Source organism: Salipiger sp. PrR002 (assembly GCF_010500775.1).
In the GTDB taxonomy this organism is placed as follows: domain Bacteria; phylum Pseudomonadota; class Alphaproteobacteria; order Rhodobacterales; family Rhodobacteraceae; genus Salipiger.
On sequence record NZ_JAAGOU010000015.1, the window covers coordinates 1 to 109,251 of the forward strand.

The window sequence follows — 109,251 nt, forward strand, 5'->3', positions numbered from 1 at the left end:
GGCCGTCGCTCTAGCCGCCCTCGTCATCTACTGGTTATGAATCCTGACCCTAGGGGCTCAACCGAAATCGTTGAAAAACCTTGTGCCACAAACCTCTTATAAAATTTCCTTGAGATTTGTCACGTTTTGGCCACCCGATCAAAGCCGCCGTTCGTGCCTCGCGCAGCATCGGTTAGGTGGGGCTCGGAGGGGCCGATCGCTGCGCTCCGCCTGAACGGCAGCTTCCGAGAAACAAACTCAGCGGAGCGAGGTCCGCTACCTGCGCGTTACGGCCCTCCAGAGACTAAGGTGGGAATAACGGATGCTTGGCACGGGGACGCGGCGATCCTACCTGAAGCAAGTATGATCGTACGAAAAGGAAAGCACGATGCTGCAAGAGAAGCGCAAGGATCTGGACTCCGAGAAACGTAAGAAGCTGCTCGAGGGCCTCTTGCGGGATATGGCACGCGACAATCCCGACCTCTATTACCAGACAACCAGCGAAATTGCTCAGATATTGAAGGCACGCGTCGACCGCGGCACCGCGCTCCACCCCGAGCAGCGCGAACTGCTCTCCGGCCTTGGCCCGCATGACATCAAGCTGCTGCTCAGCCTTCACTGACGGTGCGCGCCGTCTGACTTGCTATGTGATCGGCACTTGGATGTGGGCCGAGCACGTCGCTCCGAATATCTCGGCACCATAATTTCGCAACCGTAGCTAACTGCGCTCAGGTTTCATGCTAGGGATAGTTCTCTAGTGTCGCACGAGGCAGTGCTCAGTGGGGTGTCGGCCTCGAGCAACTGGCAGTCATGAGCTCAGTCCCCTCATGCATCGTCGCGGCGATAGCGCTGGATGCCCGGCAATCCAGAAATCCGTGGACAGTCGATCCCAGTCAAAAGCGGCTCGAAATGGCGGTTCGAGGCGAAGCGCTTACGTACCTCGGCGCTCATCGTCTCCGGCCCCAGATCGGCGGAAAGCGCCATGCGCACCCGACGCTGGCGCGCTGCGTCGCCTTTCACTGCCTCGAGGAGCAGGTCGGCCAGAGTATCGGCATGCAGCTCAAGGAGGTTCTTCTTGTTCAGAGCATTGCCTGCCGTCGGGGTCCTCCTCGGGTGAAGCACCCTTGCGCCGGATCATGCGCTCAGCCGCGCGCTTTGCAAGCATGCGCTAGATATGGAAAGGGCGCCCAATGGGCGCCCTACATGTAGTTCCCAGGAAAAACTCAGCCTTCCGTGGGAAAAACTCAGGTGTCTCTTACAACGATCAGTGCGTCCAGACGGCGCGGCGGTCGACGGCGAAATTCTCGGCGTAGCCGCGGGCGCGGACGTTGGGCTTGCGCTTGTTGGGCTCGTTCACCTGCGCGTCGATGCCGTGCTCGGCGGCATAGGCGAGCGCGGCTTCCTTGCTGTCGAACTTCAGGCGCACTTGGCTTTGGGTGTCGGAAGAGGAGGTCCAGCCCATCAGCGGATCGACCTCGCGCGGCGAGGCGGGGAAGAACTCGAGATACCAGTCCTTGGTCTTTGCCTGGCCCGAAGACATGGCCGTCTTGGCCGGCTGGAAAATCCGTGCGCGCATGCGATCCCTCCTGACGATCTCTCGCGTTATCGGGAATTTGCCCGCGCAGAGCAAGAGATCGCTGCATCCAACTGCGGCAAATCTTTACGGATGCGCGGCAAAAGGCGCGTCGGCGCTGCGAAAGGCGCACGGCCAAGGCGCCATAGGGAGCGAGGGGACTGGCGGGCAGGCCGCGCGCCTTTCGCACCCAGAATCGTAGGCAGCCGTGGTTTCCGCGCAATGGGCGTTTTTGTGCAAACCTGCGGCAGGGGCAGGGGGCTTTGGGGCAGGGTGAGCATACCCGTGAAGCTTCGGCTGTGATCCCGGCGGCGGAGCGATTATAGACAGGTTGGGCGTGCGCCTGCGCGTGCCTGCTGAGAGATCGCTGCCAGTGCGCCTCGTCGAAACGGTGGTGCGGGCTGGCTCCCCCTTGAAAATGCCGCGCGGCGCGACACGTTTTGCGGGCGCCCGGAGGTCCGTTCATGCCCTATGCCCATTCCGACAAGTCAGATGCCCTGATGCATTCCCCCGCGCCGGACGTCCGGACGCGGGAAAAGCTCGAGGGTGGCATCCGCTTTCGCATGCAGACCGAGTTCGCTCCGGCGGGTGACCAGCCCACGGCGATCGCCGAACTGGCGCAGGGGGTGAACGACGGCGAGCGCAGTCAGGTGCTGCTGGGCGCCACGGGCACCGGCAAGACCTTTACCATGGCCAAAATCATCGAGGAGACGCAGCGCCCGGCGATCATCCTTGCGCCGAACAAGACGCTGGCGGCGCAGCTCTACGGCGAGTTCAAGGGCTTCTTCCCGGACAACGCGGTCGAGTACTTCGTCTCTTATTACGACTACTACCAGCCCGAGGCCTATGTGGCGCGGTCGGACACCTACATCGAGAAAGAAAGCCAGATTAACGAGCAGATCGACCGGATGCGCCACTCGGCCACCCGCGCTCTGCTCGAGCGTGATGACGTGATCATCGTGGCCTCGGTGTCCTGTATCTACGGTATCGGTTCGGTCGAAACCTACGGCGCGATGACGCAGGACCTGCACGCCGGGCAGGAGTATGACCAGCGCAAGATCATGGCCGACCTCGTGGCGCAGCAGTACAAGCGCAACGACGCGGGCTTCTCGCGTGGGGCCTTCCGTGTGCGCGGCGACAGCCTCGAGATCTGGCCCGCCCACCTTGAGGATCGGGCGTGGAAGCTGTCGTTCTTCGGCGAGGAGCTGGAGAGCATCACCGAGTTCGACCCGCTCACCGGCGAGAAAACCGGCAGCTTTGATCGTATCCGTGTCTATGCGAACTCGCACTATGTGACGCCGAAGCCGACGATGCAGCAGGCGGTCATCCATATCAAAAAAGAGCTGCGCCAGCGGCTCGACCAACTGGTGGCCGAGGGCAAGCTGCTGGAAGCGCAGCGGCTCGAGCAGCGGACCAATTTCGACATCGAGATGCTGGAGGCCACCGGGGTCTGCAACGGTATCGAGAACTACTCGCGCTATCTGACGGGGCGCGCGCCGGGCGAGCCGCCGCCCACGCTTTTCGAGTTCATCCCCGACCATGCCATCGTCTTCGCCGATGAAAGCCACGTCTCGGTGCCGCAGATCGGGGCCATGTATAAGGGCGACTACCGGCGCAAGTTCACGCTGGCCGAACATGGCTTCCGCCTGCCGTCCTGCATGGACAACCGTCCGCTCAAGTTCGAGGAATGGGACGCCATGCGCCCGCAGTCGGTCTTTGTTTCGGCGACCCCGGCGAACTGGGAGATGGAGCAGGCGGGCGGCGTCTTTGCCGAGCAGGTCATTCGCCCGACGGGTCTGCTGGATCCGCAGGTCGAGATCCGTCCGGTGAAGATGCAGGTGGACGACCTATTGGACGAGATCCGCAAGGTAACCGCAGACGGCTATCGCACGCTTTGCACCGTGCTCACCAAGCGCATGGCCGAGGATCTGACCGAGTATCTGCACGAGCAGGGCATCAAGGTGCGCTACATGCACTCCGATATCGACACGATCGAGCGGATCGAGATCCTGCGTGACCTGCGGCTCGGGGCTTTCGACGTGCTGATCGGCATCAACCTGCTGCGCGAGGGGCTCGACATCCCCGAGTGTGGGCTGGTGGCCATTCTCGACGCCGACAAAGAGGGCTTCCTGCGTTCCGAGACCTCGCTGATCCAGACCATCGGCCGGGCTGCGCGGAACGCCGAAGGCCGGGTCATCATGTATGCCGACCGGGTCACCGGCTCGATGGAGCGGGCGCTGGCCGAAACCGAGCGCCGCCGCGAGAAGCAGATGGCCTACAACGAAGAGCATGGCATCACCCCGGCGACGGTGAAGAAGAACGTCGATGACATTCTGGCCGGGCTCTATCAGGGCGACGTGGACATGAATCGCGTCACCGCGAAGATCGATCCAAAGCAGCAGGGCTCGAACCTCGAAGCGGTGCTGGAGGGGCTGCGTGCCGAAATGCGCAAGGCCGCCGAGAACCTCGAGTTCGAGGAAGCGGCGCGTCTGCGGGACGAGGTGAAGCGGCTGGAGGCGGTGGATCTGGCCATCCACGACGATCCTCTGGCGCGGCAGTCGGCGGTAGAGGCGGCGTCGGAAGCGGCGGTGAAATCCAAAGGCCGGTCGACCGCCGGACGTCCGGGGCAGCGCGGCGGCAACGTAAAGCGGCGCAAGAGGTAGCGCCTCGCCCATGCGTAGCAGCGCCGCATGAAAAAGCCCCTTCCGGCCGGTGCCGGAAGGGGCTTTCTTTTGGGGGCAGGGGGGTAAGCGCTCTGAGCTTAGCCCTTGTCGTCTTCGGGCGGGGTCACCTCGATGTCGGGCAGGGTCACCTCGGCTTCCTTGGTGTCCACCTCTACATCGACGTCCGGCACCTCGACGGTCTCTTCCTTGGTGCCAACGTCGATGCTGCCCACATCGGCCTCAACCTCGGGCATTTCACCGCCTTCGACAGCCACATCCACGTCGGGCAGGGCGCCTTCGTCGGTGACGTCAAAGTCGATCATATAGGCACCAAAGCCGACAACGATGGCGGCCACGGCGGCGGCGGCGATAACGGGTCCTTTACGCATAACTCTTCCCTTCCGTATGACTGTTTCACTTGCGGCCAGCGCCGCAGTCTTCGGTAAAGGAACTGTGAGATTGTCAGCTTGGTTCCGGAAATATTTCCCGGAACCAATGCGTTGTCAGCCGCGTTAGCTCGGGTTTGCGTGGCAGGCGCTCAGCCGCAGAACACCCGCATGATCTGGCCGGTGCTGTCGGTCTCGATGTTGAGTCGGTCGGGACGGAAATCCATCGTCATCGGCTGACCGGGGCCGAGGATGCGCAGCTTCTCACCGGCGGTGAGGCCAAGCTCTTCTACCGGCTGACCGATGCGGGTCTGATAGACCGCGGCGCCGCAGGTGTCGTCCTCAGCCTTGGTTTCGGCCTCGCTACATGCGGCCAGAGCGGCGCAAAGGCCGGCGATCAGGGCAACGGGTTTCATCATGTCTCTTCTCCTGCGCGATGCGATCCGCTCTTAGATAGGTCACGCGATGGTGTGGCTCAACTCTCCGTTGCGGCAAAGGTCGATCTCGACCGACGCAGGGAAGGGCGCTAGGCTGTTGTTATGCGTATGTGGTTTCTCATACCCCTTTTGGCCCTTGCGGCCTGCGGCACCCCTTACGAGCGGTGCAACCGCGATGCGGCGGAGCCCTATCGCGACGCCTTGGACGAGCGCGCGCGCATCGCCAAGGATCTGGCGCGCGGCTTCACCTATAGCACCGACTGGGAGACCCGCATGCGCTGGGACGTTTGCGGCAGCTATAACGGCAGGCTGCATTATTGCTGGCGACGCGACACAGAGCCGGTGACGCGCCGGGTGCCGATCAATGCCGAGGCGCTGCGCACCCGCGACGCCGAGATCGAGCAGCAGCTTCCGCAGTTGCGCCACGAGGCCGCGCAGGCACAGGCGATCTGTCGCCAGCGCTATCCTGTCGAGGTCGAGGCTGTGCCCAGCGAGGGGTAGCGGGCTCAGCGAGAGGTAAGGGGCCGCGCTGAGGGCGCCGCCCCTTATGGGCTCAGACGGGTTTCTTGCGCAGCTCGGGGTGTGCCTTAAGCACCAATCCGAAGATCACCAGCGCAACGCCGGTCGACAGCAGTTCAACCGACAGAAGCACGCCCAGCACCACCGCCGCCGAAGACGGGAAATTGGTGAAGATCATGATCGCGAGGATCACCGAGACCGCGCCGCTGATGATCATTGCCAGCTTGAACCGGCTGTCGGTCACCGAAAACGCGTAGATCACCTTGGTGATGCCGCTCACGAGGAACATGATCGCGGCCACCAGCGTCAGCGAGATCAGCCCTTCGAGCGGGTTCGCCAGAAAGCTGATGCCGAGCCAGAGGTAGATGATGGTCAGCAGGATGGCCACCAGCCGCTCGCGCATGCGGGTCACGCGGAAGATGCTGATCGCTTGGATCACGCCGAGGATGAGCAGGAACCAAGCCACCAAAGTCTGCGCCGTCACCGAGGCGGCGAAAGGGTTAAGAAGTGCGATGATCCCGCCGAGGATGCTCGCGATACCAATGACAATCCACCAGAGCCAATGAGACATTTTGCAAATCCTTGAGTGTCATCCGACATACGCTGCCGGTGATATGACGGTGCGCTGAGGCTCCGCCATCTGTCAACTCTCGGTTAACGCGACAAAGTTTCGCCAGCACTCGCCTGCCTGTGCCCTGCCTGCGGCCTGCCTTGTGACGGAAGGAGCGGCTCAGCTTTGGGACTGCGGTCCAGCCGGCCCCGGCATGTCGCTCGTGTCGACGCGCTCGGCCAGCAGCAGCGCCAGCCAGCGTGTTGCCTCGAAGCTCGACAGCACGATGGTGAGGATCGAGGTCAGCGGCACGGCAAGGATCGCGCCGGGGATCCCCCATAGCGTCGTCCAGAGCGCCAGTGCCAGCAGCACCACGAAAGGGCTCAGGTTGAGCTGTCGCCCGATCAGTCGCGGCTCGATGATATTGCCGAGCGTGACCTGTACCGCGGTCAGTGCGGCGCAGAGCGCAACCGTCGTCCCGATCGAGGCGAATTGCGCCAGCGACAGCGCCACGGGAAACAGCACCGCCAGCAGCGAGCCGACGTAGGGGATGTAGTTCAGCACCCCGATCACCACGGCCCAGAACAGCGCGAAATCCACGCCAAAGGCCCAGAGCACCCCATAAGAGATCGTGCCGAGCACCACGTTGATCAGCGTCTTATAGGCGAGGTAGCGGCTGATCTTCTCGTTGATCGCACCCAATACGTGCAGCACGTTCTCTGTCTGCTCGGGGCTCTTGAGCGCGGCTGCAAGGCGGCGCTGGAAAGAGCCGCGCTCGACGGTGATGAAGGCGGCATAGATGATCACCAGCAGCACCACCGAGCCGAGGTTGGTAAACCCGCCCAGCACCGCCAGCGACAGCGCGCGCAAGTTGATCTGCCCGAGCGTCTCGTCGCTGATCTTCTCCCACAGCGCGTCGCCTTCGAAATGGAATTGCACCGCAAGCCCTTCGACCATGCTGCGCAGGTTGTCTTCGTAGCTGGGGGCGACGGCGAGGATCTCGCGCACCGTGGCCGAGATCACGGCCGCCAGCACCAGCACCAGAGCGGCCACGGTGACCAGCAGCAGCAGGCGCAGCACGCGGTGCGGCAGCAGATGCAGCACCGGCACGCGGCGGATGCCCGCGGCAGCGGATTCCAGCAGATAGACGAGGATCGCCGCGGTGACGATGGGCAGCAACACCACGCGTCCCAGCACAAGGATCGCCCCCAGCGCCAGCACGAAGACGGTCGCCAGAACGAGCGTCTGGAAGGTGATGTCCTTCATCGGTGGCATAGAGGTCCTTGGCGGGTCATCCCCGCAGTGGGACCGATCCCGCAGGGCATGTCAACGCACGCGGGATCACAGTTGCCCGCCGATCGGCAGCACCGCCAGAATGGGCACGGTGAGGGCACGGGTGCGCGACAGCACCGGGGCACTGCGATAAAGCCGCCAGCGATTGCCCTCGTCATGCTCGAGCCAGTCGAGGCCCCCCGGTCATCGCGTCTCAGATGGAACGCCGTCTGGGGCAGCATGGCCTTGAAGTTGCGCGCCGCCTGCGTGGCAAGGCGCGGCGACTCGACCAGAATGCCCATCTCGGAGTTGATGCGCACCGATCGCGGGTCCCAGTTGAACGAGCCGATGAAAAGCTTCTGCTCATCCAGAACGAAGGCTTTGGCATGCAGCGCCGAGCGCGAAAGCCCGAGCCCCGAAAGCGTCCGGTCGGGGCGCTCCTTTTCGGCGCGCAATTCCCAAAGGTCGACCCCTGCGTCCAGCAAAGCGGGCCGCGAGCGGGTGTAATGCGCATAGACCGCAGGCACGTCGGTTGCGTCGAGCGAGTTGGTCAGCACCGTCACCTCGACGCCGCGCTCTTCCAGCCCGCGCAGCAGCGCCACGCCGCTGTCGCGGGGCACGAAATAGGCGGAAACCACGAGGAACTGATGCTCCAGCGCGGCGATATGCGGCAGCATGGCACCGCTGAGCGTGGCTTCACGGGGCAGGTCTCCGGCGGCTTTTTCGGGCGGATCGGCGATCAGCGTCGCGCGCGCGGGTTCGAGCGGTCTGGGCGCACGCTTGGTCTGCGCGATCCGCTCGGCAAGCGCTGCGCCATAGGGCGTGCCGAGGCTTTGCTGGCTGTGCTGCGCCAGACGGTCGCGGGTGGTGGCGAGATCGAGATCATCCTCATCGGGGGTGATCAGCGCCGAGGCCGGCACCGCGTAGGGGCTGTTCCAATAGCCGTCGAAACTCTTGCCGACCTCGCGGACGACCGGGCCTGCGGCGAGCAGGTCGAGGTCATCGTAGTTGGAATCCTCGCGCGCCGAGAAATACTCGTCGCCGATGTTGCGCCCGCCGACGATGGTGATCTGCCCGTCGAAACTCATCGACTTGTTGTGCATCCGCCGGTTGATGCGCCCGAACTCCAGCAGCGCCGACAGCGCCTTACTGCGCGAGCGCAGGAACGGGTTGTAAAGCCGGATCTCGATATTGGGATGGGTTTCCAGCGCGCGGGTCGCGGCGTCATAGCCGCGCGTGTCCATATCGTCGAGCAGCAGGCGCACGCGTACACCGCGGTCTGCGGCGCGCAGCAGCGCATCGGCAAAGAGGCCGCCCGAAACGTCGTTGTGGAGCAGGTAGTACTGCGCGTCGATGCTGGTCTGTGAGAGGTCCGAAAGGGCGATACGCAGCGCCAGTGCGTCGATGCCATCGCCGACGATCTGGACCCCCGACATGCCATCGGATCTGCCTTGCCAGCGCTGCGTCATCTGCGCCAGAGGCGCGGAGGCGGAACTGGTCTGCACCAGACTCATCTGTTTGGGAACCTGCGGCGGCGCGCTGGTGCAGGCCATAAGGCCAAGGCAAGTCACGAGCAGAACGGGCAGGAACCGGAACATTTGGGGCCTCGCGTCTGTGATGGTGCGATTGTGCAGGACAGGCTGGGCCAGAGGAGCAGTTGCGGCAAGTGCAAAGCTGGGACAGCGCCCGTTTGCACCTTTTGGCGCGGCATTCGCGCCGCAGCGGGAGTGGAGGCTCTTGCGCCGGTGCAACGTCAGCGCCGGGCCTTCCTCTCAAGCGTCGCTAAGCTCTGGGCAAGCCTGACGACTTGCGCTATCGCTGTCGCGCGCGGCCCCTTAGCTCAACTGGATAGAGCAGCTGACTTCTAATCAGCAGGTTGAGGGTTCGAGTCCTTCAGGGGTCGCCAGTCTCTTCCACGCTTGAATGGCCATATCATTGCGCGCCGCAGCGGGCAGGGGGTGCCTGTGCCTTTAGGTCAACTTTATGGCCCGCCGAGAAATCGACGCTTCAAACATGGCTCAGCCCTGCGAATGCCTAAGCAATCCCAGAGGGATGCAGACCGTCGGGACATGATACAATTCGTTAGATTTGGGCAAACATCACGAAAAGATTGACGCTCACCGTTGGCCCGTCCCTTAATGGGGCGGACTCGCGAAATGCGCGTCTCGGGCTGCGGAGGAGGTAGCTCGGGGCATCCGGAGAACCGGCGCGCATCGGGGGCCAAGGGAGGAGACAATTTGGCATATATGTCCGAGGGCGCAGAGGGTCTGCGCTCTGTTCCGGCCCTGTTGCAGCGCAATGCGCGGCAGCATGCGGCCCGTCCCGCCTATCGGGAAAAGGAATTCGGCATCTGGCAAAGCTGGAGCTGGGCGGAAACGCTGGAAGAGATCGAGGCGCTGGCTCTGGGGCTTCTGAACCTCGGCGTGGCACCGGGCGACCATGTGGCGGTGATCGGCCGCAACCGCCCGACGCTTTACTGGTCGATGGTGGCGGCGCAGATGGCGGGCGCGGTGCCGGTGCCGCTCTATCAGGACGCGGTGGCCGAAGAGATGGAATATGTGCTGCAGCATTGCGGCGCGCGTTTCGTCATCGCCGCAGATCAAGAGCAGGTCGACAAGGTCATCGAGATTCAGGACGACCTGCATCAGTTCGAGCATATGATCTACGTCGATCCGCGCGGCATGCGGAAATACGATCACCGTGCGCTACACGACTATGCCCATGTGCAGGCACAGGGCCGGGCCGCCCGCGACGAGCTGATCGGAGAGCTGGAGAAGCGCCGCTCGGGCCTCGGCTATGACGACACCTGCGTCATGCTCTACACCTCCGGCACCACCGGCAAGCCCAAGGGCGTGGTGCTGTCGAACCGCAATATCATCGAGACGGCCAAGGCTTCGTCCGAGTTCGATCATCTGACCCCCGGCGAGGAGGTGCTTGCCTATCTGCCCATGGCGTGGGTGGGGGATTTCATCTTCTCGATCGGTCAGGCCTATTGGAACGGGTTCTGCGTCAACTGCCCCGAGTCCGCCGAGACGATGATGACCGACCTGCGCGAGATCGCGCCCAGCTACTATTTCGCGCCCCCGCGGGTGTTCGAGACGCAGCTGACGCAGATCATGATCCGCATGGAGGACGCGGGCACCTTCAAGCGCAAGCTGTTCCACCATTTCCTGAACCACGCCAAGGTGGTGGGGCCGAAAATCCTTGACGGCAAACCGGTGGGAACGCTGGAGCGGATCAAATACGCGCTTGGCGAATTCATGGTCTACGGGCCGCTGAAGAACACGCTCGGGTTCTCCCGCGTGCGCGTCGGCTACACCGCAGGCGAGGCGATCGGGCCGGAGATCTTCGATTTCTACCGGGCGCTGGGGATCAACCTCAAACAGCTTTATGGGCAGACCGAGGCCTCGGTTTTCATTACCCAGCAGCCGGACAATGAGGTGCGGCCCGACACCGTGGGTGTGCCGTCGCCCGGCGTAGAGCTCCGCATCGCCGAGAGCGGCGAGGTCTTCTACCGCTCGCCCGGCGTCTTTGTGGAATACTACCAGAACCCCGACAGCACGGCGGGCACGAAGGACGCGGAGGGCTGGGTTGCCACCGGCGACGCGGGCTTCATCGAAGAGGCCACGGGGCATCTGCGGATCATCGACCGCGCCAAAGACGTGGGCAAGATGGCGGATGGTGCGCTCTTTGCGCCGAAATACGTGGAGAACAAACTCAAGTTCTATCCCAACATCCTTGAGGCCGTGGTCTTCGGCAATGGCCGCGACCGCTGTACCGCCTTCATCAACATCGACCTCACGGCGGTGGGCAACTGGGCCGAGCGCAACAACATCGCCTATGGCTCCTATCAGGAACTGGCGGGGCATCCGCGGGTGCTGGAGATGATCCAGAGCCATGTGGAAGAGGTGAATGCCAGTTTGGCCGGGGACGAGATGCTCTCGGGCTGCCAGATCCACCGCTTCCTCGTGCTGCACAAGGAACTGGATGCCGACGATGGCGAGCTGACCCGCACCCGCAAGGTGCGCCGCAACATCATCGCCGAGAAATTCGCGGACCTGCTGGGCGCGCTCTATGACGGGTCGGACAGCATCTACACCGAAACCGAGGTCACCTATGAGGACGGGCGCAAAGGCCGGATCAAGGCGACGCTGGCGATCCGCGATGCGCAGGTCGTGCCGGTGGTGCCCAAACCCATGGCGGCGGAATGATGGACGGGTCGGGTCTGAGTATTTCAGGGAAAGATGAAAGGCGGGATGCCGTGAAAGATGCCAGCAAAGAGGTGGGCTACGTCACCGAGGATGGGCGGCAGATCGGCGGAACGCTGATGGAGCTGCGCAATATTACCCTTAAGTTTGGTGGAGTTGTGGCGATCAAGGATATCTCTTTCGACATTCGCGAGGGAGAGATACGGGCGATCATCGGCCCCAATGGGGCGGGCAAATCCTCAATGCTCAACATCATCTCGGGCTTCTACACGCCCTCTGAGGGGGAGCTTTGGTACAAGGGCGCGAAACGCCCGCCGATGAAACCCTATGAGGTGGCGCGGCTTGGCGTGGCGCGGACCTTTCAGAACATCGCGCTGTTCGAGGGGATGACGGTGCTCGACAACGTCATGACCGGGCGGCTGACCAAGATGAAGGCGGGGATCGCCAGTCAGGCGATCTGGTGGGGCCGCGCCCGCGACGAAGAGATTGCCAACCGCGAGATCGTCGAGAAAGTCATTGATTTTCTTGAGATTCAGAGCATTCGCAAGACGCCGGTGGGGCGGCTGCCCTATGGCCTCAAGAAGCGCGTGGAACTGGCGCGGGCGCTGGCGGCGGAGCCCTCGCTCTTGCTGCTCGACGAGCCGATGGCGGGGATGAATGTCGAGGAAAAAGAGGACATGAGCCGCTTCATCCTCGATGTGAACGACGAGTTCGGCACCACCATCTGCCTCATCGAACACGACATGGGCGTGGTCATGGATCTGTCGGATCGGGTGGTCGTGATGGACTACGGCAAGAAGATCGGCGACGGCCCGCCCGAGGAGGTGCGCCAGAACCAGGACGTGATCGACGCCTATCTGGGTGTGGCCCATTGAGCGGCCGAGAGGAGGGGGCACACCCCATGCACAATCCATGCACACCCCATGCATATGAGCCGCGCATCCGGGCGGGAGGAACCACATGCTGAGCGACATCTTCATCAAGCCCTTCGCCGATATGATCGAGGCGCCGGACTTCCTGCTGCAGGTGCTTTGGGAGGGGCTGGTTTCGGGCATCCTTTACGCGCTGATCGCGCTTGGCTTCGTGCTGATCTTCCGCAGCTCGCGGATCTTCAACTTCGCGCAGGGCATCATGGTGGTCTTTGCCGCGCTGACCCTCGTCGGGTTGCACGCCATGGGCATCCCGGCGTGGATCAGTGTGGTGCTGACGCTGGGCGTGATGTTCGTGCTGGCGGTGAGCATCGAACGGGTGGTGCTGCGCCCGCTGGTGGGCCAGCCGGATATCATCCTCTTTATGGCCACCATCGGCATCACGCTGTTCCTGATCGGCCTCGGCGAGATCATCTTTGGCGGCGAGAACAAGGTGATGATCACCGAGGAACTGGGCATCCCCACGGACTCGGTGCTGCTGGAGCCTTGGGGCGGGCTGCTGATCCTCGAGCAGAAGGACATCACGGCGGTGATCGTCGCGGCGCTTCTGGTGGTTGGCCTGCTGCTGTTCCTCGGCAAGACCCGCATGGGCCGCGCCATTCGCGCGCTCGGCGATGACCATCAGGCGGCGCTGTCGGTGGGCATCTCGCTGCAGACGATCTGGGTGCTGGTCTGGTTCATCGCGGGCATCATCGCGCTGGTCACCGGCATCGCATGGGGCGCGCGCGCAGGCGTCAGCTTTGCGCTGGAGGTGATCGCCTACAAGGCGCTGCCGGTGCTGATGCTGGGCGGGCTGGAAAGCATCACCGGCGCGATCATCGGCGGGCTGATGATCGGCATGCTGGAGAAGCTGTTCGAGATTTACTGGGGCCAGCCGCTGATGGGCGGCAACACCGAGACATGGTTCGCCTTCGTGCTGGCGCTGATCGTGCTGCTGTTCCGCCCGCAGGGGCTGTTCGGGGAACGCATCATCGAAAGGGTCTAGGGCGGCTCCCGGCGGGGACTGCATCCGGCGGGAGTATTTTTGGAAAGATGAAAGCATCGCTGCGTTGGCCCGGCGGATCATGGGCGGCAAGCTGGGATGCGTATTTTTCGGAACAATGAAAGGGCAGGGGAGGACGAGATGGCGAAACTTGTGGCGATCCTGAATGTCGTGGCTTGGGCCGGTTTCTGGGCCTTCGGTTACCTCGCGCTGACCAGCGGCGAAGGCCGGGTGCTGCCAGCGCTGCTGCTGGCGGCGGTGGGCGGCGGTGCCGGGCTCTGGGCGTGGTTCTGGCTGGTGCGGCATACCGAGGCGACGGGCTATGCGCCCGCGCCGAAGCGGGCCTACCCGGAAGAGACGCAGGGGCCGGGCGTGACCGGCTGAGACGGTTAGGGCCGCGGCGGGGGAGGAGGAGCCTTCGCGTGGCCCGCGCCGGGAGGCGCAAAGAGGAAGTGCTGCCGAAAGGCGGAAAGAGGAAGTGCTGCCGAAAGGCGCAGGTGAGACAGGCGCGCGAGGCGCGTGAGGGAGCGGCGCCGCAGCGCGCCGGGAGAGGGAGAAACGGATGCTCTATCGCACGGCGGGGCAATTCAAGACGAGCTACAAGTCGGACATGGCGCTGTTCCCGGTCCGTCAGGACGCGGTGCTGCTGATGGTGATCCTCGGCTTTGCCTGGGTGGTCTTTCCGCTCACGGCCAGCGAGTTCGCCTTTCAGACGCTGCTGATCCCGATCCTGATCTACGCGCTGGCGGCGCAGGGACTGAACATCCTGACGGGCTATGCCGGGCAGCTGAGCCTTGGCACCGCGGCCTTCATGGGGGTGGGGGCTTATGCCTGCTACAAGCTGGTGACGCTGTTTCCGTGGATGAACCCGGTGATCGCGATCCTGCTGTCGGGCGTCTTCAGCGCCGGTGTCGGCGTGGCCTTCGGCATTCCGAGCTTGCGCATCAAGGGGTTCTACCTCGCCATTGCCACGCTCGCGGCGCAGTTCTTTCTGGTCTGGCTGTTCGAGAAATGGGGCTGGCTTTACAACTACAACGCCTCGGGCGCGATCCAGGTGCCGAACCTCGACATGTTCGGGCTTTACGTGGCGGGGCCGCAGGCAAGCTCGATCGTGCAGTATTACGTGGTGCTGGCGGTGGTCACGCTGATGACCGTGGTCTGCATCAACCTCACCCGCGGCAACCTTGGGCGCAGCTGGAAGGCGACGCGCGACATGGACATCGCCGCCGAGCTTATCGGCATCAATCTGATGCGCTCGAAGCTGACCGCCTTTGCCGTCTCGTCCTACGTGGTGGGCGTGGCGGGGGCGCTCTTCGTCTTTATGTGGCGCGGCGCGGCGGAGCCCAACCTTTTCGACATTCCGCTGAGCTTCCGCATCCTCTTCATCGCCATCATCGGCGGGCTGGGGTCGATCCTCGGCAATTATCTGGGCGCGATCCTCATCGTTGGCCTGCCGGTGGTGCTGGGCACGGTGCCCGAGGCGCTGGGGTTGCCGATCAGCTCGGCCACGGTCGAGCATCTGAACATCATGATCGTCGGCGCGCTTATCGTTTTCTTCCTGATCATCGAGCCGCATGGGCTGGCCCGTCTCTGGGCGCTGATCCGGGAGAAGCTGATCATCTGGCCCTTCCCGCATTGAGGAGGCGCGGGCCGGGCTTTTCATATCATCGAAGATCTTTGGGAGGAGACAGGATGAAGATGTTGACCAAACTTGCGGGGGCCGCGGCGCTGGGTGCGCTGATGGCCGGGTCCATGGCCGGGGCCGCGCTGGCCGAGGGGCTGTTCACGCCGAACCTCGCCTATCGCACCGGGCCGTTTGCCGCCACCGGCATCCCGCTGATGAACGGGCAGAAGGACTATATGGAGCTGATGAACGCCCGCGACGGCGGCATCGGCGGCATCGCCATCGATTTCGACGAATGCGAGACCGGCTATTCCACCGAGAAGGGCGTCGAGTGTTACGAGAAGACCAAGGGCAAGGCGATCGTGACCCAGCCTTGGTCCACCGGTATCACGCTGCAGGTTCTGCCGAAGACCAATGTCGATGAGATCCCGATTCTCGCGCCCGGCTATGGCTTCTCGCCGATGGCGGACGGCAAGGTGTTCCAATGGGCGTTCAACACGCCGCTGAGCTATTGGGACGGGGCGTCGATCCTCGTCAAATACCTTGGCGAGCAGGGCGATCTGAGCGGCAAGAAGATCGCCTTCCTGCATCTCGACCACCCGTTCGGCAAGGAGCCGCTGCCCTATCTCGAGGCGGCTGCCGAGGCGCAGGGCTTTGAGCTGGTGCCGATCCCGGTGGGTCTGAAGGAGATGCAGAACCAATCGGCGCAATGGCTGCAGATCCGCCGTGAGCGTCCCGACTATGTGATCATGTGGGGCTGGGGCGCGATGAACGCCGGGGCCATCACCGAGGCGGTGAAAACCAAATTCCCGATGGAGAACATGCTGGGGGTCTGGTGGGCCGGGCATGACGCCGATCTCAAGATCGTCGGCGAGGATGGCAAGGGCTATAAGTCGGTCAGCTGGTCCTTCCCGAACCCCGAGGCGCCGATCATGGCCGACCTGCAGAAATATGTGGTCGAGCCGGGCAAGACCCAGAGCAACCCCGAAGAAATGTCGGGCGTGTTCTACTCGCGCGGTCTGGTGATCTCGATGATCCTCGGCGAGGGCATCCGCGTGGCGCAGGAACATGCGGGCAAAGCCGATATCTCGCCCGCCGATCTGCGCTGGGGTCTGGAGAACCTCGACATCTCCGAGGCGCGGCTGGAAGAGCTGGGGATGACCGGCATGGTGCCGCCGTTCAGCACCTCGTGTGACAACCACACCGGCCACTCGGGCGGCTGGATCCTTGAATGGGACGGCGAGAAATTCGTCAAAGCCTCGGACCTCATCATGCCGGACGCCGACATGATCGCGCCGCTCGAGCAGAAGGCGGCGATGGATTACGCCGATGCCAACCAGCCGTGGCCGGTCAACGAGGAATGCGGCGGCTGAGCTGACCTTCCGGCGGCGGCGCTACTGTCGCCGCCGGACCCATGCGTATTTGGAAAGAGAAGAAGATGCTGGACGCTGTGCAGACAGGCGAGACCTCTTCCCCCGGCGGGGCGGCGCGCGAGGCGCTGCTGGAGGTCAACAATATCGAGGTGATCTACAACCACGTGATCCTCGTGCTGAAGGGCGTGTCGCTGAAGGTGCCGCAGGGCGGGATCACCGCGCTTCTGGGTGGCAATGGCGCGGGCAAGACCACCACGCTCAAGGCGATCTCGAACCTGCTGCACTCCGAGCGCGGCGAGGTGACCAAGGGCACGATCTCTTACCGCGGCGAGCGGGTGCAGGATCTGGACCCGGCGGCGCTGGTCAAGCGCGGGGTCATTCAGGTGATGGAGGGGCGGCATTGTTTCGAGCATCTGACCGTGGAAGAGAACCTGATGACCGGCGCCTTCACCCGCCGCGACGGCAAGGCGGCGGTGATGCAGGATCTGGAGATGGTCTATGAGTATTTCCCGCGCCTCAAGGAGCGCCGGAAAAGTCAGGCGGGCTATACCTCGGGCGGCGAGCAGCAGATGTGCGCCATCGGGCGGGCGCTGATGAGCCGACCGAAGATGATCTTGCTGGATGAGCCTTCGATGGGGCTGGCGCCGCAGCTGGTGGAGCAGATCTTTCAGATCGTGAAGGCGGTGAACGAGGGCGAGGGCGTGTCGTTCCTGCTGGCCGAGCAGAACACCAATGTGGCGCTGCGCTATGCCCATGACGGCTACATTCTGGAAAACGGCAGGGTGGTGATGGACGGGCCGGCGCAGGCGCTGCGCGAGAACCCGGACGTGAAGGAGTTCTATCTCGGCATGTCCGACGAGGGGCGCAAATCCTTCCGCGACGTGCGTTCCTATCGCCGCCGCAAGCGGTGGCTGGCGTGAATGCGCTGCTTCCTCGCGCTGCCGCTGCCGGAGGCGCTGATCGCGCCGCTCTTGGCGGTGCAGGGCGCGGTGCCGGTGGGGCGCGCTGTGCCCGAGGAGAACCTGCATGTGACGCTGGCCTTCCTTGGGGAGGTCGCGGAGGCGGATCTGCGGGAGCTGGATCTGGAGCTTGGCGGGGCCGCCTTGCCGGGCTGTTTCTTGCAGGTGGCGGGGTTGGAAAGCTTCGGTGGGCGGGCGCCCAAGCTGCTGGCGGCGGCGCTGCGGCCAGACCCGGGGCTGCTGGCACTGCATGGCCGCGTGGCCCGCGCCTGCCGGGCGGCGGGGATCGAACTGGAGCGGCGGCGGTTTCGCCCGCATGTGACCTTGCTGCGCTTCGGCGCGGGTCTGCGCGGCGATGGGATCGCGCGGCTTGAACGGGCGGTGGCCGGGCTTGCGGGGCTGACCACAGGTGCGGAGACCGGGACAGAGACCGGGGCGAAGACCGGGGCGGTGGCGGCAGAGGTGCTGCGGCTCGTCGCCTCGACGCTGACGCCCGAGGGGGCGCTTTACGAGACATTGGCGGCTTACCCGCTGCCACCGCCTTCCGGCGCCGCCGGGAGCGGGGAGGAGAGGTCTGGCCTGTGAGCTTTGGCCTGTGAGCTTTGGGCTTTGAGAAGGAGGCTCGGATGAGCAGTTATTACGACGATCTGGAGACCCGCAGCGCCGAGGCGCGCGCCGCCGCTCTGGGTGAGGCGCTGCCGGAGCAGATCGCCCGTGCGCAGGGGCTGCCGGGGTATGCCGAGCTTCTGGCTGGTGTCGATGCGGCAAGCATCACCAGCCGCGCGGCGCTGGCCCGGCTGCCGGTGCTGCGCAAGTCCGATCTGGGCAAGGCGCAGGCCGGGGCGGCCCCCTTCGGCGGCTTCACCACGCGGCCCGCCTCGGGGTTTGCGCATGTGTTCCAGTCGCCGGGGCCAATCTATGAGCCGGGCGGCGGCGGTCATGACTGGTGGCGGCTGGGGCGGTTCCTGCATGCCGCCGGGATCGGCAGCGGTGACATCGTGCAAAACTGTTTTGGCTATCACCTGACGCCCGCCGGGATGATCTTTGAAAGCGGTGCGCGGGCGGTGGGGGCGGCGGTGCTGCCCGCCGGGACCGGCCAGACAGAGTTGCAGGTGCGGGCGGCTGCCGATGTCGGCGTCACCGCCTATGCCGGCACGCCCGATTATCTCAAGGTGATCCTCGAGAAGGCCGATGCGCTGGGGGTGGATCTGGCGATCACCAAGGCGGCGGTCTCGGGCGGGGCGCTGTTCCCGTCGCTGCGGGCGTTCTACGCCGAGCGGGGCATTTCGTGCCTTCAGTGCTATGCCACCGCCGATCTGGGGATGATCGCCTATGAGAGCCCGAGCATGGAGGGCATGGTGGTGGACGAGCGGGTGATCGTCGAGATCGTCACGCCAGGCACTGGCGTTCCGGTGCCCGAGGGCGAGGTCGGTGAGGTGGTGGTGACCACGCTCAACCCCGATTACCCGCTGATCCGCTTCGCCACCGGCGATATGTCGGCGGTGCTGCCGGGGGTCAGCCCCTGCGGGCGCAGCAATATGCGCATCAAGGGCTGGATGGGCCGGGCCGATCAGACCACCAAGATCAAGGGCATGTTCGTGCGCCCCGAGCAGGTGGCGGCGTTGGTGGCGCGTCACGCCGAGATCGACCGCGCCCGCGTGGTGGCCAGTCGCGAGGGCGAGATGGACGTGATGACCGTGCGGATCGAGACCGCCTCGGGCGATGCCGGAGCCTTCGAGGGCAGCGTGGCCGAGGTGCTGAAGCTCAAGGGCAAGGTCGAGATCGTGGCGCCGGGGGCGCTGCCGCGCGACGGTGTGGTGATCGAGGACACCCGCAGCTACGAGTGAGCCTGTTTCAGCGCAGCAGCGCGGAGTAGAGCAGCAGCCCCCAAGGCTCGAGCGCTTTGTGCACCTGCGCCCAGGCGGTGCCGAAGGTGATCGGATCGAGCCGCGCCGCCTGCGCGATCTGCGCAAGGCTGCGTCGGCCGTCGATTGCCGCGAGGGCGGCGGCGGTGCCTTTGGGCAGGGTCAGCGTGGTCTCCACACCGCCCAGTTTCACCGGCAGGGGCCGGCCCTGCGCGACGGCCTTGGCCAGCGGCGCGCGCTGCACGCCGCGCAGATGCGGCACGAGGCTGCGGTTTGCGGGCGTCGCGCGGGTCTCTTCCGGGCTGTCGGGCACCGCATAGGCGGTGTGCATGCGGATCGTCCCGCGCAGCTTTTCCGCCAGCGCCATCTGTGTTTCCGCGGGCATACCCTCGGGCGCCTCGGTGATCTGCGCCAGATCGTAGAGCGCCGGTGTGGTGAAGCCTGCGAGGCGCCAGCCGGTGGCCCCAAGTGTCTCCAGAAGCTCGGGCACCGAATAGCTGCGGTCCTGCCCGTGCAGCAGAAGATCGTAAAACCCCGCGTCTGAGGCGTGGTGATCGCCAAGGTTGCGGTTGGCGGCGAAGGGATGGCCCTCGGGCAGTTCGGCGACGATGCGCTGCGCGCGGGCGAGGCGGTCCTGCGGGGGCAGGCCGTCAAAGAGCGCGCCAAAGGCCTCCTGCAGCGGGTAGACGCCGGAGCGCCCATAGGGCGCGTAGACCATGAAACCGAGGCCGCCGCCGGGGGCGAGCGCAGCGCGCAGCGCGGCAAAGCCAGCTTGGGGGTCGGGCAAATGGTGCAGCACACCGCAGCAGTCGATATAGTCGAACCGGCCATAGTCGGGGGCATCGAGCAGGCTGGCGGTGTGGAAGGTGATGCCCGTGAGACCGCGCCGCGCCGCGCGCGCCTCGGCGACGGCGCGCGAGGCGGTGGACAGATCGAGATAGGTGATCTCATAGGGCTTGCCGGCCTTGCTCAGCAGGGTGGCGAGCTGGATCAGCCCGTCGCCCGTGCCGCCGCCGGCGACCAGCACGCGCAGCGGCTGCGACCAGTCGCGGCAGCCGCGCCAGAGCCAGTGGTCCATCTCCAGCGGGTGCGAGGGCGAGCCGGTGATCAGCCGCTTGTCCTCATCGGCAGGATCACGTTCGGGGTAGGGGTAGCTTTCGTATTGCTCTTTGACCGTGACCATCCCTGCTCCCTTCCGGCGTTTCGGGGGAAGTTCTGGCATGCGGGCCGGGAAAGGCCAAGCCTCAGCGCGGCTTGCGGGCGATCTCGAATTTCGTTTCTAGCAGCGCCATCTCGCGGATCAGCCTGCGGCGTTCGTCGCGGTCGGCGGTCTCGCGCAGCTCGTCGCGCAGCGCCGCGATCTGGCGGCGGAGCGCCACCGCCTCGGGCACCGCGCCATTGTCCTTGAGAATGCGGGTCATCACCGCGTTCTCGGGATCGTCGCAGGCGGGCAGGGGCTTGCCGGCGCCCGGCAGATTGTCAAAGGCGCCCTCGGCGTCGGCCTTGGCGATGCGGGCGTTGATCAGGTCGATGAGCGGATGGTCCATGGCGCGGCCTGCTGTTGGCGAAGGCTTCAGTCTAGCCCGGCGCGGGCGGCTCGGGAAGAGGAGGGGGCGCTGCCCCCTCGCCGCTGCGCGGCTCACCCCCGGCGTATTTGGCAAGAGAAGAAGCGGGGTGTCTTCTTCTCTTTGAAAATACGCCCGGGGGGTACGGGGGGCTGGCCCCCCGTTTAGGCTCTGGTACGGGGGCGGCGCTCAGAGCACCTCGCCGAGCACTTTCTCGAGGCGCGCCACGGTGCCGTCCACGTCATTCAGCTTGTCGAGGCCGAAGAGGCCAAGTCGGAAGGTCGAGAAGCCCGAGGGCTCATCCACCTGCAGCGGCACGCCGGAGGCGATCTGCGTGCCCTTCTCGGCGAAGGCGCGGCCGCTCTTCACCTCGGGGTCGGTGGTGTAGCTGACCACCACGCCCGGCGCGCCATAGCCTTCGGCGGCGACCGAGGTCACGCCTTTCGAGGCCAGAAGCTCGCGCACCCGGCGGCCCAGTTCGAACTGCGCGGCTTTGGCTTCGGCAAAGCCGAACGCGCGGGTCTCGGCCATGGCGTCGCGGAACATGCGCAGCCCGTCGGTGGGCATGGTGGCGTGATAGGCATGGCCGCCCGCCTCAAAGGCGGCGGTGATGTCGCGCCATTTCTTCAGATCGAGCGCGAAGCTGTCGGAAGTGGTCTCGTCCAGCCGGTCGAGCGCGCGCTGCGACATCATCACGAGGCCCGCGCAGGGGGTGGAGCTCCAGCCCTTCTGCGGTGCCGAGAGCAGCACGTCGACGCCGGTCGCCTGCATATCGACCCAGGCGCAGCCCGAGGCGATGCAGTCCAGCACCATCAGCGCGCCGACCTCATGCGCCGCGCTTGCCAGCGCGGTGACATAATCGTCGGGCAGGATGATGCCCGCGGCGGTTTCCACATGCGGCGCGAAGACGATGTCCGGCTGCTCTTCGCGGATCTTCGCGGTGACCTCTTCGATCGGTGCGGGGGCGAAGGGCACCTCGAGGCCGTTGCCGGTGGGCCGGGCCTTCATCACGGTGACCTCGCCGCCGAAGCCGCCGGTCTCGAAAATCTGGCTCCAGCGGAAGGAGAACCAGCCGTTGCGCACCACCAGCGCCTTGGCGCCGCGGCCGAACTGGCGGGCCACCGCCTCCATGCCGTAGGTGCCGCCGCCGGGCACAATGGCGACGCCGCTCGCGCCATAGACCTCGCGCAGGCCCGCCGAGATATCGCGCATCACCTCCTGAAAGGCCGCGGACATGTGGTTGAGCGAGCGGTCCGTGAAGACCACCGAGAATTCATCGAGACCGCTTGGGTCCACATCCTTGCGCAGCGCCATTGGCATACTCCTTTGCTGTTGCAGAGGGGGTTAGCGCGTTGCGCCGGGATTGGCAAAACCTCCGATGGTCGCGATCACGCTATGGGGAGCACGTCAGAGCGGGCCGGAAAGCGGACCGGGCCGGCGCTCTTCGCTCAGCACGACGTTGGCTTCCACATGGCCGACGCCGGGCAGGGTCATGATGCGCCGCCGCAGCACCCGTTCGAAATCCGGCAGGTCGCGGGCGACCACGCGCAGCCGGTAGTCGAAAGCGCCGAGCACATGCTCGACGATCTGCACCTCGGGGATGGCGGACACGGCGCGCTCGAAATCCTCGAGGCTGACCCGCCCCTTGGTGGCGAGTTTCACACCCAGAAAGACGGTGACGCCGAACCCCAGCGCTTCGAGGTCGAGATCGAGCCGCGGCTTGCGGAACACGCCCGCGTCGCGCAGCCGCTGAATGCGGCGCCAGCAAGCGGGCTGCGAGAGGCCGAGCTTGCGGCCCAAAGCGCCGGCGCTGGCGCTGGCATCTTCGGCCAGCGCGCGCACGAGGGCGCGGTCGATGTCGTCGAGGTCCATCACGCGGTCTCCGGTCTCATAGCGGCACCGTCTCGTCCGAGCGCACCAGTGCCACATGCATCAGCGCCTCGATGTCGGAGATATGCGGCAGTGGCAGGATTTGCCCGCGGTAGAGCTGTTGGTAATGCGCAAGATCGCGGGCGATCACCGCGAGCCGCACGTCGATCGAGCCGAGGAAGGTCTGGATCTCGATCACCTCGGGCACCTTGCGGGCGGCGTCGATGAACTCGTCGAAGGCGCGGGGGGCGGTCTTGTCGAGGGTCACCCGCAGGGACACTTCCAACTCATAGCCAAGCGCGGGCCAGTGAATCACCCCGCGGGTGCCGCGCAGCACGCCCTTCTCGCGCATGGCGGCGAGTCGCCGCGCCAGCGTCGAGGCGGTGACGCCCGCGCGTTCGGCCAGTTCGCCGCCGGGCAGGTCCGGTGCGGCCTGAAACTGGCGCAGGATGCGCCTGTCGGTATCATCAAGCATGATTTCGCCGTTAATCGATCATTCCGAGAATGATCTTTCATCTTTCCGGCAAATACTCAAGAAAAACGCAACCCGTATCGGTTCGCGGTGCCTATGTTGTCCCTCACAACGAAGCGGCGATCAATCGCCCGCACACTAAGGAAGGAAAGACCCATGCGCGTCTATTATGATCGTGATTGCGACATCAACCTGATCAAGGACAAGAAAGTGGCGATCCTCGGCTACGGCAGCCAGGGTCACGCTCACGCGCTGAACCTGCGCGACAGCGGTGCCAAGAACCTCGTCGTCGCCCTGCGCGAAGGCTCGCCCTCGGCCAAGAAAGCCGAAGCGGAAGGCCTGCAGGTCATGGGCATCGCCGAAGCGGCGGCCTGGTGCGACCTGATCATGTTCACCATGCCCGATGAACTTCAGGCCGAGACCTACAAGAAATACGTGCATGACAACCTGAAGGAAGGCTCTGCCATCGCCTTCGCCCACGGCCTGAACGTGCACTTCGGCCTGATCGAGCCGAAAGCTGGCGTCGACGTCATCATGATGGCGCCGAAGGGTCCGGGCCACACCGTGCGCGGCGAATACACCAAAGGCGGCGGCGTGCCCTGCCTCGTGGCTGTGAACAACGACGCCTCGGGCAAAGCGCTTGAGATCGGCCTGTCGTATTGCTCGGCCATCGGTGGCGGCCGCTCGGGCATCATCGAGACCAACTTCCGCGAAGAGTGCGAAACCGACCTCTTCGGCGAGCAGGCGGTTCTCTGCGGTGGCCTCGTGGAACTGATCCGCTGCGGCTTCGAGACGCTGGTGGAAGCGGGCTACGCGCCCGAGATGGCCTACTTCGAGTGCCTGCACGAAGTGAAGCTGATCGTCGACCTGATCTATGAAGGCGGCATCGCCAACATGGATTACTCGATCTCCAACACCGCCGAGTACGGCCAGTATGTCACCGGCCCGCGCATCCTGCCCTACGAGCAGACCAAGAAGGCGATGAAGGACGTCCTCACCGACATCCAGCAGGGCAAGTTCGTCCGCGACTTCATGCTCGAAAACGCCGTGGGCCAGCCGACCATCAAAGCGTCGCGCCGTGCCAACGACGAGCACATGATCGAAGAGACCGGTGCCAAGCTGCGCGGCATGATGCCGTGGATCTCGGCTGGCAAGATGGTCGACAAAGCAAAGAACTGATCGGAGCTTTCCTCCGGACAGACGAAAGGCGCGGGACATCCCGCGCCTTTTTCATTTTGGCGAGTGCCGGACCGGCCTGCGCTCTGTGGCGGTCCGCCTGATCCCAAGCGGGCATGCGCCTCAGTCGGTTTTCTTCGACTCGTTCTGCGCTTTCATCCGCGCCAGAAGCTCTGCCTTGCTGGCCTTTCCGCCGGTGCCGGCCTTGCCTTCGCGCTTGAGGTCTTCGGCCTTGAATTTGGGCTTGTTCGACCCCGGGCGCGCGCCGCCCATCTTGCTGTAATCCATGACCCGATCCTTTCCGGCTGCCATGTCGATGCTGTGGATGGGGTCACATGCCTGAAAGCAGGCCTTACAGCAAGCGCCATGTTCGGCGTGGCTGCAGAGGGATATCGGCGGATATTGAATTGTCGGCAGAGAAAAAGGGGCGCAAGCGGGTGTGATCGAATTTCGGATCCGCCGTGCAGTGTTTAATTTGAGAAGCCGGGTTTGCTGATTTAAAGCTCAACTAATAGTAGATCAGCTCTTGGGGTTTTCTGGTATGAATATTCGGTCACGCGTATTGACCTTTTATTGGGGGAGTCCCCCTTTCAGGCGACATCTCTGGGTTGTTTTTGCGGTCGCAGCGTAATTTTATTCCTTTAGGTTGTGCCTAAAATTTCCAACATTACCTGTCTAAGTCTTTGATAAATATGTACATACCATCTCTTGACACAATTTGGTTTTGTTTCTACGCTTCCAATAAGTATTTTTTAATTTTCATTTTTCGCCTGGGAGAGAGTTTCTTTAAAATCTCTGTTCGGTTTCGCCTTTTCCGGATTTTCCCGGGGTTTGTTTTTTTAAGTTATAGATTCATAAGAAATTTCGCTCTCTGGCCGCCTTAGGTGCCGGAGCATTATCATGGTCGTCTCGAACAATTTCTCGTCCAGCTCGCTTGATCTGAATGGTCAGGTGTCCCTGTCGCAGCCTACCGCGCTGGTCTGGGGCCCGGATGGGCGGCTCTACGTGACTGAAAACGGCGGTACGGTGAATGTTCTCACCGTCAAGTTCGGCGACCCCGATCCCAGCGACAGCGACAACACCGTCTCGTTCTACGTCGAGTCCGCTGTGTCGATGCAGCTTGATATCCAGAACCACAATGACGACGGCAGCCTGAGCAGCAGCAGCAGCCGGCAGGTCACCGGGATCGACGTGACGCAGCAATACGATGCGGCTGGCAATGCGCTTTACGTGGATTCAAACGGCAATCTGACGACCGAGGCGGCGGGCAATGTCGCGGCCACGACGATCTATGTCACCTCCAGCGACATGCGCATCGGGGCAGGGGGATCTGGCAACGACGCCAATCTCGACACCAATTCCGGCGTCATCACCATGATGGAGCAGAACGGCAGCAATTCGTGGGATCAGGTGGACATCATCCGCGGCCTGCCGCGTTCGGAAGAGAACCATGCTACCAACGGTCTGGAGATGATCCAGGAGGTGGACGAGAACGGCATCCTGATCTCGGAACGGCTGATCGTGGCGCAGGGCGGCAATGCCAACACCGGCGCGCCGTCGAACAACTTTGCGGGCCAGCAGGAGCAGCCGCTTTCGGCGGCGATCCTCGAAGTCGATGTTTCGGGCCTGAAGGCCATGGGCGCGCAGACCGACGGCGACGGGCGGAGCTATATCTACGATCTGCCGACGCTCGACGATCCGACCCGCAGCGGCACAGAGGACACCAATGATCCCAACGGCGGCAACGACGGGCTGAACAGCGCCAAGCTCGCCTATGACGGGCTCGTGTCGATCTATTCGGCCGGCTACCGCAACGCCTATGACGTCGAGGTGACCGAGGACGGCCGCGTCTGGACCTATGACAACGGCGCGAACAACAGCTGGGGCGGACGCCCCATCGGCGAGGCGGGCGACAACGGCAGCACCACCGATTACGCGCAGGATCCCGACTACATCGCGACCAACCTCAACAATGGCGACGGCAACTCCAGCGACGACATCAACGAGCCAAGCGGCTGGAACCCCTCGAACAACGACAACTTCCACGAGGTGACCCGTTCCGACGATCTCGACGGGCGGAGCCTGTCGGTGGGCGGCAATGGTCCCGTCACCACCTACACCGGCCCGGATGGGCTGACCTATGTCTATGGCGGCCATCCCAACCCGACGCGCGCCGAGGGTGCCAAGGCGGGCCTGCTGTTCTCGCCGGGCGGCGGCACGGACAACGCCTATCTGCTGGTCTCGAACCTTTCGAGCTATGACGAGGGCACCGATGATTACACGCAGGTCGCGGCGTGGCTGGCAGAGGTCGAAGCGGGCAGCGGTGCGCTTGGCACCGGAGATCTGACCGACAAGGTCATCGCGGTGACCCCCGGCGTCGAATACGACATTTACGCCATGGCCGATGGCTCTGGCGTGGCGGTGGTGGCCGGAGGCACTGCGCCCGCGGGCGGCACGCTGCTCGGGCAGGCGGGTCTGCCCTCGGACATTGCCGAGATCGTGGATTGGGTGAACCCGGTCGAGGGCAACTACCTCGAGGCGGGCAAGACCGACGGGGCGCTCGACAGCGGCAAGGGCTCGATCAACGGGCTGGCGGAATACACCTCGACCATCATGGACGAGGGCAATGTGAAGATGTCCGGCGCGATCATCGCCAGCGTCTACAATGGCGGCGATCTGATCATCATGGGCCGCAATGAAGACGGCTCGATGTCCTCGACCGGCGGCACCAATGCGCAGGCCACCGACCGCGCGGTCTATCAGGGCTCTGGCGCGCCGCTTGGTCTGGCCACCATCGGTGACGATTTTGCCGAGCGCGGGCTGAGCCAGCCGTTCCAGGGCTCGATCTGGTCGGCGGTCTACGGTCAGAACAATCAGGGCGGCTTCACCGTCTACATCGAAGTGCTGCAGCCCAACAACGGCGCGGTGCCGCTGGCGGGGTCCGAGATCGTCGATCCGGACGATTGGGACCTTGATGGCGTCGACAAATACAACGACCCCTTCGAATTCAGCGCGAGCAACGGCTTTGATCTGTCGGCGGGGCAGAAGATCGTGCTCGACTTCAACCCGCAGTCGACCGATTTCAACGGCACGCTGGCGGGCAACACGGGTCTGCTGGGCGCGGCGCTGGACGGGCCGAACTCTCTGGCCGGGCCGCTGGCGGGCAGCACCGGCACCGACAATATCCAAGAGGCTGGCGCGACCGCCAACCAAGATGCGCGCACCGGCACCTATCTGCAGAACGCCGGGGATCTGCTGAACTCTTCGGAACAGGCTGATGGCCTTTTTGACATCGCGGGCAATATCATCCCCGGTGGCAACGCGCCGATCCTGCAGATCAAAGAGGTGGTGCCCGGCACGATGGTCGGTCAGGCCAACACCGCGCGCGATGCGCTGCAGACCGCCTTCATCCCCGACCCCGATGTTGGCCGCGTGGTGGCCACGGTGACCGCCAAGAACTGGGTTCTGGGCAGCAGCGTCGCCGCCGATCAGCTGGTGGGCATGGTCTATGGCGACGGCACGCAGTCGAACTTCCTGCGGCTGGTGTTCGGCGAGGTCGGCGGCGTGCCGGGGATCGAGGTCGGCTATGAGCTGGGCGATACCGGCTATGTTGCGCTGGCCGAAATCGCCGTGCCCGATCTGACGGCCAGCGGCAACGAGCTGATCGACCTGCGGCTTGAGATCGACATCGACGACGGCTTTGCGGTGCGCGCCTTCTACCGTCTCGGCGATGACGCCAGCCTGAGCGGCACTGCCTTCACCGAGATCGACCTTGGAAACTTCAGCCTGCCTGCGGGCGTGCTGCAGGATGTGCTGACCGGGGATCACACGATCAGCGACGGCGACACCACGCTCAGCTCGGGCGCCGCCATCGGCGTCGTGGCCGAGACCAGTGACGGCAACCCGCTGCAGGCGATCGACTTCCACAACATCGAGATCGAAGGCTTCGGCAATGAGATCGACGCCACGACCGCAGCGGAGGTCGGGCAGGCGGGCACCACGGGATATGACCGGGTGATCTACACCGGCAGCGAGACCAACCTTGCGCTGGCTTCCGATGTCGAGGAGTTCGATGGATCCGGCTCGGGTGCCGATTACGCAATCACCGCCAATGCGCTCGACAATAAGATTGTCGTGGGCAGCGGCGCCAATACCGTGACCTCGGGCGATGGCGACGACACGATTGTCGGCACGCTGGCCGATCTTGATGGCGATGAGATCACCGATTTTACGCCCGGCGATCAGCTGGTCATTTCGGGGGTCACCACCGACGGGCTGAATGTGAGCTATGACGCGGGATCGGCGCTGGTGACGATCAACGGCAGCCAGATCGCCTTTACCGGGCCGGATTTTGTCGACTTCAATCCGGCAGACGGAAACAGCATTTTCAACTTCACCGACAGCTCTGAAGGGCTGGTGGTCAGCACCGCGCCCGCGCTCAGCCCGGTGATCGCCATCAACGCCGGCGGCCCGGCCGTCACAGGCGTGACCGTGCGCGAGCAACTGGTCGACTTCGTCGCCAATACCGCCGGTGGCGCGGGGGATGGCTATACGTCTACCGGCGACTTCAAGAGCTATTCGAATGCCACGTCGCTGTCCTACGACTTCCCCGGGACCGAGCTGGATGCGGTGCATGCCTATGAACGGTCCTCGGCCTCGGTGGACAACTGGGGCTATGCCATCAACGTCGAGAACGGCGAGTATCTCGTCGATCTGATCTATGCGGAGATCTACCACGGTTTCGTCAACAGCTCTGATCCGGATGACCTTCGCCAGTTCGACGTGTTCCTTGAGGGCACGCAGGTCGAGGACAATTACGACATCATCGACGACGCTGGCGGGGCCGGGGTCGAGGTCATCAAGTCCTACGCGGTGACCGTCAATGACGGCGTCCTGAACATCGAGTTCAACAAGGAGGTCGACCAAGCGAAGCTCTCGGGTCTTGTGGTCTGGCAAGTGGGCGGCACCTATGAACCGCCCGCCGACACCACCAACCCCGAGATCGTCTCGATCGACGTGGACAACCCGCAGAGCGTGCAGGACGGCACCCGCACCGCCACCGTCGAGTTGCAGGACAACGCGGGCTTTGATGAAGCCGATTTTGCCGGTCTGGACGGCTCGGAACTGGTCTTCTCGGGGATCGTGCCCGAGACCGTCTCGGCGCCGCAGGTCACGCTCAGCAACGGCGGCACCACCGCGACGCTGCAATACACTCTGACCGCGACCGGCAACGCATGGCCGAACGGTGAGGGCGAGATCGCCATCGCCGCCGGTGCCTATCAGGATGCGGCGGGCAACAGCACAGCTGCGTCCAGCGGTGCCTTCATCCTCGAGCCGGGGCTCGACACGCTGGTCAAGGGCGCGCTGGCGCTGGCGATCAACGTCGGCCCGGTGAGCAATGGCACCGCTGCGCTGGATGGGGACAATGACACCACCTACGGCGGCGCGATCACCGGCGATACGATCCTCGGGATCGATCTGGAGGCGGACGATCCGGCGTACTACAGCCCGAACTCGAAGACTTCGAGCAACATCGACGGTCTGCTGGGTGCGACCGGATCGAACCTCGCGCTCGACGGCTCGGCGCTGCACACCTACCGCGACTCCGCCGCCGGGTCCTTTACCGCAAGCTATCCCATCGAAAACGGGGTCTATGTGGTCGAGCTGCACTTTGCCGAGCTTTATCACACCACGGGCGGCAACCGTCAGGGCGACTACACGATCAATGGCGAGCCGTGGGTGTCGGATTACGACGCCTTCACGGATGCGGGCGGGGCGGACACGCCGACCTTCATCACCAAGACCGTCACCGTCACCGACGGGCAGATCGTCATCGACGTGAATGCGGATGTGGGCGAGCCGGGCTGGAACGCCATCGTGGTCTATGACGCCATCGCCGCGAACACGCCCGCCACCGTCTCGGTCGCCGACGTCTCGGTGAACGAAGGCGAGGACGCGGTGCTGACCTTCACGCGCATCGGCGACAGCAGCGAGGATGTCACCATCGCCTTCACGGTGACGCCGGGCACTGCGACGAGCGACGATTATGGCCCGGCAAGCCCGGCCTCTCCGGTCGTCATTCCCGCAGGGCAGAACTTCCTGCAGGTGACCATTCCGACGATCAACGACAGCGACGAGGAGGGCGCCGAAAGCTTTGCGGTGACGATCACCTCGGCCACGATGATCTCGGGCGATGCGGTCATCGACGGCGGCACCGGCACGGTGACCATCGCTGCCAGCGACAGCAGCCTGCAGGTTCCTGCCGGGGGCAAGCTGCTCGATCTGGATTTCGAGACCGAAGGCGCGCCGCTGGTCGAAGGTGGCTTTGACGATGCGCTGGGCGGAAGTGGCGCGCTCGACGCGACGGTGAACGTCTCGGTGAGCGGCGGCAAGCTGGTGGTCAACACGTCGAACGGCGACCTTTCGGCGGTGGATTCCACCGCCTCGAAGAACGATTTCGTCAAGACGATGGACCTGTCGGACGCGGGGCTTGAGCAGATCTACATCACCACGCAATTCGACAACCCGTTCCCGCAGGCGCTGGCTGATCAGGGCATCACCACTGGCGTGATCCCCAACTACGCGCAGTTGGGCATCGTCATCGCCACGGCGGATGGGCTGGGGCAGGATGCGGGCAAGCATCTCAAGCTGATCTTCGGCGGCAATGGCGGCAACGCGGTGCAGATGTGGTCGCACAATGTGCTCGACCAAAAACCGCTGCTGACGGATATTTCCGCAGCCGCCGCTGTGCCCTTTGCGCTGGCCGATATCGCCAAGGTCGAACTGTCGCTCCGCATCGATACGCTCACCGACGAGGCGGCGCAGATCGTGACCTTCTACGATGCGGGCGGCGCGATCCTTGGCGGCGTGCGCCCCGAGGCGACCTCGGGCTTTCTGACCGCGGCACCGGTGGCGCTGCCGCCGGATGTGCTGGCGGCCATCGAGGCCGGCAGCGCGCAGGTCGGGGTGACCTCGACCGACTACAACGAAGGCTTTGCGAGCTTCGAGGCGAACTGGGACTTCCTTCAGGTGTCCTCGCCGCAATACACCGGCGATCCGGTGGGCGACACCACCGGGCCGAGCGCCTCTGTCACCGTGACCGCGCCAACCGCCGACACCGATCCGATGGTTGTCACGGTGGTCTATGCGGATGCCTCGGACATCGACCCGTCCAGCATCGGCGGCGAAGACATCTCGGTCAGCGGGCCGAGCGTGGCGGGCGCGATCAGCCTCAGCTCCTTCGATGAGGCCAGCAACACGGCGATCTACAGCGTCGCGGCGCCGACCGGTGGCTGGGCCGAGGGGGCCTATACCGCCAGCGTGGTGGCGGGCGAGATCGCCGATCTGGCGGCGACGCCCAACCTCAACGCGGGCGGCGAGAGCGACGGCGTGACGCTGACCTTCGCCTCGGCTCCGCAGCCGGGCGAGGTGCTGCTGGCGATCAACGCCGGGGGCGGCGCCGTGGACGGTGCGGCCTATGGGCTGGGCGACGTGGACTTTGTGGCTGATGACGCCGCCTTCTGGGACCTGTCCGGCGCAAGCGCCAGCGGGGCCAACAACAATGGCAGCGGCCAGACCTTTACCGGCGCGGCGCTGCCCGACGATGTGTTCACCTCGGAACGCTGGGCGAACAGCTTCTCGCTCGACGTGGACCTGCCCGACGGCACCTATGTGGTCGAGCTCTACCTCGCCGAAACCTTCCAAGGGGTGAACAACGGCAATGGTATCAACTCGCGCGTCTTCGACGTGGAGATCGAGGGCGACACGGTGCTCGACGATTATGACCTCTTCGACGATGGCGATGGGGTGCTCGGCAATGGCACCGGCGCGCCGCTGGTGAAGATCGTCAAAACCTTTGATGCCGTGGTGTCGGATGGGCAGCTCAACGTGGTCTTCGACGCGCTTGGGGCTGACGCGGAGGACAACGCCAAGATCAGCGCCATCGTGGTGCGCGCGGCGCCCAGCACGGGTGAGACGCTGGTCTCGATCGAAGGGCCGGGCGAGATTGCCGAGATCGGCGATGGCGTCGATCAGGATGTCACCTTCACGCTGAGCGTGCCGGATGCCGGGTTCACCGGCGATCTCGATGTCACGCTGTCGGTGGATGGTGCCTCGACGCCAGTCACGCTGAGCTTCGTCGATGGCGCGGCCAGCTATGTGGTGCCGGTGCCGACCGACACGCGCTGGAATGGCGCCGAGACGGTGACCGTTGCCCTGCTGTCGGTGGAGACCGCGGGCTATGCGGTGAATTCCGCCGCCGCCACGGGCACCGCCACGCTGACCGAGGACGATCCGGCGGACAGCCATGACCTCGACGGTGCGGGGGGGGCCGATCCGGTGGTCGTCGGCGATTTCTCGGACGACCGGCTTGCGCCGAGCGACATTGGCGCGATGCAGATCGGCGACAATATCCTTTATGCCAGCCAGCAGGGTGACGGGCAGCCGGGCGACCGCGACCGCGATTACATCACCTTCACCGTGCCCGAGGGCATGGTGCTGAGCGCGCTGGTGCTTGATGGCTACGTGTCGACCAGCACCGACAACGCGGGCTTTATGGGGCTGCAGGAGGGCAGCGCGGTTACCGTCGATCCGCTGACCGGTGCCCCCGACGGCAGCGAGGGGCTGCTGGCGGGCATGGTCTATGGCGACGGCAACCTCAACAACGACCTGCTGCCGATCCTTGCCGCTGGCGATCCCAATGATGCGCAGGGGGCCGATTTCCCCGGCTTCATCGCGCCGCTCGGGGCCGGGACCTATACGCTGTGGCTCAACCAAGGCGGCGCGCTGACCAGCGTCACGCTGCGCGCGGTGGTGGAGAGCGATGGCTCGGATCCCACCGATATCGACGGTGACGGCATTCTCAACACCGCCGATCCCTTCGCCTATGACGGCGAGAACGGCATGGGCAAGGTGTTGGCCGAGAACGTCAGCTTCCGTCAGGACTTCGACACTGACACGGCCGATCTCTTCAGCGCCGAAGCGGGCTTTTCGGGGATCCTCGTGAACCCGGCCTTCAGCCCGGCGGGCACCTCTGCCGAGGACCCCTATGGCGACCGCACGACCGAGGCGACGAGCTTCGTCGAAGGCGGCAAACTGAAGATCGAATCCAGCGAGACGGACATCTATTCCACCGGGACCGGCACCAACAACACGATCAAGGACAACTACCAGTCGGGCGCCGATGTCTCCGGGGTCGACAGCTTCTCGGTCGAGGGGCGGATCGAGGCCGGGTTCCTTGGCGCGATCCCGCTGCAATACGCCTCGTTCGGCATCACCCTCGGGGCAGGGGGCACCGATGATTACATCAAGTTCGTCCTCGGCGGCGCGGGCAATGATCCGCGCATCCAGCTGGCGCAGGAAAACAGCCTGACCGGCCTCAAGGAAGAGAACATCGTGCTCAGCGCGCAGTCGCCCACGATCGTCGAGGAGGACATCGCCGCAGTGGTGTTCCGACTCGACGTGGACAAGTCGGGTAGCGTGGCGACGCTGATCGGCACGGCGGTCCTGCTTGATGCCAGCGAGGCGGTGATCGCGACGATCACCACCGCGACCCGCGATATCACCGGCTCTCTGGCGGCGGCGCTGGCGGGGCAGAACACGCTCACCGGCGGCACGGGCGGCATCGCCTATGGTGTGGCGATCACCGACTGGAGCAATGGCGATACCAACCGCTTTACCGGCGAGTGGGACTATCTGGAGATCAGCGGCCCGGTGGCCAATGTCGCTCCGGGCGTCGCGCTGGCCAATGCACTCCCCTCAATCGACGAGAACGTCGACACCACCAGTTCGGTGAAGATCGCCGACATCGTGATCACCGACGATGGGCTGGGCAGCAACGCGCTGAGCCTGTCGGGGGCGGATGCGGCGCTCTTCGAGATCGTCGATCCGGGCACCGGGCCAGAGCTGCATCTGCAGGCTGGCGTGATGCTGGATTACGAGACGCTGGCGCAGCTTTCGGTCAGTGTGGATGTGGATGACGACACGGTCGGCGTCTCTCCCGATGCCAGCGCGGCGCTGCTTCTGGACGTGAACGACTCGACCGAGCGGCAGCAGCAGGTCGACGATCCGGGCAACCTGCCTGCGGATGACGCAGGCGGCACCGATGAGATCGACACCGTGGTCTATACCGGCAGCGGCGAGGTCGGAAGCTCCGGCACGCCCTACCAGATGCCCGGCACCGTCGAGAATTTCGACGCCACGGGCAGCGGCACGGTGCATGTCAAAGGCACCAGCGGTGACAATGTGATCGGCGTCGGTTCGGGCGTGGGTGACGAGGTCGACCTCACCGATGGCGGCAATGACACGGTCACCGGCACGGGAACGGAGCTGGATGGCACCACGGTCTCGGGCTTTACCGCTGGCGATCAGCTGGTGGTCGAAGGGGCGGGCAGCACCGCCTCGGTGATCGAGGTGACCAACGGCTCGACCATCCTCGGCATCGACAGCGATGGCGACGGCGCGGTCGATACCACGGTGACGCTGGCGGAAACCTATGGCCCCGGTGAGATCCAGAGCATCGTGCAGGACGGAAGCCTGATCATCACGGTCAACGGCGCGCCCAACACGCCGCCCACCGCCACGCCCGACGAAGCGCAGGTGGTGATCGACGGCACGCTGATCCTCACGCCTGCGGTTCTTATGGACAACGACAGCGATGCTGACGGTGATGCGCTGAGCTTTGCGGGCGTCGACAACCCGCAGAACGGCACGGTGCTGTTCGAAGACGGGCAGATCAGCTTTACCCCGACGCCGGGGTTCACCGGCACTGCCAGCTTCGACTACACGATCACCGATGCGTTCGGCGCACCGGCGACGACGACGGTCACCGTCGAAGTGCTGCCCGAAGCGCCGGACACCGGAATCACCGACATCGTGTTCGACGCGGGCGCGCTTAGCGCCTTCGACAATCAGGACCTGAACGGGGCCTATAGCATCGCAGATGCGGGCGCGACGCTGGCTCTGATCGGCAACACATGGAAGAAGCTGCTGCTGGCCGAGCCGCTGGAAGTGACCGCGGACATGGTGATGCGCTTCACCTTCTCGGCGGGCCAGACCGGCGAGATCATGGCCATCGGTCTCGGCAACGACAACAGCTTCCTCAGCAAGGGCGATCAGGTGCTCTTCCAGCTGGGCGGCTCGCAGGGCTGGAGCGCCTACGCCGAGCAGGGCTTCCGGACCTATCAGTCCGGCGACGGCGAGGTCAGTTTCGAGATCCCGCTTGGCGCATGGGCGGGCCAGAGCTTCCAGTATCTGCATTTCATCAACGACGATGACGGCGCGGATGCGGCCACCGGCACCTTTTCGAACCTGCAGTTCGTCCGCAGCACCGCGGCCAATCTCGACCCGATCGCGGTGGATGACCCGGATGTTGCCATCGCCAGCGGCGAGGCCGCGACAATCTTCCCCGCCGATCTGCTGGCCAATGACAGCGATCCCGATGGCGGTGCGCTGACGGTGACCGGGGTTTCGGCGGCGGTGAACGGCGAGGTGCTTTTCGAAGACGGGCTGATCTATTTCACCCCGACGCCGGGCTTTGCCGGAGTGGCGAGCTTTGTCTACACGATCACCGATCCCGATGGCGGCACGGATACCGCGACGGTGACACTCAACGTCAACAGCGCGCCGGTGGCGGTGCAGGACGATTTTGCTACTGACACGGATGTGGCGCTGCCGCTCTCTGCGGCCGACCTGACCGGCAATGACACCGATGCCGACGGCGATGAGATCACCCTGACCGGCGTGACCGCGCGCAGCGGTGGCACGGTGTCGCTGGAGGATGGGCAGGTGCTCTTCATCCCGGCGGCGGGCTTCGTCGGCACTGCGGTCTTCGACTATGAGATCACCGATGCGCGCGGCGGCACCGCCACGGGCACGGCGACGGTGGTGGTCGGCACGCCGGTCGATGACGGTATCCTCGACATCGACTTCAGCAGCTTCGAGATCACCTCTTACGCGGGCAACGATGAGACCCCCGAGGGCATCGCGGTGACGCCGACCTCGATCGAGTTGACCGGCAACACCTGGAAGAAGGTGGCGCTGCCCGGCGGCTTCACCATCGACGCCGAGACGGTGCTGCGCTTTGAGTTCAGCGCCAGCCAGATCGGCGAGATCATGGGCATCGGGCTCGAGACCAACAACAGCTTTGGCAACTCGCAGCAGATCCTCTTCCAGCTGGCGGGGCGGCAGGACTGGTCGAACTACGCGCGGCAGGAGTACGCGGGCTACAGCGCCGGTGACGGCACGGTCAGCTTTGCGATCCCGCTGGGCGAGTTCGCCGGGCAGAACTTCTCGCACATGGTGTTCATCAATGATGACGACCGCGACGCCATCGCCAATCTGACCTTCTCGAACGTGCAGCTGACCTCGGCTCTGGCGGATCTGCCGCCGGTCTTCACCGGGAATGCTGCGCTGGAGATCGCCGAGAACGAGAGCGATCTGGGCGTCATTCCGGCCACCGACCCCGAGGGAGGCGCGCTGACCTATGCAATCGGCGGCGGGGCCGATGCGGCGCTCTTCTCGATCGATCCGAGCAGCGGCGCTCTGGCGTTCAACACGGCGCCCGACTTCGAAAACCCGACCGACTTTGACGGCGACAACGTCTATGAGGTCACGGTCACCGCAAGCGACGGCTCTACCGTGACGCCTGCGGACCTTCTGGTCACTGTGACTGGCGTCAATGAGGCGCCGACGATCAGCGGCACCATCGCGCCCGCCGCGACAGAGGAGGGCACGCCGACAAGCGTTGATCTTTCGGCGCTGGTTTTGGCGGATGTGGACCTTGGCGATGTGCCGGTGCTGCGGGTGGAACTGGCAGGCGGCGCGCCGCTGCCGGCGGGCATCACGCTCGACGGCACCACACTGCAGGTGGCGGATACCACCGCGGCGGGCAGCTACGACATCACCGTCTATGCAAACGACGGGCTGCTCGACAGCGAGGTGCCGGTGAGCTTTGCGCTCGACGTGACGGGCGGAGAGACCGGCCCGAGCGTGCTGCTGCGGATCAACGCCTTTGGCCCCGAGGTTGCCGCGCTTGACGGTGGCCCGGTCTGGAGCGGCGATGGCAATGGTGCGCCCAACAGCCCCTATCTGACCACCAGCAACGACCGGGGCGACATCCAAGGCTACAGCGGCACGCTCGCCGCGATCCCCGAGGGTGTGCCCGAGACGGTGCTCGACACCGCGCGCTCGTCCGATGCGCCCTTCACCTACAGCGTTCCGGTGGGCGATCTGCTGGGCAACGGCACCTACCTCGTGCGGCTCTATATGGCCGAGCTTTACGTGCCCAATCAGATCAGCGGCTCGCGGGTCTTTGACATCAGCGTCGAGGGCACGACCACGGGCGTTCTGGACAATTTCGACCCCTCGGCCAGCGGGGCTGCGGGCGATGTGACGGTGATCAGCTATCAGGCCACGGTCAGCGACGGGGTGCTCGACATCTCGTTCCTGCAGGATGGGATTGATGGCGCGGACAACCCGATCGTCAACGCCATCGAGATCCTCTCGGGTGAGCCGATCGTCGACACCGATGCGCCCACTGCGGTGATCGGCCTGTCGAACCCGGCGGATGAGATCTCGCCGCTTCTGGTCAATGTCACGCTCAGCGATCTGAGCGGCATCGACGCCAGCACGCTGGGCGATGAGGATCTGTCGCTTGCCATCGGTGGAGCGCAGGTCGCGGCGGCGGTCAGCTTCCTCGGCTTTGCGGGCGGCGTCGCCAGCTACGAGATCGCCGCGCCAAGCGGCGGCTGGGTCGATGGCAGCGCCATCGAGGTTACGCTGGGCGCAGGCGAGGTCGCGGACCTGGCCGAAACCCCGAACCTCAATGCGCAGACGGTGCAGGGGCTGACCCTGTCGCTGGGCGGCGGTGAGCCTCCGGTTGGGTATGATCCGGCCAAGGAGCTTGGCGGCAATCTCGACGGTGACGGTCTGATCAACTCGGCAGATGGCGACATTGACGGCGATGGCATCGCCAACCTTGCCGACCGTGCCGCCTATGATGCGACCAACGCGGGTGTGGTGCTTTCGGACCTCGGCGAGGTCGTGCTCGACTTCACCACCATGGCCGACGGCACCTCGCCCTTTGCCGCCGGGTTCACCGGCGCGGCGCAGACCGCCGACGGCAGTGCCGAGCTGAACTACGCCACCAACAACGGGGCGCAGGTCAGCGGCGGGCGGCTGCAATTCCAGACCAGCGATCCTGACACCAATGACGGCCAGCAGGCCTTCACCTTCCTTGCCGACGTCGCAAGCGACTTCACCTTCGAGGGCGTCTTCGACAATCCGGTGTTCGGCGGGACAGAACTGCAGACCTTCTCGCAATACGGGCTGATCGTTTCGCTGACCGGCGCGGCGGGCGCCTCGACCGGCGTGGATGGCGATTTCATCAAGCTGGTCACCGGCAACCCCGGTGACGGTTTCGAGATCTCTGGGCGCGGCAGCTTCTCGGGCACGGATCTGAAAATCCCCTATCCGGGCAGCGTCACGGCCACCAGCTTTGCGCAGGTGAAGCTGACGCTGGCGGCGGATGTCTCGGCGGGCAATTTCACCGGCTTCTACGAGCTGCTGGATGACACTGGCGCGACGCTGGCTTCGGGAACCGTCGGAACGGTCACCCCGGATGCGGGCAGCGCCATGGCCGGAGTTCTGGCCGGAACCTCCTCGATCATCCCGGCCTTCGGGGTGACCTCGACCGACTTCGGGGCGGGCGGTGCCTTCACCATGGGCGTCGAGAGCATGAAGCTGACCGAGGGCAGCGGCGGGCCGGTTGATCCGCCCTCCAATCCCGACGACGCCCTGTCGATCCTGCAGGCGCTCACCGATGTGGATGCAAATGGCAGCTACGGGTCCGGCGCGGTCGGCAGCGCAGAGCTGCGGATCATGGACGGCAACGACAACGTGCAGTCCTCGAACTACGGCACCAATTCGTTCCAGTTGCAGAACACCGGTGACAAGCAGATCGCTGCGGTGGTGATCGACTTCCGCAATGCGCTCTACGGGGACAGCGTGGTCGATGCCGATGGCTCGGGCGGCGACAGCGTCGCCAAGGATTTCGCCATCAACAGCGGTGCGGGTGAGACGGGTGCGTTCTTTGACACCGGCAGCGGCTATATCTTTGCCGGGGCCGCGCCTCTGCCCAACACCACGGGCACCGGCCTTGCCTCCAGCGGCGGCTTCCGCGGGTTGGTGATCAAGGCCGATGGCAGCGGTTTCGACACCGGCGAGACCATCGGCTTCTCGGGCGATATGGATCCGAACTCGGTGGCCGGTCTGACCAAGGCGTCGATCGACGCTGGCGCGGTCAACAGCTGGGACGTGGGCGGCGTGTCGGGGGCCGAGCTGATCGGTTCGAGCTTCACCGTGATGTTCGATGACGGCACATTCGCCACGGGCTTTGTCGGCGGCGAGGGCACGCAGGCCGGCAGCACCGGCTTTGCCTCGCAGGACGTCAGCGCGGCCACGGCAACGGTTTCGGTGAATGGCACCGGATCGTCCTCGACGGGCACCTACGGCGGCACGATCCCCGAGATCATCGTCGCGGGCACGCCGGGCGATACGGTGCGCGTCACGCTGAGCCGGGGCCTCAACCCGGTGACCAACACCTCAAACGGCATCGCGCAGCTGGTCGAAGACCGGCTGGCGGACGCACACCCCGAGTTCCAGGCCAGCAACGCCGCCGACTTCCAGTTCTATGACATCGTCATCGGGGCGGGCGGCACGGCCACGCTGCCGGACAATGCCTTTGACTGGACCACGCCTGACAGCGGTCAGGACTTCGGCGGCACCGCGTACACCAACGGGTTCGACACGGCTCCGGCAGTGGTTGGCGCGGCGGTCATCGACTCCGGCTCGAAGATGCCGCTGGGGGCCACCGACCGGGTCTATCTGACCAATCAGGGCGGACCGGTCGAAGGTGGCGGAGGCGGCGGCACCGGAGCCGAGGGCTACTACCAGATCATCGGCTCGGGCAGCTCGGCGCGCTTCAAGGTGCAGGTCGAGGATCCGAACGCCAATGGCGGCACCAACCCCGGTGGCCAATGGACCTATGTCGAAGGAGATGATCCGGGCACGCAGGACAACACCCAAGGAACCGGCCACTACTTCTGGGGCTCGGAAGCGGGCAGCACCGCGATCAATGCGCCGCAGCAAGACAGCTTCCTTGTCTACGAGGTGTTCATCCCCGAGGGCGAAGAGGGCGTCTATAACTTCCGCGTCCGTTCGTCCCGCGACACCAACGATCCCAGCGACCAGCGCAACGACATCTGGCTGCGCATCGACGATGACGCTGAGGCGCTGCAGACCAACTCGACCGACAGCGTGTCGAGCGGCGGCTTCGTGAAACTCTACGGCGCTTCGACGAACTGGGGCTGGGCGGGGCAGATCGACAGCGTGTCGGAGTCCGATCCCAACTTCACCGCCTCGTTCAACCTCACCGCGGGCTTCCACACCATCACGCTGGCGGGCCGCAGCCAAGGCTTCCACGTCGACTTCTGGGAGATGTACAAGGGCAGCGCACCCTCGGGCGGCGCGTCGAACTCGGCCTTCGTCTCTACCGGTGAGGATACCTTTGCGCCGGTCGTCACGGCGGCCAGTGCGCCGGATGTGACCGTCGAGGGCGGCACCACCACCACGGTGACGGTGACCTTCAGCGACAATGTGGCCATTGATGTCTCGACCATCGACACCGGCGACATTGCGGTGTCGGGGCCGGGCGGGGCGGTCTCGGTGACCGGGGTCAGCCTGAATGCGGGCAGCGACGGCACGCCGCGCAGCGCCACCTACACGCTCGCCGCCCCCGGCGGCAGCTGGGACGTGGCGGACGAGGGCAGCTACACGGTCGCGCTGCTCTCGGGCGAGGTGCTGGACACCAGCGGCAATGCGGTGGCGCCGAACGCCTCGCTGACCAGCTTCGAGGTCGCCATTGGCAGCGCTCCGGTGGGCGATCCCTTCCGGGTCGAGGCCGAAAGCCTCTCGTTGCAGGGCTTCTCGGTGCAGAGCAACGGCCACGCCTCGAACGATCAGTTCATTCAGGCGTCTGGCTCGGGGGCGCATACCGCCAGCTACACCTTTGCCGCGGCAGCGGGGACCTATGATCTGACGCTCGGCTACTACGACGAGTCCGACGGTCAGTCGCGGCTCAGCGTGCTGGTGAACAATGTGCTGGTCGAAACCTTCATCTGGGATCTGGATGCGGGCGGCACCATCGTCAACAGCACCTCTGCCGCAGAGCACACGATCTCGGATCTGGTGCTGAACGCGGGGGATGTGCTGCAACTTTCGGGCACGCCGGATGGCGGAGAGCCGCTGCGCATCGACTTCCTCGACTTCGTGCCGACAAGCGGCGGCGGAGGCGGCGGCGGTGGCGATCCGACCGACAGCACCAACCCGGTGGTCACTTCGGCCAGTGCGGCCAATGTGTCGGCGGCGGGAGGCGGCACCACCACCGTCTCGGTCACCTTCACCGACAACGTGGGCATCGACGTCTCGAGCATCGATCCGGGCGATCTTACGGTGACCGGACCGGGCGGGACACTGTCGGTGACGGGGGTCAGCCTCAGCTCGGGCAGCGATGGCACGCCGCGCACCGCGACCTACACGGTCGCCGCGCCCGGCGGCAGCTGGGACGCGGGCGACAACGGCGTCTACAGCGTCGCGCTGGATGGCGGAGAGGTGCTCGACACCAGCGGCAACGCGGTGGCAGCGAACGGCTCTCTGGCCAGCTTCAACGTCAGCATCGCGACCACGCCGCCGCCCAGCTCGGACCCGGTGCGGATCGAGGCCGAGGATATGACGCTGGAAGAGGGCTTTACGGTGAAGAACAACGGCCACGGATCTGGCGGCCAGTTCATCGAAGCCAGCGGGTCGGCGGGCCATGTGGCAAGCTTCGCCTTCGCCGATGCGACGGGGCTCTATAACTTCACGCTGGGCCATTTCGATGAGGCCGACGGCCAGTCGCAGCTTGATCTGCTGGTGAACGATCTGCTGATCGACAGTTTCATCTGGGATCAGGACGCCGGCAGCAACATCGTCAACAGTACGTCCTTTGCCACCCATCAGACCTTTGGCGTCGCGCTGGAGGCGGGCGACGTGGTGTCCCTTTCGGGCAGCCCGGATGGCGGCGAGCCGCTGCGGATCGATTATCTCGACTACATCTTCGTGTCGTGAGCTAAGTTACCCTCGCCAAGTGCGCCTCCGGGGGAAACCTCGGGGGCGCGCAGCTTTTTGGGGACTACCGTTTTGACCTACCGCGCGGCGGTCTTCACGTGGTCGACAAAGGCACGCAGCGCGGGCGGCATCAGGCGCCGCTCGGTGAAATAGAGCGAAGGGCCGGGGAAGGGCGGGGTCCACTCATCCAGAACCTGCACCAGCGTTCCGGCCCGCAGATCCGGCTGAAGATAGTCGTCGAAGCCATAGATCAGCCCATGTCCGGCGCGGGCCGGGATCAGGGCCGCGATGGTGGAATTCACCGCAAGCCGGCCCTTGGGAAACCGCTCGAAGGCTTTGCCGTCTTTTTCGAACGACCAAGGCAGCGTGTTGCCGCCGCCGAAGACGTGGGTGATGCAGCTGTGACGCTCCAGATCGTCGGGGTGCCGCGGCACGCCGTGGCGCTTCAGGTAATCCGGTGCTCCGGCGACGATCATGCGCTGATCCGGCCCCAGACGCACCGCGATCATATCCTGCGCCAAGCTCTCGTCATAGCGCAGCCCCGCGTCGAAGCCGCGCCCGATCACATCGACCAGATCGCCCTCGCTCACCACTTCGACGCGTACGCCGGGATGCAGCTCGAGGAACGAGCTCACCAGAGGCATCAGCCGCAGTTCAATGGCCGGGGCGGGCCCGTTGATGCGGATGCGCCCGGTCAGAACCTCGCGGCTTCCGCTCGATGTGACCGAGGCCGCCGCCTCGTCGAGCACGGCAATCGCGTCGCGGGTGCGCTCCAGAAGCCGTTCGCCTTCCTCGGTCAGCGAGGTGCTGCGCGTGGTCCGGTTGAGCAGCCGCACGCCGAGCCGCGCCTCAAGCTCGCGAATGCGCTCGCTCAGCGTCGAGGGTGAGATCGCCAGTTCCGCTGCGGCGCGCCGGAAGTTGAGATGCCGCGCCACCGCCACGAATTGCGCGAGTGTGTTGAAGTCGATCTGCTGCATTGTTCGGTTATCCGAATGGCCTATGGGGATGTGTACTATTCTCCGGATGCCGGGGGCAACGTATCTCTTGCGCCAGAGGCGGCCGGACCGGCTGGCTGCCAAAGTGCAAAGGACCCTCCCATGACTGGTAAGATTTCTGAGACTACGTCGGGAAAAATCGCTCTTATCACTGGCGCGAGCCGCGGCCTCGGCCGATCCGCCGCGCTGCATCTCGCCCGCGCGGGTGTCCATGTGATCGGCACCTACAACAGCTCGAAAGCGGCTGCCGACGAAGTGGCGCGCGAGATCGAAGCGGAAGGTGTCAGCGCGGTGATGCTGCCCTTTGATGCCGAGGCCGAAGATTTCGGCGCTTTCGCGGCGAGCCTCGCCGGGGCGCTGCAGCAGACCTTCGGGCGCGAGAGTTTCGACTTCCTGCTGAACAACGCGGGGATCGGCTACAACCGCGCCATTGCCGAGACCGAGGCGGCGCAGCTTGACCTTCTCTACCGCGTGCATCTGCGCACGCCCTTCCTGCTGACGCAGGCGCTGCTGCCGATGATCGCGGATGGCGGGGCGGTGCTCTTCGTTTCCTCGGGGCTCGCCCGTTTCACCCTGCCGGGCTATGGGGCCTATGCCTCGATGAAGGGCGCGGTGGAGGTGCTGACCCGTTACGCGGCGCAGGAACTGGGGCCGCGTGGCATCCGGGTGAACTGTCTTGCACCGGGCGCCATCGCCACCGATTTCAGCGGCGGGGTCGTGCGCGACAACGCCGAGGTGAACGCCAAGGTCGCGGGCATGATCGCCCTTGGCCGCGTCGGCGAGCCCGAGGACATCGGTGCCGGTGTCGCGGCGCTGCTGTCGGGCGGCATGGGCTGGATGTCGGGGCAGCGGGTCGAACTGTCGGGCGGTCAGGGGCTCTGAGCGCTTCCTGAAAGCACAGGGCCGGCCACGCGCTGAACGGTGGCCGGCCCCTTGGTTGCGGTCCCCCCAAAGGGGCCGCGGCCTTACTGCAGCACGGCTGCCAGACGCTCGCGCGCGGCATCATCCAGCCAGCTCGCCCAGACGTCGGGCTGCGAGGTCAGGAAGTAGACCGCGCCTTCCTCGCCCGAGGCCGAGTTGTCGTCCATCCAGCGCAGAATGTCGTTCATGTCGTCCACCGGGAAGGACATTTTCGACAGGAAATCCGCCAGTTCGGGGTGCTCTTCCTGAAAGCTGTCGGTGACGGCGGTCTTCACCGGGGCGGCCGGGTAGGAGCTGCGCACGAGGCCGGTCGCGCCTTCGTCCTGCGCCGCCTCATAGGACTCCTCGACGAATTCGCCCATGTCGACGCGCACCATGTCGTATTTGCCCAGCACGGCGGTCGGCGCCCAGTAATAGCCGAACCACGGCTCGTGATCCTCGTAGGCCGCCGCGATGGAGGTCGCCAGCGTCTCGCCCGAACCGTGGTCAAAGATCTCGATCCCCGCCTCCTCGACGCCGAAGACCGGCAGCATATTGTCGTTGATGGTGCGGCAGCCCCAGCCCTCGGGGCAGTTGTGGAAGCGGCCGCCGACCAGTTCGGGGTTCTCGAGGATACCGTCGATCGTGGCGAGCTCGGGGTGCTCTTCGACCAGATAGGCGGGCACATACCAGCCGTCGATCCCGCCCGGTTCCAGCACCGAGCCCAGCTCGATCAGATTGCCCTCGCCGGTGAGCCGGTCATAGGCCGCGCCTGCACCGTTGATCCAAAGCTCGGTGACGATGTCCGGATCGCCGTTCTCGGCCACCGAGGTCATCGCGGGGATTGTGTCGGAGGGCACGACGGTCACGTCGCAGCCGTAGCCTTGGGTGAGGATGAAATCGGCGACATTGGTTACCACCGAAGCCGACGCCCAGCCCATCTCGGTGATCGAGACCTCGCCGCAGCTGTCATCCTGCGCCTGTGCGGCGGTCGAGAGGGTCAGGGCAGTGAGGGTGAGGGCGGTGGTCGTTAGGTATTTCTTCATAAGTCCCCTGTTGGGTCAGGTCACGATGCGTCGCACCCCGGCGAGGCGTCAGGCCGTCACCGGGTGCTCTGGCACCGCCAGAGTTTGATGTTATGGGTTGCAGGACAGCTATATAGAGTGTCGCGCCGGCAATGACACCCCGCGGGCCGGGATCAGCTGGGGTGGCAGCGGTTCGGCGGCGGGGCTGCGGGTATAAAGGGGCTGCGGGCATGAATAAGCCCGGCAGGCGCGGGGCCATGCCGGGCTGAGCTATGAAAATCGCCAATCGAAATGATCGGCCCCCCGGGCCAGCGAAATGGCTGGGCGTATCCGAGGGGCAGGGTCAACCAAACTACCGTTTACACACACACGAACCCTGCCCAGACCCTAGAAGATGAGGGGTGAATTTTTCGCAAAAGGCCAAGTTGGGCCTTATTTCGTGGGGTTCTCTGGACAGGAATCGGCGCAGCTTGGCCGGAACAAAAAGGCGCGCCCCTGAGAGGGACGCGCCTTCATGTGGTCTGGGGCCTGCGCCCGGGGTTCGTGGCTGGCTCAGTTGGGAAGCGCGCCGCAGAAGCCGCCGCTGGCGACGCTGCCGGAGCCGAAGGCCAGCATGGCCGGGGCCTGATAGGGGTTGGGCGCCCAGTTTGCGAGATCGAAGGCCAGCAGCCCGGCCACCAGCAGCAGGGCGAGCGAGGCGGTGAAAGCGCGGGTCATGACCGCGCCTCCAGTCCCAGCAGCGGCCGCAGCCGGATGCCGAAGAACGCGCCCGCGAAGGCCGCCACGAACCACACCCAGCCGTGCAGGCTGCCGGTGGAGATGCCCGAGAAGAACGCCCCGACGTTGCAGCCGAATGCCAGACGCGAGGAATAACCCAGCAAGAAGCCCGCGACGATGGTCGCGATCCAGGCCCGCGCCGGGTAGCTGGGCAGTTTGGCCGCCAGCGCGCCGCGCCGCCATGCGGCGACACCGAAGGCACCCGCGATGATGCCGATGTCGGTGAGCGAGGTATAATCGGTCAGCACGCTCGACTGCACCCGCTCCATCGAGCCCGGTGCCGCCCAGAAGGCCGAGGCCGAAAGGTCTCCGCCAAGCGCGGCATAGCCTTTCGCGACCCAGAGCCCGAGCCCGTAGACCACGCCCCACGGCTGCCCCGCGACCAGCAGGTTGCCGATCGCCAGCAGCGCCAGCACCACGGCGGCGATGGCATGGCGGCGGCTCAGTTTCACCGTGCCCGGTGCAGCGCGCCACAGGAAGATCGCGGCGGCGATCGCCAGCAACACCAGCGTCACGCCAAGGCCGGTGGTGCCCGACAGCGTGAGGATCGGCAGCGAGCCGAGGCCGGTCCACCAGATCAGGTTGTAAGCGCCGGCAAAGCTGCCGAGGGCAAAGAAGGGCAGGGCCAGCAGGCTGACGGGGTTGCCGCTGCCTGCGTTGACCAGCGTGCCCGAGCCGCAGCCCAGTACGATCTGCATACAGGCGCCAAAGACGAAGGCGCCGCCGACCATGGCAAAGCCGATGGGGGCCTGCGCGCCCATAAGCTCCCCGGCGTGGCTGGTCAGCAGCGGGATGGCGACCACCGAAACCAGCGCGATCGACAGCAGCTGCGCCAGCACCCCCGAGGGTTCACGGCGCAGGATCATCGCCCGCCACGGCCCGGCAAAGCCGAAGCGCATGCCTTCGAGCGCGATGCCGAAGCCCAGCCCGATGGCCAGCAGCAGCCCGTAGCGCGCCCCGGCGAACAGCGAGACCAGCGCCACGAGCACAAGCGCGCCGAGGATCAGCCCGACGCGCTTTCCGATGGCGCTTGCAGGGGCGGTCTGCGCCGCCCCCGAAATGCTTGCTTGGCTCATCAGTTGCCCCCGGTGACTTGGTTCAGGAGGTTACGGAAGAGCCCCGGCGAGTTCTGCATCTCACCGCCGGTCTTGGAGTATTCCACCATCGAGCCGGGGTAGAGCTTGACGTTTTCGAGGCCCGCCATCTCGCTCAGCGCGAACCAGTTGGTCGCCGCCCAGTGGCCGGTGTTGCAGAACGAGACGATCTCTTGCCCGTCGCTGACGCCGAGCGAGGCTTTGAGTTCCTGCACGTCCGAGATCTGGCCGATGGCGGTGGCGCCGCTCTGGAAGAAGCGGGTGTAGGGGTAGTTCTCGGCGCCGGGCAGGGTGCCGGGCTTTTCGGCGGCGCCATGCGCCTTCTTGCCCTCGTAGAAGGCCTCGGGGCGGGCGTCGAGCAGCAGCGCCTGCTGTTCGCCTGCCACCACGTCGGCGACCTCGGGGGTCTCGGCGGTCCATGCGTCGTTCCAGCTGATGTCGAGCTCGGTCGGCTCGGGCGTCACCGCCTCCTTGCTGACCGGCAGCCCGGCGTTGACCCACGCCTGCGCGCCGCCGTTGAGGATCGACAGCTCGGTAAAGCCAGAGCTTTTCAGCGTCCAGTAAACGCGGGCTGCGGCGCCGAACTCGGTGTCGGTGGCGCCCTGCGCGACGATCACGATGGGCGCGTCGGTCTGCAGGCCAAGCTCTTCGTAGGTGGCTTCCAGCTGGTCGACGGGAACCGTCGCGCCGGGGTTCTCGGACGGGCCGCGGAACAGGCCGTAGGGCGCGGCGACCGCGCCTTCGATGTGGCCGTCGGCATAGGCATCGCCGCGGATGTCGAGCACGGTGGGCGCATCGGTGTCGGCAAGGGCGGTCTCAAGCTCGGAGGCCGAAACCAGCGGGCCGAGAGTGGCGGCCAGCGCGGTGGATGCGCAAAGACCGGTGATCGCGGCACTAAGGGCTATCGCTTTGTACATCATGGGAGTGGCCTTTCGGAATGTCTTCTGATTTGGGCCTTATTTCGTCCCGCAGGCGGCGGGCGGCAAGGGCTCGGCCGCGCCGCGCCCGCGCCGGAGGAGGGACAGCACTCCGGCATCCAAGCCTAGCATGGACCGGTGATTTGGCAGAGCGCCAAGCCCGGGAAACTCTCCCGCTGGTGGCGAGGCGCGCAAGACGCTGTTCTTATTTCACCAATAAAGGCAGAGCGGATTTATGACGGTGTTCCGGCGCGCAGCCCGGCAAAGCGCGCTCTGCCGGGCGTGTCGCTCATTCGATGCCGCTGCGGCGGGCATCCCAAAGGGTGATGGCAAAGAGCACAAAGCCGCCCGCGCTCAGCGCCGCGCCAACATAGCCCGCAGCGGGGAAATCATGCCCGGCGGCGATGACCCGCGCGGCAAGGAAAGGCCCCACCGCGTTCGCCACGTTGAACGCGGCATGGTGCAGCGAGGCCGCCAGCTGCTGCGCCTCGCCAGCGACGTTCATCAGCCGCGTCTGCATGACGGTGGAGACGCCACCCAGAATGCTCATGCACAGCACCGCGATCCCCATGGTCCAGAGCCCGCCCGAGACCGCCAGCGGGAAGAGCGCCAGCACCAGTGCGCCGCCGCCGAAGGCGACATAGGCGGTCAGGTTGAGGTTGCGGTCGGCCAGCGCTCCCATGGCGAGGTTGAAGATCGTCATGCCCAGCCCGGCCACCATCAGCATCAGCGCCACCGTGTCGTCCGAGGCGCCCAGCGTGCTCTTCACCGTCGAGGCGATGTAGGTATAGACCGCGAAGAACCCGCCAAAGCCCACCGCGCCCGTGGCCAGCGTCAGCCAGACCTGCCGGTTCTTCAGCGCCCCCAACTCACGCAGCGGATTGGCATCCGGATCGGCAGGGGTGCGCGGCGCCTTGAGATAAACCGCCAGCGCGGTGGCCAGCGACAGCGCCCCGACGATGACGAAGCCCGAGCGCCAGCCGATGTACTGGCTCATCCAGCTTGCCGCGGGCACGCCGATGGTGGTGGCGATGGTCAGGCCCAGAAACACCCGCGAGACCGCTGTGGCACGCTTGTTGCGCGGCACGATCGAGGCGGCGACCAGCGCAGCGACCCCGAAGTAGGCGCCATGCGGCAGTCCCGAGAAAAAGCGCGAGACGGTGAACAGCCCGAAGCTTGGGGCAATCGCCGAGAGCGTGTTGAAGAGGGCGAAGGCGAGCATCAGCCAGATCAGCAGCATGCGCTTGCGCATCTTGGCACCGGCCACGGCCAGCACCGGCGCACCGACGACGACGCCGAGCGCATAGGCGCTGATCGCATCGGCGGCGCGCGCCTCACTGACGCCGAGATCGCTGGCAAAGCTGGGCAGAAGCGCCATCGAGGCAAACTCGGTGGTGCCGATGGCGAAGCCGCCCATGGACAGCGCAAAGAGCACCATGCGTGCCGATGCGGGCTGCGCGGCGCGCGCCGCCGGATCGGCGGCGTATTCGGCCGTTGTCTCGGTCATGCAAACCTTCTTGGTGTTCTGGGAATCGGTAGAGGGATCCCGGGTGTGCCCCTCCCTCGTGACACACCTAGGGCTCCGAGGCAGGGCGGGCAAGTAACTCTGCTCACGGGACTGCCTAGAGCCCAGCCTGTGCCGCAGCGCAACGGCGTGCCCCCCTCTGCGGGCGAGGGGCCACGGGCGATGGACGCAGGCGCATCCCGCTGCTATCAGGCGCGCGAGCGATAACAGGAGAGGCGCCATGTCGAGCCACGGGGACCCCATTGTGATGATTGCCCGCAAGTCCGCGGGTCTTAAGGGCGAGGCGCATGTGCCCGGCGACAAGTCGATCTCGCACCGGTCGCTGATCCTCGGCGCGATGGCGGTGGGCGAGACGAAGGTGACCGGCCTGCTCGAAGGGCAGGACGTGCTCGATACCGCCAAGGCGATGCAGGCCTTCGGCGCCGAAGTCGAAAAGCGCGGTGACACGTGGCATGTGCATGGCGTCGGCGTTGGCGGCTTTGCCGAGCCGGGCAATGTCATCGATTGCGGCAACTCCGGCACCGGTGTGCGGCTGATCATGGGCGCCATGGCCACGACGCCGATCACCGCCACGTTCACCGGCGACGCGTCGCTGAACAAGCGGCCCATGGCCCGCGTTACCGATCCGCTGGCGCTGTTCGGCGCGCGCGCCTATGGGCGTTCGGGCGGGCGGCTGCCGATGACCATCGTCGGCGCTGCCGATGCGATCCCGGTGCGCTACGCCACCCCGGTGCCCTCGGCGCAGGTGAAATCGGCGGTGCTGCTGGCCGGTCTCAACGCCCCCGGCGAGACCGTGGTGATCGAGCGCGAGGCGACCCGCGACCATTCCGAGCGGATGCTCACCGGTTTTGGCGCGCAGGTCACCACCGAGGAAACCGACGAGGGCCGGGTGATAACGCTTGTGGGTCAGCCCGAGCTGAAGCCGCAGACCATCATCGTGCCGCGCGATCCCTCGTCGGCGGCCTTCCCGGTCTGCGCGGCGCTGATCACCGAAGGGTCGGACGTGCTGGTGCCCAACATCGGCCTCAACCCCACGCGCGCGGGGCTGTTCTTTACCCTGCAGGAGATGGGCGCCGATCTGACCTTCGAGAACATGCGCGAAGAGGGCGGCGAGCCGGTCGCCGATCTGCGCGCGAAATTCTCGCCCGATCTCAAGGGTATCGAGGTGCCCGCCGAGCGCGCCGCCAGCATGATCGACGAATACCCGGTGCTGTCGGTGGTCGCGGCCTTCGCGCAGGGCAAGACCCATATGCCCGGCGTCAAGGAACTGCGGGTGAAGGAAAGCGACCGGATCGACGCCATGGCCACCGGCCTGCGCCTCAACGGCGTGGAGGTCGACGAGGGCGAGGATTGGTGGACGGTGCATGGCCGTGGCTTCGGCGACGTCAAAGGCGGCGCCACGACCCAGAGCCATCTCGACCACCGCATCGCCATGTCCTTCCTCGTGATGGGTCTGGCCACCGAAGAGCCGGTGCGGGTCGATGACGGCGGTCCGATCGCCACCTCCTTCCCGATCTTTGAAAGCCTGATGACCTCGCTGGGGGCCGATCTGGGCCGCGAGGCGTGAGCCGCCTGCTGCCGGTCGTCGCGGCGCTGGCCGCCGCGCTGCTGCTCTGCATGGGGTATTATGCCGCCACCGTGCTCTGGCCCGGTGCCAGCGGGCTGCTGCCCTTCGATCTGCGCGCGCTTGGCTATTCCGCCCTCGACGCGCAGCAATATCTGCTGGCGCTGAGCGAGCGCGCCCGTGCGGTCTATCTGCTCGAGATGCGCTGGCTGGGCATGGCCTTCCGCGTGGCCTTCGGCATTACGCTGATCCTCGGCGCCGTCGCGCTGTCGCGCGGGCGCGCGTGGTGGCGGCGCGGGGTCTTCGTGCTGCTGGCGCTGGCGTGGATCGGCGCGGACGCCGCCGAGAACCTGCTGATCAACGAGATGCTGCTGCGCGGGCCAGTCGCGCTTGACCATGCGCTGGTTGATTGGGCGAGCCTCTTCACCCGGCTGAAGTTCGTCCTGCTGGCAATCTGCGGCGTGATGCTGTTCAGCCTCTGGCGGCAGGGGCCGAAACGCTGAGCGGGGCGTGCAGGGCATCTGGCCGGGCATCTGCTTGAAGGGCGCCGGGCAGCGGGCGATAAAGACCGCGATCTGACGAAAGGACACCTCATGGCCTTTACCATCGCCATCGACGGGCCGGCGGCTGCCGGCAAGGGCACGATCAGCCGTGCCGTGGCGGCGCATTTCGGCTTTGCGCATCTCGACACCGGGCTGCTCTATCGCGCCGTCGGGCGCAAGATGCTGGAGGGCACCGATCCGACCGAGGCCGCGCTGGCGCTGGTGCCCGAGGACCTGCAGGCCGAGGGGCTGCGCACCGCCGATGTGGGCATCGCCGCCTCGCGGGTTGCGGTGATCCCCGAGGTGCGCGCGGCCCTGCTCGACTTTCAGCGCGCCTTTGCCCGCCGCGACGGCGGCGCGGTGCTCGACGGGCGCGACATCGGCACGGTGATCTGCCCCGAGGCCGAGGCCAAGCTCTTTGTCACCGCCAGCGCCGAGGTGCGCGCCCGGCGGCGGTTCGAGGAACTGGTCGCGGGCGGCGCCGAGACCGATTACCAGACGGTTCTGAACGACACCCGCGAGCGCGACCACCGCGACGCCACGCGGGCCGACGCGCCGCTGAAACCGGCGGAGGACGCGGTGATGATCGACACTTCGAAAATGGATATCGACGCGGCGGTTGCCGCGGCCATCGCCGCGATCGTATCCCGCGGCGCCACCGCAGGGGAGGGCACGGCATGAAGATGATGCGTATGGGACGAGGCGGGCCGGAGCTTCCCGCCTTCGGCATCGGGGCGATGTCCTTTGCCGATTTCTACGGAGAGACCACCGAGGCCGATTCGCATGCGGTGCTCGACGCGGCGGTCGAGGCGGGGGTGCGCCATGTGGACACCTCCAACGTCTACGGCATGGGGCGCTCCGAAAAGGCCATCGGCAGCTGGCTCAAGGCGCGTTCGGGCGGGCGCGAGATGCTGCATATCGCGACCAAGGCCGGGATCACCAAGGATGCGGCGGGCAAGCGCTGCTACGACAATTCGCCCGAGCATCTGGAGGCCGAGCTTGATGGCTCGCTGCAGCGGCTCGGCGTCGAGCAGGTCGATCTGTTCTACGTGCACCGGCGCGAGCAGGCCCGGCCCATCGAGGAGGTGACGGAGACGCTCGCGGGCCTCGTGAAGAAGGGCAAGATCGCCGCCTTCGGCTTTTCCGAGATCGCGCCGTCGTCGCTGCGCCGCGCCGCCGCCGTGCATCCCGTCGCGGCGGTGCAATCGGAGTATTCGCTGCAGACGCGGATCGTCGAACTGGGGCTGGTGCAGGCCTGCGCCGAGCTTGGCACCGCGCTGGTCGCCTTCTCGCCCGTGGGGCGCTCGCTGCTGACCGATCACCCGCTGTCGCGCGAGGCGGTGGCCGCAAGCGCCTTCATGTCGGTGAACCCGCGGTTTGTGGAACCGAACCTGACGGCCAATCTCGCCATCACCGACAAGTTCCGCGCGCTGGCTGCCGAGATGGGCGTGCCCGCGGCGGGCCTGTCGATCGCATGGCTGCTGAGCCGCGGCGAGCACATCATCCCGATCCCCGGCACGCGGTCGGTCGATCACCTCAGGGAGTTGCTCGCGGGCACGAAAATCGCGCTCTCGGCAGAGGATCTGGCGCGGATCGAAGAGGTGCTGCCGGTGGGCTGGGCGCATGGCGACCGCTATTCGGCGGCGCAGGCCAACGGGCCGGAGAGCTATAGCTGAGGTTTGCTGGGCGGTGAGCGTGGCAGGGGGCGCGGCCCCCTCGCCGCTCCGCGGCTCACCCCGGGCGTGTTTTTGGAACAATGAAAGGGGCTGGCATGTCGCATGTCACCCTCGTGCGGCACGGGCAGGCCAATACCCATGCCAAGGACGAGATCAACTACGACCGGCTGAGCGCGCTTGGAAAGCAGCAGGCGCGCTGGCTGGGGGCGCATATGCGCGGCAGCGGCGAGGTCTTTGCCCGCGCCTATAGTGGCACGCTGCGGCGGCACCAAGAGACCGCGGCCGAGATGGATCTGGGTCTTGAGGTGGTGGAAGACGCGCGGCTCAACGAGCTGGAATATTTCACCATGGCGCAGCTCATGCAGCAGCAGCACGGCATCGCGCTGCCCCCTGATCGCGAGGGCTTCATCCTGCATCTGCCGCAGCTCTTCACCTATTGGCGCGAGGGCAGGCTCGAGGGCGTACCCGAGAGTTTTGCCGATTTCGAGGCGCGGGTGGATGACGTGCTGGCCGAGATCAGCGCCGGCTCCGGCCGCGCGGTCGTCGTCACCTCGGGCGGGCTCATCGGCATGGCGATGCGGGTGACCATGGGGCTTGAGATGAAGGCGCTGGCGCATGCCTGCCTTGCCATCGAGAACACTTCGGTGCACCGCTTCCAGCCGATTTCCACCGGGCTGTGCCTGACGCTGTTCAACGCCGTGCCGCATCTTGAAGGCGCCGAGCGGGCGCTGTCGCGGACGCATATCTGAGGCGCGCCTCTCTGCGGCTTTCACCCCGGCCCGCTTTTCTATAGGCAGGCGGGGAAGATGGCTGTGGAGAGAAACATGACACATCTGTGGGTGCGCGCCGAGCAACGGGCGAATGAGGACCGGGTGGGCGTCACGCCCGAGGGTGTGAAGGCGCTGGTCGCGGCGGGGCTGCGGGTCACTGTCGAGGAAAGCCGCGCGCGGGTGATCGGCATCGAGGGCTATCGCGCCGCGGGCGCCGAGATTGCCCTCGAGAACAGCTGGCCCGAGGCGCCCGAGGATGCGCTGATCTTCGGCCTCAAGGAATTGCCCGAGGACGGCACGCCGCTGCGCCACCGCCACATCATGTTCGGCCATGCCTTCAAGGGCCAGCCCTTGGGGCAGCTGCTGCTGAAGCGCTTCGTCGCGGGTGGCGGGGCGCTTTATGACCTTGAGTATCTTGTGGACGATCAGGGCCGCCGCGTCGCCGCCTTTGGCTATTGGGCGGGCTATGCGGGCGCGGCGGTGACGCTGCTGTCCTATGCCGCGCAGCAGCAGGGCGGGCTCTGCGCGCCGGTCTCGGTCTGGCCGAGCGCCGGGGCCATGGAAGCCTCGGTGCGCGACGCGCTGGACGCAGCGGGCGGGGCGCGGCCCAAGGCCCTCGTCATTGGCGCGCTGGGGCGCGTCGGCACTGGCGCCAGCGATCTTTGCGAGAAGCTCGGGCTGCAGGTCACCAAATGGGACATGGCCGAGACCGCTCATGGCGGGCCGTTCCCGCAGCTGCTGGAGCATGAGGTCTTCTTCAACTGCATCCTCGCACGGCCCGGCACGCCGGTCTTTGTGCCCGCGGCGGCAAGGCTCGAGCCGCGCAAGCTGCGCGCCATCGGCGACATCGCCTGCGACCCCGACAGTGACTTCTCGCCGGTGAAGGTCTATGACCGCGTCACCGACTGGCAGGCGCCGGCGCTGCGGGTCCATGATGATCCGCCGCTCGACGTGATGGCCATCGACAACCTTCCCTCGCTCTTGCCCCGCGAGAGCTCAGAGGATTTCGCCGCGCAGCTGCTGCCGCATCTTCTGGCGCTTCCAGCGCTGGATGCGGGTGTGTGGGGCCGCGCGGCCGACACTTACACGACGTATATTACGGAGGAACTTGCATGATCCATTGGTGCGGAACGGGACTTTCATCCATCCCGGGGCTGCGGCGGCTGATCGAAGCCGGGCATGATGTCATGGTGTGGAACCGCACCGAGACAAAGGCGCGCGAAGCGGTCGGCGATCTGACCAACCGCATCCTCGCCTTCGCGCCCGAAGCGGTCGAGTCGGCGGTGCAGCCGGGCGACGTGATTGTCTCGATGCTGCCCGGGGATTGGCACGTGATGCTGGCCGAGATCGCCATCAAGAAGGGCGCGCATTTCGTCTCGTCCTCCTATATCTCGCCGGAAATGAAGGGGCTCGACGCAAAGGCCAAAGAGGCCGGTGTTGCGCTGGTCAACGAGGTCGGGCTCGACCCGGGCATCGACCATCTGATGGCGCATGATCTTGTGGCCGCCTATCGCGCGTCCGATGCGTTTGATCCGGCCAATGAGATCAGCTTCCTGAGCTATTGCGGCGGCGTGCCGAAAGAGGCCAACGCCTTCCGCTACAAGTTTTCCTGGGCGCCGGTCGGCGTGCTGAAGGCGCTGCGCTCGCCCTCGCGCTCGATCCGCCATTTCGAAGAGCTGAACGTGCAGCGCCCGTGGGACGCGCTGTCGCGCTATGACGCGCCGCTCGATCCGCCCGAGAGCTTCGAGGTCTATCCCAACCGCGACTCGCTGCCGTTCATCGCGCAGTATGAGTTCGGCGAGGACTGGAAAGTGAAGGACTTCGTGCGCGGCACGCTGCGGCTCAACGGCTGGTCCGAGGCGTGGAAGGACGTCTTCGCCGAGGTCGAGACGGCCGATGACGCGCGGCTTTCGGCGCTGGCGGGCGAATTGCTGGCCGAGAACAAATATGCCGAGGGCGAGCCCGACCGGGTGGTGCTCTGCGTTACGCTGAAGGCCGAAAAGGCGGGCGAGACCGTCTGGCACAAGACCTGGGTGATGGACGCCTGGGGCGACGCGCGTGGCTCGGCCATGGCGCGGCTGGTGTCGATGCCGGTCTCTTGGGCGATCGAGGCGGTACTGAACCGCGAGATCAAGCCAGGTGTCTCGGCGGCGCCCTCGGATCCCAAGCTGGTCACGCGCTGGCTGGGCGGGGTCGAAAGCCTCGCGCAGCGGATGATGCGCGTCGACGAGGCCGGCTGAGGCGGCGCGGCTCCGGTCGTTTTCCAAAGGCGCCCTCGCAGCTTGCTGCGGGGGCGTTTTTATACGCGCCGGGGCGTGGATGCGCTTACATCCGGCGGGCGCGAGCCAGTTCTGAGAGCGCGATCAGCAGCAGCGCTGCGGCGGCGATGACGAAGAGCCAGTTGCCGACGTAGCCAAAAAGCAGCGCCCCCGCGATGCCGCCGAGCGCGAAACAGCCCAGCGTCAGCCCGTGCAGCGTGAGTTTCGGCAGCGCCTCGCGTCTTGCCGTTTCGCCGCCGAGCAGCGCGGCCAGTCCGATGCCGATATCTGTGGCCATGCCCGAGACATGAGTGGTGCGCACGCGGGCGCTCGAGATCATCGTCGTGACGGCGTTCTGCAGGCCCATCACGAAGCTCAGCCCCAAGACAAGCAGGGGCTCCGATCCGCCGCCGGGCGCATCGATCAGAGCAGCGCCGAGAGCCAGGAGCAATGCGGCCTCCGCGGCGATCGCCAGAGCGTAGATTGCACCGATCCGCCGCCGCGTTCCCCATTGCACGCCGAGCGCGGCAAGCCCGGCGCCGCAGACGAAGGCTGCGGTGAGCGCTGCGAAGGCCAGAGCGGCGAGCAACTCGCCGTGGGCGAGGTGATCGGCGAGGGCCGAGACGTTGCCGGTCATATTGGCGGTAAAAGAGCCAGCGATCAGAAAGCCGACCGCATTGAGCGCCCCGGCGATCGACGACAGCAGTCCCGCGAGGAGCAGGTCCACGCGCCTCGTGCGGTCATCTCCGGTGCGGATCAGCATGTCGGTTCCCTGTCGCGGCGCATCCCGTTGGCGTCTCGTGCCGGGGGCGGCAGGGGCAGGGGCGCGGCGTCGGAACTGTTGCGCCGCCGGGCACCCGGCGTCAAGCGCTGCGGAGGCTGTCGCGCGCGCCGCGGCGGGCGCGGACCATGTTGATCTTGCGATATTCTTGCAGCCCGGTGACCTCGCGCCCGACCCAGGTCGGCAGTGTCAGAGGCGTGTCCACCTGCGGCAGTTCCACCTCGGCGACGATGATGCCCGCCAGCAGGCCGCTGTAGACGTCGACCATCCAGACAAGATCGCCGTGCGGCACATAGTGGCGGGTCTTCTCGACCACCTCGCCATCGCAATGCGAGGCCAGCATCTCTTCGGCGTCTTGCGCCGGGATCGGGTATTCGAACTCGTCGCGTGCGAGGCCGACGCGGGCACCTTTGATGCACAGCGTGGCGCGGTCGTCATAGAAACGGACCCGTGCCTTGCGCCCGCCCGCGGCCGCGATCAGCCCGTCCCGCAAACGCTCGCTTTTGGTTACCGAGGCTTTCCAACCCTCATGGGTCACGAGGAACTTGCGTTCGATTTCTTTCGCCACGCCGGGGCTGCCTTCGATTAATTACTGGGCGGTTTACAAACGCTGAATTAGCGGCGCTTTTGGGGAAAGGCCACAGACAAAGATGCCGGATCGTCGCGGTTTCGAAGTTTTCTGAGTCTCGCTCCAAGTGCCGCGCTGCCACGGAAAAAGGCGCGCCCCTCGGGACGCGCCTCGCGTTGCTTTGCCGGGTTGTTTTTCCGCTGATTACTGTGCCGCTTCGTAGTGCTCGTCGAGCACTTCGGCGAAGTCGTCATAGGACATGTTCGAGTAGGGCTTGCCGTCGATGATGAACGAAGGCGTCGCCGAGATATCGTCGCGCGTCGCGTTTTCCTGATACCATTCGACCAGCGCCTTGAGCTTGGCGCCATCGTTCATGCAGGCGTCGAGCTTTTCCTTGCCGATGCCAGCCATCAGGCCGATCTTGCGCAGCTCGTCGGCGATGCCCTGATCCGAGCCCGCTTTGACCCACGACGATTGCGTCTCGTAGATCATGTCGGAGATGCCAAAGAACTTCTCGGGACCGCCGCAGCGCGCGACCATGGCCGCCCACATGCCGTATTTGTCGAAATAGACATCGCGGTAGACCAGTTTGACCTTGCCGGTCTTGATGTAGTTCTCCTCGATCTGCGGCAGCACCTCGTTCGAGAAACGGGCGCAGTGCGGGCAGGTGAAGGAGGCGTATTCGACGATCTCGACGGGGGCGTCGGCATCGCCCTTCACCATCTCGATGATCTCGGGCGCTTCATCGGAGCTGGCCTCGCTGCTTGCCTCCTGTGCGGCGGCCGCGCCGGGCAGGGCGATCCCCGTGGGCGTGACGCGGGGCGCCTCGAGCAGCCAGCCGCCACCAAGGGCGAAGGCGGTCGCAAGCGCGGCGACGGGAAGAATGCGGGTCATGTAAGGTCCTCTTGTGGTTGCCTTGCTGCAGCGCATTCAGCGCCGCGATTTCGAAATGACGTTGCCAGCCAGACGCTCCAGCGCCTGCCGCAGCCCGTCGTCGTGAATGTCTCCGGCCACCTTATGGGCCTCGGCTTTGATCTCGGGAGAGGGCTCTGGCTTTTCAACCTTTTGCGCGTGACCAAAGGCGACGCGGCCCTCGGCAAAGCCGGTGCTGGCGGTCTGGGTGATGCGGATGCGGGCGATGGCATTGTAGCCGTAGAGCGCGTTGACCTTGTCGCGCAGCTGCTCTTTCTGCATCTCCAGCAGCGGCGCGTTGGCACCGGTGGTGAGCAGGGTCAGCGTCGCGCCAAAGGCCTTGCGGCCATAGCTCACCTCGACCGGGCGGGCGATGGCGGCCACATCGGCGCCGACGATCTCTTCCCAATGGGTCAGCAGGCGCGACTGAGCAAAGCCGCGGCTCTCGCTCGCCTTGCGGATCTGCGCGTTCAGCAGCCCCGATGTCTTGGCGAAGCCATATGTGGTGGTGTTGCGCCGTGCCATCTTGAATCCCTCTCTGCGGACCTATTCTAGTGACCCCGCATTCACGTGCCAGCAAGGAATCGCTTTTGTCGTCGATGATCAAGGGAATGTCAGCCATGCGTGACAGCGCACGGGCCGAAGATCTGCTCACCTGGTATGACCGCCACGCGCGCGAGCTGCCGTGGCGGGTGAGCCCTGCCGCGCATGCGGCGGGGGTGCGGCCCGATCCCTATCGCGTGTGGATGTCCGAGATCATGCTGCAGCAGACCACTGTCGCAGCAGTGAAAAGCTATTTCGAAACATTTACTTCGCGCTGGCCGACGGTGAGCGATCTTGCCGCCGCCGAGGATGCCGATGTGATGGCGGCATGGGCCGGGCTGGGCTATTACGCCCGCGCCCGCAACCTGCTGAAATGCGCGCGGGTGGTGGCGGATCAGCATGGCGGCGTTTTTCCGCAAAGCCTCGACGGGCTGCGTGCGCTGCCCGGTGTCGGGCCCTATACCGCGGCGGCGGTGGCGGCGATCGCTTTTGATCTGCCCGAGACGGTGGTGGACGGCAACGTCGAGCGGGTCATGGCGCGGCTGCACGACGAGCATATGCCGCTGCCGCAGTCGAAGCCGGTGCTGACGGAATATGCCGCCGCGCTGACGCCGCAGCAGCGGCCCGGCGATTATGCGCAGGCGGTGATGGACCTTGGCGCCACCATCTGCACGCCGCGCAACCCGGCCTGCGGTCTCTGCCCGTGGCGCACCGCCTGCGCCGCATGGGATCACGGCACGCAGGCAGAGCTGCCGAAAAAGGCCCCCAAGAAGCGCAAGCCGACGCGCCACGGCATCGCCTATCTGGTGAAGCGGGTGGATGGCGCGTGGCTGCTGGAGCGCCGCCCCGACAGCGGGCTTTTGGGCGGGATGCTGGGCTGGCCGGGCTCGGACTGGGGTGAGGAGGCACCCGCCGACGCGCCGCCGATCCGCGCCGAGTGGAAGACGCTCAACGCCGAGGCCCGCCACACGTTCACCCATTTCCACCTGCGCCTGACGGTAAAGACCGCGCTGGTGCCGATGGAGCGCCAGCCCGAGCGCGGGGCGTTTGTCGAGGCGGAGGTGTTTGACCCCGATGATCTGCCCACGGTGATGCGCAAGGCCTTCGCCCTGACCTCGGGCTGAGCCCGGCCTCTGACTTAGTCTGTCCCTTGGCTGAGGCTGTGCGGCAACGTCACGCCGCCCCGGCCCTTGGGTCGCATTGACCGAAGAGGCCGGATCGGGACAAGCTGCGGCGCAAGGCCCTCAGCACGCGACCTGCGCCAGCCAGAGGCGATGTTTGGGGCAGACGTTGGGGACGAGTGCATGATCGCTGCAGAGAAATTCGCGCGCTGGACGGCCGCCGCGCCGTTCTGGCTGGTCTATATGCTGCCGGTTCTGGTCTGGCTGGGCGCGCTGAACGGCGGGCTTTGGGTGCTGCTGCCGCCCTTGGCCACATGGTATCTCTTCTCGGCGCTGGATGCGGCGCTGGGGCTGAACACCGAGAACGCCGATCCGCAGACCGAAGAGCGGGCGCTGCTTTGGTACCGCGCCGGCGTGATGCTCTGGGCGCCGGTGCAATTCGTCACGCTGTTCGCGCTGATCTGGTACGTCTCGGGCAATGACGCGCTGACCACCTTGGAGAAATTCGGCGTCTTCTTCGGCACCGGGGTGATGACCGGCACGGTGGGGATCGTCTACTCGCATGAGCTTTTGCACCAGCGCAACAACCTCGAACGGCGGCTCGGGGACTGGCTGCTGGCCATGGTGCTTTATTCGCATTTCCGCTCGGAGCACCTGCTGGTGCATCACGTCTGGGTCGGCACGCCGCGCGATCCGGTCACCGCGCGCTACAACGAGGGCTTTCATCGCTACTACCCGCGGGTGCTGCGCGAATGCCCGGTTTCGGCCTTCCGCGCCGAGAAGAAACTTCTGGCCCGCCGCGGCCTGCCGTGGTGGCACCGGCGCAACCCGTTCTGGCTCTATCTCGGGCTGCAGCTTGCCATGCTGGTGCTGGCGCTGATCGTCGGCGGCTGGGGCGGGCTGGCGCTGTTCCTCGTGCAGGCGGGCGTGGCGATCTGGCAGCTGGAGCTGACCAATTACGTCGAGCATTACGCGCTGACCCGCGAGCACCTCGGGGGCGGGCGCTACGAGCACGTCAAGCCGCACCATTCGTGGAACTCGGCGCATACGGCGACCAATTGGCTGCTGATCAACCTGCAGCGCCATTCGGACCACCACTACAAGCCCGACCGGCGCTTTCCGCTGCTGCAGAACTACGCCGAGACCGAGGCGCCGCAGCTGCCCTATGGCTATCCGGTGATGACCATGGCGGCGATGGTGCCCCCGGTCTGGCGGCGGGTGATGAACCCCAAGGTGAAGGCCTGGCGGCGGCAATGGTATCCGCAGATCGAGGATTGGTCGGACTACAACAAGGCGCGCACGCCCCTGCCGAAAGGCTCGGCCTGACGAGGCTGTAGCGCCGCCGGGGGTTTCACACCCCCGGCCCCCCGTGGGATATTTTTCTCTAGACGAAGCGGGCGGGCAGGCGCGGGGATTGCAATCGCTCCGGGCGGCCCGCAACATGGGCGGCGAAAGACCACAAGAGGTGCGATATGTCGCTCGAGAAAGCCGCCCGCGCGGTGCGTGAAAACGCCTATGTTCCCTATTCGAAATTCAAGGTGGGGGCGGCGATGCTGGCACCCTCGGGGAAAATCTACGCCGGCTGCAACGTCGAGAATGTCGCCTATCCCGAGGGCACCTGCGCCGAGGCCGGGGCGATCGCGGCCATGGTCGCGGCGGGCGAGACGGAGATCGTCGAGGCCTATGTGATCGCCGATTGCGAACACCCGCTGCCGCCCTGCGGCGGCTGCCGGCAGAAACTGGCCGAGTTTGGCAAGACCCATGCCAAGGTGACGCTGGCCACCACCGATGGCGCGACGCTGGAGACCACCGTGGGCGAGCTGCTGCCTGGCGCCTTCGGTACGGGGCATATGGACCGCGCCTGATGGACGCGCGGACGGTCATCACGGCCCTGCGGCGCGGAGAGGAGCCCTCTGGCGCGGCGCTGCGCTGGTTCGCCGAAGGGCTGGCGAGCGGCGCGGTGAGCGATGCGCAGGCCGGGGCCTTTGCCATGGGGGTCTGCCTGCGCGGGCTTTCGGAGGAGGCGCGCGCGGCGCTGACGCTGGCGATGCGCGACAGCGGCCATGTGCTGCGCTGGAATCTGCCGGGGCCGGTGCTCGACAAGCATTCCACCGGCGGCGTGGGCGATTGCGTCAGCCTCGTGCTGGCGCCGATGCTGGCGGCCTGCGGGGTCTATGTGCCGATGATTTCGGGGCGCGGGCTGGGCCATACCGGCGGCACGCTCGACAAGCTCGAGGCGATCCCTGGCTATGACACCGCGCCATCGGAGGAGCGGCTGCGCGACGTGCTGCGCGAGGCGGGCTGCGCCATCGTCTCGGCCTCGGAAGGGATCGCGCCTGCCGACAAGCGGCTCTACGCCATCCGCGACGTGAGCGCGACGGTGGAGAGCCTCGATCTCATCACCGCGTCGATCCTGTCGAAGAAGCTGGCGGCGGGGCTTGAGGGCTTGGTGCTCGACGTGAAAGTGGGTTCGGGCGCGTTCATGAAGACCATGGAGGAGGCACGCGCGCTGGCGCGCTCGCTCGTCGGCACAGCAAATGCGGCGGGTTGCCCGACCACGGCGCTGATCACCGATATGGATCAGCCGCTGGCCGATGCGCTTGGCAATGCGCTGGAAGTGCGCTGCGTCATGCAGGTACTGACCGAGGGCGCGGGCGGGCCGCTGCTCGATCTGTCGGTGGCGCTGGGGGCCGAGCTTTTGGTCAGCGCCGGGATCGAGGGCGGCGCGGCGCGGCTGCGCGAGACCGTAACGAGCGGCGCGGCGGTAGAGCGCTTTGGGCGCATGGTCGCCGGGCTGGGCGGGCCTTCGGATTTTGTCGAGCGCTGGCGCGATTTGCTTCCGGCAGCGCCGGTGGTGCTGGATGTGCCCGCGCCCGAGGCCGGCCATGTGGCGGCGATGGATGGCGAGGCGCTGGGGCTTGCCGTGGTGCATCTTGGCGGTGGCCGCGAAGTCGAGACGGACCGCGTCGATCCCGCCGTCGGCCTGTCGGATGTGTTGCGGCTCGGCCAGCGGGTCGAGACGGGGCAGCCCTTGGCGCGGGTCCATGCCGCCAGCCGCGCGGCGGCGGAGGCGGCGGCGGCTGCGGTGAGCGCAGCGATCCGTCTTGGCGATGCGCCTGACGTGGCGCCTTTGGTGCGGGAAAGGATCGCCTGATGCGGGCATTTCTGGTGGTGATGGATTCGGTGGGCATCGGCGGTGCGCCGGATGCGGCGGGTTATTTCAACGCAGGCGTCCCCGACACGGGGGCCAATACGCTGGCGCATATCGCGCAGGCCTGCGCCGCAGGTCGGGCGGAAGAGCGGCGCAGCGGCCGTCTGCATCTGCCGGTGCTGGATGCGCTGGGGCTGGGCGCGGCGACCCGGCTTGCCAGCGGCGACGAGGTGCCGGGGCTGGAGGCGGAGCCTTCGGCGCTCTGGGGCGCGGCGAGCGAGTGCTCGAAGGGCAAGGACACGCCCTCGGGCCATTGGGAACTGGCGGGTCTGCCAGTGCCATGGGACTGGCACTATTTCCCCGAGACAGCGCCGGTCTTTCCGGCAGAACTGCTGGCAGAGGTCTGCAAGATCGCCGGGGTCGCGGGCACGCTGGGCAATTGCCACGGCTCCGGCACGGTGATGCTCGACGAGTACGGTGCAGAGCATCAGCGCAGCGGCTGGCCCATCTGCTATACCTCCGCCGACAGCGTCTTCCAGATCGCCGCGCATGAAGAGAGCTTTGGTCTGGATCGCCTGCTGGCGCTTTGCGAGGCAATCGCGCCGACGCTGCACCGGATGAAGGTTGGCCGGGTCATCGCGCGGCCCTTCGTCGGCAGCCCCGGCAGCTACAAGCGCACCACCAACCGGCATGACTACGCGATCACCCCGCCCGAGCCGATCCTCACCAATTGGGTGCAGGATGCGGGGCGGCGCGTCTATGCGGTCGGCAAGATCGGCGACATCTTCTCGATGCAGGGGATCGACGAGCTGCGCAAAGGCGATGACGCGACGCTCATGCGGCACCTTGGCGATCTCGTTGACGGCGCCGAGGAGGGCTCGCTCACCTTCGCCAATTTCGTCGAGTTCGACAGCCTCTACGGCCACCGGCGCGATGTCTCTGGCTACGCCCGCGCGCTCGAATGGTTCGACGCCGAGCTTGGCAGGCTGCTGCCGCGCCTGCGCGAGGGGGATCTGCTGCTGATCACCGCCGATCACGGCAATGACCCCACGTGGGTTGGCACGGACCACACGCGCGAGCGGGTTCCGGTACTTGTATATGGGCGCGGGGCAGGGCAGATCGGGCGGATCGAATTTGCCGATGTGGCAGCCAGCATCGCGGCGCACCTTGAGGTGCCCGCGCAAGGACCGGGAAGGAGCTTCCTTTGAGAGACCCCAGAGACCACGACGAGGAGAGCCTGCACCGGATCAAGGCGCTGCCGAAGGTGGAGTTGCACCTGCATATCGAAGGCGCCGCGCCGCCAGCCTTCATCCGCGGGCTCGCGCAGGAAAAGAAGGTGCGTCTCGACGGGGTCTTTGCCGAGGATGGCACCTATGAGTACCGCGACTTCGTGCATTTCCTGCAGACCTATGAGGCGGCGACCTCGGTGCTCCGATCCCCTGAGGATTACGCCCGGCTGACCCGCGCCGTGCTCGAGGAATGCGCGCAGAACGGGGTGATCTACGCCGAGACCTTCATCTCGCCCGACTTCTGCGGCGGCGGTGATCTGGGTGCATGGCGCGAGTATCTGCACGCCATGCAGGAAGCGGCCGATGCGGCCGAGCGCGACATGGGCATCACCCTGCGCGGCATCGTCACCTGCGTGCGCCACTTCGGGCCGGAGGTTGCCAAGAAATCCGCGCTCTGTGCGGCCGAGACGGCGGGCGAGTGGATCACCGGCTTTGGCATGGGCGGCGACGAGAACAAAGGCGAGCAGCGCGACTTTGCCTATAGTTTCGACATGGCGCGCGAGGCGGGGCTGCGGCTCACCACCCACGCCGGCGAATGGCGCGGCCCGCAAGAGGTGCGCAACGCCATCGAGCATCTTGGCGTCGAGCGCATCGGCCATGGGGTGCGCGCCATCGAAGATCTGGCGCTGGTCGATCTGATCGCCGAAAAGGGCATCACGCTGGAGGTCTGCCCGGGCTCGAACGTCCAGCTTGGCGTTTACCCCAAGCTCTCGGCGCATCCGATCCAGAAGCTGCGCGAACGCGGCGCCAAGGTGACCATTTCCACCGACGATCCGCCCTTTTTCCATTCCACCATGGTGCAGGAGTATGAAAACCTTGCACGCACCTTCGGTTGGGAGGAAGAGGACTTCACCGAGATTGCCAAGACCTCTGCCAATGCGGCCTTCTGCTCGGCCGACATGCGCGAGGCGCTGCTGAAAAGACTGGAGAGCGCATGAAACACCTGACCGTTGTCGATCACCCGCTGGTGCAGCACAAACTGACCCTGATGCGCGAGAAGGATACGTCGACCGCCTCCTTCCGCCAGCTGCTGCGCGAGATTTCCCTGCTTCTGGCCTATGAGGTCACCCGCGAGCTGCCGGTGACCACCAAGCAGATCGAAACCCCGATGTGCGAGATGGCCGCCCCGACGATCGAGGGCAAGAAGCTGGCGCTGGTGTCGATCCTGCGCGCGGGCAACGGCCTGCTCGACGGCATTCTCGAGCTCATTCCTGCGGCCCGCGTCGGCTTCGTCGGGCTCTACCGCGACGAGGAAACGCTCGAGCCGGTGCAATATTACTTCAAGGTGCCCAAGAACCTCGAAGACCGCACGGTGATCGCCGTCGATCCGATGTTGGCCACGGGCAATTCCTCGGTCGCCGCGATCGACCTTTTGAAGCAGGCGGGCGCCAAGAATGTCATCTTCCTGTGCCTTCTGGCCTCGCCCGAAGGGGTCAAGCGGATGGAAGAGGCGCATCCCGATGTGCCGATCATCACCGCCGCGCTGGACGAGAAACTCAACGAGAAGGGCTATATCGTTCCGGGACTAGGGGATGCGGGCGATCGCATGTTCGGCACAAAATAAGCCCTCGCAACGCTTTACAGCTTTGGGGGCTTCATGCAAAGCTGAGAGGGTAGTTTCCGGGGGACGACATGCGTTTCAAAGTGCTGGCCAACATTCTGGCGGGTCCCGCCACCCTAGCTCTCGGCGCCCTGTCCGCCGCGCCCGCGCTGGCGCAGCGGATCGACACCATCAGCGAGCCGGCGGAGGTGCCGCCGGCCAGCTATGAGGCCGCGCAATATGTGGACAGCAAGGGCTGCGTCTTCGTGCGCGCGGGCTTTGATGATGCGGTGATCTGGGTGCCGCGGGTCAGCCGCGCTGGTGACCCGGTCTGCGGCTACGCGCCGAGCCTCGGCGCCAGCGCCCGCACCGCGACGCGCACCGTCGAAGCGCCTGCGGCGCAACCGGCCCCGAAACCCGCGCCGGTCACCAAGCCTGCCGCACAGCCGGTCGCGACGGCGGCGGCTCCGGCGGCGGTATCGGCCCCCGCTCCGACCCGCACCACCACCCGCACCACCTCGGCGCAGCCCATGGCCACGGTCGCCTCGAAACCCGCCAGCGCCCCGGCTCCGGTGGTCAAGGCCCCGGCCTCGAAACCGCCCGCCGCGCCCGCGCCGCGGGTGGTTGCCACCGTACCTGCGCCGAGCCGTGCGCCAGCGCCGGTGGCCCCCGGCAGCAAGCTGGTCGGCGGGGCCTGCCCGCCGGGCTTTTCGGGCGAAATCACAAGCAATGGACGGCGCGTGCGCTGCGGCCCGCAGTCCGCGCCCTATGTCACCGAGGTGCGCCGCGGCGAGGCGCCCGGACCGGGCAAGAACGTCTATTACAATCACGGCGGTGGCAGGGGCAGCTGGGAAGAGGGGGCTCTTATGGTGCCCGGCAGCACCCGCATCGTGCCGCGCCACGTCTATGAGGAAGGCCCGGCAGAGCGCACCGTGCTGCCCGCGGGCTACCGCCCGGCGTGGGAAGATGACCGGCTCAACCCGCATCGCGCGCTGCAGACCGTCGAGGGCTACTACGACAGCCAGCGCATCTGGACCCAGACCGTGCCGCGCGCCTCGACCGCCGGAACCCGTGTGACGGCGCGCGCGCCGCGCGTCCGCTTTGAAGGCGATCCCGATCTCATTCTGGTGCAGGCACCGCGCAACAGCGGCGCAACGACACTCACCGCCGCAGCCTCCGACAGCGCTTCGGCGACTGCCGCGAGCCCCAAGTTTGTCGAGATCGGCGCCTTCACCACCGGCGACAAGGCCGCCGAGGCGCGCCGCCGCCTGCAGGCTGCCGGCCTGCCTGTGCAAATGCTGCAGCGCGGTTCGGACGAGATGCGCCGCCTGCGCGTCGGTCCCTACAGCGATGCCCGCGCCGCCAGCCGCGCGCTGGCGCAAGTCCAAGCCACCGGCTACCGCGAGGCCTACCTGCGCTGAGCCCCGCCTCTTCTTCTCTTTAAAAATACGCAAAAAGACCCGCTGGGGATCCTGCCTAAGCGCCGGAGGGAGCAGCGCCGCTTCGCCGCTTGCTCAGCCGCCGCAGATGCCCTGCAGGCGTACCCAATCGGCGTCGCTGACCACCGGCGCGCTGCCCTCCTTGGCGCGCGGATCGGCCTCGACCAGCCCCAGAACGCTCTCGCCAGTGATGTCCTGCGCATAGGCGTAGGGAGAGCTGCGCAGCTCGATCTTCGCGAACCCGTCGAGCAGCACGTTTTGCGGCAGCGGGGCGTGCGGGCGGGTCAGCAGGTCTTCGGCGTAGCTTTCCAGCGCGCCTTCGGGCATCGAGCCGGTGGTCAGCAGGCGCAGGCTCGGCCAGAGCCCGGCATGACCCAGCAATTCACCCAGCGGATCGGTCTGTTTGGCGCGCAGCGACTCGGCGAGGATATAGCCCGCCGCCACGTCCGGGTCCTCGTAGTCTTCGAGCAGACTGCCAGAGACGAGGATCAGCCCACCGGGCAGATGCGCCGTGTCGCGTACACCGTCGCGCAGCACCACCAGATCGTTGCGGCGGGTATCTCCCAGCACGCGCGCGGCCAGATGGCGCAGCGGGCGCGCCGCCTCGGCGCTGGTGCAGGGGCGGCCCGAGACGCGGGCGATCTGCGTCAGCAGCGCCTGACCGATCTCGACGCGCTTGGCGCGGGGCACCACGCGTTCGGCATGGTTGAGCAAAGCGCCGGGCAGCCACAGCAGCGCACCGGCCAGCACCAGCACCGCCACGCCGCCGATCAACCGCAGCCGCAGCTTGCCGGGTTTCGGGCGGCGCCGTTCGATATCGCGCAGCACCCGGTCGATGGCGTCGATCATCGTCGCCTCGTCCTCGGCCAGTTCCAGCGTCTCGCCGGGATCGCCATCGGGATGGTAGAGCGCCGGAGAGCGGCCCTTGTTGGCGCGCACCACCGCGGCCATCGACCAATGCGACAGAGCCCGCCCGGAGATATCCGACACGGTCAGCGTGGCATCGCCCATCGACAGGATCACCTCGCGCCGCTGAGCCTCTGGCTCGGGCCGCCAAAGCGCGGTGGCTTCGAGGCGTTGATACTCCTTGAGGGCGGTCATGCGTGGGGCGGTCTCGGGCGCGGTCTTCTCAAAAGGTTTTTCTCGCGGGCTTTCTCTGGGCCGTCTCGGGGCTGCTCAGCCTCGGGTTCGCATCTGATTACCAAGCTCCCCGCTCAGGGGCAATCGCCTGCGCGCGCCAAGGCCCTCGCAAGCGCAGGCGGCGCGGCCACGGTGGCGAAAAAGACGCGCTGTGAGGGGCGCTTGCGAATGGTCCTGCGCGGCGGGCGACGCTAGGGTCGGCGCATGATCATCTCGCGCGGCCGTGGCTATATTTTCGTGCATATCCCCAAGACCGGGGGCACCTCTCTGGCGCGGGCGCTGGAGGCGCGGGCGCATCGCGACGATATCCTGATCGGCGACACGCCGAAGGCGCAGAAACGCCGCGGGCGGCTGCGCGGGCTGGTGCCGCGCGGGCGGCTCTGGAAGCACTCCACGCTGGCCGATATCGACGGCATCGTGACCCTGGACGAGATCGCCCGGATGCGGCGCGTCGCGCTGGTGCGCAACCCGTGGGACCGGATGGTGAGCTATTACCACTGGCTGCAGACGCAGGAGTTCGCGCATCCGGCGGTCGCGCTGGCGCAGGGCTTGGACTTCCCGGCGTTCCTGCTGCATCCGCAAACCAGCGCCAGCCTGCGCGGCTGGCCCAGCTCGCGCTATCTGCGCGACGCGGCGGGCACCGATCGCGGCGATATCTGGATACGGCTGGAGCATCTTGGCGAGGATCTCGCGCCCTTCGAGGCGCATCTGGGCTTCGCGCTCGATCTGCCGTGGGACAATGCTTCGGACCGGCGGCGCGACTATCGCGGCTACTACTCGGATCAGCTGGCGCAGCATGTGGCGGAAAGCTGCGCCGAAGACATCGCGCGCTTTGGCTATCGCTTCGATTGACGGGGACCAAACGATGGAATTTCGGCCAATCCGCCGCCTTCGAGAAAAATAGTGTCCATTAATGGGCAGGGGGCGGTTTTGTTAACCTTTTCTTAATTCCGGCAGGATTTGACTGGCCACGTGGCCCGGAGCGGAAGCATGTATGGGCCGCGCCAGAGGGTGGGTCTTACTGACGGTCGTTTCCGTTTTCTGTATGCTGGCAAGCATTTGATCGCAGTATTCCCGGCCCGCCCTCTGGTTTTTTTTGCCCGCGTCCGGCCTTAGCGGATCGGGTCGAGCAACGCGTCCTTCAGGCTGCAGTCCTTAACGACATCGCTTCCGCAGGGCACGGGATCAAGGTCCTTTGACAGGCACAGCCGCGCTTCTTGGATGCGCCCCGCTTGGCAGGTGATGGTCAGCATGTCGGGCTCCAGCCCCGGGTTGGCCTTCAGGAACGCCTCTTCGATCACCTGCGCCGGCAGGGTGACCGGATCTTCCAGACGCCGCAGAACCTCGGGACGTTTGACCGCGCCATAAGCGCGGCGGGCGAGGGCGAAATACGCCTCGGCGGGCAGCCCGGCGCAGGAGCCGTGCTTCTTCCACTGGTACCAAGCCAGACCGGGCGTGCCCATGATGTCGGCCATGGCGGCGGTCTCGGCGCGGCTCGGGGCGCGCACCGATGTGTCGCAATAAGAAGGGTAGCCGCGCTCGTATTGCGGCCAGAGCCCGTGCAGCACCCAGCCAAGCGCGCGGTCGCATTGCGGAGAGTTGCGCGCCTCGCCCTCGAGCGCGCACCACGTCGGCGACCAACTCAGCGACAGCACGTAATAGTCGAAACGGCCCGCGCGTTCCCCATCCGCGCGGGCGGGGTTGGCGGCTCCGGCGAGAGCGGCACAGGCGAGCAGGATCAGCAGGGCACGCATTTTCTCTTTCCTCTTGAGTTGCGCGCGACTATATAGGCCCGAAGTTCCCCGACAACGGAAACCCGTCCTGGAGAAGTAATCCGGGACCTCCCGAGGCCAGCGCCTTGGGGGAGGGGAGAAGATTTACGTAGGAGATGACCCATGGCAAAACTGCTGCATCCCAAGGCGACCGCTGTCTGGCTCGTCGACAACACCACCCTGACCTTCAAGCAGATTGCCGATTTCACCGGCATGCACGAACTGGAAATCCAAGGCATCGCCGACGGTGACGTGGCTGGCGGCGTGAAGGGCTTTGACCCGGTCGCCAACAACCAGATCGAGCAGATCGAGATCGACAAGGCCGAGAAGAACCCGCTCGCCAAGCTGAAGCTGAAGTACAACCCCGCCGCTGTCGACGAAGACAAGCGCCGTGGCCCGCGCTACACCCCGCTGTCCAAGCGTCAGGACCGTCCGAACGCGATCCTGTGGCTGGTGAAGTTCCACCCCGAGCTGACCGACGGCCAGATCTCCAAGCTGGTGGGCACCACCAAGCCGACGATCCAGTCGATCCGCGAGCGCACCCACTGGAACATCCAGAACATGCAGCCGATCGACCCGGTCGCGCTGGGTCTGTGCCGCCAGTCCGAGCTTGACGCCGCCGTTGCCAAGGCCGCGAAGAACCGCGACGAGGTGATGACCGACGACGAGCGCCGCAAGCTGGTGTCGACCGAGCAGAGCCTTGGCATGGACACCGAGCCGCGCCTGCCTTCGGCGATCGAAGGTCTCGAAACCTTCACGCTCTCCGATCCGCGCGGCGAGGACGACGAGGAAGAAGACAAGGGCCCGAGCGATTTCTCGGATGCCGACAGCTTCTTCAACCTGCCGTCGAACGATGACGACGACGAGGACGACAGCGAGGACCCGCGCGGCTGATCCGCGTCTCGCGATGATTTCGAAAGGCCCGCCGCAAGCGATTGTGGCGGGCCTTTTCTTTTGCGGTGCCGGGTGGTTACACGGCCCTCACGGCAGCGATTGACGCCGCTCTGTCAGCGGCGTATCGCCCGCGTCGATGCACCCTTCAGAGGTGCAGCGTGTCGCCCGCCGCGTGGCCATTTCCGGCAAATGAGCGGGCCCCTTGGAACAGACAAGTGATGCTGGGAACCGCTTTTCCCTGTGGTGATCCCGCGGCCGAGCGCCGCGCGAGTTTTGCCGAGACCCTCGCGCATCTCGGCGATATGGCCGGTGCGGTCGAGGTGCTGATGGGCGTGATGCAGATCGTGCCCGACTGGGCTGCGGGCTGGTTCCGTCTGGGCGAATGGCTGGAAGGCTGCGGCGCTGTCGAGGCCGCAGCAGAGGCTTGGGACAAGGCAGTGGCCGCCGATCCCCGTGACCCGCTCGGTGCGGGGCTGCGCCGGGATTTGCTGCGCGGTGTGCCGGTGGCCGAGACCATGCCTCCGGCCTTTGTCGAGCTGCTCTTTGACCAATACGCGCCGCGTTTCGACCGCTCGCTGGTCGGGCGGCTGGAGTATCGCGGCCCGGAGCTGCTGATCACCGCGCTGTGCGGGCAGGGGTTCGTCCGGGCCGAGCGGGCGCTGGATCTTGGTTGCGGCACGGGGCTGATGGGTGCGGTGCTGCGCGCGCGCTGCGGCTGGCTCGGTGGCTATGACATCTCGGCGGGGATGCTGGCCGAGGCGGCGGTGAAAGGCGACTATGACCTGCTCGAAAAACGCGACATCGCGCAGCTGGAGCTGGACGGCACTGCGCACGACCTGATCGTGGCGGCGGATGTCTTCATCTACCTCGGCGCGCTCGAACGGGTGATCGGCTGGTGCGCCGGGGCCCTCGCGCCGGGGGGGCACCTTGCCTTCACTGTCGAGCTAGGAGACGCGCCGGTGCAGCTGCGGGAAAGCCGCCGCTTTGCCCATTCGCGCTTCTATGTCGAACAGCTTCTGGCGCAGGCTGGGTTTGTCGGGGTGGCGTTCGAAGACTGCGTTCTGCGGCAGGATCGCGGTGCCGATGTGCCCGCGCTGGTGGTCACTGCGCGGGCGCCGGTTCTGGTGCAGGACCGGGAAGGGGACGCCGCCGAAGCGCTGGCGTAAGCACCCGGCGCGGCTCAGAAGCGATAGGTGAGCCGCGCGCTCAGCGCCTCGGTGCCGTCGAAATCCGACGCCGCCTCGATCCGCGTGCCAAAGCCGCTGCCACCCTCGAAACCAAGGCCGATGGCCAGTTGATCTTCGCTAAGCAGATCGGTCGCGCCAAGGCTGCCGCCCGCGGCGAAATCGAGGTCGGGCTGATCGCCGCCGTTCACCACATAGGCGGCGTAGGGGCGCAGCAGGCCGCCCTTGGCCCGCATCGGCGCGCCCATCTCAAGGCGCATCGAAGTGGCGTAAGTCACGCGGTTCTCTACCTCTGCATCAATGTGGTGCAGCGTGTAATTGCCTGTGGCATGGCGCAGCACGTCGCCGGACACCACGAGGTCGATCCCGGTGCCCGGTGCCTCGCCCTGTTTCAGCATCGTCGCGCCGCGCAGGCTCAGCCCCAGCAGGCGGCCATTGTGGTCGGTGCTGCCGCTGACCGAGGATGGGCTGGACAGCTTGTTGTGCGTGCGCCCCATGTAGAGCGCCGCGGCATAATCGACGCCATGCGCCGCCCCGGCATAGCCCGCACCAAGAAAATACGACCGGATACGTGCCTCGCCAAGATCGCCATCCACCTCCGAAGTACCCTGCGCGTAGCCCATGAAGGCCGAGAGGCCGCTGCCGAACCCATAGCCCAGCACGGCGCCACGGGTGTTGTAATCCGAGCCCTGCGCATCGTCGGGGTTGGTGCTGCCGCCAGCGGCATAACCCGAGGTGAAAGCGCCGGGCTGCTGTGCATCCAGCGCGCTATGGCCGATGCCAAGGCCGATCTCTCGCGACAGCAGGTCCATCTGCGACAGCGAGGCGGCTTCCTGCGCCTGTGCGGCGGGCAGGGCGAGCACAAGGCTGGAGACGAAAGCGAGGGGAAGGGCGAGCGGGAAGGAGGATGCGCGGGTCATAGCAGTGCTGTAGCTCCAAAGCGCCCGTCCGCCCAGATGGCACCTGTCACAGACGCGTTACGGTGGGGCTGGGACTGGGGGCGGGGCAGGCGCTCAGAGCTTGCGACGGGCGTTGAGCGCTGCGGTGATCGTGCCGTCGTCGAGATAGTCGAGCTCGCCGCCGATCGGCACGCCCTGCGCCAGCGAGCTGAGCGCCACGCGGGTCTCAAGCTGGTCGGCGATGTAATGGGCGGTGGTCTGTCCATCGACGGTGGCGTTAAGCGCAAGGATCACCTCGGTGATCCCCTCGCTCTCCACCCGCGCCACCAGCTGCGGGATGCGCAACTCTTCGGGGCCGACGCGGTCGAGCGCCGAGAGCGTGCCGCCCAGCACGTGATAGCGCCCCTTGAAGCTGCCGCCGCGCTCCATGGCCCAAAGATCGCCCACGTCCTCGACCACGCAAAGCTGGCCGTTGCCGCGGCGCTCGTCGGCACAGATCGGGCAGATCTCTTCGGTGCCGACATTGCCGCAGTTGAGGCACTCGCGGGCGCTGGCGGCGACCCGGCTCATCAGCTCGGCCAGCGGCGTCAACTGCAGCTCGCGCTTGCGGATGAGATGCAGCACCGTGCGCCGCGCCGAACGCGGCCCGAGACCCGGCAGGCGGGCCATCATCTCGATCAACGCGTCGATCTCGCTGCGGTCGGGCATGGGGGAGGGACCTTCTGCACCGCGGCCCGCATCTGGGGAATCTCGCAGAGCGCCGTGCGGCGCTCCGCCTTGTCCGGCCAGACGAGGGGTCTGCGGCAGGCGTCTTAGAACGGCATCTTCATGTCGGCGGGCAGGCCCATCTCTTCGGTGAGCTTGCGCATCTCCTGCTCGGCGCGCTCTTGCGCCTTGGCCTGCGCGTCCTTGACGGCGGCAAGGATGAGGTCCTCGACCACTTCCTTGTCGTCGCTGTTGAAGATCGAGGGATCGATGTCGAGACCCTTGAGCTCGCCCTTGGCGGTGGCGGTCGCCTTGACGAGGCCCGCACCGGACTCGCCGGTGACCATCGTGGTGTGCAGGCCTTCCTGCAGCTCGGCCATCTTGCTCTGCATCTCCTGCGCGGCCTTCATCATCTTGGCCATATCGCCAAGACCGCCCAATCCTTTGAACATCTGATCTCTCCTGTCTGAGGCTTGGTTCTCTAGATACGGATGACACCGGCAGGCGACAAGGGCGGGGCGGGCGTATTTGCGGAACAATGAAGGGCGGGCGCGGGCCCAAGACGTCGCGCCGTGAGTATTTGCGGAAAGATGAAAGCATCTTGGCGCCCGGCGTGGCGGGCGCCGATCCTTACTTGCCGTCGCGGCCCGCGGCCTCGTCGAGCAGCCGGGTGAGCAGCAGCGCGGCGCCGCCGATCATCAGCGAACGGCCGAGCGAGTCGGTAACATTGGTGGGCGCGAAGGCGGCCACGTGATCGCGACTGGTGAGCGCCGCGCGGCGGGCCTTCGAGCGGCGCGGCAGGTCGCCGAACTGGCGCGGCTCGGGCACATGGCCGATGCGCGGCTTGGCCTTCAGCAGCGCCGCGCCAATCGCCAGCAGGCCACCGGCAAAGAGCATCGGGGCAAGGCGTTCGCGGCGGCTGGCGGGCAACGCGTCGTTCACGCGCGCGCGCAGGGCGGGCAGGCTGGCCTTATGGGCGAGATCGGTGGCTTTGCTGGTGTCGAAATTCATCGCGGGTCCTCCGGGTGTGACAAAGGTCAAACCCGGAAGCGCCGCGGATGTTCCCGGCTCAGTCTTCCTCGAAGGGATCCCATTCGTCCTCGACCTCGGGCAGCGCCTCGACGGCGGCCTGCTGCTGCTCGGCCTCCGGGGTGCGGATCTCGACGATCTTGGCCTTGGGGAAGGCGGCGATGGCGGCTTGCACCAGCGGGTGCTGCTCGGCCTCGGCGCGCAGCGCCAGCTCGGCGGCATCGCGTTTCTCGACGATGGTCGGCGTCTCGCAGCCATTGACCAGCGAGACCCCCCAGCGCGCGCCGGTGAAGCGCTGCAGCGCGGTGCCGAGGCGCTGCGCCAGATCGGGCGACGCCTTGGCGGCGGGGGTGAACTCGATGCGGCCCGGCTGATAGGCGGCAAGGCGCACGCCGCCCTCGACCTCGACCAGCAGCTTCACGTCGCGGTTGGCGCGGATCAGCTCGAGCACATGCTCGAAGGTGGGATAGCGGGCGAGCGCATTGTTCTGGGCCACGGCGGGTACGGCGTTGCCGTAGCTTGTGCCAGACATGGCACCCGACATTGCGCTGGGGCCGGAGGGGCCGGGATGGGTGGGCTGCACCGCGCTGCCATAGGCCTGCGTGCTGCCGCCCTGCGCCGGAGTGCCGCCCGCGGGCGCATGGGCATAGCCACCACCGCCGGGGCCCGGAGGCGGCGGCGTGTCTTGCAGCTTGCGCAGCAGTTCCTCGGGCGAGGGCAGCTCGGCCACATGGGTCAGCCGGATCACCGCCATCTCGGCGGCCATCATCGCGTTGGGCGCCTGCGCCACCTCTTCGAGCGCCTTCAGCAGCATCTGCCACATGCGGGTGAGCGGGCGCATCCCGAGGTTCTGCGCCAGCGCCGCGCCGCGGGCGCGCTCGTCGGGGCCGACGGTGGGATCCTCGGCGGCCTCGGGGGCGATCTTCACCACCGAGATCCAATGGGTCAGCTCCGCCAGATCGCGCAGCACCGCCATCGGGTCGGCGCCTTCGGCATATTGCTCGGACAGTTCGGTCAGCGCGCCCGGCGCGTCGCCATGCATGATCTTCTCGAAGAGATCCATCACGCGGCCACGGTCGGCGAGGCCGAGCATGGCGCGGACCTGATCGGCGGTGGTCTCGCCCGCGCCGTGGCTGATCGCCTGATCGAGCAGCGAGGTGGCGTCGCGCGCCGAGCCCTCGGCGGCACGGGTGATCAGCGCCAGCGCGTCATCGGTGATCTCGGCGCTTTCGCGGCTGGCGATCTTGCGCAGCAGGTCGATCATCACCTCGGGCTCGATGCGGCGCAGATCGAAACGCTGGCAGCGCGAGAGCACCGTCACCGGCACCTTGCGGATCTCGGTGGTGGCGAAGATGAATTTCACATGCGCGGGCGGCTCTTCCAGCGTCTTGAGCAGCGCGTTGAACGCGCTGTTCGAGAGCATGTGCACCTCGTCGATGATGTAAATCTTGTAGCGCGCCGAGGCCGCCCGGTAGTGCACGCTGTCGATGATCTCGCGGATGTCGCCGACGCCGGTGTTGGAGGCCGCGTCCATCTCCAGCACGTCCACATGGCGGCCTTCCATGATCGCGCGGCAATGCTCGCACTGGCCGCAGGGCTCGGTGGTGGGGCCGCCGGTGCCGTCGGGGCCGACGCAGTTCATGCCCTTGGCGATGATCCGGGCGGTGGTGGTCTTCCCGGTGCCGCGGATGCCGGTCATGATGAAGGCCTGCGCGATGCGGTCTGCCTTGAAGGCGTTCTTCAGGGTGCGCACCATGGCATCCTGCCCGACGAGATCGGCAAAGGTCTCGGGGCGGTACTTGCGGGCGAGAACCTGATACTTGGGGCTGTCGTCAGTCATGGAATCCGTGGCGCTCCTTCGGTCGCGGCCAAGGTAAGGCGGGGGAGGGAGGAGGTAAAGCGGGCCGTCAGAGATGGGCGCCCACAAGGCCGCGATCCGTCGGACCCGCGCCACAGTTCCTTGCACAGTCCTTTGCCACTCACACTTGCCGCCCGTAGTGCCCACTTCCCCAAACCCCACCGCTCTGCTATGACCACCGCAGGCCCGCCGGCAGGGGGCCGCCCGGTCCGCGGAAAGCGCCCGCACCTGCCTTTGCGAGCCGATCTCAAATCATTCGGTTTCACTCCTGCCCGGACCAGCGGACCATCGGGCGATGACGGAGGACACCGGCATGCTCTTTCCCGACCCCCTTTCTGGGCCGACCCCATCCATCGACGATCTGCGCCGCGAAGCGCGCCGCCTGCACAAATCCTATGAGGCGGGCGACCGCACCGCGCGCGAACGGTTGCGCGACGCACCGCCGCGCGGCGACGACCGGCTGCTCAAACGCGCCGATTTCCTGCAGGTCGTGGCGCGTGAGCGCGGCTTTGAAAGCTGGCCCAAGCTCAAGCTTGCGGCGGAAACGCAGGGGCTGGACCGCGCGGCGCGCATCCAGCGGCTGAAGATCGCGCTCTATCACGGGCAGATGCCGGTGGTGGAGTGGCTGTTGGCCGAGACGCCGGACCTTGCGAAGGGGCATTTCGGCCTGCTCTGCGCGCTGTGCGATCTGCCCTCTGTCGAGGCGGCTCTGGCGGCGCGTCCAGAGTTGGCGACTGCGCGCTTCGGTCCGCGCAGCGCGCTGCTGCATCTGGCCTTTTCACGCTGGCAGACGCGCCAGCCCGAGGCCAAGGGTGCCGCGCTGCAAATCGCCCGGCTGCTGGTCGCTCAGGGTGCCGATGTCAACGATGCCGAAGCGATGCCCGGCGGCGCACGCCACTCGGCGCTCTACGGGGCGCTCTGCCACGGGCGGAACATCGAACTGGCGCGCTGGCTGCTGGAGCAGGGGGCCTCGGCCAATGATGGCGAGTCGCTCTATCATTCGGTGGAGCCGGGGAGCGGCGAAGCGCTGGCGCTGCTGCTGGACCATGGTGCCGATCCTCGGGGCACAAACGCGCTGCTGCGGGCGCTGGATTTTCACGACTACGGGGCGGTGCAGCTGCTGCTTGCGCATGGGGCCGACCCGAATGACACCGCCGCTCCGATCCCGGCGCTGCACCACGCCGCGCGGCGCGGCTGCGACCGCCGGATGATCGATCTGCTGCTGGAAGCGGGGGCCGATCCGGCGCGCGAGTGGCGCTGGAGCACGCCCTATGCCTATGCGCGGGTGATGGGCTGCGCGCCCTTGGCCGAGGCGCTGGAGGCGCGCGGGCTGCAAAGGCCGCTGTCTCGCGAAGAGGCGTTGATGGCCGAGGCGGCGCAGGGGCGCGCCACCCCCGGTGCCTTCATCGACCCCGCGGCGCTGCCGCCCGCCTATGACGGGCTGATGCGCGATCTGGCGGACCGTCCGGAGCGGCTGGGACAGATCAAGGCGCTGGTGGCGCTTGGCCTGCCCTATGACGCGCCGGATGCGCTGGATGGTGTGCCGCCGGTGCAGGCCGCGGCTTGGGGCGGTCATCCCGAGTTGCTTGGCTATTTCCTGTCGCTGCGGCCCGACCTCGGCCATGTGAACCACCACGGCGGCACGCTGCTCGGCGCGCTGCTACATGGTGCAGACCATGCGCCGGAAGGGTCGGGACGGGATCACCTTGCCTGCCTGATGCTGCTGCTGGACCATGGCGTCGCGCTGCCGCGCAAGGCGCTGGCGATGGTTGGGCGGAGCGATCTGGCCGCGGCGCTGGCCGCATGGGCCGAGGCGCATCCCGGGCAGCTCGTCTGAGCTGAAAGGGGCGGCCCTTAGGGCTCGCCATATGCGGGAAATTTGTTCCCTAAAGCCCCGGCAGCGCCTATCATCGGCGCTGCCGGCAGGCATTTTTCATACAAGGAATTTTATCATGCGACTGAGAGGTGTGCGCCGCAGCAGCAATGTCGAAGACCGCCGCCGGTCCGGTGGTGGGCGTGTTGCCGTAGGCGGCGGGCTTGGCGGTATTGCGCTGCTCGTGGTTCTGGCGATCGGCTATTTCGCCGGTGTCGACGTCACGCCGCTGCTCAACGACAGCACGATGCAGACCTCGTCCGAGCCGCGCGAACTTACGCCGCAGGAACAGCTGGCCGGGGAGTTTGCCGCGCAGGTGCTCGCCACCACCGAGCAGGTCTGGGGACAGGTTCTGCCCGAGCAGGCGGGGATCGACTATCGCCCGCCGGTGCTGGTGCTGTTCTCGGGCCAGACCGCCTCGCCCTGCGGCGGTGCGAGCGGGGCCACCGGGCCGTTCTACTGCCCGCTGGATCAGCAGGCCTATCTCGACACCGAGTTCTTTGCCACGATGGAACAGCGGCTTGGTGCCGAGGGCGATTTCGCCGCCGCCTATGTGATCGCCCATGAGGTGGCGCACCACGTGCAGAACCTTCTGGGGATCCTGCCCGAGGTCGAAAAGCTGCGCCAGCGGGCCAGTGAGGTGCAGGCCAACGCGCTGACCGTGCGGCTGGAGTTGCAGGCCGACTGCCTGTCGGGGGTTTGGGGTAGCCATGTGGACGGCATCCTCGAGCCGGGCGATGTGGAAGAGGCGCTCAACGCCGCGCGGATGATCGGCGACGACCTGTTGCAGAAGCGCGCCGGGCGGGTGCCGCAGCCGCATACGTTCACCCATGGCACCAGCGCGCAGCGCTCGGGCTGGTTCGCGCGTGGCTATGAGGCCGGGAACATCGCGGCCTGCGACACATTCTCGAGCGATGACATCTGAGCCGATGATCATCTACGCGCTCCCGGTCTCGGAGGGCATCCTTGCCATCTCGCCGATGCCGGGGGCGGGGGGCGATTTGCCGGGGGATGTGGAGCATGTGACCGAATGGCGCCCGGCGATGGTGATCACCCTCGTCACCGAGGCCGAACTGCAGGCCGCAGGCGCGGGCCTGCTCGGCACGCAGGTGCAGGATCACGGCACGCGCTGGGTGCATCTGCCGATCCCCGACTTCGGCACGCCGCCCGAGGGCATGCGCGCCCGCTGGCCAGAGGTCAGCGCGCAGGTGCTGCGGGCGCTCGCGGGGGGCGGGCGCGTGCTGGTGCATTGCCGCGGCGGCTGCGGGCGTTCGGGGATGGTGGCGCTGCGCCTGATGATCGAGGCGGGTGAGGCCCCGGACGAGGCGCTGGCGCGGCTGCGCCACCTACGGCCCTGCGCGGTGGAGACCGAGGCGCAGATGGACTGGGCCATGCAGGCGCCGCGCGGCGCCGCGCTCTTCCTGCGCCATATGGACTGAAGCCCAAGCGCGCCGCTGCGCCAGCGCATTGCAACGCCGTGCGCGCCCGGCTACATCGCAGTCTCAGGAGCCAGCCCACGCCAGCCCGACCCTTCCCGGATCGTTCAGGAGATGGCGCATGGACCTCAGCCGCAGACGCTTTACCACATCATTGACCGCCCTTGCGGGGCTCGCAGCGACACCCGCGCTGGCGCAGCGGCGGCAGCCGCCGGTCAGCTTTCCGCTTTTCGACGCGCCGCCAAGCAGCCACGCGCTTGCACACTTCGACGTCACCGCCGACGGGCTGGGCTATCGCCTGTTCCTCGCAACGCCGCGCGGCGCGCCGCCCTCGGGTGGCTGGCCCTCGCTGTGGATGCTCGACGGCAACGCCGCCTTCAGCCGCCTCAGCACGGCGCAGCTGACAGCGCATCCGGGGCTGGCGGTGGTGGGCATCGGATATCCCATCGAAGAAGGTTTCGACGGCGCGGCGCGCGCCCGGGATTACACGCCCACACCGCTCGAGACGCCAAAACATGGCCGGGGGCGGGACTGGGAGTTCGGCGGGCAGGCGGCGTTCCGCGCCCGCCTGCTGGGACCGCTGACCGCGGCTCTTGCAACGCATGCCCCGCTAGACCCGGCGCGGCGTTGTCTGTGGGGGCACTCCTATGGCGGTGTTTTCGCGCTGGCGACGCTCCTGTCCGCGCCCGGGGCCTTCCGCGCCTACATGCCGATCAGCCCGTCCACCGGCTTCGGCGGAGGCGCGTTGCAGGCGATGGCAGCCGAGGCACCGCAGCTGGAGCATGGCAAGGCGGAGGTTCTGATGATGCTCGGCGACAATGAACACCGCTCGGGAACGCCCGACCTGCCCGAGCCGCGGCCCAATCCCGACACGATGGCGATGGCCGAGCGGCTGGCGCAGCGGCCCGACCTGCACGTGCAACTGGAAGTGCTGAAAGGGCTGGGCCACGGCGCGACCTTCGCGGCGTCCTTCCCGCGCTGTTTCGCGCTGGCGGAGGCGTGAGCGGTCTTGCTCAGGGAAAGACCAGATACCCTCCGCGCCCGCCGTCGAGCGTGAAGCTGGCGCTGCTGCCGGTGCCTTCCTCGGGCGTGGCGAAGAGCGCGTTGCCCTGCGCCCCGTCGGTGCAGGCAAGCGCCGAGCCCATGCTCGGGAAGATCGCGGGCGGGCCGTCGAGTTGGCCGAGACAGGTGACGCGGGTCTCGGGCAGGGTCAGCAGCAGCACGTAATTCTCGCCGTCGGAGCTGAGCACCTGCGCCAAGGCCGCGCCGCCGCCGTTCATCTCGCCCACGCCCTGCAAGGCCTGGCCGGGCGCGGTATTCGGCGTCGCCACGGGGGCGCGCTCGACCATGGGCGGCTGCGTGACGCGGGAGGCGGTGGCGGGCGGCGCGCTGACCACCGGCGCGCTAACGACTGGCGCGCTGACCACTGGCGCACCGGGAGAGTTGCGGATCTGCCGGGTTCCGGCTGGGCTGTCCCGCTCGATGCTCATCACCGGCTCGCGCACCGATCCAGCGGCGCCGGGCAGGTTGGCGCCAAGATCGAGCGACAGCCCGAAGCTCCCACCATAGGCTGGGCCGTAGCCGCCGCCGGACCATCCGGGCCATCCGGGGCGCCGCGGCCAGTCGGGTCGGCCTGGACGATGGGGCCGGTCCGGGGCCCAGCCGGGACGCCGATCGGGGCGCAAGTCGGGGCGTGAGGGCCAGCGGAAAGGCCGCTCGGCGCTTTGCGCGGCGTCGATGTTCTGCGGCGAGACCTGCGCCGCCACGGGTGCAGCGACGCCGGGCAGCAGCGGCAGGGTCAGCAGGGCAACAAGGCAGGCGATCCGGTGCATCGGCGCGGCTTTCGGCTGGAATGGCTCTTTGCTCACAATGACATGGAAGGCGCGGTCGTGGAAGGGGAGGGCCTGCGCACCCCCTCCATGGCACTGCGTGGCCAAAGGGTGGGGGCGCTGCCCCCGCCGCGCGATGCGCGACTCCCCCGGCGTATTTTGAAAGAGAAGAAGCGGGCGGCTCAGCGCAGGGCGAGGCCTGCGGTGTCGAAGGCGTGGATCTGCGCGGGATCGAAGGCGAGGCCGCAGCGCGCGCCGGGGGCGAGGCCGGTGTCGCCCTGCGCCCGCACCGTCACCTTGCCCGCCTCGCCGCAGTCGGCGATCACATAGGTGTCGGCGCCGAGGTATTCGAGCACGTCCACCGTGCCGTCGATCTGTCCGCTGCCGGGCTCGGTCAGGGTGATATGCTCGGGGCGGATGCCGATCTGCTCGGCGCCAGCAGGCATCGGCGCGGCGAGGCGCAGCCCAGGCGTCGTCGCGGCAAAGACGTTCATCTTCGGCGAGCCGATGAACTGCGCCACGAAGAGATTGCCGGGCCGCTCGTAAAGCTCGCGCGGGCTGCCGACCTGACTGACCCGGCCCCCTTCCAGCACCACGATGCGGTCGGCCAGCGTCATCGCCTCGACCTGATCATGGGTGACATAGATCATCGTCGAGCCGAGCGCCTGATGCAGTTTGGCGATCTCATAGCGCATCTCGACCCGCAGCGCGGCGTCGAGGTTCGACAGCGGCTCGTCAAAGAGGAAAGCGGTGGGGTCGCGCACGATCGAGCGGCCGATGGCGACACGCTGGCGCTGGCCGCCCGAGAGGTCCTTGGGGCGCCGCTCCAGCAGCGGTTCCAGCTTCAGCACCCGTGCCGCCTCATCGACCTTGGCGGTGATCTCGTCCTTGCTGGCGCCCGCGGCCTTGAGCGAGAAGCCCATGTTCTCGCGCACCGACATATGCGGGTAGAGCGCGTAGCTCTGGAACACCATCGCCAGCCCGCGCTGCGCCGGTGGCTCGGCGGTGGCGTCGCGTCCGCCGATGACGATCTGCCCGCGCGAGGTTTCCTCGAGCCCGGCGATCATCCGCAGCAGGGTGGATTTTCCGCAGCCCGAGGGGCCGACGAAGATGATGAATTCGCCCTCGTCGATGGCAAGGTCGACGCCCTTGATCACCTGCGCGTCGCCGTACCATTTCTCGACGGAGTTCAGCTCGATCCCAGCCATGTCAGTCCTTTCCAAACCTGCGCGCGGGCGATGCTGCCGCGCCTGCGCCCTGCGGCGCGATCATCCTTTCACCGACCCGGCGGTGAGCCCCTTGGTCATGAAACGCTCGAGCCCGAGGAACAGCACCATTATCGGCACGGTGGCGATCACCGAGCCCGCCATCAGATGCTGGCGCGGCACCTCGGACGAGTTCAGCGAGGCGATGCCACGGGTCAGGGTGAATTTGTTCGGGTCATCGAGCAGCATGAAGGCCAGCAGGAACTCGTTCCATGCGATCATGAAGACATAGAGCGACACCGAGGCCAGCGCCGGCAGCGACAGCGGCAGGGTGATCTTCCAGATCACCTTGAGCCGCGACAGCCCGTCCATCAGCCCGGCCTCCTCGACCTCCGAGGGCAGGCCGCGGAAGTAGCCCTGCAGCATGTAGAGCGCCACGGGGATGGTGGTGACCGGGTAGATCAGCACGATGCCAAAGATGGTGTTGCGCAGGCCGGTCATCGAGAAGGCGATGTAGATCGGCAGCGCCAGCACGATCATCGGCACCATGTAGATCAGCAGGATCGAGCGCGAGAACAGCTTTTGCCCGCGGAAGCGCAGCCGCGCCACGGCATAGGCACCGGGGATGGCGAAGGCGAGCGTGATCAGCACCGTCAGCACCGAGACGTAGAAAGACGTCCAGAGATACGAGCCGAAATTATAGTCGCGCATCAGTTCGACGTAAGACCGGAAGAGGCCCCAGCCCTGGCTCAGGTCCAGTGAGAAATCGAGCGGGTTCTGCACCAGCGCGGCTTGGTTCTTCAGCGAGGTCATCACCATCACGTAGAACGGGATGAGCACGATCGCGGTGAAGAAGATATAGCCAAAGCCGGTGAGGAACCGGATCACCGCCGCCTCAAAGACATGGCGGGTGAGCGCGCCCTCGGGCGTCCTGTCGAGGATCTTCCACAGCCCCAGCGCGGTAAAAAGAACCGCCGCCAAGAGCCCGGTCCAGCGCGCCGCGACCGAGGCCTCTGGCGCGATGGCGAGCGGCGCCAGCCCGGTCAGCGCCGCCAGCGCCAGCATCGCCGCGCCGAGCGCCGCGGGCAGCACGGGCCGCGCCACGCCGCCCCAGCGCAGACAGGCCAGCCCCATCAGCGCCCCCAGCGGCAGCGAAAGCCAGACCGGGCGGAACCCGGCGCCGGTGGCAAAGCTCATGGCGACCGCCACGGTGGTGGCGATGACGAAGCACCAGAGCGCTCCCAGCACGGGCCCGGTGACATATCCAAAGCGCATCGCGTTCATGGCGTCCCCCTGCTTCGTCTAGAGAAAAATATCCCGGGGGTCCGGGGGCTGGCCCCCGGTCCGGCGCTGTTCACACGCGGAATTATTGGGAATGCAGACATCACAGCCCCTCCTCCCGGCTCATCACGCGGAAGAAGAACAGCGAGAAGAGGATCAGCGACAGGAAGATCACCACCGCCACCGCAGCCCCCGCGCCGATGTTCGACAGGGCAAAGGCCTGCTCGTAGACGTTGACCGTCAGCACCCGCGTCCCGGCGTTGCCGCCGGTCAGCAGGAAGATGTCGTCGAACTTGTTGAAGGTCCAGATGAAGCGCAGCAGGAACAGCACCGACAGGATGCCCAGAAGCTGCGGCAGCGACAGGTAGCGGAACTTCTGGAAGGGGGAGGCGCCGTCCATATCGGCGGCCTCATACATGTCGGTGTCGATCGACTGCATCCGCGCGAGGATGAAGAGGAACGACAGCGGGAAGTAGCGCCAGATCTCGAAGAGCGTCACCATGATCAGCGCCAAGGGCCGCTCGCCGAAGAAGTTGATCGCCTGCGAGGTCACGCCCATCTGCATCAAAAGCGCATTGGCCGAGCCCGAGTAAGGGTCGAACAGCAGGATCCACGCGAAGGCCACGGCGATCACCGGGGCGACATAGGGAAAGAGATAGAGCCCGCGCAGGATGCCTTGCCCGCGAAAGCTCTTGTCGAGCAACATCGCCGCGAAAAGCCCGAGGATCAGCGCGCCGGCGGTGCCGAAGACGGTGTAGAAAAGCGTGACGCCAAGCACCGACCAGAACTCCGAGCCTTGGAAGATGCGGGCGAAGTTTTCCAGCGTGAAGCTGGAGAAGGAGGTCAGCACGTTGTTCGCGCGGCCGGTGATGACGGGCTCGCTGGCTTCCACGTCGGGTCCGTCGAAATAGCTGGGCTCGGCAGCGACGGGAATGCGGATCTGATCGCGGAAGCCGCCCTCCCAGTCGCCAAGATCACAGGTCAGCGTGCTGCCCTCGAGCGTGCAGCGCGGGTCCATCTCGGTGGCACTCAGACCTTCGGGCCATGTGTCCGTCAGCGTGACGCCGGTGATCGCCTGATCCTGCGAGGAGTTGCGCAGCCGGTAGCGCAGGTAGGCGTCCGGATCGCCCTCGTCGAGGTCGCCGCGGATATCCTCGCGCACCACCGGCGCGGGCGGGCGCAATTCGGCAAGGCCGATGGGTTTGAAGGCGATCCAGAACACCGCAAGCAGCGGCAGGATGACCACCAGCGCCACGGCAGCGAGCGTCGGGAACAGCAGGCCCCAGGCCAGCCGCGCCTCGCGGCGGGCGAGGGGGCCCATGCCCTTGGGCGGGCGGGCCATGTCAGGTGGAACGGGTTCCGTCATGGCACCCTCCGGTCTTGCACGTCGGAAAAGGAAGCGGGGCGCCGGAAGGGCGCCCCGCCATGTGGGATGCTTACTGGATCGCGCTCAGCTCGTCGTTGAGCTGGCTGACCGCCTCTGCGGCGTCGATCTCATCGTCGATATAGGCGCGGACCACGCGGTTCACCGCTTGGCTGTTGACCATCTTCGAGGCCAGCGCCATCTGGCCCACATCGGCCCCCCAGCGCTGCGCCACGTCGAGACCGGCCACCAGCTCGTCCACCGTCTCTTCGCCGTAGAGATCGACAAGCGAGGCCTGACGGTCGACGCCGACGGGCAGTTTGGACCATTCGGTGACGAACATCTCGGGTTCTTCGTCGGTGCCGCGCCGGACGGGGAATTTGCCCTCGGGCGCGATGGCCAGCGTGTCGAGATAGCCCGCGTCCATCGAGAATTTGACGAACTCCTCGGCGACATCGGTGTTGGCATCGCCGGTCACGCCAAGGAAGTTCAGCTCGGCAAAGGCGGCGCCATCGGGGTTCGAGGGGCCCGAGAAGTTGGTGACGATGCCGGTCTTGCCAGCAAGCTCCGCCGAGGTCGGATCATCGGTGATCGTCGGCGGCGCGCTGTCGCGCAGGCCCGCAAGCTCGTCGAGGATGAAGGGCGACCAGATGGTCATCGCGGTGTTGCCCGAGAAATAGATCGTGCGGGCCTGATCCCAGTAGAGATCCCCCGGCGGCGAGGCCTTGGCGATCGCCTTGTAGAAATCCAGAACTTCGGTGGTTGCCGCTTCATCAAGCTCGGCAAAGCCGTCAGGGCCCACCGGAGAGATGCCATTGGCAAGGAAGACATGTTCCAGCACCTGGCTCATGAAGGCCTCGTCGACCTTGGTGGCGGCGACGAAACCGTACATCTCGGGCGGGTTGTGCAGCTTTTCGATCGCCGCTTCCACTGCTGCATAGCTGGTCGGCGGCTCGAGCCCGGCCTCTTCGAAGAGGTCCTTGCGGTAGATGATCATCTGCGTCCAGCCGTCGGCGGGGACCGAGGCGAAACCGCCGTCGAACTCGGCCATCTGCAGCGCGCCGGGGGCGAAGGTGGCACCGCCCAGTTCCTCGATGATGTCAGTGGCGGCGTCGGGATCGAGAATGCCCGCCTCGGCCCAGGGCAGGGCGTAGGACAGCGGGTGGTAGATCACATCGGGCATGTCACCGGCGGCATAGGCGGCGGTGGCGCGGGTGCCCATCTCGCTTTCGGTGACCGGGATGACCTCGACCTCATGGCCGGTCTCTTCGGTGAAGGCCTTTGCCATGGCTTCCTGCTTGGCAAGGCGTTCGGGCTGTTCTTCGATGGTCCAGAACCGGATCGTGTCGGCCTGTGCCATTCCGGCGGTCAGCACCATCGCCAAAGCGGTGCCGCCGAGAATCCGGCGTTTGATGGATGTCATGGTGTCCTCCTGTTGTCGGTTTTTAACCCGCGGGCAGAAGGGGCGGCCCGAAAAAGTGAGCCGGGTGCATGGTTTGCAATCTTTGGGAGAGCCGTTCGCGCGCAATCGCGCCGCGGTGCAGCAGATGCTCCTCCCTCAAAAACCCCTTCACCAACGTATGCATGTCAACAATCTCCTGCCCGGAGACTTGGCGCTCAAAGCGCTTTAGGCAAGGAAAAAAGACGCCGCAACGCAGCAACTTAGGGGGGTTTTGGGTCAGATAGAGACTTTTTCGAGCAATGCCTCGCGATCGATCTCGCCGGACTGTCCAGAGAGCGACACTTCTCCCCGGGTGACCGCATAGAAACTGTCGGCCAGCCCCCAGGTGAAATCGAAATACTGCTCGACCAGAACCACCGCCATGTCGCCCTGATCGCGCAGCTGCGCGATGACGCGGCCGATCTGCTGGATGATATTGGGCTGGATGCCCTCGGTCGGCTCGTCAAGCAGCAGCACGCGGGGCCGGGTGATCAGCGCGCGGGCGATGGCGAGCTGCTGCTGCTGGCCGCCCGACAGATCGCCGCCGCGCCGCTGCAGGAAGTCCTTGAGGATCGGGAACAGCTCGAAGATATGCGCCGGCACGCCGCGCTCGGAGCGGTCGAGACAGGCAAAGCCCGACTCGAGGTTCTCCTGCACGGTCATCAGCGGGAAGATCTCGCGCCCCTGCGGCACATAGGCGATGCCCGCGCGCGCTGCCTGATAGGCGTTGAGGTGATCGAGCGGCTTGCCGTCGAGGCTGATCGCGCCGCCCGAGTAGGGGTGGCGCCCGGCGATGGCCTTCAGCAGCGAGGTTTTGCCCACGCCATTGGTGCCCATCACCGCCGTGACCTTGCCCGGCTCTGCCGCGAGGCTGATGCCGTGGAGGATCTGGCTCTGCCCGTAATGCAGGGTGAGGTTGTCGACTTTCAGCATGGCATCTCGCTCCATCCGCAAATCTCTCGCAGGTCTGCGAGCGTCTTCATCGTCCCAGATAGACGTCGATGACGTCCTGATTGGCGGTCACATGGTCCAGCGAGCCCTCGGCCAGCACCGAGCCTTCACACAGCACCGTCACCTTGCAATCCAGCCGCCGCACGAATTCCATGTCGTGCTCGACCACCACCACCGCGTGTTTCAGCGCGGCGCGGCGCAGCAGGTCGGTGGTGTGCTCGCGCTCGGCGGGGGTCATCCCCGCCGCAGGCTCGTCGACCAGCAGCAGCCGCGGGTCCTGCGCCAGCAGCATGCCGATCTCGAGCCATTGTTTCTGTCCGTGGCTGAGCTCGCCCGAGACCCGGCCAAGCTGGTCGGTGAGGCCGATCTCCTCGGCGATGCTCTCGATCCGCTCCGCCCCGGCTCTGGTCTTGCTGTAGAACAGCACATCGAAGGGCCCGCGCTTGTTTTTGAGCGCCATGGCGAGGTTCTCGCGCACGGTCTGCGCCTCGAACACCGTCGGCTTCTGGAACTTCCGCCCCACGCCCGAGCGGGCGATCTGGCTTTCGCTCATCTTCAGCAGCGAGACGGATTTCTCGCCCCAGAGCACGCGGCCCTCGTCGGGGCGGGTCTTGCCGGTGATGATGTCCATGAAGGTGGTCTTGCCAGCACCATTGGGGCCGATGATGGCGCGCAGTTCCGGCTCGCCGATGCGGAAGCTGAGGTTGTTGATCGCCTTGAAGCCGTCGAAGCTGACGGAGACGCCGGACATCTCGAGCAGGGTCTTCATTTCTCTTCCTCCCCCTCGACGGTGCGGTGCGCGCCCATGTCGGGGCCGAAGTCGCCGACCCGCTCGGGCACCGGATGGCGGCGGGTGAACAGGTCGAACAGCCCGCCGATGCCCTTGGGCGCCAGCAGCGTAACCGCCACGAAGCTGAGCCCCAGCAGCACCAGCCACCAGTCGGTCCAGTTGATCGTGTAGAAGCCAAGATTGATGTTGGGCGCGCCGCCGCCGGTGAACCAGCTCGACAGCAGCGAAACCACAGCCGCGCCAAGCGCCGCGCCATAGAGCCGCCCGCGCCCGCCGATGGCGACCCAGACCGCGAGGTAGATCGAGGCGATGGGGGCGATCTCGGCGGGGTTGATGATGCCCGCCTGCGGATAATAGATCGCGCCCGCGAGGCCCGAGACGATGCCGGTCAGGGTGAAGATGAAGAGCTTGTAGCTCTCCACATGGTAGCCGAGGAAGCGCACCCGGTTCTCATTGTCGCGAATGCCGCGGATGACCGAACCCATCTTGCCCGAGACCACCCAGGCAAAGAGCAGATAGCCAAACCCGAGCGCCGCCGCCGAGGCCCAGAAGAACCAGATCGAGATGGTCGACTGCGGCACCGCGTCGAGCCCCGGCAGGTTCTGCAGGCCCGAAAGCCCGTTGTTGCCGCGCAGCCCGGCCTCGTTCTGGAAGAGATAAAGCGACAGCGCCAGCGTCATCGCCTGCGTCAGGATCGATAGGTAAACCCCGGTGACCCGACTGCGGAACGCCAGCCAGCCAAAGACCAGCGCCAGCACGCCCGGCACCAGCACCACGAGCAGCAGCTGCAGCGTCAGACTATGGGCAAAGCCCCAGAGCCATGGGAAATCGGCGCTGCCGACCACGCCGAAAATCTGCTGGCCGATGGCGTCGTGGATCTCTTCGGGGGTGGGCGGGATCGGCGCGGCGCGCAGGCTTTCGGCGATGATCAGCTCGGTGCGGGCGTACATCAGCCACATGCCGATCATGTAGCCGCCGAGGCCGAAGAAGGCCATGTGCCCAAGGCTGAGGATGCCGGTGTAGCCCCAGACCACATCCATCGCCACGGCGACGAGCATCAGGCACAGCGTCTTGCCCAGCGTCTTGACGAAAGAGGTCGAGAGGAACCCGGTGCCGGTCACAGGTGCCAGCACGGTCACCAGCACAACGAACAGCGCGAGGGCCAGCAGGAACCATGCAACGGATTTGTTCTGCGCGAAGAAGCTGGTCATGCGAAGGCTCCCTTGGTCGCGAGGGCGAGGGGGCTCTGCCCACTGTCCCCTATTTGGAGGCTCCGCCCGCCGTTCCCCATTTGGGGGCTCCGCCCGCCGTTCCTGATTTGGGGGCTCTGCCCCCGCGCCGCTGCGCGGCTCCCCCCCGGGATATTTTCGCCAAGAGGAAGAGCAGGGCGCATGTGGGCTTTCATTGTTCCGCAAATACGCCCGCCGGAGGCGGCCCGGCGCTGGCCAGAGGTGAGACAGCTGTAAGATTTGTCCATGATCAATCTCCCGCCGCGCGGCCCTTGAGGGCGACGATGCCCTTTGGCCGGAACTGGATGAAGAGGATGATGAAGAGGATCATATAGGTCTGCGCCGCCAGCGTGTTGCTGGGGTTCATCCACTCGATGCCCTTTTGCAGGATGCCGATCAGCGCGGCGCCCGCGAGTGTGCCCCAGACGTTGCCGACACCGCCCACGACCACGGTCATGAAGCTCTGCACGATGTAATTGGCGCCCATCTCCGAGGTGACCTGCGCATAAAGGCCGATGGCGATGCCCGCGATGCCGGCGATGCCCGAGCCGAGGCCGAAGGTCAGCATGTTGATCTTGTCGGGGTTGATGCCCATCGAGGCGGCCATGCCGGGGTTCTGGGTGACCGCGCGGACCTCGAGGCCGATGCGGGTCTTGTTCAGGATGAACAGGATCAGGCACAGGAACACCAGCGCCAGCACGAAGATCGCGATGCGGATATTGGCGATGCCGGCGACGTCGTTGATGATCCACGCGCCGTCGAGCCAATGCGGCGAGGTGAGCGGGCGGGCCTGCGTGCCGAAGATGTTCTTGGCGAGCTGCTGCAGCGCGATGGAGATGCCGAAGGTCGCCAGCAGCGTCTCGAGCGGGCGGTGATAGAGCCAGCGGATCACCAGCCGCTCCATCGCAACACCCGCGGCGAAGGTGATCATGAAGGCCAGCGGCAGCGCGACGATCAGCGACAGCGTGTAATCGGGGATGATCTGCTGCACCACGTAACCGGTATAGGCGCCCATCATGATGAACTCGCCATGGGCCATGTTGATCACCCCCATGACGCCGAAGGTGATGGCAAGGCCGATGGCGGCGAGGAAGTAGATCGAGGCGAGCGACAGCGAGTCGAGGCCAAAGTCCAGCGCCTGCCACATGCCGACGCGGGTGCGCACGCTTTTCAGCGCGTCCTCGGCGGCGGCGGTGATCGCCGGATCGGCTTCGGTGTATTCCTCATAGAAGACGTGGGAGGCGAGGGCGGTCTCGCGGTCCTCTTCGGTGACGCGGGGCGGCACGGTGCCGGCCTCGGCCAGCGCGGCATAGGCGCGCTCGCGCCCGGCCTCGGTGCCAAGCTGGCCCACCGGCACACCAACGACGGCACCGCCGTCGATATTGGCGGTGAGCGCGGCTTTGATCTGCTCGCGGCTCTGCACCGGCCGCGCCAGATCGGCGCTCACGAGCCGGGCATAGGCCTCGGCCTCGGTCAGGTCCTCGCCGGGGATCAGCTCGCGGGCGATATTGGCCCCCTCGGGCAGGGTCTCGGCGACGCCGGAGCGGCTGGTGAGGATTTGGTTGAGCACCGCGCGCACGTCCACGCTCAGCTCGGAAGACAGTGCCTCGATGGCGGCGATGCGGGCCTCGGGCGTCGCGCCGAAACTGGCGGTGAGCATGCCGTCGAGACGCTTCTTGCGGGCCAGAACGCCGGGGTCTTCTTCGGTCTCGATGGAGGCGCGCAGCGGCTCGATCTGATCGGCGGAGGGGCTGCGGGCAATGGAGTCGAGCGCGGCGATACGGTTGGAGATCTCGGGGTCCGACAGCTGGAACTGCACTAGCGCGCTGGCGATGACCCGGCGCACGCCGCCATTGGGGCGGATCTGATCCAGCTCACCGCTGGGGGCGGTGCCCGCGCTTTCGCCGGTCGCCACATCGGTCAGCGCAAAGCCGTCGCCGTCCTTCTTGGCGTAATAGAACTGCCCGTCGCTTTCGCGCTGATAGACCTCGCGGTCGGCCCAGGCCTGCAGGAAGGCTGGAACAGCGGGATCGCCGGAGCCGACGAGCGCGCCGATGAGATCGCCGACGGTCTGACGACCGGGCTTGGCCACCTCGTCGGAATATTGCTGCAGGATTGCCGTGAGGCCCGTCTGCTGCGCCAGTGCCGCGAGCGGCGCGGTGATCAGGCAAAGCAGGAGCGCAAGGGCAGGCAGAAGCGCGCGCGGCATGGACGGCCCCCGGATAAAGATACGGAATAGTCGGAACGAAGGCGCGGGCGCGCAGAGTGAGGCGCGCCCGCAGGGAGGTGTTCAGATCAGTAGTTCGACTGGATCTGCACGCAGGTTTCGGTCTCGGTGTTGTACATACCGCACTCGAGATCTTTCCAATCGGACTTCAGAACCGCGGAGTCGGGCAGGAAGTCGGTCCATGCGTCGCCCGGAACCGGATCGGTTTCCGAGATTATGTCGAACTGACCATCGGCGCGGATCTCGCCGATCAGCACCGGCTTCGACAGGTGGTGGTTCACACCCATCACGGCGGTGCCGCCGGTCAGGTTCGGGTACTCTTGGCCCCACATCGCCTCGCGCACGGCATCGACATCGGTGGTGCCGGCTGCGGTCGCCGCGTTCACCCACATGTTGAAGCCGATGTAATGGGCTTCCATCGGGTCGTTGGTCACGCGGCTGTCGTCGCCGATGAACGCGTGCCACTCGTCGATGAACTCGGCATTCGCGGGAGTGTCTGCGGTCATGAAGTAGTTCCACGCGGCGAGGTGGCCGACGAGGTTCGAGGTGTCGAGACCCGAGAGCTCTTCTTCACCGACCGAGAACGCGACAACGGGGATATCGTCCGCCGAGACGCCCTGCGCCGCCAGTTCCTTGTAGAAGCCGATGTTGGCGTCGCCGTTGATCGTCGAGATCACGCCGACCTGCTTGCCGTCGGCGCCGAGCGCGACCACGTCGGACACGATGGTCGACCAGTCGGAGTGGCCGAAGGGGGTGTAGTTGATGAAGATGTCTTCCTCGGCGATGCCCTTATCCTTGAGGTAAGCCTCGAGGATGCGGTTCGTGGTGCGCGGATAGACATAGTCGGTGCCCAGAAGGGCGAATTTCTCGACGCCAAGCTCGTCGAGGAAGTAATCGGTGGCCGGGATCGCCTGTTGGTTCGGGGCGGCGCCGGTGTAGAAGACGTTTTTCGAGCTTTCCTCGCCCTCGTACTGAACGGGGTAGAAGTAGAGCGCGTTGAGCTCTTCGATCACCGGCAGCACGGCCTTGCGCGAGGCAGAGGTCCAAGAGCCGAAGATCACGTCGACCTCGTCGTTGGAGATCAGCTCGCGCGCCTTTTCGGCGAACAGCGGCCAGTCAGAGGCAGGGTCTTTCACCACGGCTTCAAGTTCGCAGCCCAGCAGGCCGCCGGCCTGGTTCTGCTTGTCGATCAGCATCAGCATGGTGTCTTTCAGCGTGGTTTCCGAAATTGCCATGGTGCCGGAGAGCGAGTGCAGCACACCCACTTTGATTGGGCAGTCGACGTCCTGCGCCGAAACCGCACCGGCCGAGATCATGGCAAGAGCTGCCACGCTGGAAAATTTCATTGCTTTGATCATGTTCTACATCCCTAGAGAGCGGTCTCTTCGGGCCCCGCACGGAACGGCTCTTGTGGCCGGTGATCTGGGCGGGTCCTCCTCCGCTTCGATTATCGTTGTGCCGCTGGCGGCTGCCCTGTTCCGGACTTTGACCGCCGCGGCTCCCCGTTGCTGATGCGCCGTTTTGCGGCGCTCCCTTCGGATACCTAAGGCCGGGCACCGCGCCACTTGCTTTCCGTTGGGGAGCCGCGGCTCACGGCGCCGTGATTAATTTCGAGGCGGCGTGATTGATGGGTGTCTAATTTTTGTGCGTAATGAATGCGCATTCAGCGCCATTTTCCGGCAAACTCCGGCTAAACTGAGGTGAATACTCACAAGATCGGATTCGACATGGCGAAATCGCTCTTTTTTTGGGCAACCAAATTGGTGCCAAGATTGTTTTTCGACATGAGGGGCTTTTCCTCCGGTCGCGAAACATGGAACGTGAGCCTCAGAGCGAAGGGATTATTATGAGCGCCACGAAGCCAGCGATTTTCAATGAGATGTTGAGCGGCGACGATGTTCGCCCGGCCTATCAGAATCTGGAGAAATGGTATCGGTCCATGCCGGCCGAACTGCGCAGCCTCAAACAAAGCGAGGCCGAGGCGCTGTTCCGGCGGGTCGGGATCACCTTTGCCGTTTATGGCGAAGGTGGGGACCCCGAGCGGCTGATCCCGTTCGACATGTTCCCGCGTGTGCTGACCGCGCTGGAGTGGCGCAAACTCGATCACGGCGTGCGGCAGCGGGCCGCGGCGCTGAACGCCTTTCTGGCCGATGTCTATGACCGCCGCGAGATCATCCGCGCGGGCCGAATCCCCGAACATCTGGTCACCAACAACGAAGCCTTCGAGAAGGCGGCCATCGGCTTCCGTCCGCCGCGCGGCGTGTTCAGCCATATTGTCGGCGTCGATCTGGTGCGCACCGGACCCGATCAGTTCTACGTTCTGGAAGACAACTGCCGGACGCCCTCGGGCGTGAGCTACATGCTGCAGAACCGCGAGATCATGATGCGCATGTTCCCGCAGCTGTTCATGGAAAGCCGCATCCGTCCGGTCGATGGATATGCTGGCCTGCTGAAAAAGACGCTGGCTTCGGTCGCGCCGCAGAAATGCCAACGCGAGCCGAATGTGGTGATCCTCACCCCGGGCCAGTTCAACTCGGCCTATTACGAGCACAGCTTCCTTGCCGACCTGATGGGCGTGGAACTGGTCGAAGGGCAGGACCTGTTTGTCGAGGGCGATTTCGTCTGGATGAAGACCACCGAGGGCCCCAAGAAGGTCGACGTGATCTATCGCCGGATCGATGACGCCTTCATCGACCCGCTGTGCTTCAAGCCCGATTCCATGCTGGGCGTGCCGGGGCTGATGAGCGTCTACCGCTCGGGCGGCGTGACCATCTGCTCGGCCCCCGGCGCGGGCGTGGCCGACGACAAGGCGATCTACACCTATGTGCCCGAGATGATCCGCTTCTATCTCGGCGAGGAACCGATCCTCGAAAACGTGCCCACATGGCAATGCGCCAAGGCCGACGACTGCAAATACGTGCTCGAGAACCTGTCGGAGCTTGTGGTCAAGGAAGTGCATGGCTCGGGCGGCTACGGCATGCTCGTCGGGCCGAAATCCGACAAATCGACCATCGAGTCCTTTGCCGCGAAAATCCGCAAGAACCCCGAGAATTACATCGCCCAGCCGACGCTGGCGCTCTCGGCCTGTCCCACGTTCGTCGAAGAGGGGATCGCGCCGCGTCACGTCGACCTGCGCCCCTATTGCCTTGTCGGCGAGAACATCGAGCTGGTGCCCGGCGGCCTGACCCGCGTGGCGCTGACCGAGGGCTCGCTCGTGGTGAACTCGTCGCAGGGCGGCGGGGTCAAGGACACCTGGGTATTGGCGGAGTGACGACATGCTGAGCCGGACTGCAGATCACCTTTACTGGATGGCGCGCTACATCGAGCGCGCCGAAACCACCGCCCGCCTGCTGGAAGTTGGGGCGCGCAACGCGCTGCTGCCCAACGCCACCGGCGGCTATCGCAACGACTGGGAGGCCGTGCTTCTGGCCAAAGGGGCGCTCGAGCCCTTCATCGAGAAGTACAAGGACACCAACCAGCGCAATATCGAGACCTTTCTGTTCTTCGATGCCGACAACCCCAGCTCGGTGTTCTCCTGCCTTGCCGCAGCGCGCGAGAATGCCCGTGTCGTGCGCACCGCGCTGACCGCGCCCGCGTGGGATGCGATCAACTCGTCGTTTCAGGAACTCAGACAGCTTCAGCGCACCGAGCGCAGCAAGCTGATGGTCACCGATCTTTGCGAATGGACGCTGCGCGCCTGCCAGTTGATCCGCGGCGCCATCATGTCGACGCAACTGCGCAACGACGGTTACGACTTCATGGGCATCGGCACGACCATCGAGCGGGCCGACAACACGGCCCGGCTGATCGACGTGAAATACTACGTGCTGCTGCCTTCGGTGAATTACGTCGGCTCGGGGCTCGACCAGAGCCAATGGGCGCTGCTGCTGCAGTCGATGACCGCGCAGCGCGCCTTCAACTGGAGCTATCAGGGCGAAATCACCGCCGCCAAGATCGCGCATCTGCTTATCCTCAACCGACGCTTCCCGCGCTCGCTGCGGGCCTGCGTGCAATGGTATTGCGAGCATCTCGACGATCTGGCCGACAACTACCAAAACGGCACGGAGGCGCAGGAGGTGGCGCATAAGCTGCTGGACGATTTGCGCAATGCGACGGTGGACGATATCTTTGAAGAGGGGCTGCACGAGTTCCTTGCCCGGTTCATGACCCGCAACGCCGAGGTCGCGACCACCGTGCACAATGTCTACCTGAGTGGGATGCCGGCATGAGACTTTCCGTCCGCCATATCACCCGTTACCGCTTTGATCAGCCGGTGCGCGGCATCGTGCAGTCGCAAAAACTCTGGCCTGCGTCGAGCGCGGGCCAACGCATCCTGTCGTGGGAGGTCACCTCCGAAGGCGCGCAGACCGGCGCGGAATTCGTCGATGGCGGCGGTGACATGATCCGCCTTGCCACATGGCGTGGCCCGCTGACCGAGCTTACCGTCGAAGTGCTGGGCGAGGTCGAGACGACCGATCTGTTCGGCGTTCTGCGCGATCATCGCGAGCGGGTGCCGCCTTCGGCCTATCTGCGCCCGACGCGGCAGGTCGAAGCCGATGCCGAGCTGAAGATGCTCTCTGCCGTGGCGCTAAAGGGGATGGAGGGGGCAAGCGCGCTCGACCGTGCCCATGCGCTGAGCCGCGCCGTTTCGGGCGCCATTGCCTATAAACCGGGCGAGACGCAGCCGCACACCACCGCCGCCGAGGCGCTGGCGGGAGGCGTCGGCGTGTGTCAGGACCACGCCCATGCGCTGATCTCGGTGGCGCATGCGGCGGATATGCCCGCGCGCTATGTGACCGGTTATCTGCAGGCGAACGAGGATGGCAGCCCGCATGAGGCCAGCCACGCTTGGGCCGAGATCTGGGTGCCCGAACTGGGCTGGGTTGGCTTCGACGCCGCCAATGAATGCTGCCCCGATGACCGCTACGTGCGGCTCGGCTCGGGCTATGACGCGCTCGACGCCGCGCCGATCCGCGGGCTGGTGCAGGGCGGCGCGCCCGAGGAGGAGCTGGAGGTCGAGGTCGTGGTGACCGCGGGCCAACAACAGCAGCAATAAGCGCGCGACCTATCCGTTCGTTCAGGATTGCGACGCTAGGGTAGGGCGGCTATATCAGTGCGCTGCTAGCCTTCAAGGGACTCAGGGACAGATGACATATTGCGTCGGATTGCTGCTGGATGCGGGCGTTGTCCTGCTGTCCGACACGCGCACCAATGCGGGGCTCGACAATATCGCGACCTACCGCAAAATGTTCCTGTTCGAGGCTCCCGGTGAGCGGGCGATCGGGATCATGACGGCCGGGTCTCTGTCGATCACCCAGACCGTCATCGCGCGCCTGAACGAGGCCAATGACGATCCCGACTCGGATCGCTCCATCCTGCGCGCCAGCGGCATGTTGCAGGTGGCCGAAATCGTCGGTGCCACCCTGTCTGACGTGACCTCCGAGGTGTCGGGCAAGATGGAGCGGATGAACCAGAACGCCACCGCCTCGATGATTGTGGCCGGCCAGCGTAAGGGCGGACCGATGCGCATGTTCCTCGTCTATCCCGAGGGCAATTTCATCGAAGCGACGCCCGACACGCCTTTCCTGCAGATCGGCGAACATAAATACGGCAAGCCGATCCTCGACCGCGTCATCTCCTCCGAGACCACGCTCGCCGACGCCGAGAAGGCGGTGCTGCTGTCGATGGATTCGACGCTGCGCTCGAATCTCAGCGTGGGCATGCCGCTCGATTTTGCGGTGATCGAGCGCGACGCGCTGGCGGTCACCCGTCGGCGGCGGATCGAGCCCACGGATGAGGCGTTTCAGAAGATGAGCCACGACTGGTCCGAGGCGCTGCGCAACGCCTTTCAGGAAATCGACGCGGTCTGATCCTCGGCGATACGGCGGGCCTAAGTGCGTGCAGACTGCTGCGTGCCGGCTGGTGCGCGCGTTCCGGCTGGAGCGGGGGGCGGATTGCATGTGTGCCGGTTCTCAGAACAGGGTGATCTCCGTCTGCGGTGGCTTGGGCGGCGTGATCGGCGCGACCGCCTCGATCTCGCCGGGCACGATGAACTGCCGGACACGCCCGTCCGTCGCCCAGAAGCGGATGCGCCGCGCCGATGTCCCCCCGGTGCTTTCCGAGGCCAGAGGGATTGCTTCGTTCTGCAGGAATTCTTTGGCAAAGCGCACGTTCGAGGCACCAATGTCGCGCAATTGGCTCAGCATATTGGCGCCGCCAAAGAGCTTTGCCGTAAGCCGTGTCTTGCGGGCTCCGCATTTCAGCAGCCCGTTGATCAGCAGTTCCATCGAATAGGCCCCGTAGCGCACATTCTCTCCTTCCTTTCCGGCGCGCGCCGGCAGGAGGAAATGGTTCATTCCGCCCACTCTGGCCTCCGGGTCGGTGAGGCAGACGGCGACGCAGGATCCCAGAACCGTCGACAGAACCTCGGTTGGGGCGGAGGAAATCCGGTATTCACCCTGGATGACGTTCACCAGTTTTTCGGCACTCTCGGTCATGGCGCGGATCTCCTTCCACAGTGGCTGGGGGCATCCGCCGCGCAGGCACGCAAAAGCGCGGGGCCGATCTCGGGGAGGGGCAAGGTCGATTGCGCCGCGCCCAACTCGCGCGCGGCGCGGGGCATGCCGTAAACGATGCAACTCGCCTCGTCCTGAGCGATGGTGGTCGCGCCCGCCTCGCTCAATGCTTTAAGCCCCTGAGCGCCGTCGCGCCCCATGCCTGTGAGCAGGGCGGCCACCGCGCGCGACGCGCCGGGCAGGGCGGAGGTAAAGAGCGCGTCCACCGACGGCATATGGCCGGAGATCGGCTCGCCCGCGCGAAGGGCGATGCGCATCGGCTTGCCGCCCGCGAGATGCAGATGCGCGCGGCTGCCCGCCGCGATGACCACCTGCCCGTGGTCTACCCTTAGACCATCCCGCGCCGGGCGCACCTCGGCAGCGCATTGCCTGTCCAGAAGCCGGGTAAGGCTCTCGCCGAAGCCGCCGCCAGTGTGCTGCACGATGAATGTCGGCGGGCAGTCCTGCGGAAAGGACGAAAGCACCGTAAGCAAGGCGTCGACGCCGCCGGTCGAGGCGCCAAGCAAAATGAAGCGATTGCCCCTCGGTCCCGCTGTGGCGAGGGGAGGCGGAGCCGCGGGCGGTCCGCGTCGGCGTGTGGTGCGCGTTAGCGTGCGCAGTTCCGCGGTCAATTGCTCGGGCAGAATACCGGGGTCGATGGCAAAGAGGTCTGATCTCTTGTCCCAAGGGCTCGCAGGTGCGCCGGGACGGGGCGCGCTGCGTGCCTTGATCACCAGCCATCGCACATCGAGCGCTGCAAAGAGGGCGCGCATGACTTCGAATTCGGGCTGCATGGCGAGACTTTCACCGATGAGCACTGCCATAGGTTCCCGTTCTTCGACGGCGGTGTAGGTCGTCATCAAATCATGGGTCTCGGCGATCAGGTGAACAGCTTCTGAGCCGCGCAGCCCCGCCGCGATTTGCCGGCGCAGCGCCAGATCGGTGTGGGCGAGAATCAAGGATATCTTCGACATCAAATGCGGCCTCCATGGCCTTGAATGGCGGGCGCTAGCACCCGATCACATGCACATGCGTCCACCGTTTTTTGCTTAGGGCTGATCCCCAAGGCGCTACTTTGCACCTCCCTCGTCGAAGGTCGCGTATTGGCTCGGGCTTTCGCTGGGGAGCCAAATGCTGGTGCAGGGCCGGGCTCACGACGCTGCGGCCAGCATGTTGCCGCCGCCCTCCCACTTGCCAGCGTTCCGGTCTTTGGCGGGTCGCTGTAAAGCGTCCGGCAGCGCTCGCTGTTGCATTTCGCCGTGCTTTGCTGCGCTGACCGGGCGCATCAGAACATTTCCGGGGCATTGGGTTTCAAGGTTTCGTTCTTCGCGCCGCCAAGTCGCGCGGCAAGCTCGCGGAGCGGAATTCGGCTCAGTGCTTCTTGCAGGTCCAGCGCGACCTCTCCATCAAGCTGCCGGGCAAGCCGTTCCACATATCCGGCCAGCGCCTCGGTCGATTGCGCAAGCACATCGAGTTCCTGGAAAGCCGTGATCGCGACAGAGCCGAGCCGCGCATCGGCACTGTCGGAGTAGAGATGCTCCATCCCATGCTCGAGCCGCTCAAGTCGCTGCTGGAGACGGCGGATCTCTCGAGATAGAAGCCAAGTCGCCTCATGGGCGGTAAGAGAAGCGCTGATGCTGGTCATCGTCAGAGGCGCCCCACCACACTTTCGATGCATTGCTTCATTGCCAAGGAGGTGAAGGGCTTTTTTATCATATTGTTGAGCCCCAGTTGTTTGGCCTGTGTGACCATGTCTGGTGTCGGCTTTCCGGTCACCAGGATGAACCCGATCTTCTGTGTAGCGCGATTCTGGCGCACTGCCTTGAGCAGGGCGAGCCCATCCATATTCGGCATGTTGAAATCGGAGAGGACCAAGTGAACGGGGCTGGCCGCGAGGCGGGCAAGCGCCTTACTGCCGTCATTTTCGGTGATGTAATTGCTGATCCCAATTTCATCGAGGGCTTGGGTGATGAGGCCGCGGCTGGTCGCCATATCGTCGACAACCATGATGCGCAGCGAATCCTTTAAACTCATCTTCTCCTCCTAGGTCGGCTGTGCCGAGACGGGCAGGACGCGCTTGCGGTAGGTGGTGACGCCAGCGGTTGCGAACTCATGCGCGGCGGGTCCGGAAAGGCGTTCTGAGTGGCCGATGAACAGGAATCCTCCTGCCCGCAACATGGCGGAAAAGCGGGTCCAGAGCCTTTGTTGGGTATCCTGGTCGAAATAGATCGCAACGTTGCGGCAGAAGATCGCATCGAAAGGTCCTTTGAAAGGCCAGTCACAGATGAGGTTGAGCTCGGCGAAGCTAATTATCCGCTTCAAATCCTGACTAACTTCCACATGCTCTGGCTCGCCGGATGCGGGGGATAGCCAGCGGCTTTGAAACGGTGGGGGAACAGCGGAACAGTCTTCTCGTGGATAGCGGCCGCGCCGCGCGCGCCGAAGGATCGCGGGGTCTATGTCCGTGGCAAGGATTCGCAAATCCGGGGGCAGCGAAGAAAACCCGTCGAGCAGTGTCATGGCAATCGAAAACGGTTCTGGGCCGGAGGAGCAGCCCGCCGACCAGATTCTGACCCGGCGCTGTTTGGCGAGTTCAGGCATCAGAACGTCGCGTAGCGTGTCGAAATGATGTTTTTCGCGAAAAAAGCTGGTGACATTGGTGGTGAGCGCAGAGACGAGTTCGAGCCGCTCATCGACCTCATCGGCGCAATCAACAAGCTTCATGTAGTCATGAAAGGATGAAAGGCTGCGGGCCCGAAGGCGTCGAGCGAGGCGGGAATAGACAAGCGGCTTCTTGCTGGCAGCAAGACTGAGGCCGAATTCCGCCCGTGCCAGGCGTGCGAGCGCTTCGAAGTCGGCGTCGGAGAACGAAAACTCCTCAGGCATTTCGGCAGTAGCGGCCAGGCTCATGCGGCACCCCCCCCGTCTTGGTCGAGGACTGCGTCAAGATTGACCACGCGCACCATGGTTTCGCCGACGGAAATCACGCCGAGAATTGCTTGGCGCGCCGCGTCGGACTTCATGTCCGGAGTTTCTTGAATTGACGACTTCGCTACGGACAGAATCTCGGAAACAGATTCCACCAGAAGGCCAATTGTAGTGCCCCCGGCCGCTGCGACGATGACAACGTTGCGTTCATTGTCCGGAGTCTCGCCAAGCCCGAAGCGGGCGGAAAGGTCAAAGATCGGTATGACCGCTCCGCGCAGGTTCATCACGCCGAGCACATCGTCCGGTGTGTGCGGCAGTTTGGTGACCGGGGTCCAGCGGCGGATCTCGCGGATTTGCATGATCTCGAGGCAGAAACTCTGGTTTCCAGCAGAAAATGTGATGAATTCGAACTGCGTCTCGGTCGGTCCCTCGTCGGCGTCAAGCATGGCGAAGCTCCAGTTTCGGGGGGGTGATCGCGGGGAAATAGGGTGCGGCGGGCTGCAATTTGACGACTTCCTCAGGGTCGAGGATCAGGGCGATCTTGCCGTCGCCGAGGATCGTCGCGGCCGAAACGCCGGGGATCGCGGCGTAGTTGCTCTCAAGGCTCTTTATGACGACCTGCCGCTGGTCGTGGATGGCCTCGACCCTCAGCGCGGTGAGGCCTTGGCTTTCAGTGCTGACAAGCAGGAGTACCCCTTCTCCCGCGGCCTTTCGCGTGGCTGCGAGACCGAGGTTAAATGCAACATCGACCACAGGCACATAGGCGCCACGCACCAAGATCACCACGCCTTTGGTCCCGACAGCGTGCAAGTCGCGCTGGCTTGGGCGGATGGTTTCGATGATCGAGGCGATTGGGATGACCATCGTCTGATCCGCGACGGAGATCACGAAGCCGTCCATCACCGCCAAAGTGAGGGGAAGAACGATGGTGAATGTGGTGCCCGCGCCAGGCGTGGAGGCGATTGAGACCCGTCCGCCGAGCGCGGCGACCGCGTTTTTCACCACATCCATTCCGACGCCGCGCCCCGAGAGGTTCGAAACCTCGCTGGCGGTGGAGAAGCCGGGCAGGAAGAGGAGATTGTCGATTTCTGCTTCGGACAATTCCGCCTCGGGCGCGATCAGCCCTTTCTCGATCGCCTTTTCCAGGATCCGGGCGCGATTGAGCCCTGCGCCATCGTCGGCGATTTCTATGAAGACGCTGCCCGAACGGTGCGACGCAGAGAGCCGGATGGTGCCCACTGCTTCTTTGCCCGCCTCTGCACGTCGGTCGGCCTTTTCCAGCCCGTGATCAACCGCGTTTCGCACCATATGCGTGAGCGGGTCGGCAAGCCTTTCGATCACCGTTTTATCGACTTCGGTGGAATCGCCGACGGTCACAAGCCGGGCTTTCTTGCCTGTTGCCTCTGCTGCCTCGCGCACGATGCGCGACATGCGCTGAAAGAGCGGTTTCACCGGCTGCGCTCGGATCGCCATCACCCCTTCCTGAATGTCACGGGCCAGCAGCTTGTAGGCTTCCAGCTCGTTGGTCAGATGTGCCACCGCTGGCAGTTCCAGTTCTTCGATGCGCTGGGAGATCATTGCCTGATTGATGATCAGCTCGCCGACCGTGTTGATGAGCCGGTCGACGCGTTCGAGGTCTACCCGCAGCGTGGGCCTTGGTCCGCGCGCTTCGCCGCGCGCCTCGGCCAGCCGTGCTTCGGGGGCGTCAGCGGGAATGCTGCGGGCATCCAGCGCGGGCGGAGGAGCTGCCGAGCCAGCCTCTGACGGCGCGCTGGGCTGGGCCGGGGTGGGGGTGTCGGGCATTTCGCCGTCGGTCTCGCGGATGTCGAGATCGCATAGGGATTCCACAAACTCGAAAATTTCGTGGAGCACGGTCTCGGGCTCTGCGGTTTCGAGCAGAATGGTCCAGGACATCACCGCGCCATTGGGATCGAAGGCATCGAATTCGGGCAGGCCCGAGAGGTCCGCCGTGACCTGTACCTCGCCAAGCTCTGCCAGCGCGTCAAAGAGCAGCAACGGCTCATGGCCATTGGCGTAGAGGGCCGGCGTTGGCTTGAAATGAATCCGAAAGCGGCGCAGGGCCGCGCCTTCGCTCTCGGCGTCCGGTTCGGTCTCGGACGGCTCGGCAAGGTCTAGCGGAGCTGCGTCGAATGCGAGGGTCAGGGCATCGAAGCTGAAGCAGTCATCCTTGTCCGCCTCGCCGAGGTAGCTGTCCAACTCCTTGAGGATCGTGGCCTCGGACTCGGCATTGGGTTCGCGCTCGTCGCGCGCTGCCTCGACCAGATCGGCAAGCTGATCGCCAGAGCGGTGGAAGAGATGCATCAGCTCTTCGGTGACCTTGAGTTCGTGGCTGCGGACCTTGTCCATCACCGTCTCGAAGGTGTGTGCAAAGCTGACCAACCGGTCGAGGGCGAAGGCCCCGGCGCCGCCCTTGATTGAGTGCACGGCGCGGAAGACGGCGTTGACCACATCCATGTCGTCCGGGTCCTGCTCCATGGAGGAGAGCCCTTCCACCAGCGCTTCGAGCAGTTCCTCGCATTCCTCGAAGAACGTATCGCGGATCGAATTTCCCGACATTGTCTTGCTCCTACGCCATATGCCCGGTGAGCCGGCGCAAAACCGACACCAACGACGCATCGTCGAAAGGTTTCACGATCCAGCCGGTCGCTCCTGCGCTGCGCGCCCGCGCCTTGAGATCGGCACCGCTTTCGGTGGTCAGCACGATGATCGGGACGGTGGTGCGGTTAGGGCCGTTGCGCAGCTCTTCGATCACCCCGAACCCGTCGAGATTGGGCATGTTGATGTCGGTGATCACCACGTCGGGCTCGACTTCGGAGAATTGTTCGACCCCTTCGACGCCGTCGCAGGCCGAATGGAACTCGAAGCCCGCGCCTTCGAGCGAGACGCGCAGCAAGTTGCGGATCGTGCGGGAGTCGTCGATCGCAAGGACCTTTGTCGTCATTGCTCTGCCTCCTTGCCGGTCGGGCTGGCCATGGTGGAAGTTTCGGCGAAATCGGAAGTGGTGGTTTCGGCGCTGGCGGAGCCAGCGCGGCGCCCCGGCGGATCGAAATGGCCGGGAGAGAGACCGAGCCGTTCCAGCCCGGAGCGGAAAGATTCGGTGATCTCGGTCAGCGAGAAGGGCAGGGTTTCCGCCGCCCATTGCTTCTGCGCCACGAGCAGGATCTGCAGCCGGTGCGCATCGAGCCGCAGGACATCGCGGACGGAGATCGAGACCGGAGCATGGCGCGCCCCGAGCAGGAAGGGGACAAGCGGGTCCTCGCCATTGCGGTTGCGCGCAGGGTCGAGCACGTGGCTGTGAAGCTCTGTCATCGCGAATTCGGTCCTTTCCCACGGGAGCGCCTGGGCCGCCCGCAGCCTGATCACCAAAGCTTTGCCCAAGGGCCCGTGCGAGCCGGTATCGCGCGTGCAATGCGGCAAGGGGGGGCTGCCCCGATGCACGGCCTGCCGGTGCCCGCACAGGCCCCTGAACAGGATCGAGAACTACAGGTCGGGTCTTAACAAAGCGTTCTGGCGCGCGGGGAAACTGGTTCAGCGGCTTTGTGCGGGGCCGTGCTTGCATCCGTCGGGCCGGGAGCGCACAAATCCCCAAACACAGCCTGGCAGGGAGCGGGATGATGACGCGGAACGGTGGAGAACTGGTGGTGGAGTGCCTGATGGCACTGGGGGCGACACGCGCCTTCGGGGTGCCGGGGGAGAGCTATCTGGCGGTGCTCGACGCGATGCATGACACCGGCGGCAAGCTCGATTTCGTGCTCTGCCGACAGGAGGGGGGTGCCGCCTTCATGGCGGCGGCGCATGGCAAGCTTACCGGCAGCCCGGGCATCTGCATGGTCACCCGTGGTCCCGGCGCGACAAACGCCTCGATCGGGGTGCATACGGCGATGCAGGACAGCGTGCCGATGATCCTGCTGGTGGGGCAGGTGGCGACCGACATGAAGGAGCGCGAGGCGTTTCAGGAATTGGACTATCGCGCGGTCTTTGGCCCGATGGCGAAATGGGCGACCGAGATCGAACAGGTTGAACGTATTCCCGAAATTCTCTCCCGCGCATGGATCACGGCGACCACCGGGCGCCCCGGTCCGGTGGTCGTGGCGCTGCCCGAGGATGTGCTCATGGCGCAAACCGACACGCCCGCGCTGAGCGGCCCGGCCAAGGTCTACCCTGCCGAGCCTTCGGCGGATGCGATGGCCGAAACCATCTCGCTGCTGCAACAGGCGCAGCGGCCGCTCATCGTGCTTGGGGGCGCGCATTGGGATGGTCCCTCGCGCGCCGCGCTGCAGGGCTTTGCCGAGGCCTCCGACATCCCGATCATCACCTCTTTCCGCTATCAGGATCAGGTCGACAGCGCCTCGCCCTGCTTCTGCGGCGATGCAGGCGTGGGGATGACCGCCGGGGTCAAGGCGCTGCTGCGGGACGCCGATGTGATCCTCGCGCTGGGGACGCGCTTTGGCGAGAATATGACCGATGGCTACACGCTGCTCGAGGTGCCCGAGCCGCGCCAGAAGATCATTCATGTGCACGGGTCTGACCGCGAGATTGGCAAGGTTTATCAGCCGGTTCTGGGTATTCATGCCGATCCCGGACGTTTCGTGCAGGCGCTGCCCGCGCATGTTTCGGGCAAATGGACGGCTTGGCGGTCCGAGGCGCGCGCGGCCTATCTCGCCTTCATCGACAAGGCACCGGCGCAGCCCGGACCGGTCGATATGGTGGCGGTCTGCCGCCACATGCGCGAGGTCTTGGGGACCGATCTGGTGCTGACCAACGGCGCGGGCAATTTCACCGTCTGGCCGACCCGCTTCTTCAGGTTCCGTCCGGGGATGCGGATGCTGTCGCCGCAGTCCGGGGCTATGGGCTACGGTGTGCCTGCGGCGGTGGCGGCTAAACTGGCGCGGCCCGAGTCCACGGTGATCTGCTTTGCCGGGGACGGCGATTTCCAGATGACCGGCCAAGAGCTTTCGGCGGCCCGTCAGGCCGGGGCCGCGGTGATCGTACTGGTGCTCAACAACGGCACCTATGGGACGATCCGCGCCCATCAAGAGCGCGAATTCCCCGAGCGGGTCAGCGGCACCTCGATCGTCAATCCCGATTTCGCGGCGCTCGGGCGGGCCTACGGCCTGCATGGCGAGCGGGTGAGCAGCACCGAAGACTTCGCCGCCGCCTTCGAGCGCGCGCGCGCCGCGCCGCATGGGGCCGTTCTGGAGTTGGAGATCGCCGCCGAGGCGCTGACCCCCTATCGCACGCTCAGCGAAATCCGTGCCGGGGGGCTGGCCGCCAAGGCCTGAGATCCGGCGCACGGGCCTGCAAAACCGCATGGAGCCTCGCGCTACAGGGGCTCCATGCGCATCCTTTCAGTCCTCAGCGGGGCCTCAGTTGGGCTGAAAGTGGCGGTAGAAATTGCGGAAGAACCCGTCAGGCGACAGCCACTCCTCCCAGACTTCGCGCACCCGCTTTTGCTGATCGACGAAAGCCTCGTCGCTGAGGCCGCGGTGATGGGCCAGAAGGATCTCACCCGCGCGGTCGTGCTGATCTTCGGGCACCCAGATGAGTTCTTTGTGCCAGTCGATCAACCCGTCGTAGGGCAGCACGCATCCGGTATCGAAGAAAAGCGGCGGTCGCCCGGCTGCCATGATCTCGTAAAAGCGCAGGGAGTAATTGCCGATGCCGCGGACGCAGAGGCTATAGTCGCAGTCGCGCAGATTGCCGAGAAAGACCTCCAGCGCGCTCTGTCGCGCCTCGGTTTTGGCGTCTGCGCTGGCTTTCTTGTCGGCACCGGCGAAGAAGTCGCCGCGCAACAGGAACTGCGTGTCGATCCCCGGCGTGTCGAGAAGCGTCTGCACAGCTTTTGCGCGCAGGAACTTGTGGCGGAAACTCTTGCGCAGCGAGGCCGAATAGCCGCCCATCCGGCGCTCGGACAGCCGAGGGAGGGAGGTGCGGGCGAACTGGACCGCCCGGGTCTTGGCGCGGGGCCTCATGACATGGCCGCAAAAGCCGATCGACGGGCTTTCCTGCTTTTCACGAAGTGGTGCCGGTCCGTTCATGTGATCGGGGACCCAAGCGGGAAGGCCGAACTCGTTCGGACGGCGATCCTCCTCAACCGTCGGAGTGAACAGCAACGCGTTGGGCGCGGGAAATTTGTAGTCGTAGTCGCGCTCGTGAAAGACGATGATCTGCTTGCCTGCATCAGCCGCTTTCTGGGCGAACCGCAGGGCGATCTCGGTGGTGCCATCGGCAAGATAGCGGTGCCACGTGCTGGGCAGCACGGCAAATTGCGCCTCTTCCATGGTGTCCACGAGGTCGAAATAGCCCTGACCATTGGTCTTGTATGCGCCGAAGACGTTGGTGCCTTCGGTCCAGAACGTCGCTTCCTCGTTGCCGAGGAAGGGGATCAGCATGGCGCAGTGCATTCGATTCACGGGGGAGGCATATTCAGGATCGGTAAAAAGTCGCAGACGCATGAAAACTCCGGTTTGTACAATCTTGCCGCCGCCGGAACGGAGGACTCCTGAAGAAATATATTTAAAAATTCATATGCGTTGCGTTGGTCAAAAAGAACCGCGCGAGAACAAGTTAGGAGAGGTGTTTTGAATTGGCAAGCGTTGCCGACGAGGGTGGCGGCAAGGTTGGCCGTGCCGAACGAGTCTAGGGTCAGGATTCATAACCAGTAGATGACGAGGGCGGCTAGAGCGACGGCC

The 109,251-nt window shown here is 65.8% G+C and carries 91 protein-coding genes, 1 tRNA gene and 1 pseudogene; 43 read left to right on the forward strand and 50 right to left on the reverse strand.

Annotated features, from left to right (window positions below):
* Nucleotides 1–367 precede the first annotated feature (367 nt).
* The gene (locus G0A00_RS15640; RefSeq protein WP_164183656.1) at nucleotides 368–601 is read left to right on the forward strand and encodes a hypothetical protein; all 234 of its coding nucleotides are present in this window, start codon (nucleotides 368–370) and stop codon (nucleotides 599–601) included.
* Between the two features lie 203 nt (nucleotides 602–804).
* On the opposite strand, the gene G0A00_RS15645 is transcribed toward G0A00_RS15640, so the two are convergent.
* On the reverse strand, nucleotides 805–1,101 hold the full coding sequence (locus tag G0A00_RS15645) for a DUF6880 family protein (protein ID WP_203595407.1): 297 nt from the start codon (nucleotides 1,099–1,101) through the stop codon (nucleotides 805–807).
* 142 nt (nucleotides 1,102–1,243) lie between these two features.
* Nucleotides 1,244–1,555 carry an ETC complex I subunit gene (locus tag G0A00_RS15650; RefSeq protein WP_066102156.1) on the reverse strand — a complete coding sequence of 104 codons (312 nt, stop codon included), beginning with the start codon at nucleotides 1,553–1,555 and terminating at the stop codon, nucleotides 1,244–1,246.
* 461 nt (nucleotides 1,556–2,016) lie between these two features.
* Between G0A00_RS15650 and uvrB the strand changes: the two genes are divergently transcribed.
* Nucleotides 2,017–4,215, forward strand: a complete 2,199-nt coding sequence (uvrB, locus tag G0A00_RS15655) for an excinuclease ABC subunit UvrB (RefSeq protein WP_164183658.1) — start codon at nucleotides 2,017–2,019, stop codon at nucleotides 4,213–4,215.
* Between the two features lie 98 nt (nucleotides 4,216–4,313).
* Here the strand turns inward: uvrB and G0A00_RS15660 are convergent, their stop codons facing one another.
* Both G0A00_RS15660 and G0A00_RS15665 read right to left on the reverse strand, forming a co-directional pair.
* On the reverse strand, nucleotides 4,314–4,604 hold the full coding sequence (locus G0A00_RS15660) for a hypothetical protein (RefSeq protein WP_164183660.1): 291 nt from the start codon (nucleotides 4,602–4,604) through the stop codon (nucleotides 4,314–4,316).
* A gap of 149 nt (nucleotides 4,605–4,753) precedes the next feature.
* Nucleotides 4,754–5,020: an I78 family peptidase inhibitor gene (locus G0A00_RS15665; protein WP_164183662.1), complete on the reverse strand. Its 267-nt coding sequence runs from the start codon at nucleotides 5,018–5,020 to the stop codon at nucleotides 4,754–4,756.
* A 126-nt stretch (nucleotides 5,021–5,146) separates the two neighbouring features.
* Here G0A00_RS15665 and G0A00_RS15670 point away from each other — a divergent pair, with 126 nt between their 5' ends.
* Nucleotides 5,147–5,539, forward strand: coding sequence for an excinuclease ABC subunit B (locus G0A00_RS15670; protein WP_235953194.1), 393 nt, complete (start codon nucleotides 5,147–5,149; stop codon nucleotides 5,537–5,539).
* 52 nt (nucleotides 5,540–5,591) lie between these two features.
* Here the strand turns inward: G0A00_RS15670 and G0A00_RS15675 are convergent, their stop codons facing one another.
* The 3 genes from G0A00_RS15675 to G0A00_RS15685 all read right to left on the reverse strand — a co-directional run bounded on the left by G0A00_RS15675 (nucleotide 5,592) and on the right by G0A00_RS15685 (nucleotide 8,977).
* Nucleotides 5,592–6,128 carry an HdeD family acid-resistance protein gene (locus G0A00_RS15675; RefSeq protein WP_164183666.1) on the reverse strand — a complete coding sequence of 179 codons (537 nt, stop codon included), beginning with the start codon at nucleotides 6,126–6,128 and terminating at the stop codon, nucleotides 5,592–5,594.
* 159 nt (nucleotides 6,129–6,287) lie between these two features.
* Entirely contained in the window at nucleotides 6,288–7,382 is a 1,095-nt protein-coding gene (locus G0A00_RS15680) for an AI-2E family transporter (protein ID WP_164183667.1), read from the reverse strand.
* Nucleotides 7,370–8,977: a phospholipase D family protein gene (locus G0A00_RS15685; RefSeq protein ID WP_164183668.1), complete on the reverse strand. Its 1,608-nt coding sequence runs from the start codon at nucleotides 8,975–8,977 to the stop codon at nucleotides 7,370–7,372. Before G0A00_RS15685 ends, G0A00_RS15680 begins: the two co-directional genes overlap by 13 nt.
* A 231-nt stretch (nucleotides 8,978–9,208) precedes the next feature.
* Here G0A00_RS15685 and G0A00_RS15690 point away from each other — a divergent pair.
* From G0A00_RS15690 to G0A00_RS15735, 10 genes are all read left to right on the forward strand, one after another.
* Nucleotides 9,209–9,285, forward strand: a tRNA-Arg gene (locus G0A00_RS15690).
* Between the two features lie 340 nt (nucleotides 9,286–9,625).
* The gene (locus G0A00_RS15695; RefSeq protein WP_164183753.1) at nucleotides 9,626–11,590 is read left to right on the forward strand and encodes an AMP-binding protein; all 1,965 of its coding nucleotides are present in this window, start codon (nucleotides 9,626–9,628) and stop codon (nucleotides 11,588–11,590) included.
* Nucleotides 11,591–11,640: 50 nt separating this feature from the next.
* Nucleotides 11,641–12,462 (forward strand): ABC transporter ATP-binding protein, encoded by an 822-nt coding sequence (locus G0A00_RS15700; RefSeq protein WP_066108631.1) that lies wholly within the window; start codon nucleotides 11,641–11,643, stop codon nucleotides 12,460–12,462.
* A gap of 85 nt (nucleotides 12,463–12,547) precedes the next feature.
* Nucleotides 12,548–13,501: a branched-chain amino acid ABC transporter permease gene (locus tag G0A00_RS15705; RefSeq protein WP_066108634.1), complete on the forward strand. Its 954-nt coding sequence runs from the start codon at nucleotides 12,548–12,550 to the stop codon at nucleotides 13,499–13,501.
* 138 nt (nucleotides 13,502–13,639) lie between these two features.
* Nucleotides 13,640–13,882, forward strand: a complete 243-nt coding sequence (locus G0A00_RS15710) for a hypothetical protein (RefSeq protein ID WP_066108637.1) — start codon at nucleotides 13,640–13,642, stop codon at nucleotides 13,880–13,882.
* Nucleotides 13,883–14,060: 178 nt separating this feature from the next.
* Nucleotides 14,061–15,137: a branched-chain amino acid ABC transporter permease gene (locus G0A00_RS15715; RefSeq protein ID WP_164183671.1), complete on the forward strand. Its 1,077-nt coding sequence runs from the start codon at nucleotides 14,061–14,063 to the stop codon at nucleotides 15,135–15,137.
* A gap of 53 nt (nucleotides 15,138–15,190) precedes the next feature.
* Complete coding sequence (locus G0A00_RS15720; protein ID WP_164183678.1) at nucleotides 15,191–16,495, forward strand: ABC transporter substrate-binding protein; 1,305 nt, start codon at nucleotides 15,191–15,193, stop codon at nucleotides 16,493–16,495.
* A gap of 65 nt (nucleotides 16,496–16,560) precedes the next feature.
* On the forward strand, nucleotides 16,561–17,415 hold the full coding sequence (locus tag G0A00_RS15725) for an ABC transporter ATP-binding protein (protein WP_066108647.1): 855 nt from the start codon (nucleotides 16,561–16,563) through the stop codon (nucleotides 17,413–17,415).
* Nucleotides 17,416–18,039: an RNA 2',3'-cyclic phosphodiesterase gene (gene thpR / locus G0A00_RS15730; RefSeq protein ID WP_164183680.1), complete on the forward strand. Its 624-nt coding sequence runs from the start codon at nucleotides 17,416–17,418 to the stop codon at nucleotides 18,037–18,039.
* A 41-nt stretch (nucleotides 18,040–18,080) separates the two neighbouring features.
* Entirely contained in the window at nucleotides 18,081–19,301 is a 1,221-nt protein-coding gene (locus G0A00_RS15735; protein WP_164183682.1) for a phenylacetate--CoA ligase family protein, read from the forward strand.
* A 7-nt stretch (nucleotides 19,302–19,308) separates the two neighbouring features.
* Here the strand turns inward: G0A00_RS15735 and G0A00_RS15740 are convergent, their stop codons facing one another.
* The 5 genes from G0A00_RS15740 to G0A00_RS15760 form a co-directional block, all read right to left on the reverse strand.
* Nucleotides 19,309–20,502 (reverse strand): bifunctional 2-polyprenyl-6-hydroxyphenol methylase/3-demethylubiquinol 3-O-methyltransferase UbiG, encoded by a 1,194-nt coding sequence (locus tag G0A00_RS15740; protein WP_164183684.1) that lies wholly within the window; start codon nucleotides 20,500–20,502, stop codon nucleotides 19,309–19,311.
* Between the two features lie 61 nt (nucleotides 20,503–20,563).
* Entirely contained in the window at nucleotides 20,564–20,866 is a 303-nt protein-coding gene (locus tag G0A00_RS15745; RefSeq protein ID WP_066108659.1) for a DUF1992 domain-containing protein, read from the reverse strand.
* A gap of 207 nt (nucleotides 20,867–21,073) precedes the next feature.
* The gene (locus tag G0A00_RS15750; RefSeq protein WP_203595402.1) at nucleotides 21,074–22,198 is read right to left on the reverse strand and encodes an aminotransferase class V-fold PLP-dependent enzyme; all 1,125 of its coding nucleotides are present in this window, start codon (nucleotides 22,196–22,198) and stop codon (nucleotides 21,074–21,076) included.
* Between the two features lie 93 nt (nucleotides 22,199–22,291).
* Nucleotides 22,292–22,759 (reverse strand): Lrp/AsnC family transcriptional regulator, encoded by a 468-nt coding sequence (locus G0A00_RS15755; RefSeq protein ID WP_164183688.1) that lies wholly within the window; start codon nucleotides 22,757–22,759, stop codon nucleotides 22,292–22,294.
* A gap of 13 nt (nucleotides 22,760–22,772) precedes the next feature.
* A complete protein-coding gene (locus tag G0A00_RS15760; protein WP_164183690.1) occupies nucleotides 22,773–23,228 on the reverse strand; it encodes an Lrp/AsnC family transcriptional regulator in 456 nt (151 codons plus the stop codon).
* Nucleotides 23,229–23,321: 93 nt separating this feature from the next.
* Here G0A00_RS15760 and ilvC point away from each other — a divergent pair, with 93 nt between their 5' ends.
* Nucleotides 23,322–24,404 carry a ketol-acid reductoisomerase gene (gene ilvC / locus G0A00_RS15765; protein ID WP_164183693.1) on the forward strand — a complete coding sequence of 361 codons (1,083 nt, stop codon included), beginning with the start codon at nucleotides 23,322–23,324 and terminating at the stop codon, nucleotides 24,402–24,404.
* Nucleotides 24,405–24,524: 120 nt separating this feature from the next.
* Here the strand turns inward: ilvC and G0A00_RS26385 are convergent, their stop codons facing one another.
* On the reverse strand, nucleotides 24,525–24,689 hold the full coding sequence (locus G0A00_RS26385; protein WP_193789551.1) for a hypothetical protein: 165 nt from the start codon (nucleotides 24,687–24,689) through the stop codon (nucleotides 24,525–24,527).
* A 612-nt stretch (nucleotides 24,690–25,301) separates the two neighbouring features.
* Between G0A00_RS26385 and G0A00_RS15770 the strand changes: the two genes are divergently transcribed.
* The gene (locus G0A00_RS15770; protein WP_164183695.1) at nucleotides 25,302–42,563 is read left to right on the forward strand and encodes a malectin domain-containing carbohydrate-binding protein; all 17,262 of its coding nucleotides are present in this window, start codon (nucleotides 25,302–25,304) and stop codon (nucleotides 42,561–42,563) included.
* A 77-nt stretch (nucleotides 42,564–42,640) separates the two neighbouring features.
* On the opposite strand, the gene G0A00_RS15775 is transcribed toward G0A00_RS15770, so the two are convergent.
* Nucleotides 42,641–43,540 carry a LysR family transcriptional regulator gene (locus tag G0A00_RS15775; RefSeq protein ID WP_164183697.1) on the reverse strand — a complete coding sequence of 300 codons (900 nt, stop codon included), beginning with the start codon at nucleotides 43,538–43,540 and terminating at the stop codon, nucleotides 42,641–42,643.
* 120 nt (nucleotides 43,541–43,660) lie between these two features.
* Here G0A00_RS15775 and G0A00_RS15780 point away from each other — a divergent pair, with 120 nt between their 5' ends.
* Nucleotides 43,661–44,440: an SDR family NAD(P)-dependent oxidoreductase gene (locus G0A00_RS15780; RefSeq protein WP_164183699.1), complete on the forward strand. Its 780-nt coding sequence runs from the start codon at nucleotides 43,661–43,663 to the stop codon at nucleotides 44,438–44,440.
* 83 nt (nucleotides 44,441–44,523) lie between these two features.
* Here the strand turns inward: G0A00_RS15780 and G0A00_RS15785 are convergent, their stop codons facing one another.
* The 5 genes from G0A00_RS15785 to G0A00_RS15800 all read right to left on the reverse strand — a co-directional run bounded on the left by G0A00_RS15785 (nucleotide 44,524) and on the right by G0A00_RS15800 (nucleotide 49,778).
* Nucleotides 44,524–45,504 (reverse strand): ABC transporter substrate-binding protein, encoded by a 981-nt coding sequence (locus tag G0A00_RS15785; protein ID WP_164183701.1) that lies wholly within the window; start codon nucleotides 45,502–45,504, stop codon nucleotides 44,524–44,526.
* A gap of 531 nt (nucleotides 45,505–46,035) precedes the next feature.
* Nucleotides 46,036–46,200, reverse strand: coding sequence for a hypothetical protein (locus tag G0A00_RS26390; RefSeq protein ID WP_203595404.1), 165 nt, complete (start codon nucleotides 46,198–46,200; stop codon nucleotides 46,036–46,038).
* Complete coding sequence (locus G0A00_RS15790) at nucleotides 46,197–47,336, reverse strand: YeeE/YedE family protein (protein ID WP_164183705.1); 1,140 nt, start codon at nucleotides 47,334–47,336, stop codon at nucleotides 46,197–46,199. Before G0A00_RS15790 ends, G0A00_RS26390 begins: the two co-directional genes overlap by 4 nt.
* Entirely contained in the window at nucleotides 47,336–48,274 is a 939-nt protein-coding gene (locus G0A00_RS15795) for a sulfurtransferase (protein WP_164183706.1), read from the reverse strand. Before G0A00_RS15795 ends, G0A00_RS15790 begins: the two co-directional genes overlap by 1 nt.
* Before the next feature lie 286 nt (nucleotides 48,275–48,560).
* A complete protein-coding gene (locus G0A00_RS15800) occupies nucleotides 48,561–49,778 on the reverse strand; it encodes an MFS transporter (protein ID WP_235953197.1) in 1,218 nt (405 codons plus the stop codon).
* Between the two features lie 238 nt (nucleotides 49,779–50,016).
* Here G0A00_RS15800 and aroA point away from each other — a divergent pair, with 238 nt between their 5' ends.
* The 7 genes from aroA (at nucleotide 50,017) to G0A00_RS15835 (ending at nucleotide 56,588) form a co-directional block, all read left to right on the forward strand.
* Entirely contained in the window at nucleotides 50,017–51,363 is a 1,347-nt protein-coding gene (gene aroA / locus G0A00_RS15805) for a 3-phosphoshikimate 1-carboxyvinyltransferase (RefSeq protein ID WP_164183709.1), read from the forward strand.
* Nucleotides 51,360–51,863 (forward strand): hypothetical protein, encoded by a 504-nt coding sequence (locus tag G0A00_RS15810; protein WP_164183713.1) that lies wholly within the window; start codon nucleotides 51,360–51,362, stop codon nucleotides 51,861–51,863. The genes aroA and G0A00_RS15810 overlap by 4 nt, the downstream gene beginning before the upstream one ends.
* 90 nt (nucleotides 51,864–51,953) lie before the next feature.
* The gene (gene cmk / locus G0A00_RS15815) at nucleotides 51,954–52,583 is read left to right on the forward strand and encodes a (d)CMP kinase (protein ID WP_164183715.1); all 630 of its coding nucleotides are present in this window, start codon (nucleotides 51,954–51,956) and stop codon (nucleotides 52,581–52,583) included.
* Nucleotides 52,580–53,578, forward strand: a complete 999-nt coding sequence (locus G0A00_RS15820) for an aldo/keto reductase (RefSeq protein ID WP_164183716.1) — start codon at nucleotides 52,580–52,582, stop codon at nucleotides 53,576–53,578. The genes cmk and G0A00_RS15820 overlap by 4 nt, the downstream gene beginning before the upstream one ends.
* A 95-nt stretch (nucleotides 53,579–53,673) precedes the next feature.
* A complete protein-coding gene (locus G0A00_RS15825) occupies nucleotides 53,674–54,327 on the forward strand; it encodes a histidine phosphatase family protein (RefSeq protein WP_164183717.1) in 654 nt (217 codons plus the stop codon).
* A gap of 75 nt (nucleotides 54,328–54,402) precedes the next feature.
* On the forward strand, nucleotides 54,403–55,464 hold the full coding sequence (locus tag G0A00_RS15830; protein ID WP_164183722.1) for a saccharopine dehydrogenase: 1,062 nt from the start codon (nucleotides 54,403–54,405) through the stop codon (nucleotides 55,462–55,464).
* Complete coding sequence (locus tag G0A00_RS15835; RefSeq protein WP_164183726.1) at nucleotides 55,461–56,588, forward strand: saccharopine dehydrogenase C-terminal domain-containing protein; 1,128 nt, start codon at nucleotides 55,461–55,463, stop codon at nucleotides 56,586–56,588. Before G0A00_RS15830 ends, G0A00_RS15835 begins: the two co-directional genes overlap by 4 nt.
* 85 nt (nucleotides 56,589–56,673) lie before the next feature.
* Here the strand turns inward: G0A00_RS15835 and G0A00_RS15840 are convergent, their stop codons facing one another.
* The 4 genes from G0A00_RS15840 to G0A00_RS15855 form a co-directional block, all read right to left on the reverse strand.
* The gene (locus tag G0A00_RS15840; protein WP_164183727.1) at nucleotides 56,674–57,369 is read right to left on the reverse strand and encodes a YoaK family protein; all 696 of its coding nucleotides are present in this window, start codon (nucleotides 57,367–57,369) and stop codon (nucleotides 56,674–56,676) included.
* A 100-nt stretch (nucleotides 57,370–57,469) separates the two neighbouring features.
* Complete coding sequence (locus G0A00_RS15845; protein WP_164183729.1) at nucleotides 57,470–57,955, reverse strand: CYTH domain-containing protein; 486 nt, start codon at nucleotides 57,953–57,955, stop codon at nucleotides 57,470–57,472.
* A gap of 204 nt (nucleotides 57,956–58,159) precedes the next feature.
* Nucleotides 58,160–58,849 (reverse strand): DsbA family protein, encoded by a 690-nt coding sequence (locus G0A00_RS15850; RefSeq protein ID WP_164183735.1) that lies wholly within the window; start codon nucleotides 58,847–58,849, stop codon nucleotides 58,160–58,162.
* Nucleotides 58,850–58,885: 36 nt separating this feature from the next.
* Nucleotides 58,886–59,392, reverse strand: coding sequence for a DUF721 domain-containing protein (locus G0A00_RS15855; protein WP_164183737.1), 507 nt, complete (start codon nucleotides 59,390–59,392; stop codon nucleotides 58,886–58,888).
* Nucleotides 59,393–59,487: 95 nt separating this feature from the next.
* On the opposite strand from G0A00_RS15855, the gene mutY reads away from it, so the two are divergent.
* From mutY to G0A00_RS15895, 8 genes and pseudogenes are all read left to right on the forward strand, one after another.
* Nucleotides 59,488–60,534, forward strand: coding sequence for an A/G-specific adenine glycosylase (gene mutY / locus G0A00_RS15860; RefSeq protein ID WP_164183739.1), 1,047 nt, complete (start codon nucleotides 59,488–59,490; stop codon nucleotides 60,532–60,534).
* 180 nt (nucleotides 60,535–60,714) lie between these two features.
* The gene (locus G0A00_RS15865; RefSeq protein ID WP_164183741.1) at nucleotides 60,715–61,857 is read left to right on the forward strand and encodes an alkane 1-monooxygenase; all 1,143 of its coding nucleotides are present in this window, start codon (nucleotides 60,715–60,717) and stop codon (nucleotides 61,855–61,857) included.
* Between the two features lie 140 nt (nucleotides 61,858–61,997).
* Nucleotides 61,998–62,396, forward strand: a pseudogene (locus tag G0A00_RS15870) (cytidine deaminase); the annotation flags it as partial.
* Nucleotides 62,396–63,685 (forward strand): thymidine phosphorylase, encoded by a 1,290-nt coding sequence (locus tag G0A00_RS15875; protein ID WP_164183744.1) that lies wholly within the window; start codon nucleotides 62,396–62,398, stop codon nucleotides 63,683–63,685. The pseudogene G0A00_RS15870 and the gene G0A00_RS15875, both read left to right, overlap by 1 nt.
* Nucleotides 63,682–64,890 carry a phosphopentomutase gene (locus G0A00_RS15880; RefSeq protein ID WP_203595406.1) on the forward strand — a complete coding sequence of 403 codons (1,209 nt, stop codon included), beginning with the start codon at nucleotides 63,682–63,684 and terminating at the stop codon, nucleotides 64,888–64,890. Before G0A00_RS15875 ends, G0A00_RS15880 begins: the two co-directional genes overlap by 4 nt.
* Nucleotides 64,887–65,909, forward strand: a complete 1,023-nt coding sequence (locus tag G0A00_RS15885) for an adenosine deaminase (protein WP_164183747.1) — start codon at nucleotides 64,887–64,889, stop codon at nucleotides 65,907–65,909. The genes G0A00_RS15880 and G0A00_RS15885 overlap by 4 nt, the downstream gene beginning before the upstream one ends.
* Nucleotides 65,906–66,535 (forward strand): uracil phosphoribosyltransferase, encoded by a 630-nt coding sequence (upp, locus tag G0A00_RS15890; RefSeq protein ID WP_066108741.1) that lies wholly within the window; start codon nucleotides 65,906–65,908, stop codon nucleotides 66,533–66,535. The genes G0A00_RS15885 and upp overlap by 4 nt, the downstream gene beginning before the upstream one ends.
* A gap of 68 nt (nucleotides 66,536–66,603) precedes the next feature.
* The gene (locus G0A00_RS15895) at nucleotides 66,604–67,932 is read left to right on the forward strand and encodes an SPOR domain-containing protein (RefSeq protein WP_164214213.1); all 1,329 of its coding nucleotides are present in this window, start codon (nucleotides 66,604–66,606) and stop codon (nucleotides 67,930–67,932) included.
* 93 nt (nucleotides 67,933–68,025) lie between these two features.
* Here G0A00_RS15895 and G0A00_RS15900 read toward each other — a convergent pair whose 3' ends face one another.
* Complete coding sequence (locus G0A00_RS15900; protein WP_164185190.1) at nucleotides 68,026–69,051, reverse strand: hypothetical protein; 1,026 nt, start codon at nucleotides 69,049–69,051, stop codon at nucleotides 68,026–68,028.
* Nucleotides 69,052–69,294: 243 nt separating this feature from the next.
* Between G0A00_RS15900 and G0A00_RS15905 the strand changes: the two genes are divergently transcribed.
* Nucleotides 69,295–69,942 carry a sulfotransferase family 2 domain-containing protein gene (locus G0A00_RS15905; RefSeq protein ID WP_164185192.1) on the forward strand — a complete coding sequence of 216 codons (648 nt, stop codon included), beginning with the start codon at nucleotides 69,295–69,297 and terminating at the stop codon, nucleotides 69,940–69,942.
* A 260-nt stretch (nucleotides 69,943–70,202) separates the two neighbouring features.
* Here the strand turns inward: G0A00_RS15905 and G0A00_RS15910 are convergent, their stop codons facing one another.
* Nucleotides 70,203–70,844, reverse strand: coding sequence for a ribonuclease T2 (locus G0A00_RS15910; RefSeq protein ID WP_164185193.1), 642 nt, complete (start codon nucleotides 70,842–70,844; stop codon nucleotides 70,203–70,205).
* 141 nt (nucleotides 70,845–70,985) lie between these two features.
* On the opposite strand from G0A00_RS15910, the gene G0A00_RS15915 reads away from it, so the two are divergent.
* Together G0A00_RS15915 and G0A00_RS15920 are read left to right on the forward strand one after the other, a co-directional pair.
* Nucleotides 70,986–71,756 (forward strand): DUF1013 domain-containing protein, encoded by a 771-nt coding sequence (locus G0A00_RS15915; RefSeq protein ID WP_164185195.1) that lies wholly within the window; start codon nucleotides 70,986–70,988, stop codon nucleotides 71,754–71,756.
* A gap of 218 nt (nucleotides 71,757–71,974) precedes the next feature.
* Nucleotides 71,975–72,922, forward strand: a complete 948-nt coding sequence (locus tag G0A00_RS15920; protein ID WP_164185197.1) for a class I SAM-dependent methyltransferase — start codon at nucleotides 71,975–71,977, stop codon at nucleotides 72,920–72,922.
* A 14-nt stretch (nucleotides 72,923–72,936) separates the two neighbouring features.
* Here G0A00_RS15920 and G0A00_RS15925 read toward each other — a convergent pair whose 3' ends face one another.
* The 5 genes from G0A00_RS15925 to G0A00_RS15945 all read right to left on the reverse strand — a co-directional run bounded on the left by G0A00_RS15925 (nucleotide 72,937) and on the right by G0A00_RS15945 (nucleotide 77,413).
* The gene (locus G0A00_RS15925; RefSeq protein WP_164185199.1) at nucleotides 72,937–73,860 is read right to left on the reverse strand and encodes a hypothetical protein; all 924 of its coding nucleotides are present in this window, start codon (nucleotides 73,858–73,860) and stop codon (nucleotides 72,937–72,939) included.
* A gap of 93 nt (nucleotides 73,861–73,953) precedes the next feature.
* Complete coding sequence (recR, locus tag G0A00_RS15930; protein WP_164185201.1) at nucleotides 73,954–74,547, reverse strand: recombination mediator RecR; 594 nt, start codon at nucleotides 74,545–74,547, stop codon at nucleotides 73,954–73,956.
* Between the two features lie 104 nt (nucleotides 74,548–74,651).
* Nucleotides 74,652–74,996, reverse strand: coding sequence for a YbaB/EbfC family nucleoid-associated protein (locus G0A00_RS15935; protein ID WP_164185203.1), 345 nt, complete (start codon nucleotides 74,994–74,996; stop codon nucleotides 74,652–74,654).
* A gap of 178 nt (nucleotides 74,997–75,174) precedes the next feature.
* Nucleotides 75,175–75,555 (reverse strand): hypothetical protein, encoded by a 381-nt coding sequence (locus G0A00_RS15940; RefSeq protein ID WP_066108770.1) that lies wholly within the window; start codon nucleotides 75,553–75,555, stop codon nucleotides 75,175–75,177.
* A gap of 58 nt (nucleotides 75,556–75,613) precedes the next feature.
* Nucleotides 75,614–77,413 (reverse strand): DNA polymerase III subunit gamma/tau, encoded by a 1,800-nt coding sequence (locus tag G0A00_RS15945; protein ID WP_164185205.1) that lies wholly within the window; start codon nucleotides 77,411–77,413, stop codon nucleotides 75,614–75,616.
* Nucleotides 77,414–77,744: 331 nt separating this feature from the next.
* Between G0A00_RS15945 and G0A00_RS15950 the strand changes: the two genes are divergently transcribed.
* The 4 genes from G0A00_RS15950 (at nucleotide 77,745) to G0A00_RS15965 (ending at nucleotide 81,743) form a co-directional block, all read left to right on the forward strand.
* A complete protein-coding gene (locus G0A00_RS15950) occupies nucleotides 77,745–79,268 on the forward strand; it encodes an ankyrin repeat domain-containing protein (RefSeq protein WP_164185217.1) in 1,524 nt (507 codons plus the stop codon).
* 115 nt (nucleotides 79,269–79,383) lie between these two features.
* Entirely contained in the window at nucleotides 79,384–80,229 is an 846-nt protein-coding gene (locus G0A00_RS15955) for a neutral zinc metallopeptidase (protein ID WP_164185207.1), read from the forward strand.
* Nucleotides 80,230–80,233: 4 nt separating this feature from the next.
* A complete protein-coding gene (locus tag G0A00_RS15960; protein WP_164185209.1) occupies nucleotides 80,234–80,743 on the forward strand; it encodes a protein-tyrosine phosphatase family protein in 510 nt (169 codons plus the stop codon).
* 118 nt (nucleotides 80,744–80,861) lie between these two features.
* Entirely contained in the window at nucleotides 80,862–81,743 is an 882-nt protein-coding gene (locus tag G0A00_RS15965; RefSeq protein ID WP_164185211.1) for an alpha/beta hydrolase, read from the forward strand.
* Nucleotides 81,744–81,753: 10 nt separating this feature from the next.
* On the opposite strand, the gene G0A00_RS15970 is transcribed toward G0A00_RS15965, so the two are convergent.
* The 10 genes from G0A00_RS15970 to urtA form a co-directional block, all read right to left on the reverse strand.
* Nucleotides 81,754–82,608 carry a hypothetical protein gene (locus G0A00_RS15970; protein WP_164185213.1) on the reverse strand — a complete coding sequence of 285 codons (855 nt, stop codon included), beginning with the start codon at nucleotides 82,606–82,608 and terminating at the stop codon, nucleotides 81,754–81,756.
* Between the two features lie 143 nt (nucleotides 82,609–82,751).
* Entirely contained in the window at nucleotides 82,752–83,777 is a 1,026-nt protein-coding gene (locus tag G0A00_RS15975) for an ABC transporter ATP-binding protein (RefSeq protein WP_164185215.1), read from the reverse strand.
* A gap of 60 nt (nucleotides 83,778–83,837) precedes the next feature.
* Complete coding sequence (locus tag G0A00_RS15980; protein WP_164214214.1) at nucleotides 83,838–85,058, reverse strand: carbohydrate ABC transporter permease; 1,221 nt, start codon at nucleotides 85,056–85,058, stop codon at nucleotides 83,838–83,840.
* A gap of 100 nt (nucleotides 85,059–85,158) precedes the next feature.
* Nucleotides 85,159–86,421 carry a carbohydrate ABC transporter permease gene (locus G0A00_RS15985; protein ID WP_235953328.1) on the reverse strand — a complete coding sequence of 421 codons (1,263 nt, stop codon included), beginning with the start codon at nucleotides 86,419–86,421 and terminating at the stop codon, nucleotides 85,159–85,161.
* A 70-nt stretch (nucleotides 86,422–86,491) separates the two neighbouring features.
* Nucleotides 86,492–87,841, reverse strand: a complete 1,350-nt coding sequence (locus G0A00_RS15990) for an ABC transporter substrate-binding protein (protein ID WP_164184999.1) — start codon at nucleotides 87,839–87,841, stop codon at nucleotides 86,492–86,494.
* Nucleotides 87,842–88,096: 255 nt separating this feature from the next.
* Nucleotides 88,097–88,792, reverse strand: a complete 696-nt coding sequence (urtE, locus tag G0A00_RS15995; protein WP_066108798.1) for an urea ABC transporter ATP-binding subunit UrtE — start codon at nucleotides 88,790–88,792, stop codon at nucleotides 88,097–88,099.
* 46 nt (nucleotides 88,793–88,838) lie between these two features.
* On the reverse strand, nucleotides 88,839–89,579 hold the full coding sequence (gene urtD, locus G0A00_RS16000; protein WP_164185001.1) for an urea ABC transporter ATP-binding protein UrtD: 741 nt from the start codon (nucleotides 89,577–89,579) through the stop codon (nucleotides 88,839–88,841).
* Nucleotides 89,576–90,811 carry an urea ABC transporter permease subunit UrtC gene (gene urtC / locus G0A00_RS16005; protein ID WP_164185003.1) on the reverse strand — a complete coding sequence of 412 codons (1,236 nt, stop codon included), beginning with the start codon at nucleotides 90,809–90,811 and terminating at the stop codon, nucleotides 89,576–89,578. The genes urtD and urtC overlap by 4 nt, the downstream gene beginning before the upstream one ends.
* A 268-nt stretch (nucleotides 90,812–91,079) precedes the next feature.
* Nucleotides 91,080–93,038: an urea ABC transporter permease subunit UrtB gene (urtB, locus tag G0A00_RS16010; protein WP_164185005.1), complete on the reverse strand. Its 1,959-nt coding sequence runs from the start codon at nucleotides 93,036–93,038 to the stop codon at nucleotides 91,080–91,082.
* Nucleotides 93,039–93,124: 86 nt separating this feature from the next.
* Nucleotides 93,125–94,414: an urea ABC transporter substrate-binding protein gene (urtA, locus tag G0A00_RS16015; RefSeq protein ID WP_164185007.1), complete on the reverse strand. Its 1,290-nt coding sequence runs from the start codon at nucleotides 94,412–94,414 to the stop codon at nucleotides 93,125–93,127.
* Between the two features lie 488 nt (nucleotides 94,415–94,902).
* Here urtA and G0A00_RS16020 point away from each other — a divergent pair, with 488 nt between their 5' ends.
* From G0A00_RS16020 to G0A00_RS16035, 4 genes are all read left to right on the forward strand, one after another.
* Nucleotides 94,903–96,327 (forward strand): circularly permuted type 2 ATP-grasp protein, encoded by a 1,425-nt coding sequence (locus G0A00_RS16020; RefSeq protein ID WP_164185009.1) that lies wholly within the window; start codon nucleotides 94,903–94,905, stop codon nucleotides 96,325–96,327.
* A gap of 4 nt (nucleotides 96,328–96,331) precedes the next feature.
* The gene (locus G0A00_RS16025; RefSeq protein WP_164185010.1) at nucleotides 96,332–97,285 is read left to right on the forward strand and encodes an alpha-E domain-containing protein; all 954 of its coding nucleotides are present in this window, start codon (nucleotides 96,332–96,334) and stop codon (nucleotides 97,283–97,285) included.
* Nucleotides 97,282–98,112, forward strand: a complete 831-nt coding sequence (locus G0A00_RS16030; RefSeq protein WP_164185011.1) for a transglutaminase family protein — start codon at nucleotides 97,282–97,284, stop codon at nucleotides 98,110–98,112. Before G0A00_RS16025 ends, G0A00_RS16030 begins: the two co-directional genes overlap by 4 nt.
* A 91-nt stretch (nucleotides 98,113–98,203) precedes the next feature.
* Nucleotides 98,204–98,926: a peptidase gene (locus tag G0A00_RS16035; RefSeq protein ID WP_164185013.1), complete on the forward strand. Its 723-nt coding sequence runs from the start codon at nucleotides 98,204–98,206 to the stop codon at nucleotides 98,924–98,926.
* A gap of 102 nt (nucleotides 98,927–99,028) precedes the next feature.
* On the opposite strand, the gene G0A00_RS16040 is transcribed toward G0A00_RS16035, so the two are convergent.
* The 9 genes from G0A00_RS16040 to G0A00_RS16080 form a co-directional block, all read right to left on the reverse strand.
* Nucleotides 99,029–99,553, reverse strand: coding sequence for a chemotaxis protein CheD (locus G0A00_RS16040; RefSeq protein ID WP_164185014.1), 525 nt, complete (start codon nucleotides 99,551–99,553; stop codon nucleotides 99,029–99,031).
* The gene (locus G0A00_RS16045) at nucleotides 99,550–100,584 is read right to left on the reverse strand and encodes a CheB methylesterase domain-containing protein (RefSeq protein ID WP_164185016.1); all 1,035 of its coding nucleotides are present in this window, start codon (nucleotides 100,582–100,584) and stop codon (nucleotides 99,550–99,552) included. Before G0A00_RS16045 ends, G0A00_RS16040 begins: the two co-directional genes overlap by 4 nt.
* 311 nt (nucleotides 100,585–100,895) lie before the next feature.
* Nucleotides 100,896–101,255 carry a chemotaxis protein gene (locus tag G0A00_RS16050; protein WP_164185018.1) on the reverse strand — a complete coding sequence of 120 codons (360 nt, stop codon included), beginning with the start codon at nucleotides 101,253–101,255 and terminating at the stop codon, nucleotides 100,896–100,898.
* A 2-nt stretch (nucleotides 101,256–101,257) separates the two neighbouring features.
* Entirely contained in the window at nucleotides 101,258–101,644 is a 387-nt protein-coding gene (locus tag G0A00_RS16055; protein ID WP_164185020.1) for a response regulator, read from the reverse strand.
* A 9-nt stretch (nucleotides 101,645–101,653) separates the two neighbouring features.
* Nucleotides 101,654–102,520, reverse strand: a complete 867-nt coding sequence (locus G0A00_RS16060; RefSeq protein ID WP_164185021.1) for a protein-glutamate O-methyltransferase CheR — start codon at nucleotides 102,518–102,520, stop codon at nucleotides 101,654–101,656.
* The gene (locus G0A00_RS16065; protein ID WP_164185023.1) at nucleotides 102,517–102,984 is read right to left on the reverse strand and encodes a chemotaxis protein CheW; all 468 of its coding nucleotides are present in this window, start codon (nucleotides 102,982–102,984) and stop codon (nucleotides 102,517–102,519) included. The genes G0A00_RS16060 and G0A00_RS16065 overlap by 4 nt, the downstream gene beginning before the upstream one ends.
* The gene (locus tag G0A00_RS16070; RefSeq protein WP_164185025.1) at nucleotides 102,977–105,115 is read right to left on the reverse strand and encodes a chemotaxis protein CheA; all 2,139 of its coding nucleotides are present in this window, start codon (nucleotides 105,113–105,115) and stop codon (nucleotides 102,977–102,979) included. The genes G0A00_RS16065 and G0A00_RS16070 overlap by 8 nt, the downstream gene beginning before the upstream one ends.
* Nucleotides 105,116–105,125: 10 nt before the next feature.
* Nucleotides 105,126–105,500, reverse strand: coding sequence for a response regulator (locus tag G0A00_RS16075; protein ID WP_164185027.1), 375 nt, complete (start codon nucleotides 105,498–105,500; stop codon nucleotides 105,126–105,128).
* Nucleotides 105,497–105,868 carry a hypothetical protein gene (locus G0A00_RS16080; protein ID WP_235953330.1) on the reverse strand — a complete coding sequence of 124 codons (372 nt, stop codon included), beginning with the start codon at nucleotides 105,866–105,868 and terminating at the stop codon, nucleotides 105,497–105,499. The genes G0A00_RS16075 and G0A00_RS16080 overlap by 4 nt, the downstream gene beginning before the upstream one ends.
* Before the next feature lie 305 nt (nucleotides 105,869–106,173).
* On the opposite strand from G0A00_RS16080, the gene G0A00_RS16085 reads away from it, so the two are divergent.
* A complete protein-coding gene (locus G0A00_RS16085) occupies nucleotides 106,174–107,841 on the forward strand; it encodes a thiamine pyrophosphate-dependent enzyme (protein WP_164185032.1) in 1,668 nt (555 codons plus the stop codon).
* An 84-nt stretch (nucleotides 107,842–107,925) separates the two neighbouring features.
* Here G0A00_RS16085 and G0A00_RS16090 read toward each other — a convergent pair whose 3' ends face one another.
* Nucleotides 107,926–109,014 carry an exostosin family protein gene (locus G0A00_RS16090; protein WP_164185029.1) on the reverse strand — a complete coding sequence of 363 codons (1,089 nt, stop codon included), beginning with the start codon at nucleotides 109,012–109,014 and terminating at the stop codon, nucleotides 107,926–107,928.
* Nucleotides 109,015–109,251: the final 237 nt, after the last annotated feature.

Coding starts and splice junctions, on each gene's coding strand:
- G0A00_RS15640 (WP_164183656.1), top strand. CDS start 368: ATGCTGCAAGAGAAGCGCAAGGATCTGGACTCCGAGAAACGTAAGAAG.
- G0A00_RS15685 (WP_164183668.1), bottom strand. CDS start 8,977: ATGTTCCGGTTCCTGCCCGTTCTGCTCGTGACTTGCCTTGGCCTTATG.
- G0A00_RS15720 (WP_164183678.1), top strand. CDS start 15,191: ATGAAGATGTTGACCAAACTTGCGGGGGCCGCGGCGCTGGGTGCGCTG.
- G0A00_RS16075 (WP_164185027.1), bottom strand. CDS start 105,500: ATGACGACAAAGGTCCTTGCGATCGACGACTCCCGCACGATCCGCAAC.
- G0A00_RS15705 (WP_066108634.1), top strand. CDS start 12,548: ATGCTGAGCGACATCTTCATCAAGCCCTTCGCCGATATGATCGAGGCG.
- G0A00_RS15980 (WP_164214214.1), bottom strand. CDS start 85,058: ATGAACGCGATGCGCTTTGGATATGTCACCGGGCCCGTGCTGGGAGCG.
- G0A00_RS15835 (WP_164183726.1), top strand. CDS start 55,461: ATGATCCATTGGTGCGGAACGGGACTTTCATCCATCCCGGGGCTGCGG.
- G0A00_RS16070 (WP_164185025.1), bottom strand. CDS start 105,115: ATGTCGGGAAATTCGATCCGCGATACGTTCTTCGAGGAATGCGAGGAA.
- G0A00_RS15695 (WP_164183753.1), top strand. CDS start 9,626: ATGTCCGAGGGCGCAGAGGGTCTGCGCTCTGTTCCGGCCCTGTTGCAG.
- G0A00_RS15855 (WP_164183737.1), bottom strand. CDS start 59,392: ATGGCACGGCGCAACACCACCACATATGGCTTCGCCAAGACATCGGGG.
- G0A00_RS15840 (WP_164183727.1), bottom strand. CDS start 57,369: ATGCTGATCCGCACCGGAGATGACCGCACGAGGCGCGTGGACCTGCTC.
- ilvC (WP_164183693.1), top strand. CDS start 23,322: ATGTTGTCCCTCACAACGAAGCGGCGATCAATCGCCCGCACACTAAGG.
- aroA (WP_164183709.1), top strand. CDS start 50,017: ATGTCGAGCCACGGGGACCCCATTGTGATGATTGCCCGCAAGTCCGCG.
- G0A00_RS15950 (WP_164185217.1), top strand. CDS start 77,745: ATGCTCTTTCCCGACCCCCTTTCTGGGCCGACCCCATCCATCGACGAT.
- G0A00_RS15985 (WP_235953328.1), bottom strand. CDS start 86,421: ATGACGGAACCCGTTCCACCTGACATGGCCCGCCCGCCCAAGGGCATG.
- urtE (WP_066108798.1), bottom strand. CDS start 88,792: ATGCTGAAAGTCGACAACCTCACCCTGCATTACGGGCAGAGCCAGATC.
- G0A00_RS15725 (WP_066108647.1), top strand. CDS start 16,561: ATGCTGGACGCTGTGCAGACAGGCGAGACCTCTTCCCCCGGCGGGGCG.
- G0A00_RS15920 (WP_164185197.1), top strand. CDS start 71,975: ATGCTGGGAACCGCTTTTCCCTGTGGTGATCCCGCGGCCGAGCGCCGC.
- uvrB (WP_164183658.1), top strand. CDS start 2,017: ATGCCCTATGCCCATTCCGACAAGTCAGATGCCCTGATGCATTCCCCC.
- urtA (WP_164185007.1), bottom strand. CDS start 94,414: ATGATCAAAGCAATGAAATTTTCCAGCGTGGCAGCTCTTGCCATGATC.
- G0A00_RS15750 (WP_203595402.1), bottom strand. CDS start 22,198: ATGGCGCTGCGCAAGGATGTGGACCCAAGCGGTCTCGATGAATTCTCG.
- G0A00_RS15670 (WP_235953194.1), top strand. CDS start 5,147: ATGTGGTTTCTCATACCCCTTTTGGCCCTTGCGGCCTGCGGCACCCCT.
- G0A00_RS15675 (WP_164183666.1), bottom strand. CDS start 6,128: ATGTCTCATTGGCTCTGGTGGATTGTCATTGGTATCGCGAGCATCCTC.
- G0A00_RS15895 (WP_164214213.1), top strand. CDS start 66,604: ATGCGTTTCAAAGTGCTGGCCAACATTCTGGCGGGTCCCGCCACCCTA.
- G0A00_RS16025 (WP_164185010.1), top strand. CDS start 96,332: ATGCTGAGCCGGACTGCAGATCACCTTTACTGGATGGCGCGCTACATC.
- upp (WP_066108741.1), top strand. CDS start 65,906: ATGAAACACCTGACCGTTGTCGATCACCCGCTGGTGCAGCACAAACTG.
- urtD (WP_164185001.1), bottom strand. CDS start 89,579: ATGAAGACCCTGCTCGAGATGTCCGGCGTCTCCGTCAGCTTCGACGGC.
- mutY (WP_164183739.1), top strand. CDS start 59,488: ATGCGTGACAGCGCACGGGCCGAAGATCTGCTCACCTGGTATGACCGC.
- G0A00_RS15905 (WP_164185192.1), top strand. CDS start 69,295: ATGATCATCTCGCGCGGCCGTGGCTATATTTTCGTGCATATCCCCAAG.
- G0A00_RS15785 (WP_164183701.1), bottom strand. CDS start 45,504: ATGAAGAAATACCTAACGACCACCGCCCTCACCCTCACTGCCCTGACC.
- G0A00_RS15960 (WP_164185209.1), top strand. CDS start 80,234: ATGATCATCTACGCGCTCCCGGTCTCGGAGGGCATCCTTGCCATCTCG.
- G0A00_RS15955 (WP_164185207.1), top strand. CDS start 79,384: ATGCGACTGAGAGGTGTGCGCCGCAGCAGCAATGTCGAAGACCGCCGC.
- G0A00_RS15660 (WP_164183660.1), bottom strand. CDS start 4,604: ATGCGTAAAGGACCCGTTATCGCCGCCGCCGCCGTGGCCGCCATCGTT.
- G0A00_RS15965 (WP_164185211.1), top strand. CDS start 80,862: ATGGACCTCAGCCGCAGACGCTTTACCACATCATTGACCGCCCTTGCG.
- G0A00_RS15800 (WP_235953197.1), bottom strand. CDS start 49,778: ATGACCGAGACAACGGCCGAATACGCCGCCGATCCGGCGGCGCGCGCC.
- G0A00_RS15915 (WP_164185195.1), top strand. CDS start 70,986: ATGGCAAAACTGCTGCATCCCAAGGCGACCGCTGTCTGGCTCGTCGAC.
- G0A00_RS15830 (WP_164183722.1), top strand. CDS start 54,403: ATGACACATCTGTGGGTGCGCGCCGAGCAACGGGCGAATGAGGACCGG.
- G0A00_RS15740 (WP_164183684.1), bottom strand. CDS start 20,502: ATGGTCACGGTCAAAGAGCAATACGAAAGCTACCCCTACCCCGAACGT.
- G0A00_RS15665 (WP_164183662.1), bottom strand. CDS start 5,020: ATGATGAAACCCGTTGCCCTGATCGCCGGCCTTTGCGCCGCTCTGGCC.
- G0A00_RS15935 (WP_164185203.1), bottom strand. CDS start 74,996: ATGTTCAAAGGATTGGGCGGTCTTGGCGATATGGCCAAGATGATGAAG.
- G0A00_RS15650 (WP_066102156.1), bottom strand. CDS start 1,555: ATGCGCGCACGGATTTTCCAGCCGGCCAAGACGGCCATGTCTTCGGGC.
- G0A00_RS16080 (WP_235953330.1), bottom strand. CDS start 105,868: ATGACAGAGCTTCACAGCCACGTGCTCGACCCTGCGCGCAACCGCAAT.
- G0A00_RS15875 (WP_164183744.1), top strand. CDS start 62,396: ATGGACGCGCGGACGGTCATCACGGCCCTGCGGCGCGGAGAGGAGCCC.
- thpR (WP_164183680.1), top strand. CDS start 17,416: ATGCGCTGCTTCCTCGCGCTGCCGCTGCCGGAGGCGCTGATCGCGCCG.
- G0A00_RS26390 (WP_203595404.1), bottom strand. CDS start 46,200: ATGACCCGCGCTTTCACCGCCTCGCTCGCCCTGCTGCTGGTGGCCGGG.
- urtC (WP_164185003.1), bottom strand. CDS start 90,811: ATGACCAGCTTCTTCGCGCAGAACAAATCCGTTGCATGGTTCCTGCTG.
- G0A00_RS16030 (WP_164185011.1), top strand. CDS start 97,282: ATGAGACTTTCCGTCCGCCATATCACCCGTTACCGCTTTGATCAGCCG.
- G0A00_RS15770 (WP_164183695.1), top strand. CDS start 25,302: ATGGTCGTCTCGAACAATTTCTCGTCCAGCTCGCTTGATCTGAATGGT.
- G0A00_RS16060 (WP_164185021.1), bottom strand. CDS start 102,520: ATGAGCCTGGCCGCTACTGCCGAAATGCCTGAGGAGTTTTCGTTCTCC.
- G0A00_RS15945 (WP_164185205.1), bottom strand. CDS start 77,413: ATGACTGACGACAGCCCCAAGTATCAGGTTCTCGCCCGCAAGTACCGC.
- G0A00_RS15825 (WP_164183717.1), top strand. CDS start 53,674: ATGTCGCATGTCACCCTCGTGCGGCACGGGCAGGCCAATACCCATGCC.
- G0A00_RS15940 (WP_066108770.1), bottom strand. CDS start 75,555: ATGAATTTCGACACCAGCAAAGCCACCGATCTCGCCCATAAGGCCAGC.
- G0A00_RS15990 (WP_164184999.1), bottom strand. CDS start 87,841: ATGACATCCATCAAACGCCGGATTCTCGGCGGCACCGCTTTGGCGATG.
- G0A00_RS16055 (WP_164185020.1), bottom strand. CDS start 101,644: ATGAGTTTAAAGGATTCGCTGCGCATCATGGTTGTCGACGATATGGCG.
- G0A00_RS15820 (WP_164183716.1), top strand. CDS start 52,580: ATGAAGATGATGCGTATGGGACGAGGCGGGCCGGAGCTTCCCGCCTTC.
- G0A00_RS16045 (WP_164185016.1), bottom strand. CDS start 100,584: ATGTCGAAGATATCCTTGATTCTCGCCCACACCGATCTGGCGCTGCGC.
- G0A00_RS26385 (WP_193789551.1), bottom strand. CDS start 24,689: ATGGATTACAGCAAGATGGGCGGCGCGCGCCCGGGGTCGAACAAGCCC.
- G0A00_RS15775 (WP_164183697.1), bottom strand. CDS start 43,540: ATGCAGCAGATCGACTTCAACACACTCGCGCAATTCGTGGCGGTGGCG.
- G0A00_RS15680 (WP_164183667.1), bottom strand. CDS start 7,382: ATGCCACCGATGAAGGACATCACCTTCCAGACGCTCGTTCTGGCGACC.
- G0A00_RS16050 (WP_164185018.1), bottom strand. CDS start 101,255: ATGACCAGCATCAGCGCTTCTCTTACCGCCCATGAGGCGACTTGGCTT.
- G0A00_RS16035 (WP_164185013.1), top strand. CDS start 98,204: ATGACATATTGCGTCGGATTGCTGCTGGATGCGGGCGTTGTCCTGCTG.
- cmk (WP_164183715.1), top strand. CDS start 51,954: ATGGCCTTTACCATCGCCATCGACGGGCCGGCGGCTGCCGGCAAGGGC.
- G0A00_RS15735 (WP_164183682.1), top strand. CDS start 18,081: ATGAGCAGTTATTACGACGATCTGGAGACCCGCAGCGCCGAGGCGCGC.
- G0A00_RS15745 (WP_066108659.1), bottom strand. CDS start 20,866: ATGGACCATCCGCTCATCGACCTGATCAACGCCCGCATCGCCAAGGCC.
- recR (WP_164185201.1), bottom strand. CDS start 74,547: ATGCCCGACCGCAGCGAGATCGACGCGTTGATCGAGATGATGGCCCGC.
- G0A00_RS15850 (WP_164183735.1), bottom strand. CDS start 58,849: ATGACCCGCATTCTTCCCGTCGCCGCGCTTGCGACCGCCTTCGCCCTT.
- G0A00_RS15780 (WP_164183699.1), top strand. CDS start 43,661: ATGACTGGTAAGATTTCTGAGACTACGTCGGGAAAAATCGCTCTTATC.
- G0A00_RS15910 (WP_164185193.1), bottom strand. CDS start 70,844: ATGCGTGCCCTGCTGATCCTGCTCGCCTGTGCCGCTCTCGCCGGAGCC.
- G0A00_RS15975 (WP_164185215.1), bottom strand. CDS start 83,777: ATGGCTGGGATCGAGCTGAACTCCGTCGAGAAATGGTACGGCGACGCG.
- G0A00_RS15760 (WP_164183690.1), bottom strand. CDS start 23,228: ATGCTTGATGATACCGACAGGCGCATCCTGCGCCAGTTTCAGGCCGCA.
- G0A00_RS15865 (WP_164183741.1), top strand. CDS start 60,715: ATGATCGCTGCAGAGAAATTCGCGCGCTGGACGGCCGCCGCGCCGTTC.
- G0A00_RS15715 (WP_164183671.1), top strand. CDS start 14,061: ATGCTCTATCGCACGGCGGGGCAATTCAAGACGAGCTACAAGTCGGAC.
- G0A00_RS16040 (WP_164185014.1), bottom strand. CDS start 99,553: ATGACCGAGAGTGCCGAAAAACTGGTGAACGTCATCCAGGGTGAATAC.
- G0A00_RS16065 (WP_164185023.1), bottom strand. CDS start 102,984: ATGCTTGACGCCGACGAGGGACCGACCGAGACGCAGTTCGAATTCATC.
- G0A00_RS15925 (WP_164185199.1), bottom strand. CDS start 73,860: ATGACCCGCGCATCCTCCTTCCCGCTCGCCCTTCCCCTCGCTTTCGTC.
- G0A00_RS16090 (WP_164185029.1), bottom strand. CDS start 109,014: ATGCGTCTGCGACTTTTTACCGATCCTGAATATGCCTCCCCCGTGAAT.
- G0A00_RS16020 (WP_164185009.1), top strand. CDS start 94,903: ATGAGCGCCACGAAGCCAGCGATTTTCAATGAGATGTTGAGCGGCGAC.
- G0A00_RS15795 (WP_164183706.1), bottom strand. CDS start 48,274: ATGATGTACAAAGCGATAGCCCTTAGTGCCGCGATCACCGGTCTTTGC.
- G0A00_RS15900 (WP_164185190.1), bottom strand. CDS start 69,051: ATGACCGCCCTCAAGGAGTATCAACGCCTCGAAGCCACCGCGCTTTGG.
- G0A00_RS15710 (WP_066108637.1), top strand. CDS start 13,640: ATGGCGAAACTTGTGGCGATCCTGAATGTCGTGGCTTGGGCCGGTTTC.
- G0A00_RS15790 (WP_164183705.1), bottom strand. CDS start 47,336: ATGAGCCAAGCAAGCATTTCGGGGGCGGCGCAGACCGCCCCTGCAAGC.
- G0A00_RS16085 (WP_164185032.1), top strand. CDS start 106,174: ATGACGCGGAACGGTGGAGAACTGGTGGTGGAGTGCCTGATGGCACTG.
- urtB (WP_164185005.1), bottom strand. CDS start 93,038: ATGCCGCGCGCGCTTCTGCCTGCCCTTGCGCTCCTGCTTTGCCTGATC.